The following is a 115,343-nucleotide window of genomic DNA, read 5'->3' on the forward strand; positions in this document are numbered from 1 at the left end:
AATTACTATTGTTAACTGTCAAACAACACTTTGTGATTGTGAAGTAACGAATATGGCAGGAAATGACTTTTCTATTAACCGAGGACAGGGCAATGCAGGAACAACTGTTACATTTAACGGAGTCGAACAAGATCCGCCTGGAGGAGTTAACTATAATGGTCTCTTCTGTTCGGACTGCACACCAACTAACAACTTCTTTACGTTTGAGTACGGTGGATCAATTGTTGTCCCTGCATTTACTTTCACGGCAACTACCTTTACCGTTCCTAGTTGTCCGGGTAGCACTGTGTCAATAACGGGTCAAGGAACTACCGACAACCCTGGTTTGTTTGGTGCTACTCCTGCGTACACCCTCAATGTGGACAATACAATGAATAACAAGAGCATTACTGTAATAATAACCGGAAACGGTAACACATTCATGTCGACAACAACACTTGGAAATGGTGAAATAGCTATCTCCGATTGCCCTTAAACTGGTTCTGGAACGAAAGTGATTTTCTAGAAATATAAAAGGTGCTCATGTTCATTTGTTTTCTTTTCAGACATACACCATTCGGGATTGTCATTGACAGTCTCGTTTTTTTGTTTGAAGAAAATTTAAAAAGAATTTGAGGAATGGTATACTGGGGCAAAAAAAATCCATAAAAATAGTTTACTAAGATACACTCAGTCTAAGGAGAAGGAACAGAATGAGTACGCGATACATGTGAGGTTGACATAACTAATCTTTTGGTAACTAAAAAAGTCCACGGGTGCGTTAGTTCTTTAAAGACTGTGCGATCAGCTCTTTTTCATATGCAACCAACAGGTGAGAAAGTTAAATAACTGACATATGAATCTTTTAGGTTTCACCGAACCTCTCTTAATTAAACATGTCCATTTCCAATCCCAATGATTTACATTCCTTAATCTTTTCGTTACGCGTAACCCCCGCTAAGACCGTGCATTGTTCATCTAAATAAAGTTTGTTAGGTTTAGATAGCAACTTTCATGTTTAAGGAATATATATATGGAGTCTCTTCTTAAAAAATTAATCGCCTTTGTATCAGCCTAAAAAGTTAGTCAGAGGTTATTTGTGTTTATTAAATGCACATTCCTAATTGGTTGAATATTATATAGCAAACTTCCCCATCGCATAGGCTTCCAACTTCATAAACTGTCCCCAAGGGTACAGTTCCCTTCAGTACCCGCCGGATTTTTTTAGATTCTATGTTGGATATACAACCGTGTTTTAGGGAATGCTATTTACAAGTTATTTCCTTTTCCTCCAAAAATACAATTGATTGCCCTTGTATCACCCTGAATTTCCAAAGGTGGGTGCTGGGGCTCTTTTAGTTTTCATTACCCAAAAGTCATCAACGTAGCGTTTTTCTTACAATAATCATGGTGATGGTCATTATCGCATTTGTGGCTGTACATCCAATCAAAAAACACCCCCCTCAATTTTTGGGCTCTCTCGCCGGTATGCGGGTCAAAAGATGAACTTTTGACACACCAAGAGGGTTTTGGTGCTGAACCCATTAATGTCCCTTACGGTCTACTTACCGTTGACAGCCGCCATACGGGGCTTTCTTGTCTTTGTGAGAAGTCGTCGCCTCTTCGAGCTTGAAACGGAAGATTGAATTTGTGAGGTTTTTTTATTTGGCGAGTTAGTCTTTTAAAAAAGGGTGTTATATATATAGTATTCACACTAGACCGGGGATGCTTCATCAATCATAAAAAAGGGCTCTTTTAAACAAAAAATCCACTTATACCTAAGGACAAGTACACAATCTATCAAACTATTATTGAATAAAATATAGAAAACAATAGCTCAAAAAAGCCTTTGTTCATTGTGTTTCTTTTAACAAAATTAGAAAGAGGGTGACTTATATCGATTTACCCAAATGTTACCAATATTACACTGTTCATTTCTATTACTACTGAGCAAACTCTAATGGGACTCGCGCCTACGTAGCAAATAGCGGTATTGGTTTGGGTCGTTACACGGTATCAGTAACTCTTAAATTCCGGACTATAGGAAATAGATCGCTCGGAAGCACTAATGATATTCGGATTCTTTTCAAGTTCTTTAATCTGAAATTCAGTATATATATTTTTACTAATAGAAACCCTCCGTCCATACTCAATTACATCTATGGAAACATAAAAAAACCCGGATAAGGGACACTTTTTTTTGGTATCTGTTATCCGGGATATAGTTCAGTATGGTATCAAAGCACTTTCCATTTAACAAACTACCAATTACCCCAAAAGTTATTATCTCAGCGTTTCTTCTTACAACAATGATGGTGATGGTCCTTATGGCAGCACTTCTTCTTGCAACAATGATGGTGATGGTCCTTATGGCAGCACTTCTTCTTGCAACAATGATGGTGATGGTCCTTATGGCAGCACTTCTTCTTACAACAATGATGGTGATGGTCCTTATGGCAGCACTTCTTCTTACAACAATGATGGTGATGGTCCTCATGGCAGCACTTCTTCTTACAACAATGATGGTGATGGTCCTCATGGCAGCACTTCTTCTTACAACAATGATGGTGATGGTCCTCATTGCAACACTTCTTTTTACAACAATGATGGTGATGGTCCTCATGGCAGCACTTCTTTTTACAACAATGATGGTGATGGTCGCCAACGCAGCATTTTCTTTTACAACAATCAGCTTGAGAAGACATAGAAATATTACTCCTTTCTATTCCATTTGCTATCAATATATGAAAAGCAAATAAAAAGGAAAGTATACTTGTCCATATTGATAAAAAAAGTTATTCATTATTAGTTAACATAATGTCAATTTAAAAGAAGTTATCATAATTTTATACATCCCTGATTTTTTAGGTAGCCTGAAAGACACTAAAGCTTTTCAACACGTTGTTCGTCTCTTCTTCTGTAATCCCAAAATAGCGTAAGATAACTGAAGGGTGCAAATGAAGCAGGAATCCTTGTAGCATGGCAATATCCATAGTGACCTTGTAAAACCAATAGCCAAGCGTTTTTCGTAAGGTATGGTTCCCGACATGTTCCACCCCAGCGAAGTCTGCCGCTTTATTTAACTGCCGGTAGGCCTGAGAAGGGGTAAATAGGGCCGCCTCCCTTGCGAGATGGGAATAAATAGGACTCAGACCTCCTGGACGAAATTCGCGATATACATATCGTGGATTTTTTGCGTTTTGCCTTCTTTAACCCGGAGAATCTTGTTTGTTTTCCCTTTGAGTTTCAGGATTAACTGCATATTCAACCGAAGAAGATCCCCGACGGAGCCCACCACCGCTATAAACGGCCCTTTCTTTTTGGAGAATATCCAAATAATGAAAACACATTGGTTCTTGCCCAACAAAATGCGCACTAAAGTCAAAGTAACTTCAAGGGAGGGTGATTTCAGAACCATTGAAAAACTAATATGGTGGACAAAAATTATGAGTGAAAAAAACCATAAACATAACTGTAAGGAAGATAAAAATTATGATGATTGTAAGTTTAAACAAGATGAATGTAAGCGTATTCCAATTCCAGTGTGAAAAGGCTGAAAAAAAAGGAAGTAGTAGCCGACTACTCCCTCATTTCTAAGTAAATTTATTAGGTTGTTACGTGCCATCGTTTTCACCTCCTAATCTTTATTGATTAGGATTCTGATTCATTTATATCTGTAATTTATGTAAAGTAATAAAAATATTGTTATTAAGAAAATAACGGCAGAGAGGGTATATCGTAATTGAATGAAGCAACGAGCAAGGATCGCTGGTGGAAGTGATATTGGTGACTAAGTTGCCTTGCTCTTAATATTATATTCTTCAAACCGCCTTATGTTACACATAAGACACAATGTGCGATATGAAAATTAGGGGGAATTAATGATGGAAAAGGAATTTAAAATTTTCACATTCGGCCATAGCGAGGGAGCAGAAATTATAGCATCAAATTCTTGAAAGAAGCAGTGATGTAATCTTCACTGAGTACAATGACTATTTAAACATTGATGATATGGGTATCTAGTGGCATCAGAATTACTGAGTAAAATGGCGATCAAATAACAAAGAAGCATTCAAACTTCAATTGTTTTTATCCCCATATCAAGGATTAGTGAAAGACACTAAAATTTTTAATATGTTGTTGGCATAGTCATAGACCTCTTAGAATCAATTCGCGATATACATGTCGCGGAATTGGCCGCCTCGTATTTGGCCGATGAAGACAGGGAGGTTTTCCTCATCATGATGCTCAATACCAAGAACCAAGTGGTCGGGCTTCATCGGGCATGTGGAAAGTCTGAATGCAAGAGTCGTCCATCCGGCGACCCGGCCCCAAACCGGGAAGACATAGACTTGACAAAGCGATTGGCCGAACGGGCGAATACTAGGCATTGAACTCTTTGACTATGTGATTGTCAGCCCTCTTTTAAACCATGTTAGTTTGAAGGGAGGGCAAAGGGGATTCTCCTTTGTCTGAAAGGAGAAATTGAATGAACAGGATTGAATGGATTAGTAACACAATAGTGATGAATTCGGCAGCGGGTTACTATGTAGGGAAAGATGTGACGGATGAAAAGGGAATGGGGCCCTATGATAGATTTAGTGGGTATATCCGGGAGAACAGAGCAGTCGCTGAAGGACTTTAACAAAATAAGAAAGGCTACATCATCAGATAAAGAGTGAATTGGTTCCTTTATTCTTTAGGAATTAAAATCACACTTAGTAACTTCCCAATATGGATATTTGATACAACAGAGCAACCTCGTTTTCCAACGTTCGGATTCCATTTTGTGAAAGATGAAGTTAACATAGATGCGGTTATTCCAACACCGATCCATCTTTTCAAAAATATATTTAAAACGATGATTCAAGCCCATGATTTACGACATATGAACGAAGAAACGATTGAACGCACAATTCAAATTCCGACTGGTCACATCAACGCCACTGATTTTAAACTTAATGAGGATGAAATCGTCTTTCTCTAAAAATCGGGCTATACCTCTACAAAGGAATTTTTGTCGAAGTGGGATTTGGAACAATATAAGGTCAAGCGAATAACAAAGAGGAAAGAATAGATAGAGAAAAAAACGCTATCGCTTCAAAACGGATGCATTTTAAAAAATCTTGGACGCTGTTCAAGGTTTTTTTGGTTTTTCTTGTATTATTGTAACGCTCCCGATAAGTATTTGTTTCCTAGAAGAAACAAATAGAAGGTTCAAGAGAAAAATATTCAGAGCAATAGAAGTAATCGAGAAAAGAGAATTAAACCAATTTATTACAATGAAAGAATTAGAAAACTTTGTATTAAAATTGCAAACTCTAGTCACTTAAAACGGATCTAGAGGAGGAATTAATAAAAGCTTAAATTATAGGTCTTCGTATGATTTAGAGCTTAAATTTTGATGTGTTTTAAACGAAATTAATATACCAAGAGTACAAAAGTAGTCTGTCTACAGTAGACAAGGTGGCTTTTAGATTATGAGTAGCAACTTCATAAAAACAAATGGAAAACAAAAAAACCGGAGAAACTCACCTTCCCGTTCTGACCACATATTATACACTAGTCCCTTCTCAAAACGTATTCGAATATTTTGTACACAAGGCAGAGAAAATCTTCTTTCTTCCTTTCCAGAGCGTTTTTGAGAGGAAGTTAAGTATGTCGAAGAAAAGGTGAATCCAATTTAAACTGAAAATATATAGGAGTGATAAATTTGCGTCTTATTTTATTATCTGGTGGTTCAGGAAAGCGCCTCTGGCCTTTATCAAATAATTCCCGTTCAAAACAGTTTTTAAAGTTATTGCCGGCTGGGCAAGAACCGTATAAGCATATCTCTATGATTCAACGCGTTTGGCAACAACTCCATAAAGCTAATCTTGCTGAACGTACCATTGTATCTACAAGTAAATCTCAGGTTGATATGATAAATAGCCAGTTGGGTTCTGATATACCTTTAATTATTGAACCGAGCCGACGCGATACCTATCCAGCCATTGCATTAGCCTCTATATATTTATATTCTGTAGAGGGTATTGATCCCGATGAAGTGGTGGCAGTTGTGCCAGTTGACCCATATGCAGGAGAGGAGTTTTTCCACCATGTGAATGCTTTAGAAAATGTTGTGAATCATTCAAATGCTGATCTTGCATTAGTTGGGATTCAGCCAACATTTCCATCAGAAAAATATGGATATATAGTACCCGATAGTTCGCAAATGATAAACCATGACGAAGGTTATCAAAATGTTAGCTATTTTACAGAAAAACCAAATCAAGAAAATGCTAGGCGATTACTTACTGAAGGAGCGTTGTGGAATGGTGGAGTATTTGCATTTAAACTTGGATTTTTACTAAATCATATAAAATCACAAGGGCTGCCACTAAGATATGACGAAATGATAAAACAGTTTACTCATTTACCCAAAAATAGTTTCGATTATGAAGTAGTTGAAAAAACAAAGAGTATTGTTGTTGTACCTTATAAAGGGGAATGGAAAGACCTTGGTACATGGAATACACTCACAGAAGAAATGGATACACCCCTAATTGGCAAAGGAAGTATTAGTTCGGATTGTCAGAATGTGCATGTTATTAATGAACTAGATATTCCTGTATCAGTATTAGGTTTATCTAATCTTGTAGTTGTGGTGAGCCCTGATGGTATTCTTGTGACAGATAAAGAGGCTAGTCCGCGAGTCAAGGAGATCGCAAATCAGTTTGAGGAGCGTCCTATGTATGAAGAACGTCGCTGGGGTTGGTATCGCGTATTGGATTATATTAAATTTAATGATGGAAATGAAGTGCTAACTAAACGAATTGGTGTAACGGCCAGCAAAAATCTCAGTTATCAGAAACATTTCCATCGTAGCGAGGTTTGGACCATTATTAGTGGAACAGGTTTGTTTGTACTTAATGATAAGATCATGGAAGTAAAGCCGGGTGACGTACTACAAATTCCAGTAGGAGCCAAACACGGTATTAAAGCCATAACAGATTTAGAAATTATCGAGGTACAGACCGGCACAGAACTCATTGAGGAAGACATCGTCCGTATTTTTATGACATGGGAAGAAGTCGAAGCCAATTGTACGCGTGTAGCAAGAGAATAATATTGTGTCAGAAAACACGCCTTCATCTATATATCCTCTATTATTTGGTGGATTGGAGCCTTTAGGACTTCCTGAACTAATTCACCAACTCCAGTGACAGGAAAATTTCTTGTTTATTTTAAATTTTATTTGTACTGCTATTTTTGTGAAGCTTGGTTAGTAATGGGCCGGACAGCTATCGTACTGCATGCATTTCGCCTCGGTCCAGGTTACCATAAGTCAAACACGTACTGGTGTAGAATTTAGCTTAGTACGCGGGAGATTGCGTTCTAGTTCCCATTTATTGTATTCCGATTGATGTTCCAGATTCGTCTTGTTTTGACGTTCACCAAAAAGCGTAATTTGCGTAGTTCAGTTGAACTAAGATTTACTTAGGAATAGGAACCCAGATTTAAAATATAGTTGCGGCATTTTTCGATCTACTCAACTAAGGCGTGCCCCGAAAGGAGGAAACAAACGTGGTCGCGGGTATTATCCATTACTAAGATACAGCTGTTTTGGACGATAAACAGGATTGTAGAAGAAATCAACCTTGAATTTCACATAAATAATCCGCTAGTCATAATATAAGTGAAAATGGAAGGATGCCGATTTAATAAAATGAAACCTACCGAGTTTGTAACCATTTTCCATTCTTGCTAGGGAGAAACTCATGTTTGCCTTTGTTCCTTAACTTAATTGAAAACCAAACTTATCCAGCTTCTCACATCAAGATCTATATACGTACAAACAACAATCGAGATCATACAGCAGTATTGCTTATGCAGTCGATAGAAAAAGTAAAGGATAAGTATTCGGAGATCTACTTCGATTCGAGCGATGTTGAGGAACCCGTCCGTAGAATGGGCAAAAGCAAGAGGGACTCACTATTTTGTGGTTGATTACGATAACTTTATTGTGCCTGACACACTTGAAACGCATCTTGAGACCAGGTTGTCAGTTATTGGACCATTGCTACGATTGAGTGATAAAACCTAATTCCAACTATCACTACGTTACTGATGAAAATGGTTAATACAAACATTCAAACTTATATTTTGGGATATTAAACCCACGATTTAGGGACTGATTGAGGTGAAAATGATTCACTGCACCTACTTGGTTCGGGAATGAAGTTTTGGATCAGGTCAGTTATTTGGACGGCATTGTTGATTGGTATGATTATGATAATATTTAGTGATATTTTGAGAAAATTAGATATAACACAGTATATCGACAATCGTCTTATTTATGGCAAAACTTACTTTTACTGATACGGAGGAATAATTTAAATCAATGAATATCACGCTTTAACCTAATTTTTTCGGAGCGGGCAAATGAATGAAGTGCTCGAGGTTGAATTTCATATTAATACAACTAAAAATACATGTTGGTTCATTGGAAAATTCCTAATTGCTCACCCATTGTATTATTAACTACTTAACTACCCCCTCACCAAATCCATGTATAAGTACCCGAAAACACTTATTTTCTGCTGATTTTAAAATTTTAGGTAATAAATCTGCACCAGTTACTCTTATAAAGATTTTATCTTTTACGATGTGTTATTCCACTAAATGATGAAATGATAAAAATTCCTATTTAATGCGTAATTTTAATTCTCATATTTTACTTTTTCCTTAAGTTCACCCATGGGAATCTATGAATGGCCAATAACTTAAGGAACTTAATGTCTAGTATCCATTTCTGTAAGTGTAGCTTTAGATTTTTTGCTTGCACAAAAAAGAGTACCTGTATGGATGCAAAAATTTGGTCTTGAATGGCTTTATAGATTTTTGCAAGAACCGTAAAGAATGTTTAGTTGATATTTTATTAGAGATAGCAATTTTTGATTTAAGAAATTAGATAGATTTTAAATAAGCATAATAAATGATCGGTAGGAGATAGAAATGAAAAGAGCGTTAATTTCTGGTATTACAGGACAAGATGGAGCATAGTTAGCACAATAGAATTCCTAGGGAATGAAAATCGGGTAGATTTAATTGAAGGAGATATGACTGACCCTTCGTCTTTAATTAGAGCGCTAAAAATTTCTGAAGCAAATGAAGTTTATAATTTAGCGGCTCAAAGTTTTGTTGGAACATCATGGGATCAACCTATAATTACAGCTGAAGTAACAGGAGTTGGAGTAGTCAATTTATTGGAAGCGATAAGATTGAACAATCCTTCCGTTAAATTTAACCAAGCGTCAACGAGTGAAATGTTTGGTTTAATTCAAGATGAAAAGCAATCGGAATCAACACTATTTTATCCTAGAAGTCCTTATGGAGTAGCGAAATTGTACGGTTATTGGATCACTATCGCGAAAGTTTTAATATACATGCTTTATGTGGCATCTTATTTAACCATGAATCACCTTTAAGAGGGATTGAATTCGTTACTCGAAAAGTTACAGATGCTGTAGCTAGAATTAAATTAGGATTACAAGAGGAGTTACAATTAGGAAATATAGATGCAAAGCGAGATTGGGGTTTTGCTGGTGACTACGTAGAAGCAATGTGGTTAATGCTTCAGCAGGAAAATGCAGACGATTATGTAATTGCCACTGGAGAAACTACAACAGTTAGAGATATGTGTAAAATCGCTTTTGAATATGTTGGTCTAAAATATGAAGAGTATGTTGTCATTGATCCAAAGTTCTATAGACCTGCAGAAGTTGAGGTGCTACTGGGAAATCCTGCTAAGGCACAAGAGGAATTGAGCTGGAAGGCAACAACCTCTTTAAAGCAATTAATTCAAATGATGGTTGAAGTTGATTTAAAAAGAGTGAAAAAAGAAATAGCATCTAAACGATAGTATGAAGGTATTAGTAACAGGTTCAAGTGGGTTTGTAGGGAACATGTAGGAGATTTATCTTCTCAAAGGGATTTTACTGATGTTCGGGATGTTGTAACGTCATATGCATTATTATTTAAAAAGGATGCATGAATTCCAAGAGAGATTGAGGATGTTTTAGTTTACTTGTCCACCCATTCCTTTTGCCATTTTCCCATCCAGTTTACCAATTCTCCTTTTTCAGAACTTGCAATGGACGACTTTTTCTCCCGTAAATGGCGCAGTGTACAGCTCTTTGTCACTTTGGATTCCCCACGATTGTTCACGGGATCCATAATGACGACGGATTCGTTTTGCTCCTTGAACGAGGTCCATAGCAACTGGGGATTCCTTTTTTGATAGAACTGAGTCGTTCGGGATGATTCGTGGCAGCCTATCAATCTTACCTATATTAGGAGGAATGGATTACTGACTTGGCTGTTTTTCAATTTTCAGAATCAGGTATGGAATTGATCGAATTGCAGAATAGCGTTACAGTTGTTGAAGTGAAAAGCAAAACAGAGGCTGACTTTACTGTCAGCTCCTCTTTCGAAATTAAGGGGTAAGTAAAAAAATAAATGCTTGAACTGTCCAAGCAATGAGACCCATGTAAAACACCATTACTAGGCTACCTTTGTTTCGTAAACGAGCGGACTGAGGTAGCCTAATTTCGTTTGTATTCTTTCTAAGTTATACTTTTTGATAATTATTTCTTCCTTTCATTACTTACCCTCATATATTTTCGTGACAACTACTTCAATGAAGCTGATTTCCTTTTGCTTTTTGCTAAATATGGTTGTTTCATCTTGATATGGATTGGAATTCGTCCATCATTTTTTTTTGACGATTATATAATTGAAAGAATTGATTGACTTCCTCTGAAATCCGCTTTCTTTTCCAAGCAGTACAAAAACATTTGTCTGATAAATCTTGTAGTTGCCTTACACATTGAGGAAAATGCTCGTCATTTAATGGTTTGTACTCCAGATATATAAAATAGATTTCCGCTTCTGTGAATATTTGGGAAAACATCTCAATTCTCTGATTAATGAACTTTTGCAGTTCATTAACATTCTTCATTAATCTGTATACAGTATCTGCAATGGTTTGGTCGTCACCTATTTTGAACTCAGCCTCTAACATAGTAAGAAAAGCCTTTAAATAGTTTGTCAGTGACGATTGATAGTAGTAAACCGATCTTAATGAATGCAATGCACTTTCCTCATTATACAGGCGATTCAATATAGATCACCTCTTTAGTTTATTTATAACTGCAATCTCGTGGCCTTAGCAGTCGCAATCGCAATCGCAGTCGCAATCGCAATTATCTTTATCTTTATTTTTGTCTTTATTTTTATTTTTGTCTTTATTTTTATCTTTATTTTTATGTTTTTTATGACGATCAAATTTATGAGAATCATCGAAGAAATCCAACACATTCTCTAATTTATTTAGTAAAAGCCACTCTTTCATTACAATGGTTTCAAGCAGCTGATTGACCCCTTTATTAAACTTAATGATTTCTTCATTTTTCGGGCAGGTAGGAAAGTCTAAACATTTCCCTACAAATGCTTGGATTTTCTCTGCTTCCGCGTTCATAATATGGGACAAAGCGATTTCCTCTAACGCAATCGATTCCAGTAAATCAATCGTCACTTCTTTTTTATTAGGGCGATGGGGCTCTTGTGGGATTGTAGGCATACTCATATTACAGGCTCCTCCTTTATTTATCTGTACCCTTTTAAACTATGACCCATTTTGTTGATTGGAACCTAATTGCCAAGCACTTTATCTACGAAAGAAGCCCATTTAATTCGAGTTGTTGTGATATAGGTTGAAAACGTAATTTTATTTATCATTCAGCAGTTTATTCCTAAGGAGTAAAAAATTCTTTTTAATTTGTTTATTAAAAAAGGGTTTTTCTAAGGAACTCACCCAGAAAAAACCAAGAGAACATGAAAGTAGTTATATCCGCAAAAAAGCTGACTCTTGGTATCAAATTTCTCCAGAAGACATTTTTTATCCTCTGATATGATGTGATTTTATTTTGCGCATTATTATCTATGAGGATTTTTTTATTCTTTTTCACGGTTTGGGAATAGATTTAACAACCTATCTGAGAAAGAGTTAGCTTGGTTCGGCTATGGAGATAATTAAATTTGAACCAATTATTGGATGTTGCTTATATTTCGACAAGTAAAAAATATATGGATATCATTCAAAACAGTCAATTAGGAGCCCAAGTACCGCTAATCTTAGAACCGGAGGGAAGAGATACCTTTCCGGCAATTGTTTTAGCTGCAACATATTTGTAATTCAATTATTGGTGAATCTAAACGAAGTAATCACTGTAATGCCTGTTGACCGTTTGTGGAAGATCAGTTTTTTGATAAAGTCAAAGATTTAGAGGAGGTTATCGGGCAATCAGGTATGAATTGCTTAATGGGTGTAAATCCTTCCTATGCTTAAACGAAATATGGTTATATTATTTCGGCGCAGTATGATGAGATTATTCATCACATGAAAGGCTACCGAAAAAAAGCTTTAGTTAAGAAATAATCGAATAGACTGAACAGATTGCAGTTATTCCGTAGGAAGGACTTGGGGACCTGGAACACTTAAACCAGGGATATGCAAACGCCAGTCATCGGCAGGGGGGACGTGAGTGATGACTGTAGCAACATGCATTTGATCAATGAATTAGACATCCCTATCATGGTATTAGGTGCTTCGAATATGGTCTTAGCAACATGCCACGATGACATTTTGGTTTCAGATAAATGAAAAGCACCAAATCAAAGAGAATGGTAAAAGATGCAATCAAAGGCATGTATGAAGAACGCCACTTGGATGGTAAAGATTCACCGACAGAACGAAAGCACTTACAAAACGGCAATGTGTATTGGCAGGGCAAAATACTTGCTACCGAAAACACCATAAACGAAGCGAAATATGGGTATCGGTGCGAGCGAAGGAGAATTTGTTCAGGATGATGAAGTATTTTATGTGAAAAAAGGTGATGAATTGAATATACCTGTCGGTGGAAAACAATGAATCAAAGCAACCAAGTATCTTGAAAATATTGAAGTGCAGATAGGGAATAGGGAGTGAGCTTGAGGAAGTGGATATTGTCGTTTGTTTATTCATGGGAAGAGATGAAGGTATCGATTGATCATAAGAGAATGTTATAAATTCAAGATAGCTTCTTTGTTGAGAAATTAATATGAACATATATAAAGGAAACAGATAATGTAAGCAAAATATATTACTTGAATTAATGCCATAGATTGACCTTGAATTTTCAATACTTCTAAAGATTTTCAAAATTCTTTAATAAAAAGTTCGGTATTCTTTTAGTTTTCATAAAATAATTTACATGCGTATTCATATGATGTTAATTCAGGCAAAGGAAAGAAAACTTACCTACAGGATTTAATTGAACTAATCAATGTGTTGCATATTGATATTTTGAAATGTTTAAAATTACCAATTTAAGATGAGAGGAGCATTCTAATGAATGATTTGGAAATGCCACTGGTAAGCATCATTACCCCTTCCTTCAATCAAGCAGCTTTTATTGAAGAAACAATCGAAAGTGTACGGATGCAGGATTATCCCTACATTGAACATATTGTTGTAGACGGTGGTTCGACAGACGGTACACAAGAGATTTTGAAAAAATACAGTGATTTAGGAGATCGGTTTCGATACGTCTCCGAACCGGATCGCGGTCAATCCGATGCCATCAATAAAGGCTTAAAAATGGCTAAAGGGGAGATTATTGGCTGGCTAAATTCGGATGATCCCTATTTGCCAAGAGCTGTCAGTAAGGCGGTGAATGCTCTTAAGGAACATCAGGAGTGGGCCATGGTGTACGGCAATGCCTATCAAATAGATGAAAACAGTAAAATAATGAACCCTTATCCTGTTCAACCATTTGACCGAAAAGCCTTGTTTCAGTTTTGTATCATCTGCCAACCTGCTGCATTCGTCCGAAAGAATATATTTGAAACTATAGGCGGAGTCGATGAAACTCTCGATTTTTGTATGGATTATGATTTATGGATGAGAATCTCAAAAAAATATTCTATAGGATATATACCCGATTACTTGGCCAATTCCCGAGTACACCCTGATTGCAAATCTGTCGTTCATATTGTGGATAAGGGTTTCCCGGAAATTATAAAGTCCAGCATAAAACACTATGGTACGGTTGCAAACGATTGGCTTTGTCATTATCTGGAGCATCATTCAAAAATAGGTGTATTTTGGTATCTGAATTTGTTTAAAAAATATGAAATTCTGGGTTCTTCTCCCGAAGTGTCAGATATGAACAGGTATTTGGATTTATGGGTACCACCGAATTTCCGTATTTCCATTCAAAGTGGGTTACAAAATCCACCGGCCATTTTGTTGATCAAAGGAAGGAATCATATATTGGATAATATGTCTGCCACCGTTTCAGTAAATAATGACAGTTTACAAAACTATACCATCCCGAAAAGAGAATTTGACATTGAAATCCCCCTTCATTCAAATGTTCCTAATACTGTTGTTGAAATCGTCAGCAATAAACATGTTGTTCCTTCCGAGCTAGGTATAAATTCCGATACACGCTCCCTAAGTTTTATTATTGAACAAGTGATCCCCTTATCAGCGGAAGAATACAAATTTTATAAAGAATTTCAAAAAGGCCCTTTATACGCTTCAGCATGGTTACAGAAAAATCGGAATCCAATCCCTCCTGCATTATAAGTTAGTCCGCGTTGCATAAATAATGAGAGAGAAGGGAAAGCATGCGAATTTTATATTTAGCAGTACATGACGTACTGGAATATTGAGTTGAAAATTTTTACTGAGTTAGGACACGAATGCTTTTCGCATGGAGCATATCACCGTCCGCATATAGGGAGTGCATTCCGTCCTCCAATACCTGATATGGCCTATGATCCGCATTTCGCAGATATGTTTAATTTTTATCAAAAAGATGATCTGCATCCTGAAATGATTGAATACAAAGACGTAATCATTATCATGCATGACCCTTCACTAGTCATGAAAAATTGGGAAAAGATTAAGCACAAACGAGTTATTTGGCGATCAATCGGTCAATCTTATCCCGAGATTGAAAACATGCTTCTTCCGTATCGGCAGCAGGGGATGGAAATTGTCAGGTATTCTCCAAGGGAAAAGTTGATACCCGGGTATATGGGAGAAGATGCTATGATTCGGTTTTACAAAGATCCGGAGGAGTATGATAGTTGGGAAGGTAGTAAATGGCAAATTATTACAGTGAGTCAATCCATGCAAAAAAAATTGGATCGTTTCCAACTACAATTTATTCCATCTTGCTTGTAAAGGGTTTCCGGTCAAATTGTTTGGTCCGGGTAATGAGGGGGCACCCGAGAGTGGGGGAATGCTTTCATATGAACAGATGAAACAGGAAATGAGGGGAAATCGCGCATTTTTCTATACAGGTGCCCGGATAACGAGTTATACTCTTGGGTTTATTGAGGCATTTATGACAGGCATTCCAATCGTTTCCGTTTCTGAAATGTAAGGCAACTTCCACTTCTTAAACAACGTACCTTTGAAGTTCATGAAATAATTGAAAATGGAAAAGAAGGGTTTGTTTCCGATAGTGTTCTGGAATTACGGAAATCTTTATCTGAATTACTGAACAATCATGAATTTGCAAAAGAGATCAGTCAAAATGCGAGAAAAAAAGCAATTCAATTGTTTGGTAAAGAAAAGATAAAAGAACAGTGGAAAGAATACTTGAGCAAAGGATAAATGATTACTTTTCTAGTATGGATTAAAATGTGTTGAAGTTTACTAAATTAGTAGGGAGGTATGTTATGAGCAATATAAGTAGTGATACTTTCTTTAAAATTTTTGGCAGCGGTGCCTTTAATGGTGAAGCACCTTATTACACCAGCTCTGATGTTGAGGCATTGATCGCCTTTTCACGAACCTTTTATCCTAAAACAGTAATTGAGATTGGCATTCAACAGGGGGCCACAGCGAAATGTATTTTAGACAATAGCCCATGGATTGAAAAATATGTAGGTATAGACGTAATACCTACTCATATTACTACATTAGCTATTCAACGAGGGGAAGTTCCTCAAATAGCTGGAGAACGTGTGAAGGACGATTCACGAGTGGAATTGATTGTGAAACCTAATGGTTCACGGGATGTGCAACCATCTGATCTCCCAGCAGCAGATTTAATATTTATCGATGGTGATCATTCAAAGGTGGGTGTATTATTAGATACTATTTTAGCTCGACAAGTAATTCGGCAAGGTGGAATTATTTGTTGGCACGACTACAGAAATCACCTTGTGCCCGACGTGACGGCAGTAATTGATAGCTTGAATATAAAAGAAGGGGATCATATTTGTTCGATCGAGAATACCATGTTATGTTTTCAGTTTTGCAGGGAAGGGCGATAATTCAGGCCCTTACTCTTTAGACTATCTTAACAAGGGAGATTGATAATATGGTTCAACCTTCAGGGATTTTGTGGGCAGGTCCCATTGGTGATATGGGGGGGTACGGCATTGTTTCAAGGAATTACTTAAGAGCATTGCAACAGGTTGGTCTCCCCTTACACGTGGCGAATATTGCACTCACTCATAAAGAAATTGGAGAAGAGGATATGAACTTCTTGTCTAATATTCAACGTTTAAACAGCGATCCGGGTGATGACCCTGTTCTTATGATTCATGGTACACCGGAGTCATTTGTCGGTATAGAAAAAGACGGTTTTAAAAAAACCATTGGAATTACCTTATTCGAAACGGACCGCATACCACTGCATTGGGCAAATTTTTGCAATGAAATGGATGAGATTTGGGTACCCACTCAATTTAATTATCGGACATTCACAGAATCCGGTGTCGATCCCTCAAAAGTACACGTCATTCATTATCCGATTGAGAGTGGCCAATATACGAAACCATTTGATCCATACCCTTTTCCTGCTGAAGTGAAGTCCTTTAAGTTTTTGTACACGTTAGCGTTTGATTACCGCAAAGGGCTGGATTTACTTATTCCGAGCTATTGTGAAGAATTTTCGGATACCGATGATGTTAGCCTGATTGTAAAGATATACGTCCCGGACTGGATTAGCCAGGAGAATGTTTCTGAATTGGTCTCTTCGTATATACCGAACAAGGAAAATAATCCCCATATCCATTTTATCATTGAAAATACCCCGAGAGAAGACCTTCTGTCCTTATATTCAAGCTGCACCTGCTATGTTTCTACTGAAAGGGCCTGCGGATGGGGGATGCCCCAGATGGAAATGATGGCGATGGGAAAACCAGTCATATCCATTAATTGGGGGGGGGTCACAGAGTTTATGAATGATCATAATGGTTTTCTAATAAAACCAGAGCCGGAATTAGAATTAGTGCATCCTGAGTTGCAACGGACAAGAATTATTCATTATTATGGGCATAAATGGGCAAAAGTAAAAGAACAAAGTGTAAGAATTGTAATGCGGGAAGCGTTTGAAAACCACAAAAAAAGAGAAGAAATTTCATTTCAGGCAAAACAAGACATAAAAGATCACTTCTCTCCACAGGTTATTGCAGAGCAAATGAAAGCAAGATTATTTTCCTAAGTTTGATTTCCCTATATGAAGGATGATGGCGAAGTTGCCTGAACCTTACATGTAAGGATTTTTTTTATATTAAAAAAAGAAATGATCTGTCCCTAGATAAAGAGAATATAAGACGGTGATGACAGCATAAACAATACAGAGGAATTTCTTTATCAAAGTAGACTGGGAGGACATCATGAAACGAACTTTAATTACAGGTATCACTGGTCAGGATGGTTCATATTTGGCTGAATTTCTCCTTGAAAAAGGGTATAAAGTTTATGGATTAGAAAGGAGAACTTCCACCCAGAATCATGAGAATATTAAACATATCGTAAACGAAATCGAATTAATTCCGGGAGATTTGTCAGACTTGCCTTCTTTGATACGGTCCGTCAAGCTTTCTTCACCTGATGAAGTATATAACCTTGGCGCTCAATCATTTGTAGCTGATTCATGGTCACAGCCTGTTTATACAGGGGATGTCACGGGCCTTGGGGTATTAAATATGTTGGAGGCCGTAAGGGGAGTGAAACCGGAAGCCAGGTTTTATCAAGCTTCAAGCTCCGAAATGTTTGGAAAGGTAGTAGAAGTCCCGCAAAAAGAATCTACCCCGTTTTATCCGCGCAGCCCTTATGCTGTGGCTAAAGTATTCGGCCATGGGATTACGGTGAATTATCGTGAGAGCTATGATTTATTTGCTTGTTCGGGTATTCTTTTCAATCATGAATCGCCGCGACGAGGAATACAATTTGTTACACGTAAAGTAACTGACGCTGTAGCAAGAATCAAATGCGGACTCCAAACAGAAATTCGGCTTGGCAACCTTGATGCAAAACGGGACTGGGGCTTTGCAGGGGATTATGTAAAAGCCATGTGGCTCATGCTTCAGCAGGAAAAACCGGACGATTTTGTCGTTGCAACAGGAAAAACCCATACGGTGCGTCGTCTTGTCGAAATCGCCTTTGATTATGTCGGGCTGAAATGGGAAGATCATGTCATTCAAGACCCTGCATTTATGAGGCCTACAGAAGTGGATTTGCTGCTAGGCAACCCCGAAAAAGCACGAAAAACATTAGGCTGGGAGCCGGAAGTCACCTTTGAAGGCTTAATAGAAATGATGGTGGATTATGATCTGAAAAAGTATAGAGGATTGTAAATGAAGGCGCTTATTACCGGTGTCACTGGGTTTGTCGGGAAACATCTTGAAGCTTTTTTGCAGGATAAAGCCGATGTTTACGGGACCTCAAGGGTACCCAGGAGCAAGAAACATATTTATCAATTGAATTTATTGTCCGAGACTGAGACGCTTAAATTGATTGACAACATTAAACCTACACATATTTTTCATCTAGCAGGATTAAGCAATGTAAAAGAATCATGGGATGATAAAGTGGTTTTTATTGAAGGAAATGTGATCGGGACGATTCATTTACTGGAAGCAGTCAGAAAAGTGAATGACCAAATAAAGGTGATCACGGTAGGGTCTTCTGAAGAGTACGGAATCCTTCCAGAAGGAGTAGAGAAAGTACTGGAGGAAACACCATTGCAGCCAATAAATCCATATGGGATAAGTAAAAGTGCTATAAGCATGCTTGTGAAATTATATGATAAATCGTATGGATTGAACGTGACGCATGCCAGGCCTTTTAATCATATCGGGCCCGGACAGAGGTTAGGATTCGTAACAACCGATTTTGCCCATCAAATTGCCCTTATTAATAAAGGGCTAGTAAAAGATTGTAAAATAAATATCGGAAATTTACAAATCGAAAGGGATTTCACAGATGTAAGAGATATGGTTGAAGCATATTATGAAATTGGGCGTTTTGGCAGAGCAGGGGAAGTTTATAATGTATGCTCTGGAAGAGGGGTTTACATTCAGGATCTTTTACAGATTCTTTTATCTTTTTCAGCTAAAAAGATTGAACTGGTCGTTGATCAAAATAGAATGAGAGTAGCGGATATCCCAAGATTGGTAGGAGACCCCGGGAAATTGTTCGATGCAACAGGATGGAAACCAAAACGGAAGTTTGAGGATACATTAAGGGACATTTATAATGAGTGGTTAAATTAACGAAGGGAGTCATTTATTAAGGGTTTATTGTTATAGCCTATTAATGGAAGAGGATTAATCTCTGTATGTAGAAAAAGCACAAATTAAGAACGCTATAATATAATTGAATAATTTGGAAATGGTTAATAAAGGGAATTTGAGAAAGGGTGTCCTATGGACTATTATAGTCAGATTGGTCAGGATAAATATATTAATGAAAGAATATTTAGAGGAATGGAAAATGGCTTTTTTGTGGATATTGGAGCACATGATGGAATAACATTCAGCAATAGTTATTTTTTTGAAAAGCATAAAAACTGGAAGGGAATCTGTGTTGAACCACTGCCGGAAGTGTTTGAATTATTAAGGAAAAATAGGCAGAGCATTTGTGTAGAAGGTGCAGTATCGACTGAAGATGGATATCAGGAATTTTTACACGTTCATGGGAGAACAGGAACAGAAATGCTTAGCGGTCTTGTTAATAAATATAATGCCCAGGATAAAGGAAGAATCAATCAAGAAATTAAAGAATTTGGAGGGAATTCAAAAATAATTAAAGTAAAAACGTTTACACTGCAATCCATTTTAGATCGTCATAATATTACAGAAATTGATTTGTGTAGTATTGACACTGAAGGGGCTGAAATGGCGGTTATTCAGTCGATTGATTTTAATAAAGTGAAGATTGAATGCATTGTAACAGAAAATAATTATGGAGAAAAAAATGTGGAAGAGTACTTAAAATTGCAAGGTTTCAGATTAGTGGAAAAGCTAGATTTTGATGATATTTATCTTCATTGTAATAGTAAATTTTCAATCGTGTAACTAAGAAACCTAAAAAACTGAAAAAAAGGTTAATAAAAAATTCAGGTAATCAAGTAAAAGTTATTTAATATGTTCATAAGGAAGGTACCACTGTGCTTGAGAAAAATCTTTATTTATCTAAGCCTGGGGGAACGGTTTAATGGGCAGATACATTGCACCCGTCAGCTAATTTTGATAAGAACTTACAAAACGCCTTCCTGTTAGTTATGCGTATATGGAGGAATGTTATGGAACAGTTGAAGGATAAGAAAGTAATGGTGACCGGGGGTGCGGGCTTTCTCGGTTCCCACGTAGTAGAGAGATTGAGGCATATGGCGTGCAGCCAAATTATTGTGCCGCGTAGCAGACAGCATGATTTGCGCAACCCGCAAACGGCTATGTCACTGATGGAGGAGACAAAACCGGATATTGTCATCCATTTGGCAGCTTCAGTCGGTGGCATCGAGGCGAATCGAAAAAATCCAGGATCGTTTTTCTATGATAATTTATCAATGGGGATTCATCTGATGGAAGCGGCAAGACTAGCAAATGTAGATAAATTCGTGGCTTGTGGGTCCATCTGCTCCTATCCAAAGTTTGCGTCCGTTCCGTTTAAGGAAGATGAATTATGGGATGGATATCCTGAGGAAACGAATGCTCCCTATGGGTTAGCAAAGAAAATGCTGCTGGTACAGAGTCAGGCATATAGACAGCAGTATAATTTTAACTCGATTTTTCTTCTTCCCGTAAACTTATATGGACCCCGTGATAACTTCGATTTGGAGACTTCTCATGTGATTCCGGCTCTAATACGGAAATGTTTAGAGGCGGAAGAACAGGGAAAGGATCATATTCCTGTATGGGGGAGCGGGAAGGCAACGAGAGAGTTTCTCTTTGTAGAAGATGCCGCAGAAGCAATTCTGCTGGCAACAGCACGTTATAATGGCGCAGAACCTGTAAACATTGGTACAGGGACAGAAATTTCAATTAAAGACTTGACCGAGTTAATTGCAAAACAAACAGGTTTTACAGGTCGAATACTCTGGGAGCCTACGAAGCCTGACGGCCAACCGCGGAGAAGACTCGATATACAAAGAGCCAAGGAAAGTTTCGGTTTTGAAGCAAAAGTAAGTCTGGAAAAAGGATTGAAAAAAACAATAGATTGGTTTATAAATCAGGATCCAACTAAAAATAACAGAGTGAAAAAACCCTGAACTATAGCCCGAATAATAGAAACACAAAAAGGTTTCTTTAGTCGGGTTTTATGTATAAAGCTTAACTTTTATAAAAATTATTCATTGTAAGGGAGACTAAGTTTCTCCTTACAATGAATAAAGGAGAATATTTAAGGAAGTGGAGTAATCGCGATCAAATCAAGGACATTTTCAAACTTAAATTGAAGTAGCATTTCCTTTTTGATGACGTCACGAAGGGTTCTCTGAACACTCGCATCTACAGTTAGTAGGTCAGCTACCGAAACTACTGCAGGGGAGAACGTTGTTGTTGTGCCTTCCAGAGTGCCGAGAACAAATTGTAGCTTCTCTGCTTCAGCATTGATGATGTGCGCTAATGCGAGCTCTTCAAGGGCAATTGAAGCTAGAAGCAAAGGAACTGTCTGCCCCGTAGTAATCGAAATCGTTGGTGTAATATTAGGAATATTGGCTTGAGACATTAATTTCACCTCTTTTCTTTAGTTACAATTGTAGTATATAGAGCCGGGCTTGGTCCTGACATACCTATTTTATAAGTAAGCGATTTTTTTCGGTTTCTTTAAAACACAAACCCCCCCAGGAACCTGGAGGGAAACATGACAAAATAAAGCCTTATACTTAATACATGTAATCAACCAATAGCGCCAGGTGTAGTAAGTACATCTAATAAATCGAGAATGTCTTCAAATTTGAATTGAAGCAGCATTTCCTTCTTGCACGATAAGAAGGGTTTCCTAGCTCTTTGGTTCGCATCAAGAAGGTTTGATAATGACAACACTGCAGGGGAAATCTGGGTTCCAGGTAAAGTTCCTAGAACACGTGGAAGACATTTTGCAGAAGTATTCATGATGTGAGCAAGAGCTCAAGGGCAATGGAAATCAGTATAAAGGGATAGTGTGGGCAGTTATATTCGAAATGGTCGGTGTGAAATTTGGAATAAAGGCTTGAGACATAATAATACCTCTCTTTCATGACCCAGATATTCCACTATTATTATATTTTGTATTTGTTAAAGTTTACTGGTAGTTAAAAAAATCTTGGTAACTAACGTTGCATTATCACAATTTTCAGGGAGTTTCCCAAAGATATCCTCATTCTTTATCATCAGCTCACGCAGAGCCTTTACAGGCGAATCAAATGTATCTGACAGACTTATAGCTAGTGCATAACTTCTTGCAGCATCCTCGATTTCCCCTAATTTTTCGAGACAGCATCCTTTATAGTACATAGCCTGAAAGCTTCCTACTCCCTGTAAGGTAAGATGCTGTAAATTATCCTCTCCCAGGTCAAGGCAGTGGTCAAACACCTCCAAAGCTTCTTTGAACATATCTCTAACGTATAGAATCAGGCCCTTATAAAAATGCAAATCGACGTAATCCGGATAGAGGGTTATTGCTCTGTCGATGCCCTGCCATGCCCCGTCAATACTGCCTGAGTTGATCAAAATGGAATACTTTAACCGGTACAGCAGGGATGGAGGTGTTTTTAATTCTTTTAGGAATCCCATGATCGAACGATTGACATAGTCAAATGCCTTGTCAAATTTTTTTGCCCGGTAGTATTCACTTGCAATGTGGTATTCCATCCATGGGCTGTACTCTTTTTGTTTGAGTTCTTTTTTGAGCATGCTGAGATTTCGTTCGAATTTCTTTTTTGATTCATTCATAGAATCCAGGTATCCATAATGGTATAACTTAATGGGAACCGTCTTCATGGCAGGGACTTCATCGAAATCCGCGAAGACTTCGTTCACGTTGAGCATTTCATGGATATTGTTATGGAATTTGAACCCCTTATTGTTTTTGAAAAGGCGGGCATGCGCAATGTCGAATGTTTTTGTCGGATCCGGTTTATCACCATAATAATTAATCAAATGAATGGACATAAAATAATCATCCGAGTAGAGGATATCCCGCAGCTTATATACATCACTGGCTTCTACCTCTTCATCCGCATCCAGCCATAAAATCCAGTCTCCGGTTGCACGCTCAATGCCATAGTTTCGGGCGTCTGAAAAGCTCCCGTTCCAGGGGAAACTTAACACCTGAGCGCCGAATGACTTACAGATTTCAATAGTTCGGTCTGAAGACCCCGTATCTACGATAATCATTTCATCCACAACACCCTTTACACTGCTTAGGCAGCGTTCAATAAATTCCTCTTCATCTTTCACAATCATACATAGCGATAAACGGCGAAAATCCATTTTTTTTTCCTCCTTCTAATAATCAATGGGTCAATATCTATCCTATGAGTCCAATCGGGCAAAAGTTACTTTTTGGAACCTTGGGGGACCGCCTTCCATATAATATGTGGGGAAAAAAAGAAGAACGAACTAAACTTTTTCTAAAGAAACAGGATGGGCCGAGGAGCTGCCTAGCGCACAAAAACCCCTCCAGGAAAATGGAGAGGTTTAGGGCAAAAACTGCTATATTTATTCAATCTCTTGAAATATAATCGAGAATTACTAAGGAATTGGACATTCGAATTCGATAGTGACATCTGTGAAAACCGTTACTCCTGCAATTGTAACGGAAGCTCGTATTGTTACAAAATTTGGACCTGGTGCTCCAGTAGGCGTAACCAAAACGCTAAAGATACCACCAGGACCTGTAACGGTAGTTGGAGGGAGACCTATTAGGCTTGCACCTGGAGAAGAGGCAATTACTTCAAGATTTACTTGGGCACCTACTATTGGTAGGCCAAGGGCGCCAAATAACGCACCTGAAATAAGAGTAGGTACGCCACACTCTGCACCAGTAACAGGAGGAATTGATATACCTCCTGGTGTTGTGATACCAGTTAGTAAATCCAGTGTGTTTTCAAATTTGAATTCCAACAGCATTTCTTTCTTGATTACGTCACGAAGAGTTCTTTGAACACTTGCGTCAACAGCAAGAAGATCGGATATCGAAACCACTGCAGGAGAAAGCGGAGTTCCACCAGGTAATGTTCCTAAAACGAGTTGAAGCTTCTCTGCTTCAGCATTCACAATGTGAGCAAGAGCTAATTCTTCAAGGGCAATGGAGCTTAAAAGTAACGGAATTGTTTGTTCTACAGTAACTGAAATAAGCGGAGTGATATTAGGGATATTGGCTTGAGACATTTTATCATCTCTCTTTCTTTTGAGTTATTATAGTGTATTGGACAACCCCTTTAAAAGACACGGCTAGTTCTATATTTTTCTATCTTTTTATTTTTATATGGAATGTCAATAAACAATACCCTGGTGTTTAAAGTTTCTTTATAATCCTCCAAAGATTGTATTAATGATTTACGCAGATCGTCAATATAAAAGAACGAACATTAGTTCGAATTTTGCAGCTTGTGCATAAGAAGTGTAACCGCCTGGATTTGCCCAATTTTTCGAGGCAGCAACCTTAGTACAAAGTATGGAAGATGCCTACTCCTATATGGAAAGAAGCTGCAAATTTTCTTTGATATATTAGATAAAACCTTTGGAGAAATGCAAATCTTCATAATCTGGATTGAGGGAACCTTTCAATACCGAGCCATGCTCCGTAAATCCTTTTAGAACTGATCAATATTGAATACTCTAATGTGGTACAGCAAAGAAGTTCGGCTGTCTTTAATTGTTTTGCTTAGATTACGTTCAAATCCAAATATCCGTAATGATATACCTAAAAAGGAGTAGTCTTGATGATTTGGCTGTGTCCTTTGTAGTGAAGACTTCATTTACATTGAGAATTTCATGAATCTTTTAATGAATTTCATTTCTTGATGTATTTCGGAATACGGGATATCGAACGTTGTACTCGAGGCTGAGCTGTCACCATAATATTACATGAAAAGACAATAGAGGGTCATCGAAATGGATATCACGCAGGGTGTCATATCGGAAGTTCGTTTGTATCCAGCCATAAAATCCAGTCCCCTGTTGCGCTCCAAACCGAAGTTGCGGTCATCTGCAGATACAATATTCACTTCATCCACAAATTAGGGAGTCCCCATTATATTCCCCGTTTACAACCATGAATAGCGACAAGAAACTTCAAACATTTATGATTTCTTTTCCTCTTTTTAACAGTAATTGGTCATTTTCTATCCTATAATCCCAGCTCGATAAAAAAGTGATTTTTTGGGAACTTATTAACGGGGTTCAATATAATAAGTGGGAAAAAGAAGTAACATCGTCAACTCTTGAAGGAGGCTGTTGAAGATAGATACATTTAAAATAAATTGGGTAGGCTCACACTTTGCCGGTCATAGCCTTGCGATTGTAAATCAAAAAATTTGCAAGCATCTTCAGCAAGATCACCATATTGATCTTAGAAAAGAGGTACCGAAGACAGAAACGCCGCTTGATCGTCATCTTAAAGAAGAGGGTGAAAAAAGGCTATTTTCTCCTTATAATAATCCAGACTTGACAATTTCCCATCAGTGGCCGCCCAATTGGTCGATGCCAAAGAGCGGGCGATGGGTCTGTATGCAGCCATGGGAATTTGGTGCCATTCCGAGAGAATGGTATATTCCTATGAAATATTGGGTGAATGAAATCTGGGTTTACAGTTCATACAATAAGGAAAGCTACATTCGCTCAGGAATTCCTGAAAACAAAATTCATGTGATTCCACTCGGTGTAGACGAAAACGTATTTCAACCAAATGTCGAAGCTCTTACTCTGGAACCTTCCTCTTTTCGGTTTCTTTTCGTCGGAGGGACGATTGGACGAAAGGGAATTGACGTACTGCTTCAGGCATATCTTAAAGAGTTTTCGGTGAATGATGATGTTTGTTTATTCATTAAAGACACGGGAACTCAATCTTTTTACAAAGGAATAACGCTAGAGAAGATGATTCTTGAAGCAATGTCTAATCCGAAAAATCCGCGCATCGTATATATGGATAAAAACTTTTCCGAAATAGAGCTGGCCGGATTGTATAAAGCCTGTGATTGCTTGGTCCATCCGTACAGAGGAGAGGGATTCGGTTTGCCCATGGCCGAGGCGATGGCCTGCGGCACTCCAGTAATCGTACCGGATAAAGGGTCGTGCCGGGATTTTTGCAGCGAGGATACAGCCTTCTTACTTCCGTCAAAGGAAGTTATTTTACCGGAGAAAAAGGTAGGAAGTCTCGATACGGTTGATTATCCATGGTGGCTGTCGATCGATCAGCGCGATTTACAGCAGTCAATGCGGTTTGCCTACGAGAATCAGACCTTGGTCAAGGAGAAAGGGCTGAAAGCAAGTGAGCAGATTTTATCCACCTTTACCTGGGAAAATAGCGCCAGGCAAGTTTCTGACAGGATCAAACAGTTAGTTCAGAGGGAGTCAGGTCCGAAACGAGCCGATGAGGATATTATTCAAACGGAACTCGGCCTTGCGAATGAGTTGTATGCGAAAGACCTTGTTGAAGGTTCGTTAGGGACATATTTGAACATATTGTCCACCTATCCTTCATCACTTATGGCTCGATACAATACAGCAATCATTTACATTGGGCAGGAAAATTTCCTCACGGCGACCAGGCATCTCACCTTCATCGCGAGTAATATGGAGCAGCAAAGTAAGGACTTTCAGGAGAATATCTGGCAGATAATCAGGTATTGCTATTCCAAAATGTAACACTCCTTTTAGAAGATAGAACTTATAGAAGTTAAATAGGGATTCGAGCGAAGCTTCTGGCAAAGATTGCTTCGTCTTTTTTTGTCATCAGAGACAGTTGCTCCGACGAATAAAAAAAGGTACTCGCAAAAAATATCAACTTTTATAAGGACAAGCACTCAGTCATTTAAATGAACAAAGAATAAGATATAGAGAATTATAGGTAATTAAAGGTAATTAAAGTCTTCATTAACAAGGTACGACACGAAGATCTTACTAATAACACCTAAGTTCAAAATAATAAAGATAGTGAGGGGAGTTTAACATATCTTTTCCAAATATTCCCAATATCACACCCTTAATTTCCGTTACAATAGGACAAACCATTCCTTTACTGCTAAGCTCGATTGCATTAGAGGAACTGGCACTTGCTCACATCCTCAATGCCGAAGCTGAGAAGAGTCAATTTGTATTAGGTACATTAGACACAGCTGTCACGCTTTCACCTGGAACTGTTTCATTGGCTGATCTTCTTGCAGTCAATGCTAGTGTCCAAAGAACGCTTCGTGACGTAATCAAGAAGGAAATGCTGCTGGAGTTCAAATTTGAAAATGTGCTTGATTTAATTGGAACATTACCACCAGCATGTAACCCAACAACAGGAGCTTCATTCAGCAATACCCAAGCCATCACAAATATCGATCTTGCCGGTGGCACCAGCCTATATCCATCCAACATCGGCGTTTCAGGGTTACAAGGTTCTATTTCTAAAGTGACGGTTACAATTAATGATTTCGTTGATCCTGATAACACTTCACCAACTACGGGCCATCTCTCGCTCCTAGTCGTCTCTCCAGGGGGAACCCCTGTCCTAATCATGTCTGATGCAGGTAATTCGGCAATAGGTAATCCTACCGTTACCTTTACGTTTGACGATAATGGACTAATTCAAATACCACAAGCCCCGTTTGGACCAGGTACGTATAAGCCGAGCGTCTACGCTAATGACTATAATTTTGATCCACCTGCACCACAAGGAAATCCGTACAACAATACAGCCTTAAGTTCCTTTATTGGAGAGAATCCGAATGGTACTTGGAACCTTTTCGCTTTTGATCGATTTGGCGGACATGGCATGGCAATCAATGGCGGATGGTCATTGACGATTTCTACTACGTGTCCTTAAATCAAAAAGGTTTAAAATAGAGTGAAAAAGTTGGAGAAGGCTCAGATTTGAATAGATCTGTGCTTTTTTCTAAATATGGATACTAATCAATTTATTAAATTAAATACAATTCGTCACAAAACAAGAAGTTTATGAAATTATATTCACCAAATACAGCATCAAAAAATAAAGGATCTTATTTTTTTGATTACACAACATGTCTATGGGTTCACACACAACAGTTTAGGAATATCTTGATCAAAATAAGTGTGAAGCTTGATGTTTGAAACGAAGTTGTTTACAGCCCCTAATACCTCATTTCAGGTGCTGTGTACAATTGATAGGTGTATAGTAACAGCGCAAACATAGCTTTGGAGGAATTAGCTCTTGTCCACATCATCAATGCCGAGGCAGAGAAGGTTCAATGTGTTTTAGGAACATTAGACACAGGAGTTACGTTTTCTCCCGCAGAGGTTTCAGTAGGGGATCTTCTTGCTGTAAACGTAAGTGTTCAAAGAACCCTTAAGGACACGATCAAGAAGGAAATGTTGCTGGAGTTCAAGTTTGAAAACGTTCTAGATTTGATCGGAACATTATGTACTCAAACAACAGCTACTTTTCCTAACCCGACTCCAATTATTATCAATGGTGACACCCAAGGACCAGCCGCCCCATATCCGTCATTCATTAACGTGGCAGGTTTGACTGGTACCATTGCTGAGGTGACAGTGACATTAAACAATATGTCTCACACCTTCCCGGCTGATCTTGATATCTTGCTCGTTGGACCACAAGGACAAAATGTCCTCCTAATGTCAGATGCAGGGGGGGAGTTGGTATTGTCGGTGTCACATTGACATTTGACGATGATGAAGCAACTCTAGTGCCAACCCCAATTGTCTCTGGCACATTTCTGCCGAGGACCATCGGAGGTGGTGATGTTCTCCCTGCTCCAGCACCACCATACGGTTCTACCTTAAGCGTCTTCGATGGGACCAATCCAAACGGTACATGGAGTCTTTTCGTGTTTGATGATGCGGTGGCTGACTCAGGTACTATCGCCGGCGGCTGGTTTTTGACTATTACGACTACTTGTCCTTAAATCATTTTGAGGCATTTTTTTAAAGTCAAATGGCCTTAAGCGGAGTGAAAAAGTTTTTATAAACAAGAAGGGAAAGCTCAAATCTAAAATGATCGGGGCTTTTTTTATCAAAATAAATGTTGAATGAGAAAGATTTGATTTAGATTAGGTCTAAGATCGGTAATCTAATCTTATTTCAAGTTTAGTACCATCTTGCAACTCCCTTATTAAATAATGGCACTTATTATATTGAACATATTGAACATGCTTCTGAAATAAATTATATATAAAGGGCTCTGGGATGAAGGGTCGACTTAAGGGTAATCCATTCATGGATTGACCCCATTGATCGGAATCAACAAAAGAAGTCCTGATGAGCGACATACAAATTGTTCGCCGAATGGATATTTTCGTTTTTTAAATTATTGTGTTACACGGAAAATGCTCTCTTTGCTTATCTCCACTGTAAATTGAGGCTATCAATAAGGAGGAAATATCATGAGTCAACCTCAATATTTCATTTATCTTGATTACCCAGTCCGCCCAAAACCCCGATTTGGGTGGAACAAACCTCCGCATTCCAAATTATATGAGATTATTAATCGAAATCGGTTGGTATATGAGGGATATCTTGAGAAATTCTTACAGTATAAAAACGATTTTGTTCGTATCGGCAAGGATGAAGATAAAGCGTTTCCTGAGCGACCCTTTTGGATAAACGGATGGCTGCCTGGCTTGGATTCAGTGGCTATCTATGGGTTCTTATGCGAGAATAACCCTGTCCGATATTACGAAATCGGTTCCGGGAATTCCACAAAGTTTGCCAAACAAGCGATTAAGGATCATAACCTGCAAACGAAGATTCTCTCTATTGATCCCAATCCGAGAGCCGAAATTGATTGTATTTGTGATCTAGTTGTGAGGCAACCTCTTGAAGATGTCGATCTGCATTTGTTTGATGATTTGGAAGCGGGAGATGTCCTTTTTATCGATAATAGCCATCGCTCTTTTATGAATTCAGATGTAACGGTTGTGTTCCTGGAAATCTTGCCCAGATTAAAACCTGGCGTTTTTGTCGAGTTTCATGATATCTATCTTCCTTATGATTACCCACAAGAATGGGCCACTCGGTATTACAATGAACAATATTTGCTTGCCTCTGCTTTATTATCGGAAGGGACTAAATACGAGATCGTATTCCCAAGTATGTTCATTGCGCAAGATTCGGTATTAAGTAAGATTATGAATCCTCTATGGGAAGATCCAAAAATGCAGGGCGTCGAAAAGCATGGGGGTTCTTTCTGGATAAGAACAAAATAATGGAAACTATTAAATAGTTGTGTATATGGGGGAATGGTAAGGGAGCAACAAGAGTTGCTAAAGTAGACTAATTCGTTAGCTTGTGAAACGATCTGCTACTATCCAAAGTTTGTAATCAGTCAAAAAAGGAATGTACAATTTAAAGTCTCTATTTTTTACATAAAATTTTTCTTTTAAGGGTGTAGAGTATTCATTTTCTCTCACCCTTTTTTGTTTGTTTTCTGCAAGTTTTATTAACTGCTAAAAAACACATTTACTTAGATATTACTTATTGCGCTGCTTGCCATGCCACAGTTGATCTAAGAATGAGGATAGATGAAAAATAAGGTTGTTCTAGTTCAAGACAATCTTTAGTTAGATCAAGAGCAAAAGCTGCCGAGGCAGCTTTTATTATTGCACAACTAACTGGCAGGTGTTTTATTTCCTATTTTATTCTTCTATAGATTTTTAATCCCCTTGTTAAATTAACCCCCCCCGTTAGCGAATAAAAATGAAATGTCCAGGTTAGAGTTGGAACTAAATCTAGAGGAATCAGGAGACATTTTATTTGATTACTGGTTGGGTAATAGTGCGAAACCGCAATATTCTCTTGCACGAATAATCTAAATTCCTACCAATTGTAGGACATTGACCATACAGAAGTGTTCTGATCTTACAATTGGCTTCAACCCGATTTGGAAATGCTGCCAGTTGGGATTCTGAAAAGTGCAATGCACCAATTAATGGCACTCTTTATCGAAGACGAGAAATATTTTACCGAGCAACTGGAAGAGATGAATCCTATTCTTTTAATCAAAGAAATTGTTGCCCTAACCCCTTACGATTGGAGTGTAACAAAGAAGGAAAATAGGAAGTCGTTACTACTACCCAAACCGCCGCAAAAATATTCTTTCAAAGCTCATGCAGATGTTTATCCAAAACGTATATCGACCACTACATGAAAACCTAACTCCATTAATTAAAAGTGTTATGGATCTTTTTATTTGGCACGAAACCAACAGAGGATCGAGGCTCGGCCAGCTTGGGATTCTTTTATGTTTAGGCGACTAGACCCTGTTAAATAAAAATGAGATTAATAGGGCTACTAACTAGACCGGAAGTTGTCCTTTTGCATATAAAGGATTAATGAATGACAAAAGGGAGGCAGCTTATGAAAATCCGAAAGGCCATTATTCCGGCCGCAGGCCTCGGGACTCGATTTTTGCCTGCAACAAAAGCTCAGGCCAAGGAAATGCTGCCGATTGTTGATAAACCAACGATTCAATATATTGTAGAAGAAGCAGTAGCTTCGGGTATCGAGGAAATTATTATCATAATCGGTAGAGGAAAAAGATCAATAGAGGATCATTTTGATAAATCCTATGAGCTGGAAGATGCACTTTTACGAAAAAATCAGCTCGATATTTTAGAGGAAGTTCAGAAAATATCTAGTTTGGCAAATATCTATTATGTCCGTCAAAAGGAACCGAAGGGGCTAGGACATGCAATTCTCTGCGCGAAAAGCTTCATTGGAAATGAACCTTTTGCTGTTTTGTTAGGAGATGACATCGTTATGTCTGAAACACCTTGTCTGAAACAAATCATCAATGTTTTTGAGTATTGCAACAGTTCCGTCGTAGCTGTTCAGAACGTACCAGAAAAGGATGTCAGTAAATATGGCATTATTAAGCCAAAAGGGACAATGATAGAGCCTAACCTTTTCCATATCGATTCTTTGGTGGAAAAACCGAAAAGGGAAGAGGCTCCTTCAAGATATGCGATCATGGGGCGTTATGTTTTAAGACCTGAGATTTTTGAAACTCTATCAAAGCTTCCAGTTGGACATGGTAATGAATTACAACTTACTGATGCTATAAATGAGCTAAATAAGCAGCAGGCCGTATTGGCATATAACTTTGAAGGAAACCGATATGATATTGGTGATAAAGTTGGATTTATTAAGGCAACAATAGACTTTGCTTTGCGCAGGGATGATATAAAAGACGAGGTACTTTCCTATTTAAAGGATGTAAATCAAAAAGAAAACCAGATTAAAACGAGAGAGATTGAATAATATGAAAATAGCCGTTTTGGGTACAGGTTATGTCGGACTGTCCACTGGTGTTTGTTTGTCAGAAATAGGGCATAGTGTCATTTGTATCGATACAGATGAACAGAAAATTAAAAGTCTACGTCAAGGGATTTCTCCAATATATGAACCGGGTCTGGAGAATTTGCTTGCTCAAAATGCTGCAGCGGGTAGACTGCTATTTACCACATCTCATCGAGAAGCGCTAAATGGTGCCGAGATTATCATCATTGCTGTAGGAACACCGCAAATGGAGGATGGGGGAGCAGATTTATCGTATATTGTGCAAGCCGCGAAGGATATTGCTGCGAACCTTGTTCAGAGTGCAGTAGTCGTTTTAAAGAGTACAGTGCCAGTTGGTACGAATGATTTTATTAAAAAAATCATGGATGAACTTTGTAACGAAAAGGTCACCATTAATATGGTTTCAAATCCTGAATTTTTAAGACAAGGGTCAGCCATTATGGATACGATGCAAGCAGATCGAATCATCATCGGTTCTGGAAATAAAGAGGCGGCTAAGATAGTACAAGATATGTATCGTCCGTTAAGTGTACCATTTATACTAACAAGTATTAGAAGTGCGGAAATGATTAAGTATGCTTCTAATGCTTTTTTGGCGACTAAGATTAGCTTTATAAATGAAGTTGCCAATTTATGCGAGGTAGTAGGTGCAGATGTTAAAGATGTAGCAAAGGGAATGGGAAAAGATAAAAGGATTGGAGAAGCGTTTTTACAGCCCGGTATTGGTTATGGAGGATCTTGTTTTCCAAAGGATGTTAAAGCTTTGCTTCATACTGCAAACTTAAATGGAGTACATTTTTCCTTGTTAAAAGAAACAGTAGCGATTAATGATTTTCAGCAGGAACTCCTTGTAACGAAAGCGATAAATCGCTTGGGGGATTTAAAAGGGAAAAAGGTTGCAATGCTTGGTCTTGCTTTCAAGCCAGAGACAGATGATATGAGGGAAGCACCATCAATCAAAATTGCGCATTCATTAACCAAACTGGGAGCAGAAGTGGTAGCTTATGATCCGGTTGCAATAGATAATGCCAAGAACATATTAAGGGATACAATTAGTTTTGCCAGTTCAGTCCATGAAGCTACAGTGGATGCGGATGCTGTATTTATTGTCACGGAATGGAAGGAGTTTAGACATTTAGATCTTGAGACATTGATGAACACGATGAAACAACCGATTGTTTTTGATGGAAGAAATTGTCTTGAGGAAGATCGAATCAGAGTTTGCGAGAAAATTGAATATTATCCAATAGGAAGACCAGCAATTGTTATTGGAATGACATAAATGGTTAGCATTTAATAACATCTGCATTAATTTGAACATGATTCTTTAAAGCCATATTATAAAAGCTCACGCATAAAAAGGGTGAGTGGTTATATAGGCGGGCAAACCTGCAATGCAGCACCTTTGATAATTCTTGGGTGCTTTTTTATATCTCTTAAATAGCCAATAATATTGTGTCATATCACTTACTTCAATCCTCTTTGTATTATGTAAACACATACTCACGACCAATTAGCTTTACTGTATGTTATGAGCCCCAGCTATAGCTTATGAACGTCCACAACTTCCATTCACTTTTAAACGATTCCAATTAAATTCGATTCCATTTAGTCCATGCGTACCTATAGAGTCATACATAATATACTTGAAAAGGACCAGAAAATTTGCTTACTATGCTTGAAAGGAGAGCGTTTACTTGCACACAGTTATGCATTTGAATTTAAGGGTTGACCCGACCCAATATATCTCACAGATTCGAGAAGTTCCTGATTATGATTATATTCATTTGGTACGACAACCTAAGTATATGATAGATCTTTCCCTTTTGAATGAGAAGGTTCATTATCTCAATGAAATTTTCTCACCCAAAGAATATGTGGAAAGAAATAATATCTCCCTCTTACATGCTCATCATGGTCAATTAGGGATGTTATTACTTCCGTTTAAAGAGGAAACGAACCTTCCGTTGGTAACAAGTATTCGAGGCAGGGATGCAACCCTGGCTAATCAGCCCATTGGCTATCTAGACAACATGAAAATGCTATTTGATCGAGGGGAGCGTTTTTTTCCAGTTTGTCAGTATTTAGCTGATAAGTTAATTGCTTGGGGTTGTCCTCCAGAAAAAATTAGAGTGTTATATGGGGGGGTTGACCTTAACCAATTCAAATACCGAACTCCAGATAAAGGTGGCTCTCAAAACATTTTATCCATGGGTAGATTGGTGGAAAAAAAAGGACATCACATCTTAATGCAAGCTTTTCAAAAGATTAGAGGTAAATTTCCAAATGCAACCCTGACGATTATCGGAAGAGGGGAGCTTGAAGAACATCTCAATTCTTTGGCAAATCAACTTAATTTAGGAGATTCCTTTCGTTTATTAAATCATCTCCCTAAAGATCAAGTAGGAGATCAAATGACCAATGCAGATATATTCTGCGCCGCGAGCTTAGAAGCTGCCGATGGAGATGTAGAAGGAATACCTAATACATTAAAAGAAGCTATGGCGGTTGGCGTACCAGTGATTTCAACCAATCATGCCGGAATCCCTGAATTAATAACAAATCACAAAGAGGGAGTTTTAGTACAAGAAAACAATGTAGATGAACTGGCAGAGGCGCTGGAATTTATGTTAACAAATAGAGAGTTGTGGGAAACATTTACAGTAGCAGCTCGTAAAAAAATCGAACAAAACTTTGACCTCGTCCAACAGCTTCAACAACAAGCTGAATTTTATGATGAACTTGTAGCCCCTTATAAAAAAGGTAAACAAAATTCAGAAACACCTCGCAAAAATGATAAAAATGATAAAAAAACCCATAAGAAGACTAAACAACGAGTTATATATGATCGCGAATCAATAAAACCTAGAAAAAAAGCCGAAAAAGCCCTTGTTTATATTCAACAGCTTCAACAGCAGACAAAAGATAAAGTCAAAGATGAACTTGTAGCATCCAATAAAAAAGACAAAAAAGATAAAATTCATCAGAAGGCTGAAGTTGTTGATGAAACAATAGCATCTCGTAAAAAGGAAAAAAAGGTTCAAAAAGCCGAAAAAATCAAAAAAGCGCTTAATAAAATTCAACAGCTTCAACAGAAGTCTATAGATGAGCAGTTAGGAGGAGATCATGGAGGATTTTAAAACCATTACTGTAACCAAAGGTGAAAAATCTTTGGGAATTGACAATCCCACTACCTATGCGCTGATTGGAATGGGTGCTCAAGGTGCAGTATTTAAACTATCAGAAGATAAATGTGTGAAAATCTATTCAGACCCGGTACAAGCGAAAATGGAGGAAGAAGCACTTAAAGCGGGACAACATTTACCCTTTATGCCTGTGGTATATGATACAGGATCAAACTATATAGTCATGGAATATTTTAATGCTCCAACTTTAAAAGAATACCTGAGAAATTGTACGTATATCCCTGATTCTATAGTAAAGAAACTTCTCTATATATTAAAGGAATTAAAACAAGCAAAATTCACCATGATAGATGCCCCTCTACGCCATATTTTCGTCGTTGGTAATGAGGAACTTAAGGTGATTGACCATGTAAATTCCTTCAAAAGAATGCACCCTGTACCATTAAAATTATTAAGAGATTTAAAAATAATCCTATTAAAGGACTCGTTCTTAGCCCAAGTGAAAAAGCTCGAACCGGACACCTTCAATGAGTGGGACAATTATTTCAATCAAAATAGTTTGGACTTTAGAAACATTACCGTCCTCTCTGGAGGTTCAGGTAATGGAGTAAAAGTGGATAGCGCTATTACACAAACACTAATTGGAAAAGGGCATCAAGGTGCTGTTTATCGAGTGTCTGAAGACAAATGCGTAAAACTTTACGGGAAAACTGAACATGCAAATCAGGAAAAAAAGGTTCTTTTATCAAGTCAAGACTTGCCTTTTATCCCGAAAGTCTTTGAAACAGGACCCAATTATATTTTAATGGAATATCTATTAGGACCAGATTTAAATACGTTTCTTAAAAAACAATCTGAACTTTCTGAGGACATAACCAGACGATTACTCTATATATTGAAAACAATGGAAAAATCGGGTTTCAAACAAATTGATGCCCCACTACGGCATATTATCATAACCAGGAATGGTTTTAAATTAGTCGATCATGTGTACTCGTTTTCACGTGAACAACAAAGACCTCTCGAGTTATTTAAAGACCTGAGAGAAAGAAATTTTTTAGATTCTTTTCTAGAACAAGTGAGGGAGATAGATCCTGATACGCATGCTGAATGGACAAAAACACCAATTCCATTAGATGAAAATGATAATACGCTTGTAGAGTCATAGTTATGTAACTTGAACCTTACGAAAAAATGTAAAAGCGAGTATTATGCCATTTTGTTGAAGTTTTAGTTACCACAAAAAGGAGCATATTTAAACCTATGGTGACTTCGCATTCAACGGTTTTCAAGATCGCTTTAGCTTAAACTTCATTCGTAACTATACCTCGAGGACACCATTTAATCTTTCTTATTCACGGCATTATTGTTTGTGCTGGCCGCGTAATTATTAGCTTTATCCTTGGTTCAACGAATCAAATGAATCTCCATCGTGTCAAAAATTGAATGAAAAGGCAACGCTTGAACTTTTTATAAAGAGAAAATTAATAACCCTGGTGAAAAGCAAGGTGACACTTGTTCCGCTACGTTCATCATTTCCTCATTCAGTCGGGAAAAGTATATGGTCCTCATTGTATTGTCACTGCTCATGTAGTGACAGAGGACTATTGATTTACTCGAATTTTCCTCCCTTATTTAAAAGAGCATTGGCAAAACTGTAGTTACCTTTCAAAAGCAAAAAAGACTGTCCATCTTCTGAAAATGAATTTTTTTTTGTACTAGTTGACAGCGGCGGGTATACGAGTGAAAAAATCATGAGGCTTAAATCAAAAAAGGATATCATGTCATTGGTGGATTACGAATGAATCGTAAGTCTCTCCCCAATGAAGATTTCTGAGTTCGCCTTGTCTTATATCCGTCATAATGAACTTTGCTCTGTTGCTGTAAAGGATCGAAAGTATCAATGTATGATTACGAATGCTTACTCAGTGTTCCAGAAAAATCTCAAAATCCTATAGTTATAGAAAGGATTGGAATTAATACTATGAACATTTTAGTGACGGGAGCTGCAGGTTTCATTGGTTTCCACCTAACAAAACGTTTGTTGGCTCAAGATTATCATGTAATAGGTGTAGATAATATTAATGATTATTATGATGTTCTTTTGAAGAGAGATCGTCTTAAGGTATTAGAAGAAAACCCTAATTTCGAATTCCATAAAATGGATTTGTCAAATAAAGAAAAATTAAATCGAATATTTAAAGACAGGACGATTCATATAGTCATCAACTTAGCAGCTCAGGCTGGAGTCCGTTATAGCATAGACAACCCGGATTCTTATGTTAATTCAAACCTAGTAGGGTTTGTGAATATCTTAGAGGCCTGTCGACAATATAATGTAGAGCACTTGATTTATGCATCCTCTAGTTCTGTTTATGGAGCAAATACTAATATCCCTTACTCAACTAAAGACTCAGTGGATCATCCAGTAAGTTTATATGCTGCCACAAAAAAGTCTAATGAATTAATGGCTCATACTTATAGTCATTTATTTAATATTCCAACCACAGGACTCCGATTCTTTACGGTGTATGGTCCTTGGGGGAGACCTGATATGGCTTATTACTCTTTTACTCGAAATATTATTGAAGAGAATACAATAAAGGTTTTTAATAATGGCGATATGAGAAGAGATTTTACTTATATTGATGATATTGTTGAGGGAATAATCCGATTACTCGATAATCCACCGATATATAACGAAAAATGGGATAGAGCTAATCCTGATCCAAGTTCAAGCTATGCCCCATACAAAATTTATAACATTGGTAATAATAATCCTATAAAATTAATGGATTTTATTAATACATTAGAGAAACTAATTGGCAAAAAGGCAAAAATAGAATTCTTACCAATGCAACCAGGAGATGTTAAGGAGACTTATGCAGATATTTCCGATTTGCAGGCTGATGTGGGGTTCTATCCTTCAACAACAATAGAAAAAGGTTTAACTCAGTTTGTAAATTGGTACAATAAGTACTATATAAAAAGGAAGTAGTGAAGATTACTAAGTTGGATACAAGTGAATAAAAAATATTGATGTATTCTCTACTTCATTCAGTAAGGATAAACCCGCACTAAATTATAAAGTTCTCACCTCAACTTTGTTTATGATAACAAAAGTTGAGGTGAAATACTATGGCTCAAGATGATGTTCTTTGTGAAGGAAGAAAGACATTTAAACCAGAAGTTTAATTTTAAAACAATATTTTGGTTCGTTTCATTTCTTTCTCCAGATGGAAAGGTCCTTAGTCAATAACTTCCCTTGTTAAAGTTAGTTATAAATTGTTTTATACGATAAGCGACCAGTAAGGCTTCAGGTTACCATGTAAGATCCAACTTTTCTTGAACCCGTTCGGCTAGGTCTAAAGGATATTTACCAATGGGTTTATAAGCTTATCTTACGGCGTTCAATATACTCTCTTGAGGCTCCTGGTTGTTATTCATCGTTTATATTATGGTTGCGTTTTAACTCACGCGCAATACAGGAATGATGACGATTAAGAACGGCACCAATTTCTCTTGTAGAATGCCCAAGTTTTTGGAACACTTCTAGTTGTCGGCGCTCAAGTAGTAAGTTCAGACTCGTTTCCTTATAAAAAAGTTGTGTGGTACCTACTATTTTACACGAAGCGAGTAGGGCTTTTTGTTTTTTCTGGGTTTCGCATTTAAGATTACAATTCATCTAATCTAAAAAAATCCGGCCACAGTTAAACTCAGTTATGTGAATGAATTTCATAATTCGAATCGCTTGTCTCCCAAGGAGTTCAACGCATAAAAAAGAGGCACCGCCCCAGGTCGTGGATCAGAAGCATGGAAAAAGCTTTACAATCAAAGAATGGCCGTTGAACGAGTCAATGCCTATATAAAAGAATTCTTTCAACTAAAAAATGTCCGATATCGTACGGGAAAAAAGGCCAAGGTTCATTTTGATATTGTGACTCTTGTTTAAGATGCCTCAAAATTGGCAGTAGACAGTATCAACCAACAAATGAACAAAATGACTTAAGCTGCTTAATCATTTAAAAAAATGAATAACTAAAATCTGGTCACTCAACGAAGAAAAAAACCTATTATAAAATTGACTCATGTTAGTTGGATTAAACACTATTGGTCAAGTAGCTTTTTATGATTTTATGCGTGTTAACGGCAGTTCTCTTATAATTTCTCCTAAAGCATTTTTCCCGGTCACAGATGCGAGGACATCGTCTTTTCGTAGCTCAATTTGAATTAAAACGGTTTAATTCATATACTTCTAATTCAGAAGTGTAACCATATTGTTCCTCTACTTCACCCTTATACCGTCCTACTATGTTTTTTAGACCATCTACACCGTAGACTTCTATTATTACTTCGGTACTCTTTCTTTCATTATTATTTAGAATGTTTACTACGACAGTATAAAAAAGCTTGTCCAACGTAAATGATGGGTCTAAGGAACTGTCACCATTCATGTTTTCAACAGGACCTGTTGAGTAAAGTACTGACATATCTTAATCCCCTTTTTTTAGCAAAAATTTGACTTTCATCATTTATTTATATGGAATAATTGTAATTAACGTTATGGATATATAGTGGAATTTGATATAAATAGTGGGATTTTGTGAGATTTATATAGATTAATAGGTAAGAAAGATTAAATCTAAATGGTTTTCTTACTACTGTTTGTCCTCTAAAAGTTTTATTACTTGAGCTGGAACACCATAAGCCAAGCTGAAGTCTGGTATATTTTTTACTACTACAGAACCCATCCCGATTATTACAATCTTAGAGTGGTATATTTCCGGAAAGACTACCAGGCTTCCAATTAGCGTAGGAAAATCTACTTTTTTTATATCGAAATAGAGTTTTGCCCAATCTTTACAAAAAATTCTTATATAAATCTTAATAATAGGTCTACATAAAGACAATAGTCCAAACAAAAAAGAGGACTAGTTCATTTATTATTAAAAAGGTTTACATAAAGACAATAGTCCAAACAAAAAAAAGGACTAGTTCATTTATTATTAAGAAGGTTTACATTACCCTATAGAAAATACAATTTTCACATTGTTAAATGATTACTACACTAAACAAAAAAGTAGAGGAGCAATGGCGTCAGGCCTTGAGGAAATATTAATCGTCGTTTCACGATCAAAAATTTGATTGCGGATATTTTAATCGGTCACTCGAACCCAATATTCATACCCAATATACTAGACAGCCTTATGCTAGCGGGCTTAGTGATGCAATCCTCTTAGGGAAAAACTTTGTTGGAAATCAACCGTTTGCTGTATTGTTGCCTGATGAAGTTATTTTTGAAAAAGAGACGGCTGGATTAGGTCACTTAGTAAGAGTTTAAGAAAAATTAAAAAAAGTGTACTCGGCCTATATGAAGTTGAAAATCAGTTGTTGTCAAACAACGGTGTTTCTGAATTGGAAATATAGATAGTGGTATAGGTGAAGTTATTAATATTGTTGAAAAACCATCAAACGATCCACCGTCAAATTTAGCTGTCATTGACACCATTGACTTTTTCTTATTTAGAAATGATAAATCCTGGAGTTGGTGATGAAATTTAAATAACAGATGCCATTAATGAAAATGCTGAAATTAGAAAATGTCTATGGGAAAACGATGGATGGAGACAGATTCGATATTAGTAGATTTGAAGAGTACATGGGCAAATTATTTTAATCAAAAATTTAATGAGGAAAACCCAAAATCAAATAAAAAGAGATGGGTATATGGGTGAATTACATGCAAACAAAAAAATATAAAAAATATGTAAGTTAATAAAAAGGAGAAAGTAATTTGAACCCTGAAAATATGAAAACTCCATTGGAAATTCTTAAGGAGTATAATTTGTCAGAAAAGGATGTTGTTTTTATTAAGGAACCTAAAGAAAATAAGGTTTGGGTGATACACGATACGAAAAATAAACGACGTCTTGTATTAAAAGCCGTAAAAAAGGACAATTCTTCTTTTCCAATTCTGCTTCATCATCAATTATCTAAAATTGGATTTTCTGTACCCAATGTATTTGAGACGACAAAGGGCCAAGTATATGTCCAAACAAAGAAAAAATTTTATTATGTTTCTGAATATATCAATAATCTGGAGCCAATAAATGAACAGCAGCGCATCGAAGGATTGGCAGAGTTTCATTCACATGCTAAATTTGAAGAGCTTATTAGCTTTAATGAAAAAATCTTTTTTCCAAACAAGGAAAATTTTTTAAAAAGTTATTCAGATAAACTTGATGAAATAAAAAAGTGGACGTCTTCCGTTAGTTCACCTACCTTAAAAGACATAATCAATGAGATAACTAAAATAGGACTAAGTGTCTATCACCTTATGCAAACTTGTGATATCGAAGGATATCTTCAACAAACCTCTAAACGAAATAGCATTTGCCATGGGGATTTCAACATGAACAATGCTTTCACAACAGAAAACAAGGAATTTCTTATTATTGATTTTGATCATGCATACTTCGGTTCACCGTTAGATGATTTTCGTTTTCTCATGATGTCAATTACACGTAATTCTAAAAATGATCCTCTATCCAAATTAAATCCTCTGTTTGAAAATTACTTTAAAGTTTGTTCTGAAGACCTACCATACAAAGACATTTATAAAGCTGATTCTATGTTTCCTCATGAATTTCACAAGCAAGTAAAACAAATTGTAGAACAAGAAAAAATAAAAAAATCAAGTAATTATCAAGAACTATTAGTTCAATTAGCAGAACGCGAGAAAAGCAAATATGAATTTCTTATTAAAGGGAGTGAGGTGGGATGAAAACCATTGCTTTTTTTGTGAGTGAAAACATCAAAACACATCAACGTTTTATATATAATCAAATCGTAAAAATTAGTCAATATCGCTCAATCGTAATCGGCCCATTCGACAATACCAACCGTACAGAATTCCCCTTTGAAAACTACTATAATTTAAACAAAATTAAAGATCTAAAAAAGTTCTTCGAAGAACAAGATATCATAGCCATTCATGCTCATCACGGATCACACGGACAAGAGATTTTGCCTATATGTGAAAAATATAATATCCCTTTGATTGTTAGCATTAGAGGGCGTGATGGTTCTGACAGACCAGAAATTTTCGAAAAAAATGCTAAGCGATATTCAGCATTAAATAAACATGGTGCACACTATTACCCTGTATGCCAATATCTTGCAGAAGGATTAAGAAGTTTAGGAATTCCGGCTAAAAATATGCATGTGTTATATGGTGGTATCGAATTAGATCTTTTCCCCTATTCTAACCGCACTCTCCCCATAGAAGGCGAAATAAGAGTTTTATCTGTAGGTAGACTTGTAGACAAAAAAGGATTTATTACTCTTATAAAAGCATTTAAACGGATTAATACACAATATCCAAATGCTAGACTGCATATTATCGGAGCAGGTGAAGATGAGAAAAAAATTAAATCCGCCATTGCAGAATATAACCTTAAAGATGTTGTGATTCTTAGAGGAGTTATGGATTCAAAACAAGTTTCGGACGAATTAAAAAAAGCTCATATCTTTTGTCTTGCAAGTCAGACAGCTAAAACTGGTGATATCGAAGGCATTCCTAATGCCTTAAAAGAAGCAATGGCTAGCGGTTTACCTGTCGTTTCCACTCAACACGCGGGAATCCCTGAATTGATTGAACACCAGAGAACAGGATACCTAGCTCCAGAAAAAAATGATATTGAGTTAGCGAAAGGCATACAATTCTTTTTAGAACATCCAGAGATTTGGAACGACTATACGGAAAGAGCACGGCAAGTCATTGAAGAAAAATTTGATGTCAATAAACAAATTATTGAGCAACAAAGATTATATTCTCTCGTTAATACAACGAAAACGGGAACTAAAACAAAAACTAAAACTAAAACGGGAACTAAAACAAAAACTAAAACAAAAACTAAAACGAAAACGGAAACTAAAACGGAAACTAAAATGAAAACGGAAACTAAAACGGAAACTAAAACGGAAACTAAAATGAAAACGGAAACTAAAACTAAAAAAAAGAAAAAGAAAAAATAAATCAAGTAAGGAAAATTTAAAAACAAAATTTATCATAACGAAAAAACAAGCTGGATACCCAATAGTTATCATTTAAGTAGAAAGGGGAGTGACATGGGCTATATAGAAGATTTACGCAAGCTTGTGGGAAAAAGGCCAGTCATTTTAACAGGGGCAAAAGTATTAATATTTAATCCACTTAGGCAGATTTTATTACAATTTCGAACAGATACAAAAGTATGGGGATTACCAGGGGGACTTATGGAGTTAGGAGAATCATTAGAGGAAACAGCATTGCGTGAAGTAAAAGAGGAACAGGTTTAACGATTGGTCGATTACAATTTCTAAAAGTTTTATCAGGCGTAAACTATTTTATTCACTTACCAAATGGAGATCAATTCTATTCTGTTAACGCTTTTTATACAACAAATGAAATTATAGAAGGAACTTTGAAACCTGATGGTAAAGAAGGAAGTGCTATACACTTATTTCCAATCAATCAGCTGCCAAAAGATATGGATCCCGATATCAAAAAAGAAATTTGTAATTATTCAGGGTTTGGCAATTGAATTTTTTCGAGGATCGCTTCAGCTCTCTAGAAAAAATCTAAGGGCCTTAGCAGGTAAATAATCAGGTGTATGCTAGAAAACTAAAGGATCAAATGATGGCTATCCTTGACTTTGATTCATCTTTAGAAACCGTTATGGTAAGCAAGAATGAGCCACTGTAAGTTATAATCCATGAAATCATGGGAAAGATCATCTGCATCCTTTATTTTGCTTTGACGGCATCAACCATAACGCCTTAAACGATATGCTTCCGTTAGTCGATACTTTTTTCTATAGACTCTCGATATGCTTGAAGATACCCTGAAGAGGCTTCCTGAGAACATTCAGCCCCCCTTACTAAAAAGAGTCCTAGGATGACAATGGATGATAATGGTGTCGTTTTTTTTGAGGGTACACAATCATAGTGTATTCCAGCCGCATTGTCACTCTTCTTGCCAAAGGGGTAATGGATGAAGGACAAATGACGCTTTTTCCAAAGTATTGGTTGGGGAATATGAATGGATCATAACCAATAACTTTGGAAGAGACGCCATTTGGCGACTCTACAACCCCGTTGCAGGATGGAGAACTACTCAAAGAGCTAAAGTTGATTTCGGATTGGATGCTTTAGGAACGCTGGTTTTTAGATCCCATGCTCAATTGATCGCCTACAATATGTACTAAGTGTTAAAGGGAAAAGACGTGCCAAACAAAGCAAAAAAACATACAGGCTGGAAGGGAGCTGTTTTTAATGGACTGGAAGTCTTTATATACTATTTGGACAAGTTACCCAAATTTAGATAATGAAATGCGCTTAATGCTTGAAGAAATGAATGATGATGAAATAGCACTTGAAGACGCCTTTTATAAAAATTTGGAATTCGGGACGGGTGGTATGCGAGGGGAAATTGGTCCAGGTACGAATAGGATGAACATATATACCGTGCGAAAAGCGACTGTAGGACTTGCTGAGTATATTCAATCGTTTGGAAACGAGGCAAAATCCAGAGGAGTCGTAATTGCTTACGATTCAAGACATAAGTCTCCAGAATTTGCATTGGAGGCAGCCAAGACTTTGGCAACAAAGGGAATTAAAGCTTATGTATTTGATGAATTACGGCCTACCCCACAGCTCTCTTTTTCCGTACGTAAACTGAATGCATTTGCCGGTATCGTCATTACAGCAAGCCATAATCCGCCTGAATATAATGGGTATAAAGTGTACGGATCAGACGGGGCACAGCTACCTCCTGAAGCAGCGGATCAAGTCATTGATTACGTGAACGCGATTGAAAATGAGCTTTCCATTGTAGTGGAGGAAGAAGAAATCCTAAAGGACAGAGGGCTCATTCAAATCATTGGGGAAGAACTGGATACTGCTTATAATGAGCATTTGCTCACTATTCCGGAAGATCCAAAGTTAGCAGATGAACTCGATGTAAAGCTCGTGTTTACACCGCTTCATGGTACAGCCAATAAATCAGTAAAACGTGCTTTGCATGATCTAGGATATCGAAATGTCCATATTGTTAAAGAACAGGAAATGCCCGATGCTAACTTTCCTACTGTTAAATCGCCTAATCCAGAGGAACATGCTGCTTTTGAATTGGCCATCGCGCTTGGAAACCGAGTCGACGCTGATTTATTGATTGCCACCGATCCGGATGCGGATAGGCTCGGAATTAGCGTGAAAAATAATGCTGGAGATTATGTCGTATTAACAGGCAACCAAACAGGCGCTCTCTTTTTGGATTATTTAATTTCACAAAAACAAAAGAAAGGGACCCTTCCAGAAAATGGAGTCGTATTAAAGACCATCGTGACTTCAGAAATAGGACGGGCGATTTCTGAGCAAAATGGTTTAAAAACGGTAGATGTTTTAACTGGATTTAAATTCATTGCTGAAAAAATCAATGAATACCACACAAGTGGAGAACATTCTTTCCTGTTTGGCTATGAAGAAAGCTATGGATATCTAATCAAAGATTTTGCTCGAGATAAGGATGCCATACAGGCGACTATTCTGGCAGTGGAAGTCTGTGCCTATTACAAAAAGCAAGGCAAAACGATGTACGAAGGTTTACTGGATGTTTTTGAGAAATATGGCTATTACTTGGAAGGATTGCGATCGTTGACTTTAAAAGGAATTGAAGGTTCCAGACAAATTCAAGCGATTCTCAATGAATTCCGTGAAAATCCACCAGATCAAATCTCTGGTCATAAAGTAGTGGTTCAAGAGGATTATCTCAGCAGGAAAAAATACACGTTTGGGACAAATAGGGAAGAGGCCATAAAGCTCCCAAAATCGAACGTATTAAAATACTTTCTTGAAGATGGAACATGGGTATGTTTACGACCTTCCGGAACTGAACCTAAAATTAAATTTTATTTCGGTGTTCAAGGAAACTCGATGAACGAAGCCAAGGGGAAATTATCCACCGTTATGGAAGACTTTATGAGAAGAATCAATAATTTGCTTTAAAGAAGAAAGATTCTCATTCAGAGGATCTTCGTAAAATAACTAGGGTCAGCATTCATTATGTAAAGAGGACCCTTTTTGTCTTTCGATAGATTGGTACTGCCTTCTAAACCTAGCACCCAGCCTCTCCCTTCTTAGAAACAAGATTCCCGTAAGTCGTCTTATGCCTTTCTGGGCTGAAAAGGGTACTTACTCCAGTAAGGGTTGAGTATGAGGGGGCGGGTGCTGATATGTATTACTATTCGGCACTGTTTGGAGTATTGAGCATATAATATACTATTCCAATCCTCCAAATCCCCCCTATGATAGTAGCCTTGCTGATACCGTATGACGTTACGTAGTACAGTTGTACAGGCCCTAGGATGGGCCTTATGAAAGGTGCTAAATAGGGAGTTTTTTTAATAGGTCTTTATCGGCACCCCTTTAGAGGTCATCCCCAATAAGAAAAGCCCTATAAGAAAAGTGCCTTAAAAGAGTGAAGTCTCAAAAAGAAAAACTAGAACATGGAACAGCATACATATTATCGTACATTCAAATTAAAGAAAATATATCCTTGTTCAACGACGGGGGCAAAATAGTTGTAAAGTACACCTATAAAATTTATTTCTCCTGAATAATCCCAAAACATGCGTTTTTAAATTTGGGGTGAGTAAAGTTAGTGAATTTGATTTGTGAATCTGAAAAAATGGATGATTATTTACTAGAAATAAATGAAGCTAATTATCCGCACTTACGCCCAATGATTCTAAGCTGCAACCCTTTTTCGAATTTGAATGAAAGTAGAATCTTTTATAAAAAGTTGCATCGTTCTACCCCTTTAGATAAAACACCTTCTAAAGGGTTTTTATAGTGAAAAAAGAATATCTGAAGTTAAAAAATGGTTTAAGGAACTGTTAAGTGACAATAAGTTGTTCCGTTAAAAGGCCAGATTATGGATTAAGAAAGAGGGTTAGATGATTTACTTTAATTGCAAAGTTATACCGGTAAAGGGCGTGTACGGTGAAAACTGTTGAGTGAATAGGGTCTAGACATACGGATACATTGCGAACTGACGCAAGTAACTTTAGACGCTTATCCCTCCTATTCTGTTAGATTGCTTTTTTAGCTTTCTTTCAGCATAGGGGATAAGACTGTCTTCCAGCCGTTTCAATGCTTCACTTCAGCAAGTCAAAAACCCTAAAACCAGTTAAGCATAATCAGCTAAATAGTTGAAAGAATTGCTGTTAAGATAACGGAGGTTAGGCATTACCACTATAAATCTTTGGCTCATTAAGTTTAACTATAGCATTGAACGAGACTTTAAATAACATGTATCAAATGTTTCCCCACTTTTAACCTCAGAAATATGATCTAGGAACAGCACATAGAATAGTATAGAAATACTGCGGCTAATGCTGGACATGGAGGGGATATATTTATATGAGTACCAGAATAATCCGGCAGCTGATAAGGTCAAGGCAACAGGAATTAGTCGAACTTGCTGCTTCATTTATTCGAATTCCATCTGAAAATCCATCGCCCGAGTTTAAGAAGCGGTCAGCAGAAATGGGACGCCATATTAGCCGATACCTAGCAGCAAAAGGGTTCTTGATTACCGAATACCGCCGTAGCGAAAATGCGCTGGTTACCGTGGTCTGTGATGCTCCCTTAACCAGGGTACCTGGTCCACGGCTCCTATTTTGTGGACATACAGATGTCGTACCTGCAGGCGATTGTTCACATTGGACCTTCGATCCTTTCTCAGGAGAAGTCAGAGCAGGTATGCTTTTGGGTAGGGGAGCCTCCGATATGAAAGGAGGCTTGGCATCACTGATTTTTGTGGCTGGACTACTTCAGGAGTTCGCCCCCACTCTTAATTTGAAAGGTAGCCTAGGAGTTATTGCCTCTCCGGATGAAGAGACTAGCGGCATTGAGGTGGCCTCGCTCCTGGATCAAGGATTGATTAAGGGTGATGCTTGTCTGATTGGTGAACCAACGGACCGCTACCATCCGAATGCCGGTGAAAAGGGCAAGGCATGGATGCAGGTGATCATACCAGGTCAGACAGATCATGGCAGCCTACAACCGCTTTATGGAATCTCCGCCGTACGAAGAGGGGCTGCCGCGGTCGAAGCACTAACCAAGCTATGGGAGCTCAAGGCAACGCCTCCGGCAGAGCCTTGTCAACTTTTGTACAATACTGAGTGGCTCCTATCTCAGCGTCTAGGAAATCCCTTACTGTCACAGTTACTTTATCGTCCCTCTTACAATCCAGGTGTAATCCAGGGCGGAACAAATGTGAACGTCGTCGCAGACAAGTGTATCATTAAAGTGGATACCCGGGTTCCATTCGGTATGAAGCCCGAGTTTGTACTTGATGTCGCTAGTAATCTTGTTAGTGCTGTAGCGCCAGGTGCGGTTGTAGAGCCAATGGTACCCTGTACTAACCCGAACTGGACCTTAGAGAATCGTCCAATTGTGAGGGCCATAGAACTAGGAATCCAGCGTGTCCTTGGAATGGAGGAACCCGTCTTCAGCGTACTTTTGCTTGGTTCAAGTGATGCCAGTCACTTCCGGCGCCATGGCATTGATACCGTCCTTTACGGTCCTGGGCTGGAACACACTATCCATGGGTACGATGAGCAGGTTTCAGTGGAGAACTTAGTAGAATCTGCCGAGATATATGCTGAGACGGCAGTCAAGTATCTTAGGTCATTTTAAATCTATTTTCACTAAACTTTATGCAGGTTAATGATGCAGGGTATACTGCACGCGCTACTGCTAATGTTCTCTTTCAAGGTGTATATGGTGGTGGTTTTTGGTGGAATATTTATATACTCCTTGGTATTAATTCTTTAGTTCAATGCTAAACTAAATATATTTATAGCGTGTTTTGATCAAACTTTGTTTCAAATTTACATGAAGACCAAAAGCTAAAAAAAAAACCTGGAGCAGAAAAACGGCTTCAGGCTTTTTTCTTTTTGGGAAAAGTGGGGATTCCTTTTTTCTCTGAATGAACTAGGATTTTTTTTAATAATTCTTTGCCTTCTTTTTTAGTCAGGTTCACTTTTTGTTTAGCCATGATCTTGATTAAAAATCATGCTTGCAATTGCGATTGACTAGAATTCTTGAAAATCACCTTCGCTTTAAAATGTGAGAACATATAACAACCTATAATCACAATACAACTACCAATTCCTTGTACCCACGTCATTTTTTCACCTAATAAGAGAAAAGCTAAAATTGCAGTGAAAATAGGATTAAAATTCAAGAAAATACCTGATGTAGTTGTACCTAACTTTTGTACACCAATGTTCCAAAGTACCATACATGCTACAGTTGAGATAACACCTGTATATAAAATAGATTGTATGAAAGAAGTATTTATATTTGACACTGCAAAATCAGAAAAATTAAACGGGAGAATAACTAAAAGTCCAAATATACCAGAATATAATGTTGACATCATGGGCGTTGTTGTTAACATTGCCCATTTGCTACAAACGGAATATATCCCCCAAACACATACAGCAGCTATCATATATAAATCACCTGTATTAAAACGCAATGAAAGGAATAGATCAATATTTCCTTTTGAAAGTACAAGTATTACACCAAAAAGCGAAAAAAACATAGAAAACATTTGTAGAATATTAATTCTTTCTTTTAAAAAGAAAAATGAAAAAATTGCAATTGAAATCATGTTTAATGTTGATATTAACCCAACATTAGTGGCGGAAGTTTTCTCTAATGCTACAAATTGTAATAGATTAAATAGAACCACACCTGTAATCCCCATCAAAAATAATGGAAGGATTGCACTACGAGGGGGAAATATCTTTCTTTCTTTCCACCATACAATTGGCAAAAGACAACTAATAGCAATGATCCACCTTAAACTCGTCAACGTCATCGGAGAAGCATGTTCGACAAGCGACTTTCCAACGACAAAGTTTCCACCCCATAACAAACTTGTTAAAAGTAATAACGAAAAATAATAATATTGCATTTCATTTTGCTCCTTTACATCTTTCACTGTTTAAGTGAAAAAGATCGAAGCCATTGTGCACAATGACATTTCAATTTTCATAATTATTTATTAATAATTTTAACATTTTAGATCGTTACTTAATATATTATTTTGTATAATAGAAGAAACTTAAAATAATATTAAGAAATATTGCCGATAAACAGAATTAAATTTTGTTTTGCTATTGGAATGATACTATTTTTGGAACAATTGTAAAAGGGGTGACTATAAGTGGAATCTATCGTAAGCAAGGTTCTAGATAATGTTGATATTCAAATTTTAGATTTACTACAAAAGCAATCACAGTTAAGCAATACTGAGCTTGCAAAGCGTGTCAAATTATCTCCACCAGCTATACATTCAAGGATAAAACGTTTGGAAAATGAAGGGTTTATTAATGCACAAGTAGCAATTTTAAACCAGGAGAAGCTAGGTTTTGATTTATTATGTTTCATTTTTATTAGTACGAATATACATCAAGCTGAAAAACTGGAAGTTTTGGAAAAGGCATTAGCTTCTATGTCAGAAGTATTAGAGTGTCATTGTTTAACAGGTGAGTATGATTATCTTCTAAAAGTGGCTAACAAAGATCGGAAGGAATTGGAAATATTTATTAGAAAGTTAAATAAACTAGGCATTACAAAAATTCAAACTAGCCTAGCTCTCAGAGAAATTAAATATTCAACTGTTTTACCTATATGGGAAGAAAAGTCCGGTTCGTAAAAGTACACTTTTACGAACTTTTTTTGATTGTTACTTCTTTAAAATAGACTCTGTTAAACAATGCTTTTGATTTTTCTTCTTCAACTAACGAAAAAACGCTAGTTCACATACTCAGATGTTATCGGTATGAAAAAAGGACCTTTTTTCTAAACCTTTTAGCTGCTTATTACATTAACGTTGCAGTTAAATACGAATTTAATTCTATAAATCCTTTATAACCACCATATTTGATTCATTGAATTCCCTATTTAGCATAAGCAACTTCCTTTATACCAAAAAAGAGCAACTATTATAGATATAGATAGTTGCTCTTTTTTGAAATGTCTCTCCTAGTATTCCCTAATACTTATTATATTTTCATTATTGAGTTATGTGTTATAGGAGATTAACTATTCTTTTAAAAAAGGGCGTTATATATATAGTATTTAAACCATATTGAGGATGCTTCATAAATCAAATAAAAAAGGGCTCTTTTAAGCAAAAAATCCACTTATACCTAAAGACAAGCATACAATTTATTAAACTATTATTGCATACAATATAGAGAACAATAGCTAGAAAAGCCTTTGTTCATTGTGTTTCTTTTAACAAAACTAGAAAGGAGGTGAATGATTTTGTCTTTTCCAAATATACCTAACATCACTCCGCTTATTTCGGTCACTACTGGGCAGACGGTTCCTTTGCTTTTGGCTTCCATTGCTCTTGAAGAATTAGCCCTCGCTCACATCATCAATGCTGAGGCAGAGAAGCTTCAATTTGTTTTAGGAACATTACCAACAGGAACCACACTTTCTCCTGCAGTGGTTTCAGCCGCGGATCTTCTTGCTATCGACTCCAGTGTACAAAGAACTCTTCGTGACGTCATCAAGAAGGAAATGTTATTGGAGTTCAAATTTGAAAATGTTCTGGATTTAATCGGTGCTACAGGAGGCGGAGGCGGAGGTCCAACACCAGCTACATGTGGGTGTGGTGTTACCGCTGGTCCTTTAACATTTTTAGGACCTATAAGTGTTACTACCGTTTTGATACCTGGTTTCGTGGCAGCTTCAGGAACGCTGGATATCAGCATTTGTCCTAATTGTGAAGCAAGCGGTTCCGTTTTCGACTTATCATTGACGGCGACGGTTATAGGAATTCCTGCTTTAGGTTTTAGTATTGATGCAATTTCAAGTGTTGATTGCACAAATGATGTGACCATTATGGGTACGGGAACTGTAACCCTTGGTGGAGTTCCAGTTGCAACTGGTGCTAGCTTTACTATTTCTATCAATAGTACTACTGGTGACGTGACTGTACTGGTAGCCAGCGGTCTGGGTACTTTACTGAGTGTAACGATCCCAGGAGTAGTGGCAGGAATAGCTATTCTTACTTGTCCGTAGCTTTTAATGGACTAGAAAAGACAGCATTTTTATGCTGTCTTTTTTAAAGGGGGAAAAATAATGAATGAACAAGGTAATAATGAACAAAATGAAGCCAACCCACAAAACACACTAAATGTAATAAAATCATCGAATTCTCAGCCAATAAAAAGAGAAATTCCCAAAATAAAACAAGGTGGTTGCGGCTGCGGAAAACGCCGTCAGTTATAAAATGTGGACAAACTAAAAAATGAGGCGGAGTATATCCGTCTCATTTGCTCATTAACGCACAAAATTACCCTATTATGAACCTTTTGGGATGGCTATTCTTACTTTATTTGGCTAGAGCATTCTGCTGCAGCTTTTTTATGGAGTCGAAAAAAATGTAACATAATACATAAAATCGCACATTCAAATTAATAAAAAATACCCTTCTTCAACTAAAGACGCTACCATGAAGATTTAACGGTTACTGTAAATCCATGCGCATTAGGTAGTGACGTGCATAACCTTAGCAGTTAACAATCGATATTAGATAAGTAACCAATTAAACCTGTTCGTAAAAGTAGACATTTGCGAACGGTTCGTTTTTATATTGAATTGTACGATATAAGTCGTTCGGAAAAGTCTGTTTTGAGTTTACTGACGTTCGCTGGTTGTTATGTACATTTATGAACGTGTCTAAAAGTTACAAGTTTTGTACCAGACTAAAAACATTCCTTTTTATTATTCTTTTTGTTCTTGTTTGTGTCTAAAAGATAGTCTATAATTAAAAGTATAGAAGATATATAACTTTTAGACAAAAAGGGGTATGAGCAAATGAAAGTTGGCTATGCAAGGGTATCGACAGTTGGACAGTCGCTTGAAAGCCAAATTGAACAATTAAAAGAATATGGTTGCGAAAAAATATATATGGAAAAAGAAAGCGGAAAGAAAACGGATCGGCAGGAATTAGAAAACGCAAGAAAAGCATTAAGAAAAGGTGATAAATTAGTTGTTACTAAAATTGACCGCTTGGCCCGTTCTGTTAGGGACCTTCATAATATTGCTATTGAATTGGAAGCTGAAGGAATCGGCTTGGTATTTTTAAAGGAGCAAATAGATTTTAGTACCGCAGCTGGTAAGCTAATGTTTACCATGTTAGGAGCGATTGGAGAATTTGAAAGGGATTTAATTGTTAGCCGGACTTCAGAAGGCAGGGAGCGGGCAAAGAAGCAAGGGAAACACATGGGAAGGAAAGGGCAAAGTGAAAAGGAAGTATCGAAGGCTTTAAATCTTTATAAGAATAGAGAGACAAACGGAATGAGCGTAAATGACATTGTAAAGCTTACTGGTGTTCCTCGTTCAACTATATATGCGAAAGCAAAAGATAGCCTGGAGTGAAAACCACTTCAGGCTTTTTTTTATGCAAAAAAATATTCAATGTGTAACTTTCTTAAAAGCTGAAGTTTCAATATGTTGGTTTTGTAAGATTGCATAACAAGTTTTAAAGTAAAAGGCCCACGCGAAAGGGAAATTGGTTCTTGAAATATAATGTAATTGAAATAAAAAGAAGCATCATTTTAGATTAGATGCTTCTTTTGCGGGTAAAGTAGATGTCCTCCTCAATAATATTTAGGCTTATATAATTTTATAATGAACTGACAAGTGTTAATTATTTAAAATTATATTAGCTACCTTCTAAAGAAGACTCAATGATTCATCCCATTTAATTAAAGAAGGGAGGGTAATCTATATACCAAAAAAGATTATGGTTACCTGGCCATTTCCAGTACCGACACCAGCTATGTTGACTTGGTTTGTTCCATTATTTTGGGAACCACCGCCGCCACCGCCGCCGTTAACATTTCCGCCGCCGCCGCCAAAGCCGCCGTTTTGTTGTCCGGCGAATCCAGTACCACCTGCACCGCCTGCACTAATCGCTTGCCCTCCTTGGGCATTTGCAGAATCTCCTCCATCAGTTAAGATTCCTGCCCCTCCAGCACCATCGTCATCTGACTGTCCACCATTACCGCCTATCCCTCCAGCACCACCTGAGGTAGCCGCAGTACCGCTGCTGCTAAGTGACGCATTAACTCCCGAATCACCACTATCGTTTCCGCCGCCGCCACCGCCGGCTGCTACTAAAAGATTAGCAAGCGTGACAGATCCCGCGCCGCGCCATACAAAGCTTCCGCCACCGCCGCCACCTTCACCACCTTCAATTAATCCTGGATCACCCTGTCCGCCTACCAATACAGTTAACACCTCTCCTGGTGTTACAGCGAAATCTCCTTGAATAGATGCACCAAATCCTGACCCTCCTCCTCCAGGACTTGCTCCTCCCGCAGCACCTATTGCTAATATCCTAGCAGTAGTTGCACGTGGTGGAACAACAACTGTTTGAGGCGCTCCCGTAAACGGAAAAGTTTGTTGCGCCGGTACTGGCGGTGCAAGCGGAATTAGATCCAATACATTTTCAAATTTGAACTGTAATAGCATTTCCTTTTTGATGACGTCACGAAGTGTTCTTTGAACACTCGAGTCAACAGCAAAAAGTTCGGCTAACGACACCACTGCAGGAGAAAGTGCGGTTCCTGTAGGTAATGTTCCTAAAACAAATTGAAGCTTCTCTGCCTCGGCATTCATGATGTGAGCCAGAGCTAGTTCTTCCAGAGCAATGGAATTTAACAGTAAAGGAATCGTCTGTTCTACCGTAACAGAAATGGCAGGAGTGATATTGGGTATATTTGGAAAAGACAAAATCATTCACCTCTTTCAATTTTTAAGACTATATATAAATTATGGTTAATAGTGTAAATGGGACACGGCCCTTTGCCTGTTATAAATACAAGTCCATCATGCTTAGACATACTGATACTCCTAATCTTATTCAAGTGACTTCCTCTAATTCTTGGTTATGTTACGTTGAAAAGCCCTCAGATTCTATCAACTCCGAGGGCAGTTTCTGAGATTGGGGTAGCGTCAGGAAAATGCAGATTTACAACGATAAGCATTTTGGTACGAGTCTTATGAGACATTATGAAGTCCTAATTTTAGAGTGATTTGGTTATGTATCAATAGGCTTTAATCTATTGAGACATAATCAAAAATAAGTGAAATAAGGACTTGGAATGTCTCATATGACTTGTATCATAACCACTGAGTTGAGTGAATACAAAGCGATTTATATGATTAAAGATTACTTTTCGTTACTGTTTCAAGCGATAGCAGTTGGCACAGAGGAACTTTCGGAAATTCTGCATCGCCTTTATCAGCTGCTCAAAAAGAACGGTCGTAATTGTCATCGGTATAAGAAGATGACCGTCTTTGATATTCTAGGGGTTGTGTATGAAACGACGGTGAAGCATAGACAAGCTGCCTAGAAAAAAAATCGCGTTTTAATAGGCTTCTTTGGCATGCCTACCTTTTTCTATCAATCGTAATTTTAAAATAAATATCATTTCGTATCTAGTAATTTGGGTTGTTAGCTTGATGGGTATGTGACCCTACCCCATTAAGACCGTTATTAGTTTCACCCCGCCCAAATTTAAGATGGGCAAGTATCGTACTTCTTCCACTTTCCATATTATGGTGCAAATGCATCAGTTATTCACAAGTGGAAGGAGAAATTGAAAATGTATAAGTATACTGTTCGCCTGCATGTGCCCCAAAGAAGAGGGCGCGTTCCCCTTCGTTTAACAAATCCTGACATTAAACGCGACTCGGTTATTCACATTTCAGTGAGCGAAGCAGTACCTTTAGGTGGTATATTTGGTGCGGCTTTTAGACGACATTTTGGGAGCGCAAGCATTACCGTGCAGAACATTACACCGCAAGAAGGTTTCGTTGATTTTTATGTGAATGTTGATTGGACACAGCCGATTAACATCGTTGCAGACATTTCGATTTTCGATCCAATTGCACCCGAGAGCGTTGTTTTTGGGACGTGACGAAAGAATCAAGGGGTCATAGTTGCAGCTAGCATTGCGCTCAAACGGAGCGCGGCCATGAGGGTAAAGATGATCAATAAAAAGCTCTAGTGGTTAATCTAGGGCTTTTTATTGATCATCTAGCAAACCCTTGCTACATCAAGGTTATATAAAATCCTGAATAAACGATAAAAAACGACTAAGAACCAAACCCCTGATACACATGGGTTTGGCTTTTTTAGCTACTTCCTAAAATTGATTTTATGTTAACTAAAAATGAATAAGGTATTCACTTATTTTCCCTGTTTGGACGTTCACCTTGAGAGTTAGGGATTAACTGGTTAATTGCCTATACATGAATTGTAGATAGGCATACGTTATATAGAAAATGAATTGTATTGGAGAGATGTTTATGTTTTATAGCCCCAATAGTGATGATTTAAACCTTCGGGCTCCTGTTAATACCTTCTATGAGCATATCAATGGAGGTGGTCATTATTACACATTGCTCTCAGGTGAGTCAGAGGAATACGTGGGAGATTGGTGGAATGACAGACTTTCTTCTATACGTGTCGCACCTAGGACCCTAATAATTATATTTCAACACAGAGGCTTCAGAGGCAGTAGCGCGACGTTTGAAAACCCATACGACTCTCACTGGCTTGTCAACCTTTTGGACGGCGGGTGGAATGACCAAGTCTCATCGATTAAAACTTATCGAATTGGCTAGTTGTAAGTCTCTTGAAGTGTATTTTTTACTTCTCAGAACACCTTAACGTTGTAAATTTCCATTTTCCTGACTGTACCACAAGAGTATGTCATCCCTGAATTTCCTGTATAAATACAAATGGGAAGGATTTTCTAGAACTCGGAACAACATCAATAATCAGAAAGCTCTTTCGTATGTATCGTAAGTTTGCCTTATTGGAGGTATATTTATGTTTTATAACCCATATGGTGATGATTTAACCGTTCGTGTTCCTGTTAATACTTTTTATCAGTATGTCAATGGTAGTGGTAGGTCTTTCACAATGAATTCAGGAGAGTTCATGGAATACCTAGGGGAGCAGTGGAATGACAGAATTTCTTCTGTACGTGTCGCACCTAGGACCCTGGTGGTTTTGTATCAGAGAGCAAACTTCACAGGGAAGAAAAAGATACTTGAAAACCTAGGTGATTCTCCCTATCTCTTCAACAGTATCCATACAGAAGGGGATGCCAATATCTCATCGATTAAAACTTATCGACTTATAAGGTAATACTGACACTCGACACTTTTCATGTTCTCATGTTCCCTTGGTTTTGTTAGGTTTTGCCTAACTCTACACCCTTGGTGGGGACAAAAACCCCTTATGCTCTTACTTAGCTTGTTACTTAGCTTGTTACTTAGCTTGATTGTTAATAATATGGCTTATATTAACAAAAAAAGGTTGGGTGTCTAAAAAAGATACCCAACCTTTTTTTTTGACATAATCAAAGAATTATAGGAAACCAAAGAAAGCTCTTTTTTCTGACATACAAAAAAGACGCCATCTGTTTGGATAACAGTTGTATATATACTCTTATTGAACTACCCCCACTTACTCGCTAACACTCGTTGAAGTAGGAGATTCCTGCGAATACCAACCTATCGGTCAAGTTATGGAGCAGGCTATCCCCGTAGTCCCTACGGTTAGAGTTTGATCCTGTACGATGGAAAGGTCTATTTAATAACTAGTTGCTGTATTATCACCTCTGAAGAAGTAGCCACTCCATGAATCGAGAAATAAACATAATAAGTACCGCCCTCAGATCGATTCCGATTAACTTTAACATAGCCAATTAATTAGCAAAGTCGAAATGTTCGAATTGATGAAGCTCTGTCATTAAAATTTAAATCTTTGTGAAGGTTGAACAAAAGGTAAGAGTTACCTTTATTAATCAGAAGGATGTTCTGACCAACGAAGTTTATGTGCTCATACAAGACTACAAGAGTCCTAGGTGCGACACTTACAGAAGAAATATTGTCGCCCGAAGGTCCTGTGAATGCCAAATCATTTCCTGAATTTAAAGTAATATACCTACCAGTTCCGTTTATATGTTGAAAGAATCGGTTGATACCTTGTCTAACATCTAAATCACTATAAACATCTGGGTAATAATTATACGGATTATAAAACATTAAATTCTCTCCAATTGCATATTAATAGTCCTTCATTTGGAATGCCCTCAGGATCGATAACGAGGGCATTTTTATTATTATTTAGCAAATTCGAAAAGTTCGAATCGATGAAGTTTGGTCATTAAAAAATACAGGTGCGGTGTGAATATTGAAAACTCGGGGAGAATTCCTCTATTTACCAGTGAGATGTTCCGACCTCCGAAATCTCTGTGCTCATACAAAAGTACAACAGTCCTAGGTGCAACTCTTACAGAAGAAAGCCTGTCGTTCCAAAAATCTCCTAAAAATGGCAAATTGTTTCCTGAATTTATTGTAAAAGACAAACCAGTTTCGTTTATATGTTCAAAGAATGTGTTGATACCTTGTCTAACATCTAAATCACTATAAACATCTGGGAAATAATTATACGGATTATAATACATAATCATCTCTCCAATACTTTTTTTATTGCCTGTGTCAACCGTTTTAATATTCATTATATTTAGCTATAAAAGTTTTAGATGATTGTCTATGGAAAATGTGCAAATACCCAAAATTTATCCACCTGATTTATTTTTCAAAAATGATAAGTAAAAAAAGACCCTTATGAAAGAGTCTTTTAAAAAAATCTAATACCAGTGGTTTTTTATTATTATAAATCTGCTAAATCACCATAAGCGTGATTATGTGAACTAGCGTTTTTTCGTTAGTTGAAGAAGAAAAATCAAAAGCATTGTTTAACAGTTTAACAAAAGGCGTTATCTCTTTAACTTGGTAAGCTGACAGGTTATTGGGGTAGCGTCTTTTTTTGTGAACTGTTCAGGTGCAAATGCCTGAAAGCACCTTAAAAACTGATTGGATAGCCTACGTTCGTGCAGAGAGTACCTAGTATACTCTTACAAAGTGGGCAACCCTCAATGGATTCCTATTCATCTGTTGGGGGAAGGTGAGAACAACCTTAAAAGGTTCGGGTGGTAGCCATTAGCATTACGGTGCTAGGGAACACGTTCAGCTTGTCGCATAGGGGTGGCTTTATGTAGAGGACAAGCCTTTAGGTAAGGGCGTGTACGGTGAAAACTGTTGAGTGAATAGGGTCTATACATACGGATACATTGCGAACTGAAGAAATCGAGGTGACCTCAGAAGAAAAACGAGCAGAGATTACCCTTCGAATAAAGGAGTCGGAGATTTACCGGGGGGAGGTATTCCTGCACGACATTTCCCCATACTTGATGGAAGAGTTGAAGGTCGAGGATTTACTGGTGATTTTATTCATGGACTTTCTGAAAAGGATTAAAGAAAAGGGAAACTTAAGCCAAGCTATGAAAGCCATTTTATTGAACTTTGAGGATTACTTTTGATAAGCGGACAAAAAATTAGGCACAGAAAGGATAGTTACAACTATCCTTTTATTAAAGATCTTTTGCACTGAGGTTCAAGGGTGATGAAATCCTGCGATTAAACGAGTATTTGTAACGCTACTACTTCTGTATTCATTTATAAGGACCTCTTTCGGTTTTCACGTAGTGAATAGGGTGCAATTGAATTTGAGCATCGAAAGGATATAAGTTTTGATGGGGATATTTTTGAATCATTACAAGAGCGGACTCTAAACGGGTTTGCTCGTTTTGTGTGATTGAAATAATGTTGTCTGCTGTCTGTACGGGATGTCTTAATGCTAGTTAGCGATGTACTACATCCAGGTGAGGCGTATAAAATTTGGTGGCAAGAGTAAGCTAACATACGTATATAAGCTGCCACGGGAGGTGAATAAGTATGAGTAATGATGCAAGAGGTTCTAAAAAAAATAAACCAAATGATGCAAACCATGTGAATGCTGAGACGAAAGCCAATCAAAGACGAATTTCTGCAAAGAATAACCAAGAGAATAATGATAAGAAAGAATAATGGGAAGGTTCAGTAGGGACTGATTTTTTTTGATTCCACTATAAATTTCTTCTCATATAACAAATAAAGAATATAGAAAATTTTTTTTACTAGAGAACTGATATATCGACATCAGTTCTCTTTATTGATTTATCACTCGAAAAAGAAGGTCATATTCAAGACCATACACCTCGTTAGAATATATAATGTTAAAAGTGATCTCTATAAATATAAGATAGTTTCCTTTTGTCCTAGAGTTACTGCCTAATTGAAACCATCTTTTACATAAGCTCTAGATTTATGATGAGGAAGAGAGTTTGGCAAATTATATTATTAATCTTTGCGTGAAATATACGAGAATGAATGTTTGGTATAATATTCATATCTAGAACAAAAATTATACATAAATGGAGGATAGATAAATGAGCAAGACAAATTGGAATGAAGCCTTAGGTCAAAGTATTACTGCTGACGAATGGATCCAAAAATTCAGATATGAAATTCCGGTGTGTAAAGTATGTTATAGTCAGCTTTCAATAGTCGCTTCTGCTACAAGTAAAAGAACTACTCACTTTAGACACCCTGATAACTCCAGGTGCGCTACAGTACAGGCAAATAGTGCCTTATATCGGCATTTCTGTCCCAAAGAATTGGATAAAAATAATGCCAAAATATTAAAAGATTGGGTTAAAGAGAACGGTTATTTGTTATACAGGCAATTGTGTAGCCTGCTAGGGGCATCAATTAGCATGCCAGAATTCTCAGATATTCTCCTAGCAGCACATTCAAGGCAAATTTGGTACTATGTGGGGCTAGATGTGTATTTACTTCCGCATACGCTTATCGTTAATTATGGAGATTTTAAAAAACTAAATAGAACTGGGCGGCAGTATAAAATGTTTATGGTATTTGATTCCTCTATTACTTCTTATGAGGAGTTATGGAATAAACCTGGCCGTCATACAGAAAATATTTTTAGAATTAAGGTTCTCCCTACAAATCAGGAGTATGAAGTTTTGAAAATTGAACCAATTCCATCGCCAACAAACCTGGTGATCCCTGATTATTTCGAAAATTACTTAAGAAAAGGTAAAATTCTGTGACCATAAGAAATTTTAATGACTAAGGAAGAATATATAAATATTATAGAAAAAAACACACGAGTTGTACTTACAGACGAATCTAACAAGATTAAATTATTGGGCATTCAAGTTGACATAGATCATAATAAGTAAAAAAAGAAGCACCATTTCCCAAGGGATTAGTGCTTTTTTATGTTTAGATTTATTTATCTTTTTTACCTCTTAATGAGTTGCCACTTTTTGAGCGACATATTTATGCTTCTTGGCCATCATTTTGGTAGAACTTTTACTTTAGCTTCGGTTCAAGTAAAAAATCAAAGAAGGGATATACCAAAGGTAAAATAAAGAAGTGAGTCAATTTTGCGTAAAATATCTATTTTACGAATAAATGGACATAAGAATGGACGTTTGGTATAATATTCATATTATCATGAGGGAGCGTGTCTTATGAAAACAGAGATGTTTCAAAGTATTCAAGAATTCCTAATAGGCAAAATAGATCCTTCCTTTATTATCGTGTTTGGTTCTTACTCGAAGAACACTACACATAGAGACAGTGACATTGATGTGGCGTTCTACAGTCAAGATTCTTCACATTTTACATACGAGATATTTTTATTGGCTCAGGAACTAGCTGATATCCTTAAAATAGATGTGGACCTGGTTAATCTGAAGACAGCATCAACCGTTTTTCAGGCACAGATTTATACAACCGGTACTGTGATTTATTCAAAAGATGACAAACTACTTAAAAACCAACAAATGACTACTCTTAGCATGTACGCTAAATTGAATGAGGAACGCGAAAATATCTTAAAAAAAATAGAAGAAAGTGGGACCATTTATAAAGAATGATGTCATTTTGAACAAAATCAGGTTCATGCCAACGATGCTGGAAGTCTAAAAGACAAGACTCGATCAAACCTCAATATTCAAAGGGCATGTGAAGCGTCACTTGACTTGGCTATGCATATTGTAGCTGAACAGAAATTGGGATTGCCTCAAACCAGCAAAGATGCGTTTGAGGCAATCCCAAGGCTTTAATTAATGACGAAAATACGGTCAAACGATTAAAGGCTATGGTGGGTTTCAGGAACATGGCTGTTCATGATTACCAGACGGTGAATATAGACATTTTACAGAAATTGTTGAAAACCATCTAGGAGATTTTATCGACTATACATAACAAATCCTTAAATTATGATAAAGGAGTTTTATGATGAAATACATAATACGAGTTTTTGATCTCCATACGAAAAAAGAAACAATCAAGTTAGATGAAGTTTTTGAAACGAAAGATGCTGCTGAAGCTGCTATCGAAAAGCTTAAACTTCAATATCCAGAAAAATATGAATATGTGAAAGTTCCTGTGAAATGTTAATTCAATTCAGTCATATCCCTACATGGACTTTTACGTTAGGTATTTGACAACACATAATATTATTATGTAAACAACTATGCGTAAAAATTGAATTTTACGCAAAAATCAACTTAAAAGGAGTCGACCAATGGCTAACACCAGACAACATCAAGTTCATGAGCAGAAGTTGGAACAGCTGGTTAAGTCCATGCCTTTCTATATCGTTGAATATGTTGACAATAAATTGGATACCCGGTCCCCTTCCACCCTCTTGAATTACGTTCTTGATTATAAATTATTTTTGGAGTGGCTGATATCTGAAGGCATTGCTGAGCAGGAGCATATTAAGGATATCCCTCTGACAGTGCTGGAAAAGTTGAAGTTGATTGAAGCCCAATCCTTTATAAAATTTTTGGAACGGAGAAATATCCCTATCAATAAGAAGGAAACAAAAAAAGCGGAAAAAGTATCCGTCAATCGGAAAATTTCAGCATTACGTTCCCTTTTCAAGTATTTAACGACACAGACAGAAAATGACGACGGCGAACCTTACTTCTACCGAAATGTCATGTTGAAAATTGAAGTGAATAAAGTGAAAGAGACTTTGGGGGCGCGGGCTTCCAGAATATCGACAAAGATTTTCCACAATGATGAGGATGCTCGGTTTCTTGAATTCGTGAAGCATAACTATGAAAAGGAACTACCTGAAAAGTCCAGGAAACTCATTTATTTTAAAAGGGACAAGGAACGTGATTTTGCGATCTTATCCCTCTTCTTAGGAAGCGGAATTCGGGTGAACGAGTTATCCAACTTAAGGCTACGAGACTTGGATTTCGAGGAAAAACAAATACATGTTTTACGTAAGGGTGGAAAAAAGGATGTTGTGGCAGTCTCTCCTCCGTCTATGCAGGACATAAAAGACTACCTAGCTATACGAACGGAGCGTTATAGCGGATCAAACGATGATACTGCTTATGTATTCTTGACTAGGGTGAATGATGGAGCGACCCCTCTTTCCAACCGTGCCATCGAGGCCCTAGTTAAGAAATATACGAAGGCATTTAAGACCAATAAATCAATGTCCCCACACAAACTTAGACATACTTATGGGACCAACTTAATGGAGCAGTCAGGAGACATCCATTTACTGATGACTCAACTTGGTCATACTTCAACCACCACGGCTGCCCTATACACAAACCCTGAGCAGGAGAAGGCTAAAAAGGCTGCAAAACAGCTGGGAGAGCGAAGAACCAATTATCGTGAAAAGGATTAAATGAAAAAGGAGAAGATTTCTTTATTATTTTAATTAGAATGTATAGCCAATAAGGTTAGACCTATAATTCAGGACGACTTGCTTTATAAAAATGCCCCTCTCGATTATGAGAAGGGCATTCTTTACGAAGTTTGACCATGACATTAAAAAGTTCACCTAAAATCAATCAAGGACCAACTGAACGAAAGCAAGGAGTAAATTGGGAGATACAACATACAACTCGTGAAAGCAAAAAATAAAAACGTGCCTATTTAGACACGTTTTTCATATGTTAGGGCCATCCTGTATTTTAATTCGCATACAAGCGATATTGGTCGCTTAATGTATCTCCATTACCGTAAATATAGGCTTTAGAGCCGGATGTATAGGAAGAATTGTCGTACTTCCATTTCATTCTGAGACCCATGTTTCCGCCTGCTCCATATGTTTCATTGCCAGTCTTCTTAATGTATTGTGAGAAGCTATCCCACGTCCGTGGGCCAACCACACCATCCACTTTCAGGTTGTTTTCTTTTTGATATTTCTTTACACCCGCTTCGGTTTTCGGCCCAAAAATCCCATCAACATCAACCACTGCTGAATCCGTATAAAAACCCATGACATTCAGGATATACTGCATATTTCTGACCTCTACCCCATGAGTGTCCTTCCGCAAAATAGAGTTTTTATCCCAGCTTTCTGGGTGGTGAAAACCTCCAGCAGATGCTGAAGCGGTGGAAAAAGATATCCCTAGGGCCATTACTAATACTACCAAACTAGAAAGTAATTTCTTCATACCGCCATCTCCCTCTTTTTTTGTGCCTCCACACTACCTTACTATTTCCCCTCCTATTTTATATTCCCCTTCCTACCAATGTCCTGTTTTGAACTAAACAAACAGTGTCACCTGAATGAACACATAAATAGGATCAATTATATATTTGTAGTTATTTAAAAATTGCACCTAATAAAAAACCCATTCAGTTTCTTTACTGAATGGGTCTCATATTCACAATAATCAGGGATAGGTAGTCCTTATTATGGGTTAGTTATTGCCTATCCCGTTATTAAATGGCGAATTTTTTTTCAGTACTAACTCTGCAGTAATTGGTAAATGATCAGATGCATTAGTGTATATAACTTCCCCAGTCCTAATCTTGACATCTTCAGAAGTAAAAATATAGTCGATGCGACGATCTGGTTTATCTACTGGTATGGTAAAGTCTTCATTTTGACCGAGTTCAGCAAATACGTCATTATATTGTGCAGACATCTTTAGAATTTCTGAGCTTTCAGGTGTAGCATTGAAGTCTCCTACAAAGATACTTGTTCCTTCTTTTTGTTTTGCAATGTCAAGTATCTCCCTGATTTGTAAATCCCTCTGTTCGGCTCTTTTATTGTCAAGATGCGTATTGTAAAAGTGAATATGATTTCCTCTCACGTTAATCACAGTATCCAATAGACCGCGTTGCTCAGTAGGGTTTACTGGATATGGAATATTGGTGAGCATATGATTTTCGGCAGAAAGGATAGGATATTTACTTAACACGGCCGTTCCGTATTGGCGACGGTGTTCTCCTTCTTGTAAAGGTTCATAGTCAAGATTTGCACCATATGCATAATGCATTCCTAAGTAAGTTGCCAACCATTTCGCTTGATCTTCGAAATTACTTCGCTCGGAAAAATGATTATCTACTTCTTGCAAACCAATGATATCAGCACCCGATGTTTTAATAATGTCTGCAATTCTTTTCAAATCCAAAATGGCATCTGTTCCCTCTCCATGATGAATATTATAAGCCATAACTTTAATGTCAGTCTCATTACCCCTTTCAAACATTGGTAGTTCTGTGGCATGAGTTTCACTACTGTACGAGAACATTGGAATCATGGACAGCAATAAAATAAATAATTTTTTAAACAAGGCTAACACCTCTCAAAGTTTTCTATTAACTATTTTTAGAGTATAAAATTTTTATTGTCGAAATATTAAAACTTGGTGGCTTACTTTATTAAATAAATAGATTTTCTCTAAAACTGATTTCATTGAATTATTTAATCTTTAATATTTAATAACTTTTCGGTGCCTTATACCCCTTAGGCAGTTCGAATCCACGCTCTTCCATGACCTCACGCAGACGGTCTGGGTAGTCGGTGATGATTCCGTCGACTCCGTCGTCAATAAGCTTATTCATCGTTGGCATATCGTTGATTGACCACGGGATGACCTTCATGCCAGACTTGTGCGCAGCCTCCACCATGCCCTTTGTTACATAAGGTACGTAGTTCTCGTCAGTAATTTTTCCGTTTTGTGGGAATCCGTGAACAGGAGAGATTGCATCCGCGCCAAACGATTTGGCTGCCGCCACAAGGTCTCCACCGAAGTCATCGATGTCGATTCCACCCAGCCACGGAGAAGCCCCCGGTTGGCCTGGCTGTAAGAATTGCGGACCATTGGTCAGTGCAACGACAGGTAAGCTTGGCTCTACCTCTTTCATACGCATAAGCGCGCCCCAGTCAAAGCTTTGAATTGAAACGCGGTCAAGCAATCCTGCCTCGCGAACGTGTTGAGCGACGATTTGTACGAACTCTTCACGTGGAGCTGTCTCCCAAGATGCACCAGCCTCTACCTTTGTCTCAATGTTCATCCACACCTTCTTGGCTTTGTAGTGCTTCACAAGGTCGATAACCTCGCTTAGCAACGGCATTTTAGCGCCTGGGCTCGGTTGCTGATCTGGGTATTCAGGCTTGGTATTTGTACCACAATCCATCGTACGGATCTGAGCAAGAGTTAGGTCCTTTATATACTTGCCTACGTATGGGAACTCTTGGTCACCAGCGAAAGCAGGGGTTGTATCCTTACAATTTCTTCCTGATATTTTGCGATCATGCGTGACAACAGCCTGGTGGTCCTCTGTGATTTGCACGTCAAGCTCAAGTGTATTCACACCCATTTCTAGTGCATGGGAGAACGATGCAATAGTCGACTCGACAGTAAGCCCCATTCCCCCGCGGTGTGCCTGAAGGTCAAAGGTCTTTGGACCGAAGCTCCAACTATCAGAACGGTCTGACTCAATATCAGCCAAAGCAGGCTGTGCTGAAAACATCATAAGTGCAGCAATCACTGCGGCTAAGGTCTTTTTTTTTCCCATTTACTCCACTCCTTATTTATCCGGTACATTTTTAAGAATAGATGGAAAGTGTAAATCCTCATATACGTAGATGTTAAGATAGAATAAAGAAAGGTAAAATTAAAGAGAATAATAGAAATCCGTTTATAGGTAGAGGTTTTATTGTAAGCTTTGAACAAATAATTTAATCGTCATAATTAATAGAAACGTAAAATAATAGTAGTAAATACATTTTTTTCGGGAGATTTCCTAAACTAACTTCCCCGTTTGTTCTATAGAAAAAGCGATTCTTACTAAAAAATCGCGCCCAATTGTTGAAGATCTTCCCAGAACATCAGTAAATCCGTTTCTCTCTCGTAGTAATGAGCATTTTCAGCATTCTGATCTATTTTGAAAAATAAATTAACGTTGGTGTTTAGGAGAGGATAAAGAAAAAAACGGGGTTGAATAATCATTACATTTTCAAACAATTCCTATAATGATTTTTTGAGGTTTATATGTTTTTAACACCGAGGATTTGTCTTATGAGTACTGCTGGATTACAAAAAAGTGCTTATGACACTTCAAAGTGCTTACTTCTCAAGTGTGGTTCCTTGATGCAAAATAATAGTGAACTAAGCACAGTATAGAAGGAGCTGGAACACTATGAATAATGTACCTCAAACACGCACACGCAAAGTCGCCTTGGTCGTAGGCGCAAATGGTGTCATCGGTCGTAACCTCATTAATCACCTAATTACCCTCCCTGATTGGGACGTGATTGGCGTATCACGTAGAGGCGGAGATTCTGACGGCCGTGTACGGTATGTTGCTGCGGATTTGCTCAATATTGACGACACCCGCGAGAAGCTAGGCTGTTTAACTGAGGTAACACATATCTTCTATGCCGCCTATCAGGACCGTCCAACTTGGGCCGAACTTGTTCCTCCCAACCTCGCCATGCTAGTGAACACCGTAGAGGCGATCGAACCAATCGCCCCTGGCTTAAAACATGTCAGTTTGATGCAAGGTTACAAGGTATACGGAGCACATCTCGGCCCATTCAAGACGCCTGCCCGTGAGACAGATGCTAATCATATGCCGCCCGAGTTCAATGTTGATCAGCAAGATTTCTTAGAACAAAGGCAAAAAGGTAAGGCTTGGACTTGGTCGGCGCTCCGTCCTTCTGTAGTCTGTGGCTTCTCGCTTGGAAATCCGATGAATCTCGCCATGGTTATTGCGATCTACGCCTCAATTTCGAAGGAGCTTGGACTTCCGCTGCGGTTTCCCGGCAAGCCTGGTGCTTACGACAGTCTCTTGGAGATGACGGATGCGGGGCTTCTCGCGAAGGCAACAGTATGGGCGGCGACTGAAGAACGTTGTGCCAATCAGGCATTTAACATCACGAACGGTGATCTGTTCCGGTGGAATGAATTATGGCCGAAGATAGCGCACTATTTCGGCTTGGAGACGGCGCCTCCGCTGCAGATGTCACTGGACGTTGTCATGGCGGACAAGGAGCCACTTTGGAACAAAATGGTCGATAATCATGGGCTTGCTGGTCATTCCTATAAAGACCTATCATCCTGGAAATTCGGTGATTTCGTGTTCTCTTGGGATTACGATTTCTTCGCCGACGGAACTAAGGCCCGTCGCTTTGGTTTTCACGAATACGTGGATACCGAAGCGATGTTTATGAACATCTTCGACGACTTTCGGAAACGCAAAGTCATCCCATAAACGCAAAGCGGGCCTTGTATACAAGGCCCGCTTCTTATATGTTCTGTGCGTCTTCAAGCTGTGGATTGGCCAGAAGGGTAGCCCTTCCTCTATACTTTCTCTCTATATGCGAATCCCCCCACCTACACATCAGATGCAGGATCTCCTTTAGACTCCAGCCGTAGTCTGTCAACTCATACTCGACTTTTGGTGGAACCTGATTATAAGAAATGCGTAAGACGACACCTTCCTCTTTTAGCTCCCGAAGTTGCTGCGTTAACATTTTTTGAGTAATTTCGGGTATCAAGCTTTTCAATTCATTGTTACGTTTCTTGCCAAATGTTAGATGAAAGAGAATCACAGGTTTCCACTTTCCTCCAATTACCTCTAAAGTTGCCTCTACGGCAGTGTTGTAAATCTTATCAGGGTTCTTCATTACACACCTTGGCTCCCTTCTCCTAATATTTTGACACAGGTCACTGGTAAACATCCGATGAATTGGAGACATTAAATGTCCGTCTTTGAACATTATACAAAATATTGCGCTATCCAGACCACGTTAATTGTATAACTAATAGTTCGGTTACTTACGAATAATCCCTTCTCTTATTCAAGAATATCGCCCTTGAACAAAGATCAAACAGCACTCTTCAGTTAACCTGCCCCGTTAGCCATCCATGAATCGCAAAAATCGGCAATTCACCACAAAGAATGAAAATGGTTAGGAAGTGTCAATACTGATACTGACCTTAATCCAGTCAACCCTAATCTATAGACTAATTAATTAACGCTCTCCTCTTTTTTTTAAACGATTGAGCAGGGTCTTTTTAAGTATTGTCATTTTTCATTTTTAAAGAAACTTATTTTCATGGTAGTTCCATAAGGGGTACCGCCAGTAAAACGCGGATTTACAACGTAAAGGATATTCCAGTATTAAAAATCCCAATCTCTCATTTATATCACTGAGAGATTGGGAGGTTAGCGCAGTACTTAGGCAAAAGTTCGATTGAATTTTTCCGTCAAGTACTACGTTCCTTCTATTTTTTCATAGCCTTATCGACTTTTTGATTGACCGATTCTTGATAGAGATCAGCGTAAGTTTTTGAATCTTCAATCAGTGCATCGCAGAAAGCAGCAACGTCTGTTCCTGTGACTTCAAGCACACCTTTCCCAGCAGCTGCGCCTTCTTCAAAGAAGCTGAGAATTTCCGAGAGCAGTCCGATACCTTCGTTTAGCTCAACAGGACCGACTTTGAAGAGATATTTTTGGATCTCTTTATAGACAATTTGGTAATCTTGTGGAAGCGCTTTAACACGCGAAACATGTGCTCTCCATTCTTTTTTGCCTTCGATGATTTTTTTGATACTCATTTCAGTCCTCCTAATTTTCTTGCTACGTTCTTGTTGAGTTGGTCACGCCATTTATCTCTAAAAGTTTTTGCGCCTTCGTCACCAACAAGCGCTGTGCAGAAGCCTTTGATATCATCTCCTAGTACTTCTTCGACGCTCTGGCCGTCTGCTGATGTAACTTCAAGCAGTTCAAGAGCACTGTCAAGAATCGGCATCAGATTACGACCGGTGAAATCTCCGTGAATCCAGAGATTACTTATAATTTCTTTCCAAGCAGTTTGATATTCAGCTGGCAAGACTTTTGCTCGTGCTTCAAAACCTTTCATTTCTTTAGTCATATCGCTGCCGGTTATTTTTTCTAAAAAGTTCATTGTAGTCTCCTTTAAGATACTAAGCTGTTCAGCAAAGTTCTATTATTTAATCGTATCGTTCAGTTTATGACGTTGCTTATTAACCCACGAGTTTGCATCAATGACGAGAGCATCACAGAAGGCTGCTACGTCGTTGCCAGTAACTTTTAACGCGCTTGCCATCGGCTGCGGCTTCTTCAAGAAGGTCGATGATGTGATTAAAGACGAATATCGTTTCTTGCCAATCCATCACGCCGCCAGAGTTCCAAAGATATTTTTGCATCGCGTTGTAGGCGTTGTAGTAGTCTTCAGGTAAGGCTTTTGCGTGGTTTTCCATTTCACTCCATGCTTGCTAAAATCCCCAAGGATTTTAGCGAAAATACTCATGTTTATTCTCCTTTATTTTGCTTTTAATTCGTTTAGTTTGATTGAGATAAAGTTCCATTTGGCCCAGGAAATTCCTAGTTCTTACTGGCCAGCTTCATTGAGCCGATAAAATTTGCGCGGTGGGCCCATCGTGGATGACTTTTTCTCAATATCCACGAGTTTATTTTTTTCGAGCCGCATCGTGATGGTGTAAACTGTTCCCTCCACAATGTCGCTAAAGCCCAGTGCTCGCAGCTGCTGCGTGATTTCATAGCCGTAGGTTTCGCCACGGCTGATAATTTCTAGCACGCAGCCCTCAAGCACACCTTTAAGCATTTCTGTGATTTTATTCATATTTTTTACTTCTTTCTTATTAGTACTTTGTGATGACAATAATCTGTATTACAGAATAGTGAGTTAAAATTTTTGAATTACTCTTTTGTGAATCAGCTATTTTGTGTAACAGATATTCAGTATTACTTACTACCACTATATAATAACAAAGAGTACTATCTTTGTCAATTTTTCTATCCCCCTCCCTAAAATGTTTACTCCCTTACAAATTTTGAGGTGCTTATACTCTCCTATAAGCTTTCATTCCATATAAATATGAAATCATAATGATTAGCTCCATCCAGCCAAGACACCCACAAATCGTTTCCAACAGCATGTGAATTAAATAGATTTCTGATTGTTTGAATAATTGGTGTCATAGGTTGATTTTCTGCGAATAGGCGTACTACCTTGGGCATTCCATCTACAGGAACAAATGCGGAACTGACAAAAAGCATCATCAACTAGATGTAAGAGAAGGAACTGGCTCACTTAGTAAATTCATAACCATAGGTTTCTCCTGTTTGAATCTTTTGGAGCACCACACCTTCAAGAACTCCCTTAAGCATTTCCGTTAAATGTTTCATATATCCTCCTTACAAACTAATCAGTATTACTTAGTAATAGTATATAGTATTACTAAGTATAAGGAAATGTGTCAATTAATTTTATTCATATCATTTATTTGGGCAGCTTTAAACTTGCTAAGTCTAAGCATTTAAGGCAGTTTTTATGAAAAAACCGATTTCTCAATACGGGAGAAATCAGTTTTGATACAAATTTTCAGACGCATTATCTAGTTCAGTATAAAGCACATCCCCTGTAAAATTATTTTCCTTCGTGCAAGTGCTTTAAACATCTTGACTAATGCAATTAGTGTATGGAATACAGTTTATCTAGGTAAAGCTACCGAATTACTTCAAAGTAAAGGAATGTTACGGGAGGATTTATTAAAGCATATATCTCCATTAGGATGGGAACATATCAACTTCCTTGGAGAGTATCGCTTCGATCCAAAAGGAATTACCAACTTAGAATCATTGCAGTCCTTAAATCAAGAATAGTCCTAAAGCCGTTTACATCCTTAACGTGGTGAAAATCGGCTATTTTTGTATCCAGATCCCCTTAACGTTGTAAATTCGCGTTTTGTTGACGGTACCCCATTGTATAAAAATGTCCATTATCAGCTGAAAACCATAATGTGTTTTTTGCCAAAAATCTGTTTGCTTGTCAGTTTTAATAATTAAATTCTAGCCTTTGTAATTAAGTTTCCACTCTTTAGGTGGTGATAAGCATCCTGAATTTTTGGCACTGTTGAACTCGTCTATCAGTATATGCAATCACTTTACTTGTAATTAATTCTTTCTGCTTGAAAATCATTGTGCAATTTTATCCTTCAATTTGTTTAAGTATTTTCGCAGGGTTACCCCCAACTACAACGTTGTCTGTTACATCTTTAGTTACTACTGCACCTGACGCAATAACAACATTGTCTCCTATCGTTACTCCTGGGTTTATTACTGCACTACCACCAATCCAAACATTATTGCCGATGGTAACAGGCTTGCCATATTCCAACCCTGTTATTCTTGTTTCTGCATCTAAAGGGTGGGTTGCAGTATATATGGATACTCTTGGTCCGATCATACAATTCTCTCCGATAGTAACTTTGCAAACATCTAATATGATACAATCGTAATTTGCAAAAAAATTCTCTCCAACATAGATGTTGTAACCATAGTCACAACGGAAAGTTGGTTTTACACAAAAATTTTCTCCAGTTTTTCCAAATGAATTTTTTAAAAGGTCGCTTTTGTTTTCCACTAAGGATACATTAAATTCTGCAAGTATTTCCTGTGCTTTTATATGATCCTTACTAAGCTCTTCATCCATTGCTGTATATAATTCTCCAGCTAACATTTTCTCTTTTTCAGTTTTCATAATAAATCACTCCTAATACTTTTTTTCCTTGATATAAAATAAGCAACTTTGTTATCTATTGAATTCCTACATGATTAAAATGCTTTTGAGCTTTTATCTTTCCTCTTTAATAAATCCTTCTTTGTCAGTAAGGTATTTAATTTTTCTGAACTTAGGAGCATTGCTGCAACAAAAACAGCAATACAAAATGGGAAGATTCCTATTGTTGAATGAGATGCAATGAAACCAAGAAGAGGTGGAATGAAAGTACTACCTGTATAGGCAACAGCCATTTGATAGCCCATAATTGTCTGGGAATGCTTCTTCCCAAAACGTGTTGGAGTTTCATGCAACATACACGGAAATATCGGTGCTAATCCTAGTCCAACCATAATAAAACCTACAAGCGAAAAAGTGGAAGGCAATGGTAGGAATAGAAGTGTGGCACCAGCTAATGCTAATATTTGCCCCATCCGAATGAGAGTGCGGTTACTCATTTTAAAGGTAATAAAGCCTGTAATAAATCTACCCACTGTTATTCCTGCGTAATATAAGGAAACCCATTGTGCAGCGACCGCTACCGGTAACTCCTTGACATTTACCAAAAAGCTACTTCCCCAAAGACCTACTGTTGATTCAACCCCACAATAAAACAAGAAGGAGATCAGAGCCAGTTTAACTCCTTTAATTTGTAAAGGTTTTACATGTTTACCATCTACATTGTAAAATACACCTTTTGAATCTTCCGGCTCTTCATTTAAGGTGATGTTGCTGTTTTTTTTCACTCTATTCCATAAGGGCAAAGTGAAGAGAAGTATTACAGTTAAAGTGAACTGAATTCCAGAGATTGCAAAATAACCATTTCTCCAAGAATGTTGTTCTGAAATAAACTGAGCCATAATTATAGGACCAAAAGTAGCACCGACGCCCCAAAAACAATGTAACCAACTCATATGGTGTGCCTTATAATGTGTAGCAACATAATCGTTTAATCCTGCATCAACAGATCCTGCACCTAATCCAAGTGGTATGGCACATACAATTAACCAAACTAGCGATGGAGCAAAATGAAAGCCTAGCAATGCTCCAGCAGTCATTAAGCAACTTACAAATGTTACATTACCAGTTCCGAACCGTTTAAGTACCGTTCCGCTGGCTAAACTGGAAATAATTGTACCACCTGCAATCGTCATAAAAAGTAATCCAGCAGTCTCAAGTTGGGCTCCATAGTCAGATTGCATCACAGGCCATGCTACCCCCAACAATGAATCAGGTAAACCTAAGCTAATAAAAGCCAAATAAATGATGACTAAAAGGAATGTTGTCATATTCAAACCTCGCTTTAAATTATTCGGTGCTCAATTGTACTTTCCAATTTGTTTTACGTTCTTGTTCCATTCATCATGAGATCAAGTCTAAGACTTGGTGATCCATATAAATAATGTAGCTTCCATCTTGAGTTACCTCCTATGTAAACAAACTTATTAAAGATATTTAATAAGTTTAGAAACAAATACTTTTTAAATACTTTTAATAAGTCGCTAATAATGAAAATGTTTCAGCAATCTTTACCATTTTACCCCTTGTATCATACAGTCAACTCTAAAAGATTTCCTTCAGGGTCTTCTACAACACTCTCATAATACCCGTCTCCAGTGATACGGGGACCACTAATATGAGGGTAACCATTATTTTTTAATCTGGCTGTCATTTGATTAACGGATTCCTTGCTTCCCAAGGAGATGGCAATATGAGCCCAACCAATTTTATCTCCCCGATTTTGCTTATTAATTTCTGCCTTACGCATAATCTCCAATCGTGTACCCGAGTCAAAAGTTAGAAAATAAGATTCAAATTTCTTTTCACTATTATGATATTTAATGTTTGATTTACAATTAAAATAAGTTTCATAAAACTCCCTCATGCCCTCCAAATCATTGACCCAGATAGCCACATGTTCAATTTTCAATTCTTTTTCACTCCTTTAAATTATAGAGGTTATTGCTAGATCTTGATATTATAGGGGACTCACCACCTAATATGACATTAATTCAAATATTTTTTTACAAAAATTAATTTCTACCTTTGTTTTAGTTGCATTATCAAAAGGAAAATTTTAAAATCCATTAATTTTATATATTTGTAAGAGATAATGTAGCCTAGAATAAATGTGATTTTACTTTTCATGTAGACTGTTTGTTCCATTTATCATGAGATCACGACCAAGACTTTGTAATCCATATAAATAATCCTGTTTCCAATCACTCATTGTAAGCGATGGAAGATGTTCTGACGGGATATATTTTGAGCTACCTACGGCAATTTTGTCTAATATAACTTTTTCAACTTCATCGTTACTAAAAATGATGGTATGAGGGTTAATGATAGCTACAAACGAGGCTACTAACCTGCTAATTGCATCAATCTCATAATCCTCACAAATAGTTACTTTTTTAGGTCCATTTCCATTTTCCAAAGCTTGTCGAAAATTTCGGTCATTATACTGAGGGACGAATGAAACCTCTCCTGAGAAAAAAGTACTTCCTCGCACCACATCGCCATTTATCATAATTCCTGCACCTGGGCCATTTTGACCAGAATACAAATATATAAGGGATTGCTTGTCCTTAATTCCCCTATTATTGTGATATCCAAGAACAGCAGCATTCATATCGTTCTCTACTACGACAGGTATAGAAAATTGCTCCTCATAATATCCTTTTAAATCAAAATTTTGAAACTGCTCGTATCCTGGTATATAAAAAATCCGGCCACTATCAACCGAACCAGGAACGCCTATTGCCATAGAATTGATTTTCGAATATTTAGTCATTATGTTTTCAATGCACGTAGTTAATAAATTTAAACCATCATCCATTAATACACTCGGCGCTTTTCCTTGTTCCTTTACTTCTCCCACACAATTAAAAATTGTATAATTCGTCTCTGTTTTCTCTAGAAATATTGCCAGACCTAACATATGCTCGGGATTGTATCTATATCTTTTTGCTCTTCTCCCACCACTAGAACCGTCTAAACCGACTAAAATAATTTCCCCATCCTTCTCCATCTGTGCTAGGAACTTACTTATAGTCGGGAAACTAATTCCTAATGTATGGCTGAGTTCAACTTTTGTTGCACTTCCAAGTTCTAAAAGAGTTGTACGAATACCACGAAGGATTATCTTCTTAATAGATTTTGGAGTAGCTACTAACTCATTCACTAGATTCACCACCTAAAAATATAAACTTATTAAAGAATTTTAATAAGTTACGGTGTTAATATAACATATACAAATTTGTTTTTGTATTATCCTGCCCCGTTAGTTTAAATACATTTCTTCACAATCTTTATAGTGACCTTAACATAAATATCCAATAAAAAAATCATCTCACCTATAAGAAATCTATAGAGGAGAGATGATTTTGATCGAACTGTATTATAAATTATCAATCTTTATTATAAATAATCAAACTTTTTTACAAAGCTACAGATCGTAGTTTTTTTATTTTTTCTTGCTAAATAGCTAACTGTTTCCAAAAAGTAAGTTGGGTCTTTTGAACCAGAAAGGTATATTTTTAACTATAAAAACTATGACAAAATTTTTCCGTTTTTCCTTTTTGCCTACTTGCTAAATTCAGCCAGTAAAATATTTTTAAAAGGATTAGGACTGTTATCTCTACCCAAACTGTTCAAACTGACGGCCAACGTATGCTTGCCTCCAAGTGTACCTCCAGCAATAGTAGAAAACCCTAGAATGCCACCTGTGTGTCCCCATATCGAGACACCGTTTGGAAGCTTAGTTTCAAATATTCCAAGACCATATCCATCAATTCCTGCTCTTCCTGTAGGAACTGTAGTAAGCATTTGTTTTAGTTGCTGTTCCTTCAGTAATTTGCCACCAAGTAAGGAAGAGAAGAATTTATTTAAGTCATCAGCAGTAGAAATCATATCTCCAGCCGAGCTACCTGCACTTGGGTTATAATAAGTAACGTCTTTTATCTCACTTGCTTCGTCTGGTTGGGAATATCCCCGAGCATGCTTGGTACCTGGAATAACGCTTGAATTGCCAGGTAGGAATGTATCCGACAATTCAAGCGGTTCAATAATCCGATTTTCAATCTCTTCCGCGTAGCTGTTTCCGGTTACTTTTTCAATAAGAATACCCAGTAATACGTATCCTGTGTTTGAATAAGACCAGCCCTTTCCTGGGACAAAGTCTGGGGGCAGAGAAATACCCATCTTCACTATTTCTTCAGCCGTATACGATTTTTTTGTATCCATAAAATCAGCGTCTTTTGACCTTGAGTATTCAGCGATACCACTTGTATGATTCAATATCTGCCGGATGGTAATCTGATTACCATTATATCCGTTTCCTTGAATGACACCAGGCAACCATTTTTCGATGGAGTCGTCTAGATTCAAGCGGTTCTCTCCAGCTAATTGAAGTAGAACCGTTGCGGTGAACGTCTTTGTCACGCTGCCAATGCGAAAGCGAAAACCTGTTTTCATTGGTTTCTTGGTGCTCAGATTCGCTATTCCAGCGGCATAACCCCACGTTTTTCCATCCTCAGAAGTTTTAGCAAGTATCCCCGGGAATCCAAGTTGCAATGTATCCCGCATTGCTTGCTTGACGGAATTATGATCTCGTTGAGTGCTTGTTTGTAACGAACTAGATACATTTAGAGTGGGCTCTGTTTTTACAATTGAGGTTGGCGATGTGTATAGCAGGGAACTTCCAGTTATTAATAGAGCCAGACTTGTAAATGTAATTTGACTACGTATTTTCATAAGGTATTCCTCTTCTCTATTAATATTGTATAGGTGGTTGCTTGTTGTTCCATATTAATCTCACAGCTATATTTTGCATAAAATGACTATCCTCGTCTTCGTCTGCTTCGTCTTGATACTCATCATTCTCATATTGATTTTCAAGGCTTTTTTATAAGGAAATGTTTCATTTCTTATACATAGGATCTAAATGTAGATTTGAAACAAAGTTTGATTACATTAATACAACCAACCTTGATAAATGAATAAATAGAAAGGGCATGTTTTGAAAAAAGATTAACTAAAACTTGCCCTTTTAATATTTATTTGGATTATTTTTAAATTGATCATTTTTGTGTTCCTTAAACAACTAACGCACCCGTTAGCCATCCATGAATCGCCAAAATCGGCGATTCACCACAAAGAATGAAAATGGTTAGGAAGTGTCAATACTGATACTGACCTTAATCCAGTCAACCCTAATCTATAGACTAATTAATTAACGCTCTCCTCTTTTTTTAAAACGATTGAGCAGGGTCTTCTTAAGAAATAAAAAAGACCTTATTCAGGTCCCGAAGATTGCGATTTATTTAAGAATTCTCTAATTTCATCAATAGATATACCTAACTCTCGGGCATATAATATCAATTCTGCCCATTCCTTATCTAAGCCTTTTTCGATAAATAAAGAATTTGACATGTTCACTCTCCTGATTTTAGATGTCCCAATCTTCTGATAGGATTATCTGGAGTTAATACCTGATTTTAAAATTACTATACTTTTTAAGTATGTTAAACAAAATCTATTAGACTTTTTGTACCTTTCAACATTAATTCGACTCGAAAAAAGCCAAAGTCCTTAGCGTACAGGTATATGGCTTTTTTTATAGATTAATTTCAATATTTACAAAACTCACTATCAACCACCCAATTTGGGATATTATGTACAATATAAACCATAAATCAGGATTTGTAAATAATTGGTTGTACCCAGTATAGGAAAGTGGACAGATGCACTGTACCCAACCCTCTTGGCCTTGAACAGAATCACATTACGTAAAAAGATGGTCAGTTTTGTACCAAGAAGTAACTTATATTACCATTTTATTTAATGAACTAAACTCCCTCAATAAACTAAACACAATCTCACGATTTCTCTAAATTCTTAGGATTTCATAGTCATATCATTAACCGTTATCTATGTAAGCTCGGCATTACTCCTCAAGGATAGGGATTTATCGAAAAATGTGTATGCTAAACTAGCCGATTATAGGAGAAAATTGGTTTAAGCATTGTTATGATCTCACTTTAGGATATCCACATGTCTCATGGAGGTCTACCCTCCCATGTCTCACAGAGTCGATGCTCCTACATTCCTTCGTTCAACCTTTCCATGAGGTGGATGTCGGTCATGCTGCCCCTTTAGTTCATTAAGCAAAAAGCCACCAAATGGCAGCCTCGGATTTCAAATAACGTACCTATTCAGTTTAGAATTTTCTATTTCGAATTTATGTAATAAACCAGCTTATCAGTCCATCACCAAATTTATATTATTTAATTTTTAACTGGAACTCCTGTGCTTTTACAATATTCCTTTACATACATTCCGTTTGTTATACGTTCATTATATAGCTTATTTGTAATTTAACGGAGCGGAAAAAATGGCTGTTTCAGGAAAAAAAAAAACGCCACTGTTCTTGCATGTGTATTTTTACGAACTACGCTAATAAATTTAACATAATTAAAAACTCAGTTCCTTTCTTACTTTGGAACTGAGTTTGTATCTCGCATTATACATTTTTATTGTAGATTCTATGATTAGCAACTTAATTTATTTGTATTTAGTTCTTCACTCTTATATGTTGTAGAGTTATGATTGGATACTTTATCTCTAAGCACTGTGCATAGTGATTTCTTGTTCCTTTTTTCTTAAAATTTGTTTTCTTAAGAATGGGATTATCCAATGATCTAAACCTATTCTCCCTGCATTAAAGCCTGCGACAAGGATAAATATTTCAATTAAAACCATCTGTGGGTTTGTACTCGTTGCTCCTGAGAACATGTAGGAGAAGTTCATTAGTACTCCCATTAATACAGCAAAAGTTGTAAAAGTGCCTAAAAGTAGTCCAAGTCCGACTAAAAATTCACCCCAGGGAACTAGAATATTGAATATTCCTACATTTGGTAATGCAAACATACCTAGAAAGTCTGCCCACCAAGATTGAACAGATGGGTGTTCACCAGTTACTTTCCCTATTGCATCTGTAATGAATCCAGATGCATCAAATTTCCCACTAGTTATTTTACTCCACCCTGCATTCAACCACTGCCACCCTATAAAAATACGAAGTATTGTTAGCATAAATGACGCGTAAACATTTTCTCTTATAAACTTAACAAACATTATAAAATCCTCCTTTTAAATAAATAGTTATCACTGGTAAACAAAATTTCACAACTGACTTTTATTGTCTTTGGTCCCGTCTATTCCAACAAAAGGATCATCTAGAAAAATCACTGCTCCATTTGGACCTATACCCCCAACCAATTTACCTTGGGCAATTGAAAGCTTACGTTTTTACCGCTTCATTACCATGGTAGGATACAAACAAACTCTTACCCGGAAGTGCGGGCATCATTATAAACCTCTCCTTCGCAAATAATATTTTTCTATAAACTAATAATGTTTACCAAGGGCAACATTAAAAATAAAAAAAAATAAAGTGATTATTTACCACACTTCACTCTAACCACATAATATGCACTGATATAAAAAACTTTCCTCAAGGAAACATTTTAGTCTAAAGGTAAAAGCTTGTCAATTAAAATGGAGCGATTTCCCACCTTTATATTTAAGGGCATAATTTAAAGGAAGAACTGAGGTCTCAAAAACCTCCAGTGTGACTCCTACTGTCCTTGTCCATATTGTGGAACACCTTCAGAACGATAGTTGAACGCAAAAAAGCGTATTATATACGCTTTCTTTGGCTCTGGTTCCCCTTATTTTAGGCTTTGCAGCAATTGCATAAAGAAATTTTATAGTCTTTTTCAATTATATTAGTAAGTTTTTTTAATTACTTGCTACATTTTGATATCTTTCTTCATCCTTTTTTTCATCACAACATTGTATACACTTCGAAATATTAAGTAAATCAATGTTAAACTGGTTGTATTTCCCGAATTTTTTGTCAATATTAGATGATTAATTACCAGATCAGGGTTCATTTAAAACAAATCCTATCCGGTGTATTTACGGCGACAATATGCTCGATTTAGGTATTATTCTTCCAAGTTCCTTGACTCCAAATACCGCTCTAACTTCCTTTTAACCCGTTGAAGTGCATTATCGACCGTCTTTATTTGAACATTAAGTTTCTTTGATATTTCATAATAAGTTTGTCCTTCCAGGTATAAGTCCACAACTCTACTTTCCAACTCACTAAGGACTTCCGCTAAATTTAGTTCAATATCAGAAATTTCTTCTGATTTTATTAGGATTGTGACAGGGTCGATTTGTCTCTGTTCAGGGATTATTTCAATTAGGGATTGTTCCGACTCTCCTTGATAGATAGGCCTATACAATGAAACATAATTATTTAATGGAGAATGCTTTTGGCGAATAGCGGCTTTAACAGCCGTTATGATTTGTCTGGTAATGCACAGCTCCGCAAATGACCTAAAAGACGATTTTTTGCAGTCCTTATAGTCGCGAATGGCCTTAAATAGTCCAATCATACCCTCTTGAAAGACGTCTTCCTTATCTCCACCCGTTAAAAAATAATTCATAGCTTTGGATTGGACAACACATCTGTATTTTTTGATTAAATAGTTCAGTGCATCTTCATCACCATTTTGTATTTTCCCAACCAACATTACATCTTCCATATGAGTATAGTTTTCCACTCGGTTCTTCTCGATGATTACACTCATTTAATTTCCCCCACTCACTAAGTTGAGCACCGACATAAAGGTTGCATTATCACTTCAATGTATTAAAGACCATACAATATAATAATATCTCAGAAATGACGATAAAGATATTCGCAAATATCGACATTTTCCTACAAAAAAACTTATAGTTATTCCTATTAAAAAGTACTGCTCTAAAACTAATTCCATGTAACGTATAATCAATTGATAGCATTTACATCTATAAAAAGGATTATCAGAGGTAAGAAAAGGAGATAAAGAACAATTAGAGTATAATAGTAGGGAGATTAAAAGTTATTGCAATTAGGTTTTCATTGGGAAAAAGGCATTTTTCTTAGCAGAGTTAGATTCATAAGAAAGCTTGATGAGATCAAAAAAAATCCAGATCTATGATAATCTGGATTCGTTTATTCAGATTGGTTTTTTTTGATTACGCTTTATAACGGCTATCCATTTCTTTACCTTACTTATGTTGATTAATTAATGCTTACTTTTGGAAGATTATCTTAATTTATTTTTATTATATTTATCTGGAAACAATAGAGAGAAAACAATTCCAAAGATTGTCTATAGAGGTATACCTTATCCAGATTATTCTACTAATTAATCCATCACTATTGTAGCCACAACACCTAATTGAAGATCGCTCGCGATGCAAGGCAATTTTTTAACATCTTACATTTTTGCGTTTGAACCCAAGCTGCCCTTTATCTACTGCCTTTTGAATACTTTCGGAGGCGAGTAGGAAACTGCTTTTTTTCTTGTCCCGTTTGACCTCTACTGGGCCTACTGCCTTTGCGGTCTCGACCGCCTTTTCATGTAGCGGCAAATATGAAATCCCCACTGTGTATATAAAATTATTCATAGCGTGTTTAGTTCGTTCTGGAGAATCATGAATCATATTTTCCACATTTTCAAGCATATTAGCAATTTTGCTTTCGGAAAATTCACTGTCCGGGAGATTGCCCAAAAGCCAGCAGTAGCAACTCCATCCCGCTGACATTCTCAGCTCTTCACCGCTTGTGATCCATTTATCGGCAACGTCTTGTGCAATATTTGTTTCAGCTAAAGTTACTGCAACTACATAATCGGACAGCATATAAAAATACGCCGCATCCATCCAACGCTCAAAATCCGCCTCTTCCATTGCTTTTGGGTCTGCAATTATGCCTGCAAAGTACATTGCGTCGTAGTTTCCTGTGGCGTAAAGCTGCTCAGCCAAAAGTTGATTGTTCTTTATTTTCTTGGCGATTGGCTTCATAGCGCCTGTAGCCACGCCAAAAAGCGGCTCGTGCGCACCATTGGATTCGTAAATTTTCTTGGTTCGTTCCTTGCCGAGAGCTTCAAGCTCCTGCATAACAATTTGTAAATTCATCGTTTAACACTTCCTTCTTTTTGGAGGTTTTTGCCTCTCAAGATTTAAGCCCATCAAATCCATCCCCATTAACCTATAACAAATATTTACATTTTATAGCTCGAAGGACAAACGCAAATGGGATAGTTATTTAATTATCGACGATAATTTTTGCTCGACCCATTTACTGATACTAATCCCTTCTTGTTCAGCTAAATCAGAAATCGTTTCTAACAAATTATTAGGTAATTCAAAACTAGTTTTTCTATTTGGACTACGTAATATCAAAGTATCATCTTCATGGTGCATTTCTCCATTGGTTAAATACGGTAAGATATCAGCAATACTAATCATTTCTGGCATTAACGGTCTTTCCCCTGCCCGAATGAAGAGTAAAACTGAACTATCTTGCTCTCTCATTCTTACGTTTTCAACACCCCAGTTTTTATATAAATAATCAATGAAGGGATAAAATACAACTTCGTTTTTTGGTACCTGAAGCTCAACATAGCCTTTATAATCTAAAGTAGGTTGGTGGATCGAGTATGATGGCTTTAATGCATAATTTTTAACTCCTTCTTCATACGTCAACCACTTTTGGATATTGGGTAGGTAGAAACCAAATACATTATCTTCATTGCGAACCACACGTGCCTCGGGTATTTTAGTTGAATGAAATCTTTGATACAAAACAATGTCATTTTTTGAATCATAATATTCATATTTTTTTGGTCGCTGTGTTTCAGATGGTTTGAGTGATTTCTCTGCTTCATGATAGGCTGTTTCCGAAATTACATAAGTGATTCTTTCATCACCATACGGGACGGCCTTAGCTTTTATCGAACCATCTTGTATATACTTATAAACACTTTGTACAGATAATCCCAATTTCTTTGCAACATCATTTGGACTCATACCTGTAGGTAAAGATTGCTTTTCATACACTAATTGATCGACTTCCGTTTTTTCATATCGTGCCTCTTTATGTAATCGATGTGGATCCAGAATTTTAATGATTTTCTTCTGTTTTCCATAATGATAGACAGTTGCCTTGGATACTCCTAATAAATCAGCTACTTCTTTTTGTGTATACCATTCCACTTTATCCTCCTCCCATCCTTCTTGATTAACCGTTAATTTTATTGGAAAATCTCGTTGGGTCCCATTCGTCAATTCCTCATGATACAAGACTGCTTCCGCCTCGCCAAATTTTACACGATATTGGAGACGTGGGTATTCGATTACTTCCAAAATCACTCCTTCTTTTTTTTCAAATTGTTTAAAGTAGTAAAAACTCTCTGCGTCTTCTTCTTCCGTACATGTTTGAAGAACATAAACAGATTCCCCAATTTCATAGGATGTAGTTTGTGTGTTTTTTTCATGGTTTAGTTTATTCATTATTTGTCTATTTACCTTTCATATCTTATCTTTAATTGTTATATGTCTATCTATCTCATGATTAACTATTTATTTCATATATCTATCATAATATATAATATTAATTTAAATAAGTATAATTTTAGATTCATCTTATATTTACCATTATAAATTTATTATTTAAATCTTACATTATTATTATAATTTTTGAATCTACTTATATAGTTAATTAAGGTTTACATAAATAAATATAGAATTTATTTAGGTTTTCCATAATTAATTAACTCTTGTAGTTTGATATAATGTAATGAGTAACCATAAAAAAGAAAAATAATAAATATATACTTTATATTATTGGTAGGTGGATTATAAAAGTGAGGGATACAGGTATGCATGAACTGATAGATAAAACGAAAGAGATTCAGAGCAGTGCATGGAAAAAAAGTCTTTCAGACATTTCGATCCACACGTTACAAGAACGATTAGATACGGCAGAAAAGGATGGGCATCATCCTTTTTCAGACTTTAACGATATAGACATGCTACAGTGGTTTCTTAAACGGCGAGAGCATTTAAAACGGCAACATGAAAAGTCCACCCGCACCGTCCAAGCCTATGAGCGAGAACTCATTCAATTTATTGAACAATTACTCACTTATTCGGCGGAAATCAATGTGGACTTGCAAAAAGTTGTGGACGGTTCCCTTTTTAAATCTCTATCTACCCGGCACATTCGGAGATATCAGGAATGGTTATCGGAAAAAAGTCCTTATGTCTTAACAAAAGGAGCGTATTCGGTTGCCACATTATCCAGAAAGACAACCATCATCAAGAGTTTTTTGAAATTCCTGTTCGAAGCGGGCTATATCACTGAACCCATACATGAAGGTTTCTTTAAAATAAGTATTCGTAAAGATGATCGTCCTAACCGTGATTTGGGACCAAAGGAAGTCATTCAGCTACTTGATTACTTCAGGGAAATCAACCACCCCATCGTTTTTTCGATTATTCATATTCTAACGATGACAGGCATGCGTAATGAAGAGTTTACACGACTCCGAGTCAAGGATCTTCAATATGATTCCATTACCAGCACGTACTTTTTAGAGGTTCTAGGTAAAGGAAATAAAAAAAGGCAAATACCATTGAAAGAAAAAGGAATGAATAGTATTCGAATGTTCCGTTCAGCTAGAGGAATCGACGGTATAGACGCAGCAGAAGGAGACGACCCGCTCTTTACGACCAATACCGGCCGTGCCTACTCTCCCTCTTATTTGTCTCAATACATAACAAAAGCCATTAAAGAGAGTGGATTGCCTTTTTTGAAGTTTCGTTCTTCTTCCATAGGTCCTCATACATTTAGGCATGCTTTCGCCATCATTTCTCACTTAAATGGAGTCGATGTCTATCAGATAATGAAGAGTCTGGGCCATGAGCAGCTATCCACTACAGAAATTTATTTGGAAAAGGTTTTTGAAAAAGAACGCCATGCGATTCATTTGTGGAAATCAGATGTATTTGGGGAGTATATATAATAGAAGAAAGTCGTCATATTCAGAGAAGTTTTTGCTGATTTTTGGATTCCAATTGGATGGCACGCCCTTTAAAGATCCGTTTCGATAATGGTTGAAAGATTGAAGATATAAAAAAAACTTCCATACCTTGCAAGTAGTTTATTCAGACGTCTATACAGACTTCCAAATCAATTATTAAAAAATTATTAGGTAAATTGAAAAAAGTCTTATAAGGCTCTTATGACCAAAAGAGATGATGATTAAAATTGTTACATCCAATTTACGGTATTACTTAGCCACTTCTTTTTATAAAGAAATAGAAGATCAAAAGAGGGACCAAGTCATTCTGATGACTTGACCCCCCATTTTTAGAATAATCACTTATTGTAAACCAAAACTCAGCATGAATTGCTACCAACCGTCGATAAAAACCAAATTGGCTTAAATGCTCCATGAACGAAACCTTTTATAAAGCCTTTATGTTTTCTTGGATGATTCTTGAGATAGCTTTAAAATCATACTTATGGTTAACGACATCTACAACAAAATTTTGTTCTTCTTCTATTCCCATTATCCATTGATAATGATTGATCTTCAGAAACATAATAAGGGAAGCGAGTGCTGTCCTCTTGTTTGCGTTGTGGAAAGCATAATTTTTTGAAATGGATTCGAAAATGCTGCAGCCTTTTCATGAATAGATGGGTAAGCATCATTCTCGAAAACAGTTTGTCTGGGTCTGTTCACTGCAGAATCAAGGAGACCGGGATCTTTCACTCCGATTTGTTCAGTAGGGGAATAAACTTTTATTTGAATGGCATTGATAGCAATAATTTGATTAGTGGAAAGATAGATAATATCCAACGCCATATTATCTATCCACCAATCCCTTGAATGCTTCGTCATGTTCTTTAATAACATCTGATAACATTTCCATAAATTCTGCATCTACACCTTTAGGCAATTTCACATTTTTATTCTTCCTTAAAATGATTTCTTCACCCTTGAACTCAACCTCTAATTCGTCTCCAAAAGCTAAATTTGCAGTTTTCAACATTTCCATTGGAAACGTAATACCCAAGCTATTGCCGACTTTAGTTAATTTCCTAATAGCCATTATTCATTCCTCCTTCAAAATAAGTTATAATTGTTATAACATTAATCGTTATTGTTTATACTACTTTTATCTTAAATTTGTTATTTTTAGTCTACGATCATTCAAATCCATTTTTTTACTCCTTTCTTATTTTTTCGTCTTATTCTTTAATAAACGTTCGTAAAAGTGGATGTAAAACCACGAACGTCCATAAATCATTTTCCATCTTTAACGAACGTTAAAATATGGGATATTATTAAAAAAGAACCGTTCGTAAAAGTGTACTTTTACGAACAGTAGCAACAATGCTATATAACCTCCATTTTAGAAATTTTAAACTCAGGGAGTTCCAACCTAGAGATAAACCTGCTTTCCACTAATTAGGGAAGGGAAGAGAAGAAGGAAGGACACAGTTCGGAATAGTAGATTTCCATGTTTAAAACAAGTGAAGGACTCCAAAACAGTGAAAAAGTCCAATTTTTTCAAAACAACAATATAACCTCAAAAAAAAAACGAGCATTTAGAATTGCTTCTAAGGCCCGTTTCATGAAAAAGTCCAGCTCTTCAGCAAGCATTGCGAAAACTGAAGAGCTGGACTTATCATAAGGTAAATTATTTCACTTCTACCCAGCTTTTTTTAATAGCTAGAACAACAGCTTGTGTACGGTCGTTTACATTCATTTTTTGAAGAATGTTACTCACATGGTTTTTTACTGTTTTTTCACTGATGTATAAAGTTTCGCCGATGGCACGGTTGCTTTTTCCGTCTGCTAAAAGTTGAAGAACTTCACACTCGCGTCGAGTCAATAGGTGACGCGGTCTTCTGATTTCTACAGCATGCACTGAATCACGATCAGCCCCCTCTTCAGCAGCTAAACGGCGATATTCTTTGACTAGATTATGGGTTACCTTTGGATGAAGGTATGAGCCACCTTCTACGACTACACGAACAGCATCAATTAACTCATCTGCATCCATTTCTTTCAAGAGATAACCTTGTGCTCCTGTTTTCAATGCATGCTGTACATAGTTTTCATCATCATGAATCGATAAAATGATGACTTTCGTTTCAGGGTAACGGTTTACAAGCATTTTAGTCGCTTCGACACCGTTCATATTCGGCATGTTGATATCCATGATAACAACATCTGGTTTGTGTGTTTTAACAAGATCCATAGCCTCGCTTCCGTCATCGCCTTCGGCAACAACATCAAAGGAGGATTCAAAATCTAATATACGCTTAACGCCTTCACGGAAAAGCTGATGGTCATCGATAATGGTGATACTAGTCTTCAACGGCTTCTTCCTCCTAATTTATTTAAATGCCTATTCTTATTCTCAAAAATTTGTAAATGATAGGGAACTTTTATAAACACCAAAGTGCCTGCCCCTGGTTGTGAATCAATCTTCATTTCGCTTTCAAGTTTATTCTAATAACATAGATTTAATTTATATTATGAACTACATAATAATACGTAAATATACACATCAATTATAAATTTTCATACTCAGTATTATCATGGTTTTCTTTATGCCTTTTTACTAAGAAAGGGCTTACCGTTCCTACCACAATTCCTTGTTTAAATAGCCATTTTGAAAGATTAATCCAGTAATGGCCTGTAAGTTCCATTCCCACGATGGCTGCCTCCAGTTTATTTAATCTTTGAAGCTTATCCATCCATTAACTAGCAAATCCATCTTCATTATTTTCAAATGCAAGTGGATCTCCGACTACAATTCCACGGAAATTCACTGCTCTAGCCACATGTAATTGTTGGGCAATATCCACTCCAACAACAAGGTGCTTATCGGAAATTCTTTCTATACTCACTTCACACTCCTCTCTCTCCAAATTTAATCAATGTAATACTTCCCATGAATATTGAAGTAAGAACAAGATATCTTCAGAATGTCGTATAGTAATTCTATATTTCTATGGGGTTTTTTCCAACACATCAAAATTCACGTAAGATAACATAACATATATATATTGTATTTATTGTAAGTAATATCTAGTTATGATAGTATTTTCATGTGTCGTACATAATTTAATATAGAAGGAGTTAACTAGACATGAACATGAGAAAATATCTAGGAATCACGTTTCTATTAGTTACACTATTATTTTCTGGATCTATCACTGCTATCCATAGCTCAGCAAATAGTAGTCCAAAAGAAGAGAAAGTAGAAGCAGCTTCAACAAATCCCAAGTTAAACAATGTGAAAATTATAGCTACTGGTGGAACGATTGCAGGCTCTGCTACATCCAATACTGACACAACTGGTTATCAAGCAGGTGCACTTGGTGTTGAAACACTAATTAAAGCTGTTCCTGAATTAAAACAAGTAGCAAATGTGAGTGGTGAACAAATCGCCAATATTGGCAGTAACAATATGGATAATAAAACCTTATTAAAGTTGGCGAAACGAATTAATGAGTTATTAAAATCTAAAGACGTTGATGGAATTGTCGTAACGCATGGAACAGATACCTTAGAAGAAACTGCTTACTTTCTGAATCTGGTCGTAAAAAGCAACAAACCTGTCGTAATTGTTGGATCAATGAGACCGGCTACAGCTATAAGTGCAGATGGACCTTTAAACTTATATAATGCTGTAAAAATTGCTGCTAGTAAAGATGCTAAGAACAAAGGTGTTTTAATCTCATTAAATGACCGGATAGGTTCTGCACGTTATATAACTAAAACCAATACTACCATGACAGATACATTTCAATCTGAGGAACAAGGCTATTTAGGAGCAATCGCAGGTAATAAAATATTTTTCTACAATGAACCCACACGTAAACATACAACCAAATCGGTGTTTGATATATCAAAACTAGATAAACTTCCTCAAGTGGACATTATTTATAGCTATCAAAATGATAGTAGATATTTTTACGATGCATCTGTGAAAGCAGGAGCTAAAGGGATCATAATAGCAGGTGAAGGAAACGGTTTAACTTCCGATACTGCTTTTGAGGGTGCTAAAGACGCTGTCAAAAAAGGCGTGATTATTACTCGCTCTAGCCGTGTAGGAAATGGTATTGTTACGAGAGAAAAGATTGACGATGAAAATAATTTTGTTACAGCGGACTCACTTAATCCTCAAAAAGCACGCATTTTGACGATGCTTGCATTAACAAAAACAGATGATCCAAAAAAAATTCAGCAATTTTTTAACGAATATTAATAATTAAAATTAGATTCCTTTATTAACTAAAAGTGAATGAAATATAAAGCATACGATGGTATAAATCACCAACGTATGCTTTTATTAATTTTTAACCATCCCTTGGTTGAATTATTAATTTATATTTATATTTATATTTATATTAATGTTGTATCTCATTCTACCTCTCTAGGGAAAAAAATAGCCTAGATACTAGTAAAAATACCCCCATTTCAATGGTAATTATAGAATGTTTATAAAGGGGTACTTTTACAAACGGTAGCTACAATGCTATACCGCCCATTTCGGAAATTTTATTCGCTAAGAAAATATCAACCTAAAAAGTCGATCTCCTTTACGTTAAGGAATCGTCTTTTTTTACCTTTTCTTAAAGAACTAAACCAGCTAATAGGATGTCAATATCTTTCTCTAAAATTTTCATTTCCCTTATGATATACTATTTTTGTTCATGACAAATAACCCTCCAAAACCCTTTTGGAAGGATTTTTCTCTGTTTCACAAAACCGTTAATCAGGCTAAATCTAGGAATGCTTCTTTTCTCTTTAATAAAGCGTAAATCCAATGAAGAAGTTTATTCATACAGGCAACGATCGCCACTTTGGCTGGCTTTCCTTCTGATTTTTTCTTATCAATGAAAGCTTTAAGCTTTTTGTTTCTTGAACTCCTTATGCCGCATAGCACGGCAAGATACAGGGAATGACGTAGTCTGCTCGAACCTCTTTTAGTAATACGATTAATGGTTGCCGTATACTTACCCGATGAGTGAACACTTGGATCTATTCCAGCGAAGGCAACCAGTCTTTTCGGATGATTAAACCGATCGATTTCACCAATTTCAGAAATAATTGTGGCTGCGATTTTTTCTCCGATACCTGGAATCGATTGGATGATCTTATATTCCTCAATTTCATTTGCCAGGGCCACTATACGATCTTCCAAATCAGAGAGGTGTCCCTGGTAATGAAAAAGCAACTCAATATACATACGAAGATTGATTACGTGACTTTGATACACATTTTTTTGGTATGGATTTCGAGATGCGGAGTCCATTATTTTTTTGGCTTTTTTCCATGCCCATTGACCCGATCGGCTAGGACAGAACTCTATAACACTCTCTGCTAGTTTACTTTCCCCGGCTGTTAACACCACCTCTGAAGTGGGATATTCCTTTAATATCAATAAAGAAACCCTTGAATATAGATCCCCAAAAACCTTCCGGTATTCAGGAAACACTTGATCTAAAATGGTGTGAAACTGAAGTTTAGCTTCCACATACATATTCGTTACGATTTCCTGTTGTCTGGACAAATTCCGAAGGTCTAATAGCTGAATTCCTCTAATTTTATGAGGTTCAAAATCCTCTTTGTAATACAGCACACACAACTGGTACGCATCGATAGCGTCTGTTTTTACCTTCCGTAAACTGGTCTTCTTTGCCTGATAAGAAATAATCGGATTTAGTAAGATATATAGAATCCCTTGTTCCTCCAAGTATTGAATAACAGGAGTATGGTAATGCCCTGTAGATTCTAAAATGACCATAGGCATCTGCCCTGTCACCTCTTCAATCTCTTTTAAAAAGTCTAAAAAATGATCTAATTCCTCTTTGATGTGCTTCATTGAAAAGCTCTTCCCATACGGTTTAGATTGATCTAAAAATGCCTGAACTTGACTCTCTCCTTTTGCCACATCCAGACCAACAACTGGATTCATTGTTTTTCCCTCCTCTACATACTTACCAGTACCCCTAGTCCTCCATGTAGTGTCATAGCTTCGCTTGTTATACGAGATCTACGTCCCAACCAGCCTCAAACATGTTTCTACAAATAGGGGGCGGACTGTTTAGTTCACGGGATCAAGTCCCACGCACCCGTACGTCCTACCCTGGCTACTGATATAATAGATTCTATTAAAAAAAGGTCAACCAGTAAAAACTGGCTAACCTTATAATACGAACGCACCCGTTAGTTTAAGTACAATATTTCACAAATCGGATTGGTTTTATATATTACTAGAGCGTCTCATCCAATTTCTGAATCTTTGAACGGGAAATTAAATATACATTGCCTAAAATGTCGATTTTGTCTCCCTTTACACGTATTGCACAATCTTTGTTAGACGCATAAATATTAATTTCTTCCGATAAGGGAGACAGTTCGCCTTGAACCAATGCAATGTTATTTTCAAGATCAAAATGAGACAGGACGGAAAAATCGTCAAGGCCGATTCCATCGTAAACAGAGCTTATTTCAACTTTATAGCCAAAGTTTTTCGAACATAACCATTTAGCGGACATATTGATTGCACCAGCACTTGATCCCATCACAATGGCTCTGCTTTTTTTAATCGAATCCGACAATTCATATTCCATTAAAAACCCATTTTGTTTAAGAGTATTTCCACCCAATAAGAAAATAACTGAAGCATTTTGAATTAAGGTTTGGGCATCTTCCTTCTGTACGCGATAATTAATTAAATGATATTCATCAAACATAATGCCAGCCTGGTCAAACCACGAGCGTTCAGTAGCACCATCATCCTCAAAAAATAATGGATTCGAGCTAATCATAGCAAGCGATTTTCTATCAGTTATATCCTCCTGTAACACCCTGCCCAGATTATCTGGAAAAAAATTATTAAACCAACCTAAATAATAATGAGTTTTCATAAGTTCCCCCATAGCCAAGTGTAAATAACATTAATTCCTGCGTTACTCATTCTGTTTTCTTGTTACCAAAACAATATCCACTATATGCCTCGTTTACTGTGCCAAATGAAATAGATTGTGACACAACTTTATTAATTTTTTTTAGCTGTACTATTTTATTTTAAGTCTACACCTGTCACCTCCATTAACAACTTAACGTATATATCCATTTCTTTACTCAACTAACCTGCCCCGATAGTTGCATAAAGAAAGAGCTGCCTTAAAGACAGCTCTGATCTTCAGCTAAAGCACCCGTTAGTTCATTAATATGTCTATCCCCATTCCACAAAACATTATCGTTAGGATGAACCAAAATATATATTCTCTTTTTTTAACAATGTAGTTTTCAATTCCTATTAGAAGGGTGATTATCCCTGCAATTAGTCTTATAATTCCAGAGTAAAAATAATCTATACTGTCATAAGTTTGGAAATATAATATTATTGCAAAGATTGTCAATACCCACTGTATAAACAGAATAGGTTTATTTCTGTCATCCCAAAATTCTTTTCTTAAAAAAGAACGCATTATTTTATCTCCTCAATCTAAATCAAAGTCTACTTGTATTATAAACTGTAATGAACTATCCTGCCCCGTTAGTTGCATAAGAATAGACATTTTTTCAAACAGCAGAGGATCTTCTAATCAGAGATCCTTCGATTCTATGTTTATTGTGATTTATTAATTGATTTCTTTTCGTATCCTTTTGAAAAGTATAGAGTAAGGATAACACCTAATAAAACGATTCCTATACAGATATAAAGTGGAAAATCCCAACGTATGTAAGCAACTGTTGATGCTCCTAATACCGTGATCCATTCAAAAACTAAAAATGGTTTTATGTATTTATTCAATTAACTAACCTTCCCTTTCTTTATCCATATATTGTTAATTCATTTTAACATACCTGGAGTTAATAAAATCTAAAAAAAAATGCCTTATAGAACTATCCTGCCCCGTTAGTGCCATAAGAAAAAGGCTGCCTCAGCAACCTTCCTTATTGAAGTAAAGCACCTGTTAATTTAACAACTAAACTTAATTTTTTTCTCTTTTACGAAATAGAAACCTGTCCCATTTTCTTGTGGAACAAACCCTTGTCGAGCTGAACTATTTTCTACCATATTTTGCTCTTCTGCTGTTATAACTGTGGTAACACTTTTCCTTCAGCTACCATACCTTCTCTACGATCTTGTTCCTCTCTAGTAACAAGTTTATATGTATCTGTTTGTTTTGAGGAAACTTCTGCTGATTCTTCATTAACCCCACCACATAGCTAAAACAAATAATGACCAAAGAGAAGTCGGTAGACCTATGGCACAAATTGCAAGGGGATATACACCAAATTTATCTTTTACAATTTTTTGCTTTTTAATAGATATATAAGTTACTAAATACAAGAAAACACTTATCATTGTTAAGCCAGTTAAATAGTATATAGGGTATATTTTCGCAATATTTTCATTCATAAAATAAGAAATTCCCTGACCAAATATTCCTAATATGGTAGCCAAAATTATACTTCCAAGTATAAGAATATTAGCTTTTATCATCAATCCCACCTCCAATTCAAAATCAACAATAATATTTAAGTTATAAGTTAAATGTTTCAAATACTGGGTTTTAATCGAATTTTTTTACAAATTATCAAACTTTATTTTAAATCAACAGCAAAATCTTATTCTTCATATATCCCCATCCCTATACCTTTGTCTATCTCGATAGTCCCCACCTCCTGTAATTCATTTAATCGACTTAAACTCTCTTCTTTATCAAAAGAACTATGCCAACGATAATCATATTGATCCAATATACGGTAATGGTTACTAATCAAATTTTGTTGCAAACGAAAATCCCCTCTATACTCGATTTCTTTCCACCATATCTTACCACCCAGTGTTTTTTCTTTAGGCGTACCACCATTTTTGCTAGCAATTAACTGAACAAAATCAACTGGATTGTCACCAATTGACGATATCAACAATTGGCTATGATTAAACAAAGCACAAAATGCAACAACGGTGGTCCAATTGGCTTCTGTTCTTCTTTTTTCAATTTGAACTAGTGTTTTTTTTGAAATTCCTAGAATTTCAGACATCTTATCTTGAGAAAAACCTTGTTCTGTTCGGACAAGTTTCATTTTTCCTGATATTAAATTGATGAATTCTTCTTTTTCCATATATACTAAATACTCCCTTTTAGTGTAATTTTACACTAAAAGTATTATTTTTCAATAAAAAAATATCCCTTTTGAATAAAAAAACTTTAAAACACAAAGAAAAAAGCAAGAAATAACCTTGCTCTAAATAAGTTTGAAATGGGAATATTTCTTAATTAAAGCTTGGTGAACTAACCTGCCCCGATAGTTCCATAAGAAAAAGCTGCCTTAAAGACAGCTCTGATCTTCAGCTAACGCACCCGTTGGTTCAACAACGAAAGTTATGAATAGCTTTCAGGATAGTACAATTTTTTTGACTTGTTCTTTCGTGGATAAATTAGAGTCATTTGTACCAACTAAAAAAGAATGTCCGTGTATAATCACTTCTGTTAGAGTATCGCCTGGACCTAATTCGAATAGAGGGCACTGTGCCGGAATTTTACCCTTTAATGTTTCTCTATCAATTTTCTTAAATCTTATTTCCTTTGACGAATTAGTAATAAAAAAGTCTTCCAAGGTTAATTTCCACCCAACATCGTCTAGTATATGTTTTAGTTCATCTATCGAATGAACCTCGTCAATTTGGTATCTATACACTTTATCATCGTTATCTAAATCATCCATTTCCCTTACAAAGTTATGGATAACCTTAAGTGGAAAACGATTGTAGTTTTTCCAGAATTCAATTAAAGTTGTTTCATATTCACCGTCAACACTATACATATACTCCGGTTCTGTTATACAATCACAAACCCAAAAATCTATGCGGTTATTTTCAAACACCGTTCGGTCATCTATATCAACCATATTACTTTCTCCCCTCTAGTGATGTTACTCAACTTCTTATTTTACTTTTCATTATTCCTTTTTCTTATTCAACTAACCTGCCCCGTTTGTTCATTAAGAACATTCATTACAGGAATGCTGCTCCTTTAGTTCTATAAAAAGGCTACCCGGTTTGGGCAGCCAGTTCTTAAATGTAATCAAGCAAACGTTTCTTTTATTTCAATCTTAAAGTTCGGTTTCAAGGTAATTTCTACAATCATTAAAAACCTTTCTCTATCACCATCTAAAAATAACCGTATAGAAGATTCATCCTTTTTATCGGTAAGTATTTCGATTTTACTTACCGTTTGAAAGTTATATCTTCCAATAACCATACTTCCTTCTTGTACTAATAACCCAAGTTGATTATAAAACGGGCAAACGATAACCTCATATTTATACTTATTAACCTTGAACCTGAAGGTTGATTCATTATATTCGAACAGTTCATCATCATCTTTCTTTACTGGAAGACATTCAAATAGAGAAATGAAATCAATTTCAGAAGGATAAGACTCCATAATACAACCTTCTTTCATAAGGAAATGTACATACATGACTTACCTTCTGCAAAGGAGAATGAAAATCCTTCTTCAACTAAACTGCCCCATTAGTTGCATAAGAAAAAGCTGCCTTAAAGACAGCTCCGATTTTCAGCTAAAGCACCTGTTAGTTCAAGAAGAAAATTTTAAAATCACCTTTTAAAACATCTCTAAACAACAAAGATGACTGCAAGTCCTGTAAAAGAAGCAATACTTAAAAACAACATCATTCCAAAATCCAGATCTTTTATCTCTTTAAAATGATCCCGTATCAAATAAAGTAAAGGTATTGCAAAAAGTGTTGGAATACCTTTACCTGCCTTACCAAAAATATCAGTAAAAATAATACTTTCCATTGAACCCATTACTAGACCACTTAAAAGAAACAAATAAAAAAAACATAAGAAAACTCGAATACTAGCACCTCCTACAAATTACCCTACCTTTTCTGTTACTGTTCTTCAACTAACCTGCCCCGATAGTTCCATAAGAAAAAGCTGTCTTTAAGACAGCTCGATCTTCAGCTAACGCACCCGTTAGTTCATTAAGAATTACTTCCGACACAATTAGTTAAAATAAACTTTTCACTAAACGAACTATCATTCTTGGAATAAGAGTTAAGAGGTTAAAAACGAATTCATATAAGATTGAATCACGAATTTCAATCATTATCCCTTTGAAAAACCTTCTTTTTTGCCTTTCCTTTTTCATCTTTTTCATCCTCTTTATCTTTCATAATTACATATGGTTGCGTCTATCTAGAAGAAATCCCATAGTTGCAACCAAAATCACTAGAAAGGTACCTATACACGCAGTAACTATACCTTCTGTTTTGTCTTTTGCATAAAAACAAATATATGTATTAAAAGAGACAAAAATTAAAAAAATTAATAACTTTGTAACTAAGTTAATTTTATTTATTGCTCTCACAGTAAATCACATTCCTTAATGGTGAATTAACGATATCAGAATAAAATAATTTGAACCTTTAAGAAAATAATAACAATAAAGAGTAATTATTCATAAGTGTAAAATAATCCATTTCCTTATGGAACTAACCTGCCCCGTTAGTGCCATAAGAAAAAGGCTACCTCAGCAACCACCCTTATTGAAGTAAAGCATCCTTAGCTTAAATAGAAGAGTAGACATTAAACAACTATATTTAGCATAAAGTGTACTAGCCTTATAACTGTGATCTTCTCTGTTTTTTTAGACTTCAATAAAAAATTATTAGTTATTTTGAGGAGGTTATCGAGCTTGTCTTTTTTTAGTAATTGGATATCGCAACTTATTGTATTAATTTTATTCATTACTGTTATTGACATGATGCTACCAAATAATAGTTATCGGAATGTTATTAGGTTAGTATTCTCTTTGGTCATTATTGTTTGTTTAATAAGTCCAATTTTAAATTTATATAAGTTGTCCCCTCAAGATATTTTTGATCCAATTAAAGCCTCAGATACAGTAAGTAAGGACTCATTATTAAATTCAATTAAGGAAAAAGAAGAGGTAATTAATAAGGGGAAAGTAGAATCTATTCCTGAAATTCTATCTGCTGAAATGAAAAACCTTGTTGAAAAAGAATTAATAGAAAATTATCAATATGAAATTCAAGATATCAACTTAGTTATTGACGAACTAGACAGTCAGAAACCAAAATTTAAAGATGTGGAAGTATTTTTAATAAAAACAAAATCACTTGAATCAAGCAGTGAAGGAAGAGATGAATCAAAAGTAGAACCTGTAAACAATATTGACATTAGTGTAACTCCTAAAGAAACTCAATCAACCAAAGATAATACCTCGCTTAAGAAAGTTAAAATTTTTTTAGCTAAAGAATGGGGTATTTCTCCTAAACAATTAACTCTTAGTACAGATTGATAAATCTACCCTAATGGTTTTTAACACATAATTTACTTTCTTGTTCAACTATGTACGATTAGTGTAAGAAACATATTTTCAAAAGGCCGCCAATTGGCGGCCTTCTTATGGCACTAACGCACCCGTTAGTTCCATAAGAAAATAAATTAATTATGCAATCTATCATTTTAATTTACTTTTAGTTAATTCCTCCCAATCCTCAAAGGACAACTTATCAGTAATATGTTTTAAATTATTAGGAACTTCAACATAACACATCAATTCTAAACTGTTACCATCTGGGTCCTTGAAGTAAACTGAAGCATTACTTTGATGTGGCCGAATAAATGGCTCAATAGATTTTCTACTACCAAATGGCACAACCTCAACTTGCATAGATTCTAACCATTTTAAAGACTCTTTTAAATCTTCATATGAAACTTGAAAAGCAATGTGTCGTAAAGAAGGGTGGCTTGATATTATTGGGGATTTTTACTTCGTCAGGACAAGCTCCTCCACTAGTTGGCTCTCTTGGATTGAATTTATTTTCCTACATACTCATCCAAAAAGCGATCTACTCTTTGGAAATATTCAGTGGGGTAATGGTTGACGGCATCGATGTGCTCCGTATTTTGCGGGTACCATACTTCTGCACTTGGGTTATCTTTTAAGGACTCGTAAATAATTTCTGTATTTTTATAACTAATTTGCTGATCTCCAGTACCATGAATGAGCATAACTGGCTTGTCTCGCATCTTTTTTACCGCATCCATAGGAGATATGGAATCAAGATCAACCTTAAAGACCCAATTTGCGATCCATGTCGATGTATAACTGAATGGAAACGCAGGTAAACCTGAAAAGAAGGGCAAACCCTCTCTCAGAAATAGACCAGCATTACGAAAAGGACTATCCGCAATTACGGCTTTGATGTCATCACTTTCACTTGTGGCTAGCAAAGACGTAGCGGCACCCATTGAAAAGCCGATAACTCCAATGTTATCGCCCGTATGTTCTCTGGATTTTAAATAGCTTACAGCTCCTAGCAAATCGTATTTTTCATTGAGGCCCAGTGTAATCAAATCACCATCGGATTTTCCTTGCGAGCTGAGGTCAAATGCCAATACATTGTAGCCTTTCGAAACGAAATGGTCTACTAACTTTTGGGTCCGCCCTTTGACTAAACGATTGCTCGTATATCCATGGACGACAATAATCGTCTGATTACTTGCTTTACCAGAAAGACCACTTACAGGAAAGAAAGAACCTCTAATCGTATTATCATTTTTCAAACTCTTGAACTCGACCTCTTCGTAGGGAGTTTTATCGATATTCAATTCGTAGCTGACATTAGTGTCTCTAGGATGGTGCAACAAGGTGTCTACTACTTTATAAGATATAAAAAATACAAGAGCTATCACAAACAAAAGCACGATCCCTAGGCTCCATAAAATTTTCTTCCGTTTTTTCACACGAACCTTAAATGTCAGATCGGGTTGTATTGATGTTTGACTCATTCGACTCCTCCAGTTTTTCTTTAGGTTGTATGGGTGCGAACAAATAAAAGGCATGCCCCTTCAGATTTTCCCACTCGGGATGATGAATAATACTTTCTCCAAGAGTTAAGCACACTCCATTTAAGAAAGAGATATAGGCACGAGAGATCATTGCTGGAGAAAAGCTTTTGTTGAATTCTCCCATTAACTGTCCCTTGGCATAGACGCATTCAATCGCATCTGTCATTACCTTTATACTTTCAAGGACCTTCTGTGTAAGTTCAGAGAATCTTATTCGTTGTCCTAAGACAGATTGAGCAAGCCGCAATTCATTTGTATAGAAGTAGATATGGTTGAATTGTTCTTCCACCATGTTCTTAATCAATACGCCCGGCGTCCCCTCTTGTTGTAGACAAGCAAGCGATTTTACCTGAATATCAGCAAGCGGCTCAAGGACAGCGGCGTAGAATAAAGCTTCTTTGCTAGGAAAATATTGAAAAATGGTTCCAGGAGTCACTCCCACACTATGTGCAATGATGGCCATTGTGGTATTAGAATATCCACTTTCTGCGAACAGGACAACAGCTTCTTTTAGGATACGTTTACGCCGCTCCAGTCTTTTTTCTTCATTGATAGGTCTTGCCAAATGTATTCCCCTCTCTTTAAACTAAACTTCCATTAATTAAATGACTAGTTATTTAATTAATAATATATCTTTAATTACGCCTTATAGCAAGAGTGAATTTATCTTACTTACGAGCAGTATGAAACTCAACAAATAAAAACAAGCCGGAGTGCTGCCCAACATGCGCCTCCGGCTTGTTTTTATCAGGTTACTTTGGATGAGTACACGTTCCGCCTTCCTTAAGCATTTCTTCACCTTCTGAATTGATGTTCCTGAAAAGCCCCCATTTGGATTATTTATTCTTTATGATTAAGTAACATTCCAGCGACAATAATTAGCAAAAATAAAGCAGATTTTACTCAAACTAACATCTTTTGATACTAAATGAGTAGCAGATGCTTTAATGGAATCGGATAGTTGTGCTATTGAGTACACAATAATTCCCGTTATAATTGCTTAAGCAAAAAGAAAATATCCTAAAATTTCTTTCATATTCTACTCCCCTTAGTTAAGCTAATAATATAGTTCAACATTCATAGTGTCGATTCCTTGTTCAACTAAACTGCCCCGATAGTTCCATAAAAAAAAAACTGCCTTAAAGACAGTTCCAATCTTAAGCTACGCCCCCGTTAGCTTAATAAGAAAAAAACATCTTAGTTGGCATTTTTCAGCACAGTAAATTTGCTGGTTTATGAACTTTCAATGGAGATTTTCTTCATTAATCGTTTTAATTTATCTTCTGTAGCTGTTCCCTCTACTGGTGTATAGATACTGCACCTTAAGTCCATGTCCCCCTGGACTTGAAGAGAAGTTAAATTAAACAGCATCTTTCCGGCTTTAGCATGTCTAAATTCAATCATCATTTCTGGAGCTTTACTCACTTGACTTTCTTGCCATAAAGATTGAAATTCTGGGTGAGAATTACTCATTTCTTTAATAAATAGGTTATACCATTCATCACCTAAGTAGTGACCATAATAGGCACGAAAAATGGCAAGAAATCCTTTAACAAAATGCTCCCAATTCACAGCTAATGCTTTTAATTCTTTTCTTGTAAATACTAGATGGATCAAATTTCGTTGGTCATCTGGGAGTTGTTCAAAATCTAAAAATACATGAGCAGCAGCATTGTTCCAGCCTACAATATGACAATGTCGATCTGTAATGATAGTAGGGCAATACGTTAACTCCGCTAAAATTCTTTCCAAGGAAGGACTAAGTTTTGGCTGATCCTTCTTTCGATGAATAATGGATGATTTCACTTCTAAAGCTAAATCATATAGATACTCTCGTTCATCATTATTTAATTGTAGAGCTGTAGATATGCAATCCAATACGCTTGTAGAGACCTTTATATCCCGACCTTGCTCTAGCCACGTATACCAAGTAGTACTAACTCCCGCCAAATGTGCAACTTCTTCTCTTCGTAAGCCAGGTGTTCTTCTCCGTGTACCAGCAGGTATACCTATAGATTCAGGCTTTATTTGGGATCGCTTCATTTTCAAAAATGAAGACAAAGCTTCAAGTCTGGTTTTATCATTCATTTCTAAAACCTCCATCATAATAATTTAACCTAGTAGTTATTATACCAGGATAAACACTCACTTGTAATAGGATAACCCCGAAGTATAATACAAGTATACTATTCATTTGGAGTGATGAAAAATGGAAAGAGTCGTTATTACCGGAATGGGAGTAGTCTCTCCTATTGGAAACAACGTAGAAAAATTTTGGAGAAATCTGACTGAAGGGAAGTCGGGCATTTCCTCTATTGATACATTTGACGTAAGCAATCATAAAGCAAAAATTGCAGGAATTATTCGTGATTTTAATGCAGATGATACTTTAGGAAAAAATGAAGCACGACGTCTAGATCGCTTTTCTCAATTTGCTTTGGCTGCTGCTGAACAAGCTTGGACTGATTCTAATTTAGATATTGATGATATCAATCTAGAAAGACTTGGCGTATATGTTGGTTCGGGGATAGGAGGAATTGAAACATTGATTGATAATGTGGATACTCTTCGAGAGAAAGGTCCAAGACGAGTTAGTCCAACCCTGGTACCAGCCATGATTTCAAATGCTGCCGCAGCCCAAATTAGTATCAAGTGGAACGCAATGGGACCTACTATGTCACCTGTTTCTGCTTGTGCGATCGGAAATACAGCTATTGGTGAAGCATTCAGACTTATTCGCTTTGGAGAAGCAGATGCCGTTTTTGCAGGAGGAGCAGAGGCAGCTATAACAGATTTATCTTTAGCTAGTTTTGGTAATGCTACAGCATTATCAACGAGAAACGATAATCCAACTAAAGCTAGCCGTCCTTTTGATGTAAATCGAGATGGATTTGTCATGTCAGAAGGAGCAGGAATTTTAATCTTGGAATCTTTGTCTCACGCTTTACATAGAGATGCAAAAATTTATGCAGAAGTCATTGGGTATGGTGCGAGTTCTGATGCCTATCATATGGTAGCTACACACCCAGAAGGTAAAGGAGCCTATCTTGCAATGAAAATGGCTTTGAAAAATGCAAAAATTTCTCCTGAAGAGATTGATGTTATTAGCGCTCATGCAACAAGTACAGAAGTGGGAGATCGATCTGAGACACTGGCCATTAAAAAACTATTTGAATCAAAAGCTTTTCAAATCCCAATAACAGCTAATAAATCTATGCTTGGTCACATGTTAGGAGCAGCTGGAGGCGTGGAAGCAATTGCTTTGGCAAAAAGTTTAAAGGAAGGAATTATTCCTCCAACCATCAACTTAGAAAAGCCTGATTCATTATGTGATTTAGATTATGTACCAGGTGTTGCTCGTAAAGTGGAAATAAGTATTGGTCTATCCAATTCATTTGGTTTTGGAGGTCATAATGCAGCTATCGTTTTAAAAAAATACGAGTGAATTAAATTTCGCTGGTATTTTTTTAATTAAAATTAAAGATCCTCAAGAGAACCTTTAGTTAGTAATGGGTCTTATAGGAAATTAAATACGAAAAAGCCCTTTTTTCTTCTATTAAGGGCTTTTTTCTTGTTCATAAAAGTGTACTTTTACGAACATATTCAATAAAACAGAAGAATATTTATAATTTTATTTCTTGGAATCATCCTCGTTTTTGCGATCAAGGATCCAATAAGCAACCTCAGAAACTGCCCTCGGATTTGATAGAATCTGAGGGCTTTTCAACGTAGCATAACCAAGATTAGAGGAAGTTACTTGAATAAGAAAAAAAGGCGTTAGTTTTATAGTATTCAGACTATATCGAGGATGCTTCATCAATCATAAAAAAAGGACTCTTTTAAACAAAAAATCCACTTATAACCTAAGGACAAGTACACAATCTATTGAACTATTATTGAATAAAATATAGAGAACAATAGAAAAGGAGGAATTCATATGTCTTTACCAATAATACCAAATTTCACACCAACTATTTCTATTACTACTGAGCAGACTATCCCCTTGCTTTTGGCTGGCATTGCCCTTGAGGAATTAGCTCTGGCTCACATCATCAATGTCCAAGCAGAGGAGCTTCAGAGCGTCCTAGGAACCTTACCTGGTGGGACGCCACTTTCCCCTCCATTCATTACCCTAGCTGATCTTCTTACGATGAACTCAAGCGTTCAAAGAACTCTTCGTCACGTCATCAAAAAGGAAATGCTACTCGAATTTAAATTTGAAAATGTGTTGGACCTCATTCCATTTGCACAACCGGTATTATTATCAACCCAAACATTTACTGGCCCTCTTTTCACAACAGTTACAGTTCCATCAGCAGCAACAACAGCTAGGATTACGGCTATTGGTGCCGCAGGTGGGAATGGTTCGGATAGTTCTATTTTTGGAACTAATGGTGGGGCTGGTGGGCGAGGAGCTTCAATTCAAGGAAGCTTTTCTGTTACGCCAGGTGAGACATTAACGATCCTCGTCGGTCAAAGAGGTGGAGATGGCGTTTTTGGTGCTGGTGGTGGCGGTGGTGGTTCTTTTGTATGGCGTGGAGCTGATTTAACTCTTTCCTCGCTTCTAATTGCTGCTGGTGGCGGCGGCGGTGGTGGTGAGGGTGATCAAACTAATGGTAATCCTGGAATAGATGCAACAACAAATCCAGATGGAACCGCTGGTAATCCAGGTGGAGCGGGCGGTATGAACGGCAATGGTGGTGCTGCTGGTCCCCTAAATGGTGATGGTGGAGGTGGTGCAGGCATTCTTACAGATGGTGATGATGCTCCTACAACCCAGGGAGGAACAGCAATTAACGCTGGCGGTGCCGGTGGTGCTGCTGCTGGTGGTGGCGGTGCTGGTGGCTTTGGTGGTGGCGGTGCTGGTGGCGGCGATGCTGGCGGCGGTGGCGGCGGTTTTAGTGGTGGTGGTGGTGGTCAACAAATTATAGATGCTGGTGATGGTGGCGGCGGTGGCGGCGGCTCTTTCAACGCTGGCAGCAACCAAAACAACATGGCCGGTGTCGGCACTGGAAATGGTCAGGTAACGATAAACTTTTTTGATATATAGATTACCCTCCCTTCTTTAATTAAATGGGATGAATCATTGAGTCTTCTTTAGAAGGTAGCTAATATAATTTTAATAATTAACATTTGTCAGTTCATTATAAAATTATATTAGCCTAAATATTATTGAGGAGGACATCTACTTTACCCGCAAAAGAAGCGTCTAATCTAAAATGATGCTTCTTTTTATTTCAATTACATTATATTTCAAGAACCAATTTCCCTTTCCTAAATCAACTTCAATTATTATATGTTCCATCATAATGCACATACAGCTTATAGAACTAACCTGCCCTGTAGTTCCATAAGAAAAAGGCTGCCGCAGCAACCTCCCTTATTGAAGTAAAGCACCCGTTAGCTTAATAAGGTGTTTTATATTTTTTATGCAAAGAATAGGTCTGTTATATGAGTCTTACAAGCTAGCAAACCCTTGCTACATCAAGGGTGTATAAAATCCTGAATAAACGATAAAAAACGACTAAGAGCCAAACTCCTGATACACATGGGTTTGGCTTTTTTAGCTACTTCCAATAATTAGTTTTATGTAAACTAGGTCTGGATACAATACACCTTGGCTTTTGCTTGTCTCATCTTTTTGCCTTTATGAATATACTATATTGCTCTATGAAATCTAAAGGAGGTTGCTACGAAAATGAAACTAGAAGGAGAAAAGAATCCCTCCAAATCCCAGTTTGCGTATGTTGTAAACCTAGGCGATGATAACGTATCTGTAATTGATATCAATAAGAATGAGGTTATTAAGACAATTCCTGTGGGAAACGTTCCTTTTGATATTGCGATTACACCAGACGGAAAATTTGCCTATGTTACGGTTGTTGAAGAAAATTCCGTATATGTGATCGATACAAAAACAAATACTGTAATTGATACGATTCCTGTAGGGCATTGTGCTGTCGAAATTGCGATTACACCAGATGGAAAGCGTGTCTATGTTTCGAACTTTTGTGACAATACTGTCTTTGTAATTGATACGGATAAGAACAAGGTGATTGATACGATTCCTGTGGGAGATATTCCTGTCGGTATTGCTATTACACCTAGGGGGGAGAAATGTGACGAAGAATGAGTTGCTTTCTATTATTCGAAATGAGTTAATAAACAATCCACAAGCTACCAATATGGGTATAGCCAAAAAATATAAAATCCCATTCAAAATTGTTAAACTAATCAAAAGAAGCATATCCAACGAACAGAAAGACTAAATACCACTTGATGTTGAAAGGCCCTCAAATTCTATCAAATCCGAGGGCCTTTTTGATTTGCCGATAACGAAGTTTATGTGAACTAGCGTTTTTTCGTTAGTTGAAGAAGAAAAATCAAAAGCATTGTTTAACAGAGTCTATTTTAAAGAAGTAACAATCAAAAAAAGTTCGTGAAAGTGTACTTTTACGAACGGGTGTAACAATGCTATACCGCCCTTTTCGGAAATTTTTTAGCTTTAAACGGCGCTCAACCATTTTTGTGAAATACAACATTTTCTTTTTTTTGGATATTATTAAAATAATAGATCTGCTGATTTTGTTAATTTTAGTCCATCCTATCAGCCTGGGATCACTTTTATCATACCAAGGGTTTTTGCTCATATTTCTAAATGAAATCCTTGACAATGTAAGCGCTTTCTTTTATGATGATAATAGGTTGGATGTCATGCGTGGCCGTCATAGTATCTGGCGTAGGTGGGGCCAATACCCGGAACAGTACATAGAATAAATCCCCTATTTTATGCAACAGCTAGCTTCTTCCGAATAGGAAACAGTGATTCATCAATCATGTTATTTAAATACAAAAAAACTCTGTATTCGGTCAAATTCAGGGTTTCCCTAGCTTGAAAGCTCCCCTTAAGATCCCTTATGTTTTATTACAAATATGTATGGTAGTTTTATTGGTAGAATGAGGAGGTGCTTTATGGAGAACAAAAAAAGTTCCCTTTACGATGAATTACCGTTAGAATTATTGGCAGGATTTTATTATGAAATAAATAAGAACATTGAAAAAGGAATCTTGTCTGGTGCTATGTATCATGAAATTAGATTAATTGAACAAACAGCATTAAAAAGGGGTATCTCACTTGAATACCTACATGACAAGGGTGCTTGTATAATTGAAGCCGAGAAACTACTAAGAGAAACAACCCTGCAACCCTAAATAGTAGAATAAGAAGTCCATGATGTTTTCTAGTCTACCCTAGGTGAGGCCAATACCTGGAACAGTATATAGAATAAATCCCCTTTTATTAACCCTCTTGGCTACCAAAGGGTTGTTTTGGTGCTAACCTACAGTTTTTTTTACTTACGTGGAAACAAGAAGGTCAGAACAAGTAGAAATAACCCTGCACCAGCTTCTTTACGGCCGTTTTTATGATATCGTTCAAAATAGATAATGTCCCTTTTGCTTCCCCCTATTTTCTACTAATCCTCGTCATTATGGCCCCCTATGGCCATCAACGATAAATTGATAACACCGAGTTCTTCTAATAAAAATCAAGAAAAAAGCACTCATATTATGGTGCTTTTTCTGTAGCTAAAAGGAGGTGGCATTCACCAAAAGAGATCATCGCCTTAAAAATTCCTAGTCTTTTTAATCTGTCCTTTAAAAGGCCTACACTTTATAAAAGAAATGCTATTTTTAAATCATCAGCAAGAAATCCCCCGTGCCATTGGAACTTATATAATGAAGGAAAACTTCTTGTATATCGTTAAGTATTCCCAATCCTATAAATTATCAAAAGTATTTTCAATGGCTGATTCCAATTCTTCTTTTCCTTCTCCTATATAACGTTTGGTCATATTCAAATCTTTATGCCCCATCAATTTTGAAACGGTTTGAAGGTCTATCCCCTTATCGATTAATGTTTGGCAAAACGTATTCCGCAGCTTATGGGGAGTCGCATTATATTTAGTCAGCATATATTGCACGGACCTTGGCGTTATGCGCTGATTCACACTGGATATGAAGATGGCTTCCGTATCCATATTTAAAAATTCCTTGTATGCCCTGATCTTTTCACTAGCAGTCATGGAGAGTGGAATCTTCCTGTCTATATCACCTTTTGAATCCCGGATGAGGATATATTGCCTTTCTTCCTCTTTTTGAATGTCAGTATGGTTCAAATCACAAAGTTCGGACACCCGGATACCCGTATGAATCATTGTGTAGACAATAGCAATATTCCTGAAATGCCCAGAGGCCTCGATTTCTTTTAGGAGAGCAGCTTGCTCAAGCATGTTCAGGGCTTTTGGCGGATCTTCATTCTTTTCCTTTGCTTTACGATCGATGTTGAGGACGATTTCGGGTTTATCAAGGAACCTGGAAAACATGGTAATGGCTGAATAATGTTTTTCAATCGTTCCTCCACTCTTGTTTGACTGTTCCATATCGTCTAAATAGGTTTGGACGTGGGATTTTTCAATCTCTTCCGCTTCATCTTTAAACCATTGAAGAAGCTGGGAGATGACTCCCACATAGGTTTTAATCGTACCATCGGATTTATTTTGACCCATTAACCATTTCGCAAAAGAATGAAGAATTTGTTTATTGTCCAGGATTTCTTCTTTACTGGTCATTCGAGAAGCCCCCTACCAAAATCATGCTATTAATAAGCCTTTCCAACGAATTGTGGAATTTATACAAAAAAACCTTAGGATAATCCTAAGGTTTAGAATGCGTAGATAGGATTTGAACCTGTTTATACGGGTTTATGAATCCTAATTGATGTGATAAACATTGCTTGGCGGCGTCCTACTCTCACAGGGGGAGACCCCCAACTACCATCGGCGCTGAAGAGCTTAACTGCCGTGTTCGGAATGGGAACGGGTGTGACCTCTTCGCTATCGCCACCAAACAATAAAGGAACGTTGTTCCTTCAAAACTAGATAATAAGAAGGTATTTCATTTTTTAAAAAGCGTTGGTTAAGTCCTCGATCTATTAGTATCAGTCAGCTCCACATGTCGCCACGCTTCCACCTCTGACCTATCAACCTGATCATCTTTCAGGGATCTTACTAGCTTGCGCCATGGGAAATCTCATCTTGAGGGGGGCTTCATGCTTAGATGCTTTCAGCACTTATCCCGTCCGCACGTAGCTACCCAGCTATGCCTTTGGCAAGACAACTGGTACACCAGCGGTGCGTCCATCCCGGTCCTCTCGTACTAAGGACAGCTCCTCTCAAATTTCCTGCGCCCGCGACGGATAGGGACCGAACTGTCTCACGACGTTCTGAACCCAGCTCGCGTACCGCTTTAATGGGCGAACAGCCCAACCCTTGGGACCGACTACAGCCCCAGGATGCGATGAGCCGACATCGAGGTGCCAAACCTCCCCGTCGATGTGGACTCTTGGGGGAGATAAGCCTGTTATCCCCGGGGTAGCTTTTATCCGTTGAGCGATGGCCCTTCCATGCGGAACCACCGGATCACTAAGCCCGACTTTCGTCCCTGCTCGACTTGTAGGTCTCGCAGTCAAGCTCCCTTGTGCCTTTACACTCTACGAATGATTTCCAACCATTCTGAGGGAACCTTTGGGCGCCTCCGTTACTCTTTAGGAGGCGACCGCCCCAGTCAAACTGCCCACCTGACACTGTCTCCCACCCCGATAAGGGGCGCGGGTTAGAATTTCAATACAGCCAGGGTAGTATCCCACCAACGCCTCCACCGAAGCTAGCGCTCCGGCTTCTCAGGCTCCTACCTATCCTGTACAAGCTGTACCAAAATTCAATATCAGGCTGCAGTAAAGCTCCACGGGGTCTTTCCGTCCTGTCGCGGGTAACCTGCATCTTCACAGGTACTATAATTTCACCGAGTCTCTCGTTGAGACAGTGCCCAGATCGTTACACCTTTCGTGCGGGTCGGAACTTACCCGACAAGGAATTTCGCTACCTTAGGACCGTTATAGTTACGGCCGCCGTTTACTGGGGCTTCGGTTCAAAGCTTCGCTTGCGCTAACCTCTCCCCTTAACCTTCCAGCACCGGGCAGGTGTCAGCCCCTATACTTCGCCTTGCGGCTTCGCAGAGACCTGTGTTTTTGCTAAACAGTCGCCTGGGCCTATTCACTGCGGCTTTTCCGGGCTATTCACCCTAAAAAGCACCCCTTCTCCCGAAGTTACGGGGTCATTTTGCCGAGTTCCTTAACGAGAGTTCTCTCGCACACCTTAGGATTCTCTCCTCGCCTACCTGTGTCGGTTTGCGGTACGGGCACCTTACATCTCACTAGAGGCTTTTCTTGGCAGCGTGGAATCAGGAACTTCGGTACTATATTTCCCTCGCCATCACAGCTCCGCCTTAATGGAAACGGGATTTGCCTCGTTTCCGGCCTAACTGCTTGGACGCGCATATCCAACAGCGCGCTTACCCTATCCTTCTGCGTCCCCCCATCGTTCAAACGATGTATAGGTGGTACAGGAATATCAACCTGTTGTCCATCGCCTACGCCTTTCGGCCTCGGCTTAGGTCCCGACTAACCCTGAGCGGACGAGCCTTCCTCAGGAAACCTTAGGCATTCGGTGGAAGGGATTCTCACCCTTCTTTCGCTACTCATACCGGCATTCTCACTTCTAAGCGCTCCACCAGTCCTTCCGGTCTGACTTCAACGCCCTTAGAACGCTCTCCTACCATCGACACCTAATGGTGTCAATCCACAGCTTCGGTGATACGTTTAGCCCCGGTACATTTTCGGCGCGGAGTCACTCGACCAGTGAGCTATTACGCACTCTTTAAATGGTGGCTGCTTCTGAGCCAACATCCTGGTTGTCTAAGCAACTCCACATCCTTTTCCACTTAACGTATACTTTGGGACCTTAGCTGGTGGTCTGGGCTGTTTCCCTTTCGACTACGGATCTTATCACTCGCAGTCTGACTCCCAAGAATAAGTATTTGGCATTCGGAGTTTGACTGAATTCGGTAACCCGTTGGGGGCCCCTAGTCCAATCAGTGCTCTACCTCCAATACTCTCATCTTGAGGCTAGCCCTAAAGCTATTTCGGAGAGAACCAGCTATCTCCAGGTTCGATTGGAATTTCTCCGCTACCCACACCTCATCCCCGCACTTTTCAACGTGCGTGGGTTCGGGCCTCCATTCAGTGTTACCTGAACTTCACCCTGGACATGGGTAGATCACCTGGTTTCGGGTCTACGACCTCATACTCATTCGCCCTATTCAGACTCGCTTTCGCTGCGGCTCCGTCTTATCAACTTAACCTCGCATGAAATCGTAACTCGCCGGTTCATTCTACAAAAGGCACGCCATTACCCATTAACGGGCTTTGACTACTTGTAGGCACACGGTTTCAGGATCTATTTCACTCCCCTTCCGGGGTGCTTTTCACCTTTCCCTCACGGTACTGGTTCACTATCGGTCACTAGGGAGTATTTAGCCTTGGGAGATGGTCCTCCCTGCTTCCGACGGGATTTCTCGTGTCCCGCCGTACTCAGGATCCACTCAGGAGGGAACGAAGTTTCAACTACAGGGTTTTTACCTTCTTTGACGGACCTTTCCAGATCACTTCATTTACCCCGTTCCTTTGTAACTCCATGTTGAGTGTCCTACAACCCCAAGAGGCAAGCCTCTTGGTTTGGGCTAATTCCGTTTCGCTCGCCGCTACTCAGGAAATCGCATTTGCTTTCTCTTCCTCCGGGTACTTAGATGTTTCAGTTCCCCGGGTCTGCCTTCAGTACCCTATGTATTCAGGTAAAGATACTGTTCCATTACGAACAGTGGGTTTCCCCATTCGGAAATCTCCGGATCAAAGCTTACTTACAGCTCCCCGAAGCATATCGGTGTTAGTCCCGTCCTTCATCGGCTCCTAGTGCCAAGGCATCCACCGTGCGCCCTTTCTAACTTAACCGTTAAAAAGATCTTACAGATGCTTTGAAAAAAATTAATTGCCTTCTATCTATTATCTAGTTTTCAAGGAACAAAGCAGAAAGAATCCATCACATCGTGATGTTTTTCTTCCCTATCTGAATGAATTACTCATTCAAAACTGAACAAAACAAAAGCGCTCTCGTAATTATCCTTAGAAAGGAGGTGATCCAGCCGCACCTTCCGATACGGCTACCTTGTTACGACTTCACCCCAATCATCTGTCCCACCTTAGGCGGCTGGCTCCATAAAGGTTACCTCACCGACTTCGGGTGTTACAAACTCTCGTGGTGTGACGGGCGGTGTGTACAAGGCCCGGGAACGTATTCACCGCGGCATGCTGATCCGCGATTACTAGCGATTCCGGCTTCATGTAGGCGAGTTGCAGCCTACAATCCGAACTGAGAATGGCTTTATGGGATTCGCTTACCTTCGCAGGTTTGCAGCCCTTTGTACCATCCATTGTAGCACGTGTGTAGCCCAGGTCATAAGGGGCATGATGATTTGACGTCATCCCCACCTTCCTCCGGTTTGTCACCGGCAGTCACCTTAGAGTGCCCAACTGAATGCTGGCAACTAAGATCAAGGGTTGCGCTCGTTGCGGGACTTAACCCAACATCTCACGACACGAGCTGACGACAACCATGCACCACCTGTCACTCTGTCCCCCGAAGGGGAAAGCCCTATCTCTAGGGTTGTCAGAGGATGTCAAGACCTGGTAAGGTTCTTCGCGTTGCTTCGAATTAAACCACATGCTCCACCGCTTGTGCGGGCCCCCGTCAATTCCTTTGAGTTTCAGCCTTGCGGCCGTACTCCCCAGGCGGAGTGCTTAATGCGTTAGCTGCAGCACTAAAGGGCGGAAACCCTCTAACACTTAGCACTCATCGTTTACGGCGTGGACTACCAGGGTATCTAATCCTGTTTGCTCCCCACGCTTTCGCGCCTCAGTGTCAGTTACAGACCAGAAAGTCGCCTTCGCCACTGGTGTTCCTCCAAATCTCTACGCATTTCACCGCTACACTTGGAATTCCACTTTCCTCTTCTGCACTCAAGTTCCCCAGTTTCCAATGACCCTCCACGGTTGAGCCGTGGGCTTTCACATCAGACTTAAGGAACCACCTGCGCGCGCTTTACGCCCAATAATTCCGGACAACGCTTGCCACCTACGTATTACCGCGGCTGCTGGCACGTAGTTAGCCGTGGCTTTCTGGTTAGGTACCGTCAAGGTACCAGCAGTTACTCTGGTACTTGTTCTTCCCTAACAACAGAACTTTACGACCCGAAGGCCTTCTTCGTTCACGCGGCGTTGCTCCGTCAGACTTTCGTCCATTGCGGAAGATTCCCTACTGCTGCCTCCCGTAGGAGTCTGGGCCGTGTCTCAGTCCCAGTGTGGCCGATCACCCTCTCAGGTCGGCTACGCATCGTCGCCTTGGTGAGCCATTACCTCACCAACTAGCTAATGCGCCGCGGGCCCATCTATAAGTGACAGCCGAAACCGTCTTTCCATCTTCTCTCATGCGAGAAAAGAACGTATCCGGTATTAGCTCCGGTTTCCCGAAGTTATCCCAGTCTTATAGGCAGGTTGCCCACGTGTTACTCACCCGTCCGCCGCTAATCTCAGGGAGCAAGCTCCCATCGATTCGCTCGACTTGCATGTATTAGGCACGCCGCCAGCGTTCGTCCTGAGCCAGGATCAAACTCTCCGAAGAAATGTTTGACTTGCTCATTTTGCTTTTTTAATAGTGTGTGCTCACTTAAATTTAACGTTGGCGCTTTGTTTTGTTCAGTTTTCAAAGAGCAATTTGTTGTAGGTTTTTTTCAACTAATTCATCTTAACATAACATTGAATAGTTGTCAACTTCTACGAAGTGTTTCTTTTTTAAAAATCGCTCATTAATTAGGCGACTTCATTATCATACTGCTATTTTTCTTTAGTGTCAACATTTAATCCGTAAAATAAGAATCTCTAATAACACTTTCCTCTTGAAACCATCTTGTTAATGAATACAAAAAAACCACCGTACGTGTTTCATCATTAAATTAATCAACTGGGATGCACTAAACTGAAGATTTTATCAAAACATGCCCTTATACTATTTAATTGGATTATTCTTTTATAAAAAAGATTGATCATTTTAATGTTCCTTAATCAACTAACGCACCCGTTAGCCATCCATGAATCGCAAAGAATGAAAATGGTTAGGAAGTGTCAATACTGATACTGACCTTAATCCAGTCAACCCTATTCATTTTTAAAGAAACTTATTTTCATGGTAGTTCAATAAAAAAAGGCTTTACTCTTGATTGAGGAAACACCTGTTAGTGAAACAATAATTATCTTTGTTCAATAGCTTGGCCCAAAGCTAGTCCTCTCCGAGGTTTGGTCGCTCTAAACCATTGCAAACAAAGTATGAAGATAATAATAATGTCAATGATATCTCCACCATAGTACATAATCATGCTTCCCTGATTTGCCTGTTCTAACGGTATACCAGCAGGTGGGTGAGTATAGATGTACTTTGATAGAATACCATGGCCAGCTAAGGCAATAATCAACACGATTGAACGGTATAAAAAAGAAATCCGGTGGAGTATTGGGTCAATATAAATCATTGACACTGTGAATAGGTAACCGGCCATGAATACATGGA

At 37.5% G+C, this 115,343-nt stretch carries 100 protein-coding genes, 3 rRNA genes and 13 pseudogenes (1 of these 116 running past the window's edge); 62 read left to right on the top strand and 54 right to left on the bottom strand.

Annotation, left to right across the window (positions count from 1 at the left end; all coding sequences use genetic code 11):
• On the top strand, positions 1 to 475 hold a 475-nt coding region (locus tag QUF94_RS27540; protein ID WP_289318834.1), incomplete at its 5' end, for a hypothetical protein.
• A 1,813-nt stretch (positions 476 to 2,288) separates the two neighbouring features.
• The gene (locus QUF94_RS27545; RefSeq protein ID WP_289318835.1) at positions 2,289 to 2,738 is read left to right on the top strand and encodes a hypothetical protein; all 450 of its coding nucleotides are present in this window, start codon (positions 2,289 to 2,291) and stop codon (positions 2,736 to 2,738) included.
• A gap of 105 nt (positions 2,739 to 2,843) precedes the next feature.
• Here the strand turns inward: QUF94_RS27545 and QUF94_RS27550 are convergent, their stop codons facing one another.
• Positions 2,844 to 3,035, bottom strand: coding sequence for a site-specific integrase (locus QUF94_RS27550; RefSeq protein WP_289318836.1), 192 nt, complete (start codon positions 3,033 to 3,035; stop codon positions 2,844 to 2,846).
• Positions 3,036 to 3,317: 282 nt separating this feature from the next.
• On the opposite strand from QUF94_RS27550, the gene QUF94_RS27555 reads away from it, so the two are divergent.
• The 7 genes and pseudogenes from QUF94_RS27555 to QUF94_RS27585 all read left to right on the top strand — a co-directional run bounded on the left by QUF94_RS27555 (position 3,318) and on the right by QUF94_RS27585 (position 9,883).
• Positions 3,318 to 3,527 (top strand): hypothetical protein, encoded by a 210-nt coding sequence (locus tag QUF94_RS27555; protein ID WP_289318837.1) that lies wholly within the window; start codon positions 3,318 to 3,320, stop codon positions 3,525 to 3,527.
• A 693-nt stretch (positions 3,528 to 4,220) separates the two neighbouring features.
• The gene (locus QUF94_RS27560; protein ID WP_289318838.1) at positions 4,221 to 4,373 is read left to right on the top strand and encodes a hypothetical protein; all 153 of its coding nucleotides are present in this window, start codon (positions 4,221 to 4,223) and stop codon (positions 4,371 to 4,373) included.
• A gap of 95 nt (positions 4,374 to 4,468) precedes the next feature.
• Positions 4,469 to 4,624 (top strand): hypothetical protein, encoded by a 156-nt coding sequence (locus QUF94_RS27565; RefSeq protein ID WP_289318839.1) that lies wholly within the window; start codon positions 4,469 to 4,471, stop codon positions 4,622 to 4,624.
• A gap of 144 nt (positions 4,625 to 4,768) precedes the next feature.
• Positions 4,769 to 4,966, top strand: a complete 198-nt coding sequence (locus QUF94_RS27570) for a hypothetical protein (RefSeq protein ID WP_289318840.1) — start codon at positions 4,769 to 4,771, stop codon at positions 4,964 to 4,966.
• A 726-nt stretch (positions 4,967 to 5,692) separates the two neighbouring features.
• Complete coding sequence (locus QUF94_RS27575) at positions 5,693 to 7,087, top strand: sugar phosphate nucleotidyltransferase (protein WP_289318841.1); 1,395 nt, start codon at positions 5,693 to 5,695, stop codon at positions 7,085 to 7,087.
• Positions 7,088 to 8,769: 1,682 nt separating this feature from the next.
• The gene (locus tag QUF94_RS27580) at positions 8,770 to 8,877 is read left to right on the top strand and encodes a WecB/TagA/CpsF family glycosyltransferase (protein WP_289319009.1); all 108 of its coding nucleotides are present in this window, start codon (positions 8,770 to 8,772) and stop codon (positions 8,875 to 8,877) included.
• A 99-nt stretch (positions 8,878 to 8,976) separates the two neighbouring features.
• Positions 8,977 to 9,883, top strand: a pseudogene (locus QUF94_RS27585) (GDP-mannose 4,6-dehydratase).
• A gap of 231 nt (positions 9,884 to 10,114) precedes the next feature.
• On the opposite strand, the pseudogene QUF94_RS29175 reads toward QUF94_RS27585, so the two are convergent.
• Positions 10,115 to 10,240 (bottom strand): annotated as a pseudogene (locus QUF94_RS29175) (succinyl-CoA--3-ketoacid-CoA transferase); the annotation flags it as partial.
• Between the two features lie 95 nt (positions 10,241 to 10,335).
• Here QUF94_RS29175 and QUF94_RS29180 point away from each other — a divergent pair.
• Positions 10,336 to 10,467 (top strand): hypothetical protein, encoded by a 132-nt coding sequence (locus tag QUF94_RS29180; RefSeq protein WP_421157212.1) that lies wholly within the window; start codon positions 10,336 to 10,338, stop codon positions 10,465 to 10,467.
• Between the two features lie 235 nt (positions 10,468 to 10,702).
• Here the strand turns inward: QUF94_RS29180 and QUF94_RS27600 are convergent, their stop codons facing one another.
• A complete protein-coding gene (locus QUF94_RS27600) occupies positions 10,703 to 11,143 on the bottom strand; it encodes a hypothetical protein (protein ID WP_289318843.1) in 441 nt (146 codons plus the stop codon).
• A gap of 45 nt (positions 11,144 to 11,188) precedes the next feature.
• On the bottom strand, positions 11,189 to 11,608 hold the full coding sequence (locus tag QUF94_RS27605; protein WP_289318844.1) for an alpha-helical endospore appendage domain-containing protein: 420 nt from the start codon (positions 11,606 to 11,608) through the stop codon (positions 11,189 to 11,191).
• 452 nt (positions 11,609 to 12,060) lie between these two features.
• On the opposite strand from QUF94_RS27605, the gene QUF94_RS27610 reads away from it, so the two are divergent.
• From QUF94_RS27610 to QUF94_RS27660, 11 genes are all read left to right on the top strand, one after another.
• Positions 12,061 to 12,216 (top strand): hypothetical protein, encoded by a 156-nt coding sequence (locus tag QUF94_RS27610; RefSeq protein ID WP_289318845.1) that lies wholly within the window; start codon positions 12,061 to 12,063, stop codon positions 12,214 to 12,216.
• Between the two features lie 465 nt (positions 12,217 to 12,681).
• The gene (locus QUF94_RS27615; RefSeq protein WP_289318846.1) at positions 12,682 to 12,894 is read left to right on the top strand and encodes a hypothetical protein; all 213 of its coding nucleotides are present in this window, start codon (positions 12,682 to 12,684) and stop codon (positions 12,892 to 12,894) included.
• A gap of 520 nt (positions 12,895 to 13,414) precedes the next feature.
• Positions 13,415 to 14,656, top strand: coding sequence for a glycosyltransferase family 2 protein (locus QUF94_RS27620; RefSeq protein ID WP_289318847.1), 1,242 nt, complete (start codon positions 13,415 to 13,417; stop codon positions 14,654 to 14,656).
• A gap of 66 nt (positions 14,657 to 14,722) precedes the next feature.
• Positions 14,723 to 15,259, top strand: a complete 537-nt coding sequence (locus tag QUF94_RS27625; RefSeq protein ID WP_289318848.1) for a hypothetical protein — start codon at positions 14,723 to 14,725, stop codon at positions 15,257 to 15,259.
• A 76-nt stretch (positions 15,260 to 15,335) separates the two neighbouring features.
• Positions 15,336 to 15,461 carry a hypothetical protein gene (locus QUF94_RS27630; RefSeq protein ID WP_289318849.1) on the top strand — a complete coding sequence of 42 codons (126 nt, stop codon included), beginning with the start codon at positions 15,336 to 15,338 and terminating at the stop codon, positions 15,459 to 15,461.
• 298 nt (positions 15,462 to 15,759) lie between these two features.
• Positions 15,760 to 16,359, top strand: coding sequence for a class I SAM-dependent methyltransferase (locus QUF94_RS27635; protein ID WP_289318850.1), 600 nt, complete (start codon positions 15,760 to 15,762; stop codon positions 16,357 to 16,359).
• Positions 16,360 to 16,406: 47 nt separating this feature from the next.
• On the top strand, positions 16,407 to 17,534 hold the full coding sequence (locus tag QUF94_RS27640) for a glycosyltransferase family 4 protein (RefSeq protein WP_289318851.1): 1,128 nt from the start codon (positions 16,407 to 16,409) through the stop codon (positions 17,532 to 17,534).
• Between the two features lie 175 nt (positions 17,535 to 17,709).
• Positions 17,710 to 18,672 (top strand): GDP-mannose 4,6-dehydratase, encoded by a 963-nt coding sequence (gmd, locus tag QUF94_RS27645; protein ID WP_289318852.1) that lies wholly within the window; start codon positions 17,710 to 17,712, stop codon positions 18,670 to 18,672.
• Complete coding sequence (locus QUF94_RS27650) at positions 18,673 to 19,590, top strand: GDP-mannose 4,6-dehydratase (protein WP_289318853.1); 918 nt, start codon at positions 18,673 to 18,675, stop codon at positions 19,588 to 19,590.
• A 153-nt stretch (positions 19,591 to 19,743) separates the two neighbouring features.
• A complete protein-coding gene (locus tag QUF94_RS27655) occupies positions 19,744 to 20,394 on the top strand; it encodes an FkbM family methyltransferase (RefSeq protein ID WP_289318854.1) in 651 nt (216 codons plus the stop codon).
• A gap of 227 nt (positions 20,395 to 20,621) precedes the next feature.
• Positions 20,622 to 21,587 (top strand): GDP-L-fucose synthase family protein, encoded by a 966-nt coding sequence (locus QUF94_RS27660; protein WP_289318855.1) that lies wholly within the window; start codon positions 20,622 to 20,624, stop codon positions 21,585 to 21,587.
• Between the two features lie 131 nt (positions 21,588 to 21,718).
• On the opposite strand, the gene QUF94_RS27665 is transcribed toward QUF94_RS27660, so the two are convergent.
• The 4 genes from QUF94_RS27665 to QUF94_RS28990 form a co-directional block, all read right to left on the bottom strand.
• The gene (locus tag QUF94_RS27665) at positions 21,719 to 22,045 is read right to left on the bottom strand and encodes an alpha-helical endospore appendage domain-containing protein (RefSeq protein WP_289318856.1); all 327 of its coding nucleotides are present in this window, start codon (positions 22,043 to 22,045) and stop codon (positions 21,719 to 21,721) included.
• A 170-nt stretch (positions 22,046 to 22,215) separates the two neighbouring features.
• On the bottom strand, positions 22,216 to 22,431 hold the full coding sequence (locus tag QUF94_RS27670) for a hypothetical protein (protein WP_289318857.1): 216 nt from the start codon (positions 22,429 to 22,431) through the stop codon (positions 22,216 to 22,218).
• A gap of 162 nt (positions 22,432 to 22,593) precedes the next feature.
• Positions 22,594 to 23,790, bottom strand: coding sequence for a TPR domain-containing glycosyltransferase (locus QUF94_RS27675; protein ID WP_289318858.1), 1,197 nt, complete (start codon positions 23,788 to 23,790; stop codon positions 22,594 to 22,596).
• Positions 23,791 to 24,051: 261 nt separating this feature from the next.
• Positions 24,052 to 24,690, bottom strand: a complete 639-nt coding sequence (locus QUF94_RS28990; protein WP_353957822.1) for an alpha-helical endospore appendage domain-containing protein — start codon at positions 24,688 to 24,690, stop codon at positions 24,052 to 24,054.
• Positions 24,691 to 25,758: 1,068 nt separating this feature from the next.
• Between QUF94_RS28990 and QUF94_RS27685 the strand changes: the two genes are divergently transcribed.
• The 10 genes and pseudogenes from QUF94_RS27685 (at position 25,759) to QUF94_RS27730 (ending at position 38,949) form a co-directional block, all read left to right on the top strand.
• Entirely contained in the window at positions 25,759 to 27,168 is a 1,410-nt protein-coding gene (locus QUF94_RS27685) for a glycosyltransferase (protein WP_289318859.1), read from the top strand.
• Positions 27,169 to 27,472: 304 nt separating this feature from the next.
• Positions 27,473 to 27,781, top strand: a pseudogene (locus tag QUF94_RS27690) (alpha-helical endospore appendage domain-containing protein); the annotation flags it as partial.
• Between the two features lie 902 nt (positions 27,782 to 28,683).
• Complete coding sequence (locus QUF94_RS28995) at positions 28,684 to 29,169, top strand: alpha-helical endospore appendage domain-containing protein (RefSeq protein WP_353957823.1); 486 nt, start codon at positions 28,684 to 28,686, stop codon at positions 29,167 to 29,169.
• A gap of 722 nt (positions 29,170 to 29,891) precedes the next feature.
• Entirely contained in the window at positions 29,892 to 30,713 is an 822-nt protein-coding gene (locus QUF94_RS27700; protein WP_289318860.1) for a class I SAM-dependent methyltransferase, read from the top strand.
• A gap of 680 nt (positions 30,714 to 31,393) precedes the next feature.
• Positions 31,394 to 31,654 (top strand): hypothetical protein, encoded by a 261-nt coding sequence (locus tag QUF94_RS27705; RefSeq protein WP_289318861.1) that lies wholly within the window; start codon positions 31,394 to 31,396, stop codon positions 31,652 to 31,654.
• Positions 31,655 to 31,863: 209 nt separating this feature from the next.
• Positions 31,864 to 32,766, top strand: a complete 903-nt coding sequence (gene galU / locus QUF94_RS27710; protein WP_289318862.1) for a UTP--glucose-1-phosphate uridylyltransferase GalU — start codon at positions 31,864 to 31,866, stop codon at positions 32,764 to 32,766.
• A 1-nt stretch (position 32,767) separates the two neighbouring features.
• Positions 32,768 to 34,087: a UDP-glucose dehydrogenase family protein gene (locus QUF94_RS27715; protein ID WP_289318863.1), complete on the top strand. Its 1,320-nt coding sequence runs from the start codon at positions 32,768 to 32,770 to the stop codon at positions 34,085 to 34,087.
• Between the two features lie 415 nt (positions 34,088 to 34,502).
• Positions 34,503 to 35,945 (top strand): glycosyltransferase, encoded by a 1,443-nt coding sequence (locus QUF94_RS27720; RefSeq protein ID WP_289318864.1) that lies wholly within the window; start codon positions 34,503 to 34,505, stop codon positions 35,943 to 35,945.
• The gene (locus QUF94_RS27725) at positions 35,932 to 37,119 is read left to right on the top strand and encodes a hypothetical protein (RefSeq protein WP_289318865.1); all 1,188 of its coding nucleotides are present in this window, start codon (positions 35,932 to 35,934) and stop codon (positions 37,117 to 37,119) included. The genes QUF94_RS27720 and QUF94_RS27725 overlap by 14 nt, the downstream gene beginning before the upstream one ends.
• An 816-nt stretch (positions 37,120 to 37,935) precedes the next feature.
• Entirely contained in the window at positions 37,936 to 38,949 is a 1,014-nt protein-coding gene (locus QUF94_RS27730; protein ID WP_289319010.1) for an NAD-dependent epimerase, read from the top strand.
• A gap of 441 nt (positions 38,950 to 39,390) precedes the next feature.
• On the opposite strand, the gene QUF94_RS29000 is transcribed toward QUF94_RS27730, so the two are convergent.
• Positions 39,391 to 39,636 (bottom strand): helix-turn-helix domain-containing protein, encoded by a 246-nt coding sequence (locus QUF94_RS29000; protein WP_353957824.1) that lies wholly within the window; start codon positions 39,634 to 39,636, stop codon positions 39,391 to 39,393.
• 93 nt (positions 39,637 to 39,729) lie between these two features.
• Between QUF94_RS29000 and QUF94_RS27735 the strand changes: the two are divergent.
• A pseudogene (locus QUF94_RS27735) lies at positions 39,730 to 39,900 on the top strand (transposase); the annotation flags it as partial.
• A gap of 271 nt (positions 39,901 to 40,171) precedes the next feature.
• On the opposite strand, the gene QUF94_RS27740 reads toward QUF94_RS27735, so the two are convergent.
• On the bottom strand, positions 40,172 to 40,441 hold the full coding sequence (locus QUF94_RS27740) for a hypothetical protein (protein ID WP_289318866.1): 270 nt from the start codon (positions 40,439 to 40,441) through the stop codon (positions 40,172 to 40,174).
• Positions 40,442 to 41,745: 1,304 nt separating this feature from the next.
• Here QUF94_RS27740 and QUF94_RS27745 point away from each other — a divergent pair.
• The 5 genes and pseudogenes from QUF94_RS27745 (at position 41,746) to QUF94_RS27765 (ending at position 49,694) form a co-directional block, all read left to right on the top strand.
• Positions 41,746 to 42,735 (top strand): phosphotransferase, encoded by a 990-nt coding sequence (locus QUF94_RS27745; RefSeq protein ID WP_289318867.1) that lies wholly within the window; start codon positions 41,746 to 41,748, stop codon positions 42,733 to 42,735.
• Positions 42,732 to 43,988 (top strand): glycosyltransferase, encoded by a 1,257-nt coding sequence (locus QUF94_RS27750; RefSeq protein ID WP_289318868.1) that lies wholly within the window; start codon positions 42,732 to 42,734, stop codon positions 43,986 to 43,988. Before QUF94_RS27745 ends, QUF94_RS27750 begins: the two co-directional genes overlap by 4 nt.
• Before the next feature lie 93 nt (positions 43,989 to 44,081).
• Positions 44,082 to 44,536: pseudogene (locus tag QUF94_RS27755) on the top strand (NUDIX hydrolase).
• A 730-nt stretch (positions 44,537 to 45,266) separates the two neighbouring features.
• Positions 45,267 to 46,997 carry a phospho-sugar mutase gene (locus QUF94_RS27760; RefSeq protein ID WP_289318869.1) on the top strand — a complete coding sequence of 577 codons (1,731 nt, stop codon included), beginning with the start codon at positions 45,267 to 45,269 and terminating at the stop codon, positions 46,995 to 46,997.
• 1,416 nt (positions 46,998 to 48,413) lie between these two features.
• Complete coding sequence (locus QUF94_RS27765; RefSeq protein ID WP_289318870.1) at positions 48,414 to 49,694, top strand: M20 family metallopeptidase; 1,281 nt, start codon at positions 48,414 to 48,416, stop codon at positions 49,692 to 49,694.
• Positions 49,695 to 50,070: 376 nt separating this feature from the next.
• Here QUF94_RS27765 and QUF94_RS27770 read toward each other — a convergent pair whose 3' ends face one another.
• Positions 50,071 to 50,982 (bottom strand): DMT family transporter, encoded by a 912-nt coding sequence (locus QUF94_RS27770; RefSeq protein ID WP_289319011.1) that lies wholly within the window; start codon positions 50,980 to 50,982, stop codon positions 50,071 to 50,073.
• Between the two features lie 252 nt (positions 50,983 to 51,234).
• Here QUF94_RS27770 and QUF94_RS27775 point away from each other — a divergent pair, with 252 nt between their 5' ends.
• From QUF94_RS27775 to QUF94_RS27790, 4 genes are all read left to right on the top strand, one after another.
• Complete coding sequence (locus QUF94_RS27775; RefSeq protein ID WP_289318871.1) at positions 51,235 to 51,726, top strand: Lrp/AsnC family transcriptional regulator; 492 nt, start codon at positions 51,235 to 51,237, stop codon at positions 51,724 to 51,726.
• Between the two features lie 614 nt (positions 51,727 to 52,340).
• Positions 52,341 to 53,105 (top strand): alpha-helical endospore appendage domain-containing protein, encoded by a 765-nt coding sequence (locus tag QUF94_RS27780; protein WP_289318872.1) that lies wholly within the window; start codon positions 52,341 to 52,343, stop codon positions 53,103 to 53,105.
• 60 nt (positions 53,106 to 53,165) lie between these two features.
• A complete protein-coding gene (locus QUF94_RS27785; protein ID WP_289318873.1) occupies positions 53,166 to 53,315 on the top strand; it encodes a hypothetical protein in 150 nt (49 codons plus the stop codon).
• A 588-nt stretch (positions 53,316 to 53,903) separates the two neighbouring features.
• Positions 53,904 to 54,467 (top strand): recombinase family protein, encoded by a 564-nt coding sequence (locus tag QUF94_RS27790; RefSeq protein ID WP_289318874.1) that lies wholly within the window; start codon positions 53,904 to 53,906, stop codon positions 54,465 to 54,467.
• 348 nt (positions 54,468 to 54,815) lie between these two features.
• On the opposite strand, the gene QUF94_RS27795 is transcribed toward QUF94_RS27790, so the two are convergent.
• Positions 54,816 to 55,826, bottom strand: a complete 1,011-nt coding sequence (locus tag QUF94_RS27795; RefSeq protein WP_289318875.1) for an alpha-helical endospore appendage domain-containing protein — start codon at positions 55,824 to 55,826, stop codon at positions 54,816 to 54,818.
• A gap of 401 nt (positions 55,827 to 56,227) precedes the next feature.
• On the opposite strand from QUF94_RS27795, the pseudogene QUF94_RS27800 reads away from it, so the two are divergent.
• The 4 genes and pseudogenes from QUF94_RS27800 to QUF94_RS27815 form a co-directional block, all read left to right on the top strand.
• Positions 56,228 to 56,449 (top strand): annotated as a pseudogene (locus QUF94_RS27800) (IS4 family transposase); the annotation flags it as partial.
• A 252-nt stretch (positions 56,450 to 56,701) separates the two neighbouring features.
• Positions 56,702 to 57,016 carry a hypothetical protein gene (locus QUF94_RS27805; RefSeq protein ID WP_289318876.1) on the top strand — a complete coding sequence of 105 codons (315 nt, stop codon included), beginning with the start codon at positions 56,702 to 56,704 and terminating at the stop codon, positions 57,014 to 57,016.
• Between the two features lie 391 nt (positions 57,017 to 57,407).
• Entirely contained in the window at positions 57,408 to 57,725 is a 318-nt protein-coding gene (locus QUF94_RS27810) for a beta/gamma crystallin domain-containing protein (protein WP_289318877.1), read from the top strand.
• 208 nt (positions 57,726 to 57,933) lie between these two features.
• Positions 57,934 to 58,254 (top strand): beta/gamma crystallin domain-containing protein, encoded by a 321-nt coding sequence (locus tag QUF94_RS27815; protein WP_289318878.1) that lies wholly within the window; start codon positions 57,934 to 57,936, stop codon positions 58,252 to 58,254.
• Positions 58,255 to 59,233: 979 nt separating this feature from the next.
• Here QUF94_RS27815 and QUF94_RS27820 read toward each other — a convergent pair.
• Positions 59,234 to 59,632, bottom strand: a complete 399-nt coding sequence (locus tag QUF94_RS27820) for a beta/gamma crystallin domain-containing protein (RefSeq protein ID WP_289318879.1) — start codon at positions 59,630 to 59,632, stop codon at positions 59,234 to 59,236.
• Positions 59,633 to 60,247: 615 nt separating this feature from the next.
• On the opposite strand from QUF94_RS27820, the gene QUF94_RS27825 reads away from it, so the two are divergent.
• The 7 genes and pseudogenes from QUF94_RS27825 (at position 60,248) to xerS (ending at position 64,740) form a co-directional block, all read left to right on the top strand.
• Positions 60,248 to 60,496, top strand: coding sequence for a hypothetical protein (locus tag QUF94_RS27825; protein ID WP_289318880.1), 249 nt, complete (start codon positions 60,248 to 60,250; stop codon positions 60,494 to 60,496).
• Positions 60,497 to 60,911: 415 nt separating this feature from the next.
• Complete coding sequence (locus tag QUF94_RS27830; RefSeq protein WP_289318881.1) at positions 60,912 to 61,043, top strand: hypothetical protein; 132 nt, start codon at positions 60,912 to 60,914, stop codon at positions 61,041 to 61,043.
• 401 nt (positions 61,044 to 61,444) lie between these two features.
• Positions 61,445 to 62,125, top strand: coding sequence for a hypothetical protein (locus tag QUF94_RS27835; protein ID WP_289318882.1), 681 nt, complete (start codon positions 61,445 to 61,447; stop codon positions 62,123 to 62,125).
• Between the two features lie 426 nt (positions 62,126 to 62,551).
• The gene (gene mntA / locus QUF94_RS27840; protein ID WP_289318883.1) at positions 62,552 to 62,959 is read left to right on the top strand and encodes a type VII toxin-antitoxin system MntA family adenylyltransferase antitoxin; all 408 of its coding nucleotides are present in this window, start codon (positions 62,552 to 62,554) and stop codon (positions 62,957 to 62,959) included.
• Positions 62,949 to 63,290 (top strand): annotated as a pseudogene (gene hepT / locus QUF94_RS29185) (type VII toxin-antitoxin system HepT family RNase toxin). Before mntA ends, hepT begins: the two are co-directional and overlap by 11 nt.
• Before the next feature lie 33 nt (positions 63,291 to 63,323).
• Positions 63,324 to 63,485 (top strand): hypothetical protein, encoded by a 162-nt coding sequence (locus QUF94_RS27850; RefSeq protein WP_289318884.1) that lies wholly within the window; start codon positions 63,324 to 63,326, stop codon positions 63,483 to 63,485.
• A 127-nt stretch (positions 63,486 to 63,612) separates the two neighbouring features.
• Positions 63,613 to 64,740 carry a tyrosine recombinase XerS gene (gene xerS / locus QUF94_RS27855; protein WP_289318885.1) on the top strand — a complete coding sequence of 376 codons (1,128 nt, stop codon included), beginning with the start codon at positions 63,613 to 63,615 and terminating at the stop codon, positions 64,738 to 64,740.
• A gap of 289 nt (positions 64,741 to 65,029) precedes the next feature.
• On the opposite strand, the gene QUF94_RS27860 is transcribed toward xerS, so the two are convergent.
• The 3 genes from QUF94_RS27860 to QUF94_RS27870 form a co-directional block, all read right to left on the bottom strand.
• On the bottom strand, positions 65,030 to 65,515 hold the full coding sequence (locus QUF94_RS27860) for a peptidoglycan-binding domain-containing protein (RefSeq protein ID WP_289318886.1): 486 nt from the start codon (positions 65,513 to 65,515) through the stop codon (positions 65,030 to 65,032).
• 249 nt (positions 65,516 to 65,764) lie between these two features.
• Entirely contained in the window at positions 65,765 to 66,643 is an 879-nt protein-coding gene (locus QUF94_RS27865) for an endonuclease/exonuclease/phosphatase family protein (protein ID WP_289318887.1), read from the bottom strand.
• 145 nt (positions 66,644 to 66,788) lie between these two features.
• Complete coding sequence (locus QUF94_RS27870) at positions 66,789 to 67,871, bottom strand: glycerophosphodiester phosphodiesterase (RefSeq protein ID WP_289318888.1); 1,083 nt, start codon at positions 67,869 to 67,871, stop codon at positions 66,789 to 66,791.
• Positions 67,872 to 68,495: 624 nt separating this feature from the next.
• Between QUF94_RS27870 and QUF94_RS27875 the strand changes: the two genes are divergently transcribed.
• Positions 68,496 to 69,569, top strand: coding sequence for an SDR family oxidoreductase (locus QUF94_RS27875; protein ID WP_289318889.1), 1,074 nt, complete (start codon positions 68,496 to 68,498; stop codon positions 69,567 to 69,569).
• A gap of 34 nt (positions 69,570 to 69,603) precedes the next feature.
• On the opposite strand, the gene QUF94_RS27880 is transcribed toward QUF94_RS27875, so the two are convergent.
• From QUF94_RS27880 to QUF94_RS27905, 6 genes and pseudogenes are all read right to left on the bottom strand, one after another.
• Entirely contained in the window at positions 69,604 to 69,984 is a 381-nt protein-coding gene (locus tag QUF94_RS27880) for a winged helix-turn-helix transcriptional regulator (RefSeq protein WP_289318890.1), read from the bottom strand.
• A 601-nt stretch (positions 69,985 to 70,585) separates the two neighbouring features.
• On the bottom strand, positions 70,586 to 70,918 hold the full coding sequence (locus QUF94_RS27885; protein ID WP_289318891.1) for a DUF1048 domain-containing protein: 333 nt from the start codon (positions 70,916 to 70,918) through the stop codon (positions 70,586 to 70,588).
• Positions 70,915 to 71,268: a DUF1048 domain-containing protein gene (locus tag QUF94_RS27890; RefSeq protein WP_289318892.1), complete on the bottom strand. Its 354-nt coding sequence runs from the start codon at positions 71,266 to 71,268 to the stop codon at positions 70,915 to 70,917. The genes QUF94_RS27885 and QUF94_RS27890 overlap by 4 nt, the downstream gene beginning before the upstream one ends.
• A gap of 42 nt (positions 71,269 to 71,310) precedes the next feature.
• A pseudogene (locus tag QUF94_RS27895) lies at positions 71,311 to 71,584 on the bottom strand (DUF1048 domain-containing protein).
• A gap of 62 nt (positions 71,585 to 71,646) precedes the next feature.
• A pseudogene (locus QUF94_RS27900) lies at positions 71,647 to 71,967 on the bottom strand (PadR family transcriptional regulator).
• Between the two features lie 470 nt (positions 71,968 to 72,437).
• Positions 72,438 to 72,533, bottom strand: a pseudogene (locus QUF94_RS27905) (PadR family transcriptional regulator); the annotation flags it as partial.
• A 252-nt stretch (positions 72,534 to 72,785) separates the two neighbouring features.
• On the opposite strand from QUF94_RS27905, the pseudogene QUF94_RS27910 reads away from it, so the two are divergent.
• Positions 72,786 to 73,010: pseudogene (locus QUF94_RS27910) on the top strand (Tn3 family transposase); the annotation flags it as partial.
• A gap of 325 nt (positions 73,011 to 73,335) precedes the next feature.
• Here QUF94_RS27910 and QUF94_RS27915 read toward each other — a convergent pair.
• The 10 genes from QUF94_RS27915 to QUF94_RS27960 form a co-directional block, all read right to left on the bottom strand.
• Entirely contained in the window at positions 73,336 to 73,887 is a 552-nt protein-coding gene (locus QUF94_RS27915; protein ID WP_289318893.1) for a DapH/DapD/GlmU-related protein, read from the bottom strand.
• A 74-nt stretch (positions 73,888 to 73,961) separates the two neighbouring features.
• On the bottom strand, positions 73,962 to 75,194 hold the full coding sequence (locus QUF94_RS27920; protein ID WP_289318894.1) for an MFS transporter: 1,233 nt from the start codon (positions 75,192 to 75,194) through the stop codon (positions 73,962 to 73,964).
• Between the two features lie 260 nt (positions 75,195 to 75,454).
• Entirely contained in the window at positions 75,455 to 75,835 is a 381-nt protein-coding gene (locus QUF94_RS27925; protein ID WP_289318895.1) for a VOC family protein, read from the bottom strand.
• A gap of 207 nt (positions 75,836 to 76,042) precedes the next feature.
• Positions 76,043 to 77,101 carry an ROK family transcriptional regulator gene (locus QUF94_RS27930; RefSeq protein WP_289318896.1) on the bottom strand — a complete coding sequence of 353 codons (1,059 nt, stop codon included), beginning with the start codon at positions 77,099 to 77,101 and terminating at the stop codon, positions 76,043 to 76,045.
• Positions 77,102 to 77,490: 389 nt separating this feature from the next.
• On the bottom strand, positions 77,491 to 78,660 hold the full coding sequence (locus tag QUF94_RS27935; RefSeq protein WP_289318897.1) for a serine hydrolase domain-containing protein: 1,170 nt from the start codon (positions 78,658 to 78,660) through the stop codon (positions 77,491 to 77,493).
• 540 nt (positions 78,661 to 79,200) lie between these two features.
• Positions 79,201 to 79,338: an anti-repressor SinI family protein gene (locus tag QUF94_RS27940; RefSeq protein ID WP_289318898.1), complete on the bottom strand. Its 138-nt coding sequence runs from the start codon at positions 79,336 to 79,338 to the stop codon at positions 79,201 to 79,203.
• A 1,191-nt stretch (positions 79,339 to 80,529) separates the two neighbouring features.
• Positions 80,530 to 81,042 (bottom strand): DoxX family membrane protein, encoded by a 513-nt coding sequence (locus QUF94_RS27945; RefSeq protein WP_289318899.1) that lies wholly within the window; start codon positions 81,040 to 81,042, stop codon positions 80,530 to 80,532.
• 875 nt (positions 81,043 to 81,917) lie between these two features.
• Positions 81,918 to 82,568 (bottom strand): RNA polymerase sporulation sigma factor SigH, encoded by a 651-nt coding sequence (gene sigH, locus QUF94_RS27950; RefSeq protein ID WP_289318900.1) that lies wholly within the window; start codon positions 82,566 to 82,568, stop codon positions 81,918 to 81,920.
• Positions 82,569 to 83,235: 667 nt separating this feature from the next.
• Positions 83,236 to 83,943, bottom strand: a complete 708-nt coding sequence (locus tag QUF94_RS27955) for a DNA alkylation repair protein (protein WP_289318901.1) — start codon at positions 83,941 to 83,943, stop codon at positions 83,236 to 83,238.
• Between the two features lie 126 nt (positions 83,944 to 84,069).
• Positions 84,070 to 85,320: a helix-turn-helix domain-containing protein gene (locus tag QUF94_RS27960; RefSeq protein WP_289318902.1), complete on the bottom strand. Its 1,251-nt coding sequence runs from the start codon at positions 85,318 to 85,320 to the stop codon at positions 84,070 to 84,072.
• Positions 85,321 to 85,673: 353 nt separating this feature from the next.
• Here QUF94_RS27960 and QUF94_RS27965 point away from each other — a divergent pair, with 353 nt between their 5' ends.
• The gene (locus tag QUF94_RS27965) at positions 85,674 to 86,834 is read left to right on the top strand and encodes a tyrosine-type recombinase/integrase (protein WP_289318903.1); all 1,161 of its coding nucleotides are present in this window, start codon (positions 85,674 to 85,676) and stop codon (positions 86,832 to 86,834) included.
• A gap of 445 nt (positions 86,835 to 87,279) precedes the next feature.
• Here the strand turns inward: QUF94_RS27965 and QUF94_RS29005 are convergent, their stop codons facing one another.
• From QUF94_RS29005 to QUF94_RS27985, 5 genes and pseudogenes are all read right to left on the bottom strand, one after another.
• On the bottom strand, positions 87,280 to 87,489 hold the full coding sequence (locus QUF94_RS29005) for a type II toxin-antitoxin system death-on-curing family toxin (RefSeq protein WP_353957829.1): 210 nt from the start codon (positions 87,487 to 87,489) through the stop codon (positions 87,280 to 87,282).
• Positions 87,408 to 87,680 (bottom strand): Fic family protein, encoded by a 273-nt coding sequence (locus QUF94_RS27970; RefSeq protein ID WP_353957825.1) that lies wholly within the window; start codon positions 87,678 to 87,680, stop codon positions 87,408 to 87,410. The genes QUF94_RS29005 and QUF94_RS27970 overlap by 82 nt, the downstream gene beginning before the upstream one ends.
• A gap of 1 nt (position 87,681) precedes the next feature.
• A complete protein-coding gene (locus QUF94_RS27975; protein WP_289318904.1) occupies positions 87,682 to 87,927 on the bottom strand; it encodes an AbrB/MazE/SpoVT family DNA-binding domain-containing protein in 246 nt (81 codons plus the stop codon).
• Positions 87,928 to 88,518: 591 nt separating this feature from the next.
• The gene (locus QUF94_RS27980) at positions 88,519 to 89,202 is read right to left on the bottom strand and encodes a response regulator transcription factor (RefSeq protein ID WP_098373188.1); all 684 of its coding nucleotides are present in this window, start codon (positions 89,200 to 89,202) and stop codon (positions 88,519 to 88,521) included.
• A 211-nt stretch (positions 89,203 to 89,413) separates the two neighbouring features.
• Positions 89,414 to 89,758, bottom strand: a pseudogene (locus tag QUF94_RS27985) (IS110 family transposase); the annotation flags it as partial.
• A 221-nt stretch (positions 89,759 to 89,979) separates the two neighbouring features.
• On the opposite strand from QUF94_RS27985, the gene QUF94_RS27990 reads away from it, so the two are divergent.
• Positions 89,980 to 91,101 carry a type II asparaginase gene (locus QUF94_RS27990; protein ID WP_289318905.1) on the top strand — a complete coding sequence of 374 codons (1,122 nt, stop codon included), beginning with the start codon at positions 89,980 to 89,982 and terminating at the stop codon, positions 91,099 to 91,101.
• A 510-nt stretch (positions 91,102 to 91,611) separates the two neighbouring features.
• Here the strand turns inward: QUF94_RS27990 and QUF94_RS27995 are convergent.
• The 8 genes from QUF94_RS27995 to QUF94_RS28030 form a co-directional block, all read right to left on the bottom strand.
• A complete protein-coding gene (locus QUF94_RS27995) occupies positions 91,612 to 92,814 on the bottom strand; it encodes an IS110 family RNA-guided transposase (RefSeq protein ID WP_289314851.1) in 1,203 nt (400 codons plus the stop codon).
• 298 nt (positions 92,815 to 93,112) lie between these two features.
• Positions 93,113 to 93,769, bottom strand: a complete 657-nt coding sequence (locus QUF94_RS28000; protein WP_230161029.1) for a Type 1 glutamine amidotransferase-like domain-containing protein — start codon at positions 93,767 to 93,769, stop codon at positions 93,113 to 93,115.
• Positions 93,770 to 94,063: 294 nt separating this feature from the next.
• Positions 94,064 to 94,336, bottom strand: coding sequence for a hypothetical protein (locus QUF94_RS28005; protein ID WP_289318906.1), 273 nt, complete (start codon positions 94,334 to 94,336; stop codon positions 94,064 to 94,066).
• Between the two features lie 728 nt (positions 94,337 to 95,064).
• On the bottom strand, positions 95,065 to 95,358 hold the full coding sequence (locus tag QUF94_RS28010; RefSeq protein WP_289318907.1) for a hypothetical protein: 294 nt from the start codon (positions 95,356 to 95,358) through the stop codon (positions 95,065 to 95,067).
• Between the two features lie 125 nt (positions 95,359 to 95,483).
• Complete coding sequence (locus tag QUF94_RS28015) at positions 95,484 to 95,984, bottom strand: helix-turn-helix domain-containing protein (RefSeq protein ID WP_289318908.1); 501 nt, start codon at positions 95,982 to 95,984, stop codon at positions 95,484 to 95,486.
• Between the two features lie 273 nt (positions 95,985 to 96,257).
• Complete coding sequence (locus QUF94_RS28020) at positions 96,258 to 96,770, bottom strand: hypothetical protein (RefSeq protein ID WP_034310890.1); 513 nt, start codon at positions 96,768 to 96,770, stop codon at positions 96,258 to 96,260.
• A 176-nt stretch (positions 96,771 to 96,946) separates the two neighbouring features.
• Entirely contained in the window at positions 96,947 to 97,309 is a 363-nt protein-coding gene (locus QUF94_RS28025; RefSeq protein WP_289318909.1) for a hypothetical protein, read from the bottom strand.
• Positions 97,310 to 97,500: 191 nt separating this feature from the next.
• Positions 97,501 to 97,695 carry a hypothetical protein gene (locus QUF94_RS28030; RefSeq protein ID WP_289318910.1) on the bottom strand — a complete coding sequence of 65 codons (195 nt, stop codon included), beginning with the start codon at positions 97,693 to 97,695 and terminating at the stop codon, positions 97,501 to 97,503.
• 892 nt (positions 97,696 to 98,587) lie between these two features.
• Here QUF94_RS28030 and spoIIIAF point away from each other — a divergent pair.
• Positions 98,588 to 99,214 (top strand): stage III sporulation protein AF, encoded by a 627-nt coding sequence (gene spoIIIAF, locus QUF94_RS28035; RefSeq protein ID WP_289318911.1) that lies wholly within the window; start codon positions 98,588 to 98,590, stop codon positions 99,212 to 99,214.
• Positions 99,215 to 99,376: 162 nt separating this feature from the next.
• Here spoIIIAF and QUF94_RS28040 read toward each other — a convergent pair.
• The 4 genes and pseudogenes from QUF94_RS28040 to QUF94_RS28055 all read right to left on the bottom strand — a co-directional run.
• Positions 99,377 to 99,664: pseudogene (locus QUF94_RS28040) on the bottom strand (VOC family protein); the annotation flags it as partial.
• A 71-nt stretch (positions 99,665 to 99,735) separates the two neighbouring features.
• On the bottom strand, positions 99,736 to 100,710 hold the full coding sequence (locus QUF94_RS28045; RefSeq protein WP_289318912.1) for an alpha/beta hydrolase: 975 nt from the start codon (positions 100,708 to 100,710) through the stop codon (positions 99,736 to 99,738).
• Positions 100,673 to 101,335, bottom strand: a complete 663-nt coding sequence (locus QUF94_RS28050) for a TetR/AcrR family transcriptional regulator (protein WP_289318913.1) — start codon at positions 101,333 to 101,335, stop codon at positions 100,673 to 100,675. Before QUF94_RS28050 ends, QUF94_RS28045 begins: the two co-directional genes overlap by 38 nt.
• A gap of 668 nt (positions 101,336 to 102,003) precedes the next feature.
• Complete coding sequence (locus QUF94_RS28055) at positions 102,004 to 102,858, bottom strand: helix-turn-helix transcriptional regulator (RefSeq protein WP_289318914.1); 855 nt, start codon at positions 102,856 to 102,858, stop codon at positions 102,004 to 102,006.
• Between the two features lie 121 nt (positions 102,859 to 102,979).
• Between QUF94_RS28055 and fabF the strand changes: the two genes are divergently transcribed.
• The 5 genes from fabF to QUF94_RS28080 all read left to right on the top strand — a co-directional run bounded on the left by fabF (position 102,980) and on the right by QUF94_RS28080 (position 107,982).
• Positions 102,980 to 104,215 carry a beta-ketoacyl-ACP synthase II gene (gene fabF, locus QUF94_RS28060; RefSeq protein ID WP_289318915.1) on the top strand — a complete coding sequence of 412 codons (1,236 nt, stop codon included), beginning with the start codon at positions 102,980 to 102,982 and terminating at the stop codon, positions 104,213 to 104,215.
• A gap of 492 nt (positions 104,216 to 104,707) precedes the next feature.
• Positions 104,708 to 105,820 carry an alpha-helical endospore appendage domain-containing protein gene (locus QUF94_RS28065; protein ID WP_483313701.1) on the top strand — a complete coding sequence of 371 codons (1,113 nt, stop codon included), beginning with the start codon at positions 104,708 to 104,710 and terminating at the stop codon, positions 105,818 to 105,820.
• A gap of 648 nt (positions 105,821 to 106,468) precedes the next feature.
• The gene (locus QUF94_RS28070; protein ID WP_289318917.1) at positions 106,469 to 106,903 is read left to right on the top strand and encodes a YncE family protein; all 435 of its coding nucleotides are present in this window, start codon (positions 106,469 to 106,471) and stop codon (positions 106,901 to 106,903) included.
• Positions 106,890 to 107,039, top strand: a complete 150-nt coding sequence (locus tag QUF94_RS28075; protein ID WP_289318918.1) for a hypothetical protein — start codon at positions 106,890 to 106,892, stop codon at positions 107,037 to 107,039. Before QUF94_RS28070 ends, QUF94_RS28075 begins: the two co-directional genes overlap by 14 nt.
• A 703-nt stretch (positions 107,040 to 107,742) precedes the next feature.
• Entirely contained in the window at positions 107,743 to 107,982 is a 240-nt protein-coding gene (locus QUF94_RS28080; RefSeq protein WP_148359166.1) for a hypothetical protein, read from the top strand.
• A gap of 566 nt (positions 107,983 to 108,548) precedes the next feature.
• Here the strand turns inward: QUF94_RS28080 and QUF94_RS28085 are convergent.
• From QUF94_RS28085 to QUF94_RS28105, 5 genes are all read right to left on the bottom strand, one after another.
• Positions 108,549 to 109,400, bottom strand: a complete 852-nt coding sequence (locus QUF94_RS28085; RefSeq protein ID WP_289318919.1) for a tyrosine-type recombinase/integrase — start codon at positions 109,398 to 109,400, stop codon at positions 108,549 to 108,551.
• Positions 109,401 to 109,562: 162 nt separating this feature from the next.
• Positions 109,563 to 109,678: ribosomal RNA gene (gene rrf / locus QUF94_RS28090) — 5S ribosomal RNA — on the bottom strand.
• A 64-nt stretch (positions 109,679 to 109,742) separates the two neighbouring features.
• A 23S ribosomal RNA gene (locus tag QUF94_RS28095) occupies positions 109,743 to 112,675 on the bottom strand.
• A gap of 175 nt (positions 112,676 to 112,850) precedes the next feature.
• Positions 112,851 to 114,401 (bottom strand): 16S ribosomal RNA (locus QUF94_RS28100).
• The 16S, 23S and 5S rRNA genes sit together here, the layout of an rRNA operon.
• Before the next feature lie 625 nt (positions 114,402 to 115,026).
• Positions 115,027 to 115,343, bottom strand: the final stretch of a protein-coding gene (locus QUF94_RS28105) for a cytochrome c oxidase assembly protein (RefSeq protein WP_289319013.1). 511 nt of this gene lie beyond the right edge of the window; the window shows 317 of its 828 coding nt (coding positions 512-828); the start codon falls outside the window, past its right edge — the gene reads right to left on this strand; its stop codon occupies positions 115,027 to 115,029.

It is taken from the genome of Peribacillus sp. NJ4, from assembly GCF_030348345.1.
Taxonomy (GTDB): Bacteria; Bacillota; Bacilli; order Bacillales; family DSM-1321; genus Peribacillus.

What these genes read in the sequence shown, in the direction of transcription:
- QUF94_RS27545 (WP_289318835.1), top strand. Translation starts at nt 2,289, where the DNA reads ATGATGGTGATGGTCCTTATGGCAGCACTTCTTCTTGCAACAATGATG.
- QUF94_RS27555 (WP_289318837.1), top strand. Translation starts at nt 3,318, where the DNA reads ATGAAAACACATTGGTTCTTGCCCAACAAAATGCGCACTAAAGTCAAA.
- QUF94_RS27560 (WP_289318838.1), top strand. Translation starts at nt 4,221, where the DNA reads ATGATGCTCAATACCAAGAACCAAGTGGTCGGGCTTCATCGGGCATGT.
- QUF94_RS27565 (WP_289318839.1), top strand. Translation starts at nt 4,469, where the DNA reads ATGAACAGGATTGAATGGATTAGTAACACAATAGTGATGAATTCGGCA.
- QUF94_RS27605 (WP_289318844.1), bottom strand. Translation starts at nt 11,608, where the DNA reads ATGAGTATGCCTACAATCCCACAAGAGCCCCATCGCCCTAATAAAAAA.
- QUF94_RS27615 (WP_289318846.1), top strand. Translation starts at nt 12,682, where the DNA reads ATGAAAAGCACCAAATCAAAGAGAATGGTAAAAGATGCAATCAAAGGC.
- QUF94_RS27620 (WP_289318847.1), top strand. Translation starts at nt 13,415, where the DNA reads ATGAATGATTTGGAAATGCCACTGGTAAGCATCATTACCCCTTCCTTC.
- QUF94_RS27625 (WP_289318848.1), top strand. Translation starts at nt 14,723, where the DNA reads ATGACGTACTGGAATATTGAGTTGAAAATTTTTACTGAGTTAGGACAC.
- QUF94_RS27630 (WP_289318849.1), top strand. Translation starts at nt 15,336, where the DNA reads ATGAAACAGGAAATGAGGGGAAATCGCGCATTTTTCTATACAGGTGCC.
- QUF94_RS27635 (WP_289318850.1), top strand. Translation starts at nt 15,760, where the DNA reads ATGAGCAATATAAGTAGTGATACTTTCTTTAAAATTTTTGGCAGCGGT.
- QUF94_RS27640 (WP_289318851.1), top strand. Translation starts at nt 16,407, where the DNA reads ATGGTTCAACCTTCAGGGATTTTGTGGGCAGGTCCCATTGGTGATATG.
- gmd (WP_289318852.1), top strand. Translation starts at nt 17,710, where the DNA reads ATGAAACGAACTTTAATTACAGGTATCACTGGTCAGGATGGTTCATAT.
- QUF94_RS27650 (WP_289318853.1), top strand. Translation starts at nt 18,673, where the DNA reads ATGAAGGCGCTTATTACCGGTGTCACTGGGTTTGTCGGGAAACATCTT.
- QUF94_RS27655 (WP_289318854.1), top strand. Translation starts at nt 19,744, where the DNA reads ATGGACTATTATAGTCAGATTGGTCAGGATAAATATATTAATGAAAGA.
- QUF94_RS27660 (WP_289318855.1), top strand. Translation starts at nt 20,622, where the DNA reads ATGGAACAGTTGAAGGATAAGAAAGTAATGGTGACCGGGGGTGCGGGC.
- QUF94_RS27665 (WP_289318856.1), bottom strand. Translation starts at nt 22,045, where the DNA reads ATGTCTCAAGCCAATATTCCTAATATTACACCAACGATTTCGATTACT.
- QUF94_RS27670 (WP_289318857.1), bottom strand. Translation starts at nt 22,431, where the DNA reads ATGAATACTTCTGCAAAATGTCTTCCACGTGTTCTAGGAACTTTACCT.
- QUF94_RS27675 (WP_289318858.1), bottom strand. Translation starts at nt 23,790, where the DNA reads ATGGATTTTCGCCGTTTATCGCTATGTATGATTGTGAAAGATGAAGAG.
- QUF94_RS28990 (WP_353957822.1), bottom strand. Translation starts at nt 24,690, where the DNA reads ATGTCTCAAGCCAATATCCCTAATATCACTCCGCTTATTTCAGTTACT.
- QUF94_RS27700 (WP_289318860.1), top strand. Translation starts at nt 29,892, where the DNA reads ATGAGTCAACCTCAATATTTCATTTATCTTGATTACCCAGTCCGCCCA.
- QUF94_RS27705 (WP_289318861.1), top strand. Translation starts at nt 31,394, where the DNA reads ATGCTGCCAGTTGGGATTCTGAAAAGTGCAATGCACCAATTAATGGCA.
- galU (WP_289318862.1), top strand. Translation starts at nt 31,864, where the DNA reads ATGAAAATCCGAAAGGCCATTATTCCGGCCGCAGGCCTCGGGACTCGA.
- QUF94_RS27715 (WP_289318863.1), top strand. Translation starts at nt 32,768, where the DNA reads ATGAAAATAGCCGTTTTGGGTACAGGTTATGTCGGACTGTCCACTGGT.
- QUF94_RS27725 (WP_289318865.1), top strand. Translation starts at nt 35,932, where the DNA reads ATGGAGGATTTTAAAACCATTACTGTAACCAAAGGTGAAAAATCTTTG.
- QUF94_RS27730 (WP_289319010.1), top strand. Translation starts at nt 37,936, where the DNA reads ATGAACATTTTAGTGACGGGAGCTGCAGGTTTCATTGGTTTCCACCTA.
- QUF94_RS29000 (WP_353957824.1), bottom strand. Translation starts at nt 39,636, where the DNA reads ATGAATTGTAATCTTAAATGCGAAACCCAGAAAAAACAAAAAGCCCTA.
- QUF94_RS27740 (WP_289318866.1), bottom strand. Translation starts at nt 40,441, where the DNA reads ATGTCAGTACTTTACTCAACAGGTCCTGTTGAAAACATGAATGGTGAC.
- QUF94_RS27750 (WP_289318868.1), top strand. Translation starts at nt 42,732, where the DNA reads ATGAAAACCATTGCTTTTTTTGTGAGTGAAAACATCAAAACACATCAA.
- QUF94_RS27760 (WP_289318869.1), top strand. Translation starts at nt 45,267, where the DNA reads ATGGACTGGAAGTCTTTATATACTATTTGGACAAGTTACCCAAATTTA.
- QUF94_RS27765 (WP_289318870.1), top strand. Translation starts at nt 48,414, where the DNA reads ATGAGTACCAGAATAATCCGGCAGCTGATAAGGTCAAGGCAACAGGAA.
- QUF94_RS27770 (WP_289319011.1), bottom strand. Translation starts at nt 50,982, where the DNA reads ATGCAATATTATTATTTTTCGTTATTACTTTTAACAAGTTTGTTATGG.
- QUF94_RS27785 (WP_289318873.1), top strand. Translation starts at nt 53,166, where the DNA reads ATGAATGAACAAGGTAATAATGAACAAAATGAAGCCAACCCACAAAAC.
- QUF94_RS27790 (WP_289318874.1), top strand. Translation starts at nt 53,904, where the DNA reads ATGAAAGTTGGCTATGCAAGGGTATCGACAGTTGGACAGTCGCTTGAA.
- QUF94_RS27805 (WP_289318876.1), top strand. Translation starts at nt 56,702, where the DNA reads ATGTATAAGTATACTGTTCGCCTGCATGTGCCCCAAAGAAGAGGGCGC.
- QUF94_RS27810 (WP_289318877.1), top strand. Translation starts at nt 57,408, where the DNA reads ATGTTTTATAGCCCCAATAGTGATGATTTAAACCTTCGGGCTCCTGTT.
- QUF94_RS27815 (WP_289318878.1), top strand. Translation starts at nt 57,934, where the DNA reads ATGTTTTATAACCCATATGGTGATGATTTAACCGTTCGTGTTCCTGTT.
- QUF94_RS27820 (WP_289318879.1), bottom strand. Translation starts at nt 59,632, where the DNA reads ATGAATATTAAAACGGTTGACACAGGCAATAAAAAAAGTATTGGAGAG.
- QUF94_RS27830 (WP_289318881.1), top strand. Translation starts at nt 60,912, where the DNA reads ATGAGTAATGATGCAAGAGGTTCTAAAAAAAATAAACCAAATGATGCA.
- QUF94_RS27835 (WP_289318882.1), top strand. Translation starts at nt 61,445, where the DNA reads ATGAGCAAGACAAATTGGAATGAAGCCTTAGGTCAAAGTATTACTGCT.
- mntA (WP_289318883.1), top strand. Translation starts at nt 62,552, where the DNA reads ATGAAAACAGAGATGTTTCAAAGTATTCAAGAATTCCTAATAGGCAAA.
- QUF94_RS27850 (WP_289318884.1), top strand. Translation starts at nt 63,324, where the DNA reads ATGAAATACATAATACGAGTTTTTGATCTCCATACGAAAAAAGAAACA.
- xerS (WP_289318885.1), top strand. Translation starts at nt 63,613, where the DNA reads ATGGCTAACACCAGACAACATCAAGTTCATGAGCAGAAGTTGGAACAG.
- QUF94_RS27860 (WP_289318886.1), bottom strand. Translation starts at nt 65,515, where the DNA reads ATGAAGAAATTACTTTCTAGTTTGGTAGTATTAGTAATGGCCCTAGGG.
- QUF94_RS27870 (WP_289318888.1), bottom strand. Translation starts at nt 67,871, where the DNA reads ATGGGAAAAAAAAAGACCTTAGCCGCAGTGATTGCTGCACTTATGATG.
- QUF94_RS27875 (WP_289318889.1), top strand. Translation starts at nt 68,496, where the DNA reads ATGAATAATGTACCTCAAACACGCACACGCAAAGTCGCCTTGGTCGTA.
- QUF94_RS27880 (WP_289318890.1), bottom strand. Translation starts at nt 69,984, where the DNA reads ATGAAGAACCCTGATAAGATTTACAACACTGCCGTAGAGGCAACTTTA.
- QUF94_RS27885 (WP_289318891.1), bottom strand. Translation starts at nt 70,918, where the DNA reads ATGAGTATCAAAAAAATCATCGAAGGCAAAAAAGAATGGAGAGCACAT.
- QUF94_RS27890 (WP_289318892.1), bottom strand. Translation starts at nt 71,268, where the DNA reads ATGAACTTTTTAGAAAAAATAACCGGCAGCGATATGACTAAAGAAATG.
- QUF94_RS27915 (WP_289318893.1), bottom strand. Translation starts at nt 73,887, where the DNA reads ATGAAAACTGAAAAAGAGAAAATGTTAGCTGGAGAATTATATACAGCA.
- QUF94_RS27920 (WP_289318894.1), bottom strand. Translation starts at nt 75,194, where the DNA reads ATGACAACATTCCTTTTAGTCATCATTTATTTGGCTTTTATTAGCTTA.
- QUF94_RS27935 (WP_289318897.1), bottom strand. Translation starts at nt 78,660, where the DNA reads ATGAAAATACGTAGTCAAATTACATTTACAAGTCTGGCTCTATTAATA.
- QUF94_RS27940 (WP_289318898.1), bottom strand. Translation starts at nt 79,338, where the DNA reads ATGTCAAATTCTTTATTTATCGAAAAAGGCTTAGATAAGGAATGGGCA.
- QUF94_RS27945 (WP_289318899.1), bottom strand. Translation starts at nt 81,042, where the DNA reads ATGTTTGTTAAGTTTATAAGAGAAAATGTTTACGCGTCATTTATGCTA.
- sigH (WP_289318900.1), bottom strand. Translation starts at nt 82,568, where the DNA reads ATGAGTGTAATCATCGAGAAGAACCGAGTGGAAAACTATACTCATATG.
- QUF94_RS27955 (WP_289318901.1), bottom strand. Translation starts at nt 83,943, where the DNA reads ATGAATTTACAAATTGTTATGCAGGAGCTTGAAGCTCTCGGCAAGGAA.
- QUF94_RS27960 (WP_289318902.1), bottom strand. Translation starts at nt 85,320, where the DNA reads ATGAATAAACTAAACCATGAAAAAAACACACAAACTACATCCTATGAA.
- QUF94_RS27970 (WP_353957825.1), bottom strand. Translation starts at nt 87,680, where the DNA reads ATGGCGTTGGATATTATCTATCTTTCCACTAATCAAATTATTGCTATC.
- QUF94_RS27975 (WP_289318904.1), bottom strand. Translation starts at nt 87,927, where the DNA reads ATGGCTATTAGGAAATTAACTAAAGTCGGCAATAGCTTGGGTATTACG.
- QUF94_RS27990 (WP_289318905.1), top strand. Translation starts at nt 89,980, where the DNA reads ATGAACATGAGAAAATATCTAGGAATCACGTTTCTATTAGTTACACTA.
- QUF94_RS27995 (WP_289314851.1), bottom strand. Translation starts at nt 92,814, where the DNA reads ATGAATCCAGTTGTTGGTCTGGATGTGGCAAAAGGAGAGAGTCAAGTT.
- QUF94_RS28000 (WP_230161029.1), bottom strand. Translation starts at nt 93,769, where the DNA reads ATGAAAACTCATTATTATTTAGGTTGGTTTAATAATTTTTTTCCAGAT.
- QUF94_RS28005 (WP_289318906.1), bottom strand. Translation starts at nt 94,336, where the DNA reads ATGCGTTCTTTTTTAAGAAAAGAATTTTGGGATGACAGAAATAAACCT.
- QUF94_RS28010 (WP_289318907.1), bottom strand. Translation starts at nt 95,358, where the DNA reads ATGATAAAAGCTAATATTCTTATACTTGGAAGTATAATTTTGGCTACC.
- QUF94_RS28015 (WP_289318908.1), bottom strand. Translation starts at nt 95,984, where the DNA reads ATGGAAAAAGAAGAATTCATCAATTTAATATCAGGAAAAATGAAACTT.
- QUF94_RS28020 (WP_034310890.1), bottom strand. Translation starts at nt 96,770, where the DNA reads ATGGTTGATATAGATGACCGAACGGTGTTTGAAAATAACCGCATAGAT.
- QUF94_RS28025 (WP_289318909.1), bottom strand. Translation starts at nt 97,309, where the DNA reads ATGGAGTCTTATCCTTCTGAAATTGATTTCATTTCTCTATTTGAATGT.
- QUF94_RS28030 (WP_289318910.1), bottom strand. Translation starts at nt 97,695, where the DNA reads ATGGGTTCAATGGAAAGTATTATTTTTACTGATATTTTTGGTAAGGCA.
- QUF94_RS28045 (WP_289318912.1), bottom strand. Translation starts at nt 100,710, where the DNA reads ATGAGTCAAACATCAATACAACCCGATCTGACATTTAAGGTTCGTGTG.
- QUF94_RS28055 (WP_289318914.1), bottom strand. Translation starts at nt 102,858, where the DNA reads ATGAATGATAAAACCAGACTTGAAGCTTTGTCTTCATTTTTGAAAATG.
- fabF (WP_289318915.1), top strand. Translation starts at nt 102,980, where the DNA reads ATGGAAAGAGTCGTTATTACCGGAATGGGAGTAGTCTCTCCTATTGGA.
- QUF94_RS28065 (WP_483313701.1), top strand. Translation starts at nt 104,708, where the DNA reads ATGTCTTTACCAATAATACCAAATTTCACACCAACTATTTCTATTACT.
- QUF94_RS28070 (WP_289318917.1), top strand. Translation starts at nt 106,469, where the DNA reads ATGAAACTAGAAGGAGAAAAGAATCCCTCCAAATCCCAGTTTGCGTAT.
- QUF94_RS28080 (WP_148359166.1), top strand. Translation starts at nt 107,743, where the DNA reads ATGGAGAACAAAAAAAGTTCCCTTTACGATGAATTACCGTTAGAATTA.
- QUF94_RS28085 (WP_289318919.1), bottom strand. Translation starts at nt 109,400, where the DNA reads ATGACCAGTAAAGAAGAAATCCTGGACAATAAACAAATTCTTCATTCT.